This window comes from Sphingomonas sp. (assembly GCF_019635455.1).
Classification (GTDB): domain Bacteria; phylum Pseudomonadota; class Alphaproteobacteria; order Sphingomonadales; family Sphingomonadaceae; genus Sphingomonas.
Genome location: NZ_JAHBZJ010000009.1, coordinates 56352 through 168711 on the forward strand (window position 1 = coordinate 56352; position 112360 = coordinate 168711).

General features: G+C 66.7%; 111 protein-coding genes and 3 tRNA genes (2 of these 114 only partly in view). 71 read left to right on the forward strand and 43 right to left on the reverse strand.

Annotation, left to right across the window (positions count from 1 at the left end; genetic code table 11):
- Positions 1–920 carry the 3' portion of an ADP/ATP-dependent (S)-NAD(P)H-hydrate dehydratase gene (locus KF783_RS11685; RefSeq protein ID WP_294079519.1) on the forward strand. 553 nt of this gene lie to the left of the window's left edge, so the window shows 920 of its 1473 coding nt (coding positions 554–1473); the start codon falls outside the window, past its left edge; the stop codon is at positions 918–920.
- Positions 917–2119 (forward strand): class I SAM-dependent RNA methyltransferase, encoded by a 1203-nt coding sequence (locus tag KF783_RS11690; protein ID WP_294079521.1) that lies wholly within the window; start codon positions 917–919, stop codon positions 2117–2119. Before KF783_RS11685 ends, KF783_RS11690 begins: the two co-directional genes overlap by 4 nt.
- Here the strand turns inward: KF783_RS11690 and truA are convergent.
- Positions 2110–2850: a tRNA pseudouridine(38-40) synthase TruA gene (gene truA / locus KF783_RS11695; RefSeq protein WP_294079523.1), complete on the reverse strand. Its 741-nt coding sequence runs from the start codon at positions 2848–2850 to the stop codon at positions 2110–2112. The two genes, KF783_RS11690 and truA, sit on opposite strands and share 10 nt — an antisense overlap.
- Complete coding sequence (fmt, locus tag KF783_RS11700) at positions 2847–3758, reverse strand: methionyl-tRNA formyltransferase (RefSeq protein WP_294079525.1); 912 nt, start codon at positions 3756–3758, stop codon at positions 2847–2849. Before fmt ends, truA begins: the two co-directional genes overlap by 4 nt.
- Positions 3759–3917: 159 nt before the next feature.
- Between fmt and recR the strand changes: the two genes are divergently transcribed.
- Together recR and def are read left to right on the forward strand one after the other, a co-directional pair.
- Entirely contained in the window at positions 3918–4514 is a 597-nt protein-coding gene (recR, locus tag KF783_RS11705) for a recombination mediator RecR (RefSeq protein ID WP_294079527.1), read from the forward strand.
- A 40-nt stretch (positions 4515–4554) separates the two neighbouring features.
- A complete protein-coding gene (gene def, locus KF783_RS11710; protein ID WP_294079529.1) occupies positions 4555–5082 on the forward strand; it encodes a peptide deformylase in 528 nt (175 codons plus the stop codon).
- A 46-nt stretch (positions 5083–5128) separates the two neighbouring features.
- Here the strand turns inward: def and KF783_RS11715 are convergent, their stop codons facing one another.
- The 16 genes from KF783_RS11715 to purM form a co-directional block, all read right to left on the reverse strand.
- The gene (locus KF783_RS11715) at positions 5129–5566 is read right to left on the reverse strand and encodes a DUF6628 family protein (RefSeq protein WP_294079531.1); all 438 of its coding nucleotides are present in this window, start codon (positions 5564–5566) and stop codon (positions 5129–5131) included.
- A 64-nt stretch (positions 5567–5630) separates the two neighbouring features.
- Positions 5631–6956 carry a folylpolyglutamate synthase/dihydrofolate synthase family protein gene (locus tag KF783_RS11720; RefSeq protein ID WP_294079532.1) on the reverse strand — a complete coding sequence of 442 codons (1326 nt, stop codon included), beginning with the start codon at positions 6954–6956 and terminating at the stop codon, positions 5631–5633.
- Positions 6957–6982: 26 nt separating this feature from the next.
- Positions 6983–7846, reverse strand: coding sequence for an acetyl-CoA carboxylase, carboxyltransferase subunit beta (gene accD / locus KF783_RS11725; protein ID WP_294079534.1), 864 nt, complete (start codon positions 7844–7846; stop codon positions 6983–6985).
- On the reverse strand, positions 7843–8643 hold the full coding sequence (gene trpA / locus KF783_RS11730; RefSeq protein WP_294079536.1) for a tryptophan synthase subunit alpha: 801 nt from the start codon (positions 8641–8643) through the stop codon (positions 7843–7845). The genes accD and trpA overlap by 4 nt, the downstream gene beginning before the upstream one ends.
- On the reverse strand, positions 8640–8948 hold the full coding sequence (locus tag KF783_RS11735) for a hypothetical protein (protein WP_294079538.1): 309 nt from the start codon (positions 8946–8948) through the stop codon (positions 8640–8642). The genes trpA and KF783_RS11735 overlap by 4 nt, the downstream gene beginning before the upstream one ends.
- A 68-nt stretch (positions 8949–9016) precedes the next feature.
- Positions 9017–10228 carry a tryptophan synthase subunit beta gene (trpB, locus tag KF783_RS11740; protein ID WP_294079540.1) on the reverse strand — a complete coding sequence of 404 codons (1212 nt, stop codon included), beginning with the start codon at positions 10226–10228 and terminating at the stop codon, positions 9017–9019.
- A gap of 42 nt (positions 10229–10270) precedes the next feature.
- Positions 10271–10909, reverse strand: a complete 639-nt coding sequence (locus KF783_RS11745) for a phosphoribosylanthranilate isomerase (RefSeq protein ID WP_294079542.1) — start codon at positions 10907–10909, stop codon at positions 10271–10273.
- A gap of 106 nt (positions 10910–11015) precedes the next feature.
- Complete coding sequence (locus KF783_RS11750) at positions 11016–11519, reverse strand: GNAT family N-acetyltransferase (protein WP_294079544.1); 504 nt, start codon at positions 11517–11519, stop codon at positions 11016–11018.
- A 217-nt stretch (positions 11520–11736) separates the two neighbouring features.
- Positions 11737–12414 (reverse strand): orotidine-5'-phosphate decarboxylase, encoded by a 678-nt coding sequence (gene pyrF, locus KF783_RS11755; protein ID WP_294079546.1) that lies wholly within the window; start codon positions 12412–12414, stop codon positions 11737–11739.
- Entirely contained in the window at positions 12411–12746 is a 336-nt protein-coding gene (locus KF783_RS11760; RefSeq protein ID WP_294079548.1) for a LapA family protein, read from the reverse strand. Before KF783_RS11760 ends, pyrF begins: the two co-directional genes overlap by 4 nt.
- A 64-nt stretch (positions 12747–12810) precedes the next feature.
- Positions 12811–15090, reverse strand: a complete 2280-nt coding sequence (locus tag KF783_RS11765) for a patatin-like protein (RefSeq protein WP_294079550.1) — start codon at positions 15088–15090, stop codon at positions 12811–12813.
- Positions 15091–15094: 4 nt separating this feature from the next.
- The gene (locus tag KF783_RS11770; protein WP_294079552.1) at positions 15095–15790 is read right to left on the reverse strand and encodes an endonuclease/exonuclease/phosphatase family protein; all 696 of its coding nucleotides are present in this window, start codon (positions 15788–15790) and stop codon (positions 15095–15097) included.
- Positions 15791–15830: 40 nt separating this feature from the next.
- On the reverse strand, positions 15831–16106 hold the full coding sequence (locus KF783_RS11775; protein ID WP_366511742.1) for a hypothetical protein: 276 nt from the start codon (positions 16104–16106) through the stop codon (positions 15831–15833).
- A 16-nt stretch (positions 16107–16122) separates the two neighbouring features.
- A complete protein-coding gene (locus KF783_RS11780) occupies positions 16123–16500 on the reverse strand; it encodes an MmcQ/YjbR family DNA-binding protein (protein ID WP_294079554.1) in 378 nt (125 codons plus the stop codon).
- On the reverse strand, positions 16497–17018 hold the full coding sequence (gene purN, locus KF783_RS11785) for a phosphoribosylglycinamide formyltransferase (protein ID WP_294079757.1): 522 nt from the start codon (positions 17016–17018) through the stop codon (positions 16497–16499). The genes KF783_RS11780 and purN overlap by 4 nt, the downstream gene beginning before the upstream one ends.
- 75 nt (positions 17019–17093) lie before the next feature.
- Positions 17094–18188: a phosphoribosylformylglycinamidine cyclo-ligase gene (gene purM, locus KF783_RS11790; protein ID WP_294079556.1), complete on the reverse strand. Its 1095-nt coding sequence runs from the start codon at positions 18186–18188 to the stop codon at positions 17094–17096.
- A 63-nt stretch (positions 18189–18251) separates the two neighbouring features.
- Between purM and KF783_RS11795 the strand changes: the two genes are divergently transcribed.
- From KF783_RS11795 to KF783_RS11810, 4 genes are read left to right on the forward strand one after another with little or no spacing between them, the layout of a single operon-like run.
- Positions 18252–19526, forward strand: a complete 1275-nt coding sequence (locus KF783_RS11795; RefSeq protein WP_294079558.1) for a heavy-metal-associated domain-containing protein — start codon at positions 18252–18254, stop codon at positions 19524–19526.
- Complete coding sequence (locus tag KF783_RS11800; RefSeq protein WP_294079560.1) at positions 19523–20146, forward strand: chromosomal replication initiator DnaA; 624 nt, start codon at positions 19523–19525, stop codon at positions 20144–20146. Before KF783_RS11795 ends, KF783_RS11800 begins: the two co-directional genes overlap by 4 nt.
- A gap of 9 nt (positions 20147–20155) precedes the next feature.
- Entirely contained in the window at positions 20156–22345 is a 2190-nt protein-coding gene (locus KF783_RS11805; RefSeq protein ID WP_294079582.1) for an RNA degradosome polyphosphate kinase, read from the forward strand.
- Between the two features lie 2 nt (positions 22346–22347).
- Positions 22348–23847: a Ppx/GppA family phosphatase gene (locus tag KF783_RS11810; protein WP_294079758.1), complete on the forward strand. Its 1500-nt coding sequence runs from the start codon at positions 22348–22350 to the stop codon at positions 23845–23847.
- Between the two features lie 154 nt (positions 23848–24001).
- Here KF783_RS11810 and KF783_RS11815 read toward each other — a convergent pair whose 3' ends face one another.
- A complete protein-coding gene (locus KF783_RS11815; protein ID WP_294079584.1) occupies positions 24002–24280 on the reverse strand; it encodes an I78 family peptidase inhibitor in 279 nt (92 codons plus the stop codon).
- A gap of 56 nt (positions 24281–24336) precedes the next feature.
- Entirely contained in the window at positions 24337–25512 is a 1176-nt protein-coding gene (rnd, locus tag KF783_RS11820) for a ribonuclease D (protein WP_294079760.1), read from the reverse strand.
- A 96-nt stretch (positions 25513–25608) separates the two neighbouring features.
- On the opposite strand from rnd, the gene aspS reads away from it, so the two are divergent.
- Positions 25609–27399 carry an aspartate--tRNA ligase gene (gene aspS, locus KF783_RS11825; protein WP_294079586.1) on the forward strand — a complete coding sequence of 597 codons (1791 nt, stop codon included), beginning with the start codon at positions 25609–25611 and terminating at the stop codon, positions 27397–27399.
- A gap of 123 nt (positions 27400–27522) precedes the next feature.
- On the opposite strand, the gene greB is transcribed toward aspS, so the two are convergent.
- The 3 genes from greB to KF783_RS11840 are packed head-to-tail and all read right to left on the reverse strand — an operon-like array spanning position 27523 to position 30433.
- Positions 27523–28008, reverse strand: a complete 486-nt coding sequence (gene greB, locus KF783_RS11830) for a transcription elongation factor GreB (RefSeq protein WP_294079588.1) — start codon at positions 28006–28008, stop codon at positions 27523–27525.
- Complete coding sequence (locus tag KF783_RS11835) at positions 28005–28418, reverse strand: GNAT family acetyltransferase (protein ID WP_294079590.1); 414 nt, start codon at positions 28416–28418, stop codon at positions 28005–28007. The genes greB and KF783_RS11835 overlap by 4 nt, the downstream gene beginning before the upstream one ends.
- A gap of 2 nt (positions 28419–28420) precedes the next feature.
- Complete coding sequence (locus tag KF783_RS11840) at positions 28421–30433, reverse strand: lytic transglycosylase domain-containing protein (protein ID WP_294079762.1); 2013 nt, start codon at positions 30431–30433, stop codon at positions 28421–28423.
- A 72-nt stretch (positions 30434–30505) separates the two neighbouring features.
- On the opposite strand from KF783_RS11840, the gene dapA reads away from it, so the two are divergent.
- The 6 genes from dapA (at position 30506) to KF783_RS11870 (ending at position 37557) form a co-directional block, all read left to right on the forward strand.
- Positions 30506–31387 carry a 4-hydroxy-tetrahydrodipicolinate synthase gene (dapA, locus tag KF783_RS11845; RefSeq protein ID WP_294079764.1) on the forward strand — a complete coding sequence of 294 codons (882 nt, stop codon included), beginning with the start codon at positions 30506–30508 and terminating at the stop codon, positions 31385–31387.
- A gap of 174 nt (positions 31388–31561) precedes the next feature.
- Positions 31562–32044, forward strand: a complete 483-nt coding sequence (gene smpB, locus KF783_RS11850) for an SsrA-binding protein SmpB (RefSeq protein ID WP_294079592.1) — start codon at positions 31562–31564, stop codon at positions 32042–32044.
- A 4-nt stretch (positions 32045–32048) separates the two neighbouring features.
- Positions 32049–32591 (forward strand): DUF2062 domain-containing protein, encoded by a 543-nt coding sequence (locus KF783_RS11855; protein WP_294079767.1) that lies wholly within the window; start codon positions 32049–32051, stop codon positions 32589–32591.
- Between the two features lie 75 nt (positions 32592–32666).
- Positions 32667–34739 carry a M13 family metallopeptidase gene (locus KF783_RS11860; RefSeq protein ID WP_294079594.1) on the forward strand — a complete coding sequence of 691 codons (2073 nt, stop codon included), beginning with the start codon at positions 32667–32669 and terminating at the stop codon, positions 34737–34739.
- A 38-nt stretch (positions 34740–34777) separates the two neighbouring features.
- Positions 34778–37165 (forward strand): response regulator, encoded by a 2388-nt coding sequence (locus KF783_RS11865; RefSeq protein WP_294079596.1) that lies wholly within the window; start codon positions 34778–34780, stop codon positions 37163–37165.
- A 41-nt stretch (positions 37166–37206) separates the two neighbouring features.
- Positions 37207–37557, forward strand: a complete 351-nt coding sequence (locus KF783_RS11870) for a response regulator (protein ID WP_294079598.1) — start codon at positions 37207–37209, stop codon at positions 37555–37557.
- 3 nt (positions 37558–37560) lie between these two features.
- On the opposite strand, the gene KF783_RS11875 is transcribed toward KF783_RS11870, so the two are convergent.
- Entirely contained in the window at positions 37561–38079 is a 519-nt protein-coding gene (locus KF783_RS11875; protein WP_294079599.1) for a phosphoribosyltransferase family protein, read from the reverse strand.
- Positions 38079–39083 carry an adenosine deaminase gene (locus tag KF783_RS11880; protein WP_294079600.1) on the reverse strand — a complete coding sequence of 335 codons (1005 nt, stop codon included), beginning with the start codon at positions 39081–39083 and terminating at the stop codon, positions 38079–38081. The genes KF783_RS11875 and KF783_RS11880 overlap by 1 nt, the downstream gene beginning before the upstream one ends.
- A gap of 171 nt (positions 39084–39254) precedes the next feature.
- Between KF783_RS11880 and recA the strand changes: the two genes are divergently transcribed.
- A complete protein-coding gene (gene recA, locus KF783_RS11885) occupies positions 39255–40322 on the forward strand; it encodes a recombinase RecA (RefSeq protein ID WP_294079602.1) in 1068 nt (355 codons plus the stop codon).
- A 222-nt stretch (positions 40323–40544) separates the two neighbouring features.
- Positions 40545–41186 carry a glutathione S-transferase gene (locus tag KF783_RS11890; protein WP_294079604.1) on the forward strand — a complete coding sequence of 214 codons (642 nt, stop codon included), beginning with the start codon at positions 40545–40547 and terminating at the stop codon, positions 41184–41186.
- A 402-nt stretch (positions 41187–41588) separates the two neighbouring features.
- On the opposite strand, the gene KF783_RS11895 is transcribed toward KF783_RS11890, so the two are convergent.
- Positions 41589–42926 (reverse strand): dicarboxylate/amino acid:cation symporter, encoded by a 1338-nt coding sequence (locus KF783_RS11895; RefSeq protein ID WP_294079606.1) that lies wholly within the window; start codon positions 42924–42926, stop codon positions 41589–41591.
- 71 nt (positions 42927–42997) lie between these two features.
- Between KF783_RS11895 and KF783_RS11900 the strand changes: the two genes are divergently transcribed.
- From KF783_RS11900 to KF783_RS11915, 4 genes are all read left to right on the forward strand, one after another.
- Positions 42998–44242 (forward strand): Xaa-Pro peptidase family protein, encoded by a 1245-nt coding sequence (locus tag KF783_RS11900; RefSeq protein ID WP_294079608.1) that lies wholly within the window; start codon positions 42998–43000, stop codon positions 44240–44242.
- A 321-nt stretch (positions 44243–44563) separates the two neighbouring features.
- Positions 44564–47221, forward strand: coding sequence for an alanine--tRNA ligase (gene alaS / locus KF783_RS11905; protein ID WP_294079610.1), 2658 nt, complete (start codon positions 44564–44566; stop codon positions 47219–47221).
- Positions 47222–47225: 4 nt separating this feature from the next.
- Positions 47226–47591, forward strand: coding sequence for a hypothetical protein (locus KF783_RS11910; protein ID WP_294079612.1), 366 nt, complete (start codon positions 47226–47228; stop codon positions 47589–47591).
- A 20-nt stretch (positions 47592–47611) separates the two neighbouring features.
- Positions 47612–49417, forward strand: coding sequence for a DUF885 family protein (locus KF783_RS11915; RefSeq protein ID WP_294079614.1), 1806 nt, complete (start codon positions 47612–47614; stop codon positions 49415–49417).
- Positions 49418–49421: 4 nt separating this feature from the next.
- On the opposite strand, the gene KF783_RS11920 is transcribed toward KF783_RS11915, so the two are convergent.
- Both KF783_RS11920 and KF783_RS11925 read right to left on the reverse strand, forming a co-directional pair.
- The gene (locus KF783_RS11920) at positions 49422–51191 is read right to left on the reverse strand and encodes a cation:proton antiporter (protein ID WP_294079616.1); all 1770 of its coding nucleotides are present in this window, start codon (positions 51189–51191) and stop codon (positions 49422–49424) included.
- Positions 51192–51422: 231 nt separating this feature from the next.
- On the reverse strand, positions 51423–52646 hold the full coding sequence (locus tag KF783_RS11925) for an NADP-dependent isocitrate dehydrogenase (protein WP_294079618.1): 1224 nt from the start codon (positions 52644–52646) through the stop codon (positions 51423–51425).
- 137 nt (positions 52647–52783) lie between these two features.
- Between KF783_RS11925 and KF783_RS11930 the strand changes: the two genes are divergently transcribed.
- Positions 52784–53515 (forward strand): phosphatidylserine decarboxylase, encoded by a 732-nt coding sequence (locus KF783_RS11930; protein WP_294079621.1) that lies wholly within the window; start codon positions 52784–52786, stop codon positions 53513–53515.
- Complete coding sequence (locus KF783_RS11935; RefSeq protein WP_294079624.1) at positions 53512–54309, forward strand: phosphatidylcholine/phosphatidylserine synthase; 798 nt, start codon at positions 53512–53514, stop codon at positions 54307–54309. The genes KF783_RS11930 and KF783_RS11935 overlap by 4 nt, the downstream gene beginning before the upstream one ends.
- Here the strand turns inward: KF783_RS11935 and KF783_RS11940 are convergent.
- Complete coding sequence (locus KF783_RS11940; RefSeq protein WP_294079627.1) at positions 54251–54469, reverse strand: hypothetical protein; 219 nt, start codon at positions 54467–54469, stop codon at positions 54251–54253. The genes KF783_RS11935 and KF783_RS11940 overlap by 59 nt on opposite strands.
- 279 nt (positions 54470–54748) lie before the next feature.
- Between KF783_RS11940 and rpsB the strand changes: the two genes are divergently transcribed.
- The 3 genes from rpsB to KF783_RS11955 all read left to right on the forward strand — a co-directional run bounded on the left by rpsB (position 54749) and on the right by KF783_RS11955 (position 57445).
- Positions 54749–55570 (forward strand): 30S ribosomal protein S2, encoded by an 822-nt coding sequence (gene rpsB, locus KF783_RS11945; RefSeq protein WP_294079629.1) that lies wholly within the window; start codon positions 54749–54751, stop codon positions 55568–55570.
- 99 nt (positions 55571–55669) lie between these two features.
- Complete coding sequence (gene tsf / locus KF783_RS11950) at positions 55670–56602, forward strand: translation elongation factor Ts (protein WP_294079633.1); 933 nt, start codon at positions 55670–55672, stop codon at positions 56600–56602.
- Between the two features lie 138 nt (positions 56603–56740).
- Positions 56741–57445 (forward strand): TonB-dependent receptor, encoded by a 705-nt coding sequence (locus KF783_RS11955; protein ID WP_294079635.1) that lies wholly within the window; start codon positions 56741–56743, stop codon positions 57443–57445.
- 47 nt (positions 57446–57492) lie between these two features.
- Here the strand turns inward: KF783_RS11955 and KF783_RS11960 are convergent, their stop codons facing one another.
- The gene (locus KF783_RS11960) at positions 57493–57702 is read right to left on the reverse strand and encodes a hypothetical protein (protein WP_294079637.1); all 210 of its coding nucleotides are present in this window, start codon (positions 57700–57702) and stop codon (positions 57493–57495) included.
- A gap of 84 nt (positions 57703–57786) precedes the next feature.
- The gene (locus tag KF783_RS11965) at positions 57787–58002 is read right to left on the reverse strand and encodes a hypothetical protein (protein ID WP_294079638.1); all 216 of its coding nucleotides are present in this window, start codon (positions 58000–58002) and stop codon (positions 57787–57789) included.
- Positions 58003–58191: 189 nt separating this feature from the next.
- Here KF783_RS11965 and pyrH point away from each other — a divergent pair, with 189 nt between their 5' ends.
- The 9 genes from pyrH (at position 58192) to fabZ (ending at position 67369) form a co-directional block, all read left to right on the forward strand.
- Positions 58192–58923, forward strand: a complete 732-nt coding sequence (gene pyrH, locus KF783_RS11970) for a UMP kinase (protein WP_294079639.1) — start codon at positions 58192–58194, stop codon at positions 58921–58923.
- Positions 58924–58937: 14 nt separating this feature from the next.
- Positions 58938–59495, forward strand: a complete 558-nt coding sequence (frr, locus tag KF783_RS11975) for a ribosome recycling factor (protein WP_294079640.1) — start codon at positions 58938–58940, stop codon at positions 59493–59495.
- A gap of 132 nt (positions 59496–59627) precedes the next feature.
- Positions 59628–60356 (forward strand): isoprenyl transferase, encoded by a 729-nt coding sequence (locus tag KF783_RS11980; RefSeq protein WP_294079642.1) that lies wholly within the window; start codon positions 59628–59630, stop codon positions 60354–60356.
- Positions 60353–61135 (forward strand): phosphatidate cytidylyltransferase, encoded by a 783-nt coding sequence (locus tag KF783_RS11985; protein ID WP_294079644.1) that lies wholly within the window; start codon positions 60353–60355, stop codon positions 61133–61135. Before KF783_RS11980 ends, KF783_RS11985 begins: the two co-directional genes overlap by 4 nt.
- Positions 61132–62289 (forward strand): 1-deoxy-D-xylulose-5-phosphate reductoisomerase, encoded by a 1158-nt coding sequence (locus KF783_RS11990; RefSeq protein WP_294079646.1) that lies wholly within the window; start codon positions 61132–61134, stop codon positions 62287–62289. The genes KF783_RS11985 and KF783_RS11990 overlap by 4 nt, the downstream gene beginning before the upstream one ends.
- On the forward strand, positions 62286–63419 hold the full coding sequence (locus KF783_RS11995) for a M50 family metallopeptidase (RefSeq protein WP_294079648.1): 1134 nt from the start codon (positions 62286–62288) through the stop codon (positions 63417–63419). Before KF783_RS11990 ends, KF783_RS11995 begins: the two co-directional genes overlap by 4 nt.
- A 70-nt stretch (positions 63420–63489) precedes the next feature.
- Positions 63490–66276 carry an outer membrane protein assembly factor BamA gene (bamA, locus tag KF783_RS12000; RefSeq protein WP_294079651.1) on the forward strand — a complete coding sequence of 929 codons (2787 nt, stop codon included), beginning with the start codon at positions 63490–63492 and terminating at the stop codon, positions 66274–66276.
- A complete protein-coding gene (locus KF783_RS12005) occupies positions 66276–66893 on the forward strand; it encodes an OmpH family outer membrane protein (RefSeq protein WP_294079653.1) in 618 nt (205 codons plus the stop codon). Before bamA ends, KF783_RS12005 begins: the two co-directional genes overlap by 1 nt.
- A gap of 53 nt (positions 66894–66946) precedes the next feature.
- Positions 66947–67369 (forward strand): 3-hydroxyacyl-ACP dehydratase FabZ, encoded by a 423-nt coding sequence (fabZ, locus tag KF783_RS12010; protein ID WP_294079771.1) that lies wholly within the window; start codon positions 66947–66949, stop codon positions 67367–67369.
- Here fabZ and KF783_RS12015 read toward each other — a convergent pair.
- The gene (locus KF783_RS12015) at positions 67335–67802 is read right to left on the reverse strand and encodes a hypothetical protein (RefSeq protein ID WP_294079655.1); all 468 of its coding nucleotides are present in this window, start codon (positions 67800–67802) and stop codon (positions 67335–67337) included. The genes fabZ and KF783_RS12015 overlap by 35 nt on opposite strands.
- A gap of 171 nt (positions 67803–67973) precedes the next feature.
- On the opposite strand from KF783_RS12015, the gene rpmE reads away from it, so the two are divergent.
- Positions 67974–68204 carry a 50S ribosomal protein L31 gene (gene rpmE / locus KF783_RS12020; RefSeq protein WP_294079657.1) on the forward strand — a complete coding sequence of 77 codons (231 nt, stop codon included), beginning with the start codon at positions 67974–67976 and terminating at the stop codon, positions 68202–68204.
- A 57-nt stretch (positions 68205–68261) separates the two neighbouring features.
- Positions 68262–68591: a PilZ domain-containing protein gene (locus KF783_RS12025; RefSeq protein WP_294079659.1), complete on the forward strand. Its 330-nt coding sequence runs from the start codon at positions 68262–68264 to the stop codon at positions 68589–68591.
- Between the two features lie 73 nt (positions 68592–68664).
- On the opposite strand, the gene KF783_RS12030 is transcribed toward KF783_RS12025, so the two are convergent.
- Positions 68665–69681, reverse strand: coding sequence for an SPOR domain-containing protein (locus KF783_RS12030; RefSeq protein ID WP_294079661.1), 1017 nt, complete (start codon positions 69679–69681; stop codon positions 68665–68667).
- Between the two features lie 179 nt (positions 69682–69860).
- Between KF783_RS12030 and KF783_RS12035 the strand changes: the two genes are divergently transcribed.
- From KF783_RS12035 to KF783_RS12045, 3 genes are read left to right on the forward strand one after another with little or no spacing between them, the layout of a single operon-like run.
- Complete coding sequence (locus KF783_RS12035) at positions 69861–70574, forward strand: ParA family protein (RefSeq protein WP_294079663.1); 714 nt, start codon at positions 69861–69863, stop codon at positions 70572–70574.
- A complete protein-coding gene (locus KF783_RS12040; protein ID WP_294079664.1) occupies positions 70574–71125 on the forward strand; it encodes a hypothetical protein in 552 nt (183 codons plus the stop codon). The genes KF783_RS12035 and KF783_RS12040 overlap by 1 nt, the downstream gene beginning before the upstream one ends.
- A 17-nt stretch (positions 71126–71142) precedes the next feature.
- The gene (locus KF783_RS12045; protein ID WP_294079666.1) at positions 71143–72519 is read left to right on the forward strand and encodes an SPOR domain-containing protein; all 1377 of its coding nucleotides are present in this window, start codon (positions 71143–71145) and stop codon (positions 72517–72519) included.
- Here KF783_RS12045 and KF783_RS12050 read toward each other — a convergent pair whose 3' ends face one another.
- The 4 genes from KF783_RS12050 to KF783_RS12065 are packed head-to-tail and all read right to left on the reverse strand — an operon-like array spanning position 72520 to position 76376.
- Positions 72520–73728 (reverse strand): amidohydrolase family protein, encoded by a 1209-nt coding sequence (locus KF783_RS12050; protein ID WP_294079668.1) that lies wholly within the window; start codon positions 73726–73728, stop codon positions 72520–72522.
- Positions 73725–74717, reverse strand: coding sequence for an aspartate carbamoyltransferase catalytic subunit (locus tag KF783_RS12055; protein ID WP_294079670.1), 993 nt, complete (start codon positions 74715–74717; stop codon positions 73725–73727). Before KF783_RS12055 ends, KF783_RS12050 begins: the two co-directional genes overlap by 4 nt.
- Before the next feature lie 55 nt (positions 74718–74772).
- Positions 74773–75234: a Holliday junction resolvase RuvX gene (ruvX, locus tag KF783_RS12060; protein WP_294079672.1), complete on the reverse strand. Its 462-nt coding sequence runs from the start codon at positions 75232–75234 to the stop codon at positions 74773–74775.
- Positions 75231–76376 (reverse strand): DUF3089 domain-containing protein, encoded by a 1146-nt coding sequence (locus KF783_RS12065; RefSeq protein WP_294079674.1) that lies wholly within the window; start codon positions 76374–76376, stop codon positions 75231–75233. The genes ruvX and KF783_RS12065 overlap by 4 nt, the downstream gene beginning before the upstream one ends.
- Positions 76377–76503: 127 nt before the next feature.
- Here KF783_RS12065 and KF783_RS12070 point away from each other — a divergent pair, with 127 nt between their 5' ends.
- The 4 genes from KF783_RS12070 (at position 76504) to gatB (ending at position 81700) form a co-directional block, all read left to right on the forward strand.
- The gene (locus tag KF783_RS12070; protein WP_294079676.1) at positions 76504–78273 is read left to right on the forward strand and encodes a DUF4153 domain-containing protein; all 1770 of its coding nucleotides are present in this window, start codon (positions 76504–76506) and stop codon (positions 78271–78273) included.
- 43 nt (positions 78274–78316) lie between these two features.
- Positions 78317–78604 carry an Asp-tRNA(Asn)/Glu-tRNA(Gln) amidotransferase subunit GatC gene (gene gatC / locus KF783_RS12075; RefSeq protein WP_294079677.1) on the forward strand — a complete coding sequence of 96 codons (288 nt, stop codon included), beginning with the start codon at positions 78317–78319 and terminating at the stop codon, positions 78602–78604.
- On the forward strand, positions 78604–80088 hold the full coding sequence (gene gatA / locus KF783_RS12080; RefSeq protein WP_294079679.1) for an Asp-tRNA(Asn)/Glu-tRNA(Gln) amidotransferase subunit GatA: 1485 nt from the start codon (positions 78604–78606) through the stop codon (positions 80086–80088). Before gatC ends, gatA begins: the two co-directional genes overlap by 1 nt.
- A gap of 151 nt (positions 80089–80239) precedes the next feature.
- The gene (gene gatB / locus KF783_RS12085) at positions 80240–81700 is read left to right on the forward strand and encodes an Asp-tRNA(Asn)/Glu-tRNA(Gln) amidotransferase subunit GatB (RefSeq protein WP_294079681.1); all 1461 of its coding nucleotides are present in this window, start codon (positions 80240–80242) and stop codon (positions 81698–81700) included.
- A gap of 30 nt (positions 81701–81730) precedes the next feature.
- Here the strand turns inward: gatB and KF783_RS12090 are convergent, their stop codons facing one another.
- On the reverse strand, positions 81731–81925 hold the full coding sequence (locus KF783_RS12090; protein WP_294079683.1) for a hypothetical protein: 195 nt from the start codon (positions 81923–81925) through the stop codon (positions 81731–81733).
- Between the two features lie 146 nt (positions 81926–82071).
- Here KF783_RS12090 and KF783_RS12095 point away from each other — a divergent pair, with 146 nt between their 5' ends.
- On the forward strand, positions 82072–82707 hold the full coding sequence (locus tag KF783_RS12095) for a hypothetical protein (RefSeq protein WP_294079685.1): 636 nt from the start codon (positions 82072–82074) through the stop codon (positions 82705–82707).
- Positions 82704–83570, forward strand: coding sequence for a hypothetical protein (locus KF783_RS12100; RefSeq protein WP_294079686.1), 867 nt, complete (start codon positions 82704–82706; stop codon positions 83568–83570). Before KF783_RS12095 ends, KF783_RS12100 begins: the two co-directional genes overlap by 4 nt.
- Before the next feature lie 4 nt (positions 83571–83574).
- On the opposite strand, the gene KF783_RS12105 is transcribed toward KF783_RS12100, so the two are convergent.
- A complete protein-coding gene (locus KF783_RS12105; protein ID WP_294079687.1) occupies positions 83575–83760 on the reverse strand; it encodes a hypothetical protein in 186 nt (61 codons plus the stop codon).
- Between the two features lie 201 nt (positions 83761–83961).
- Here KF783_RS12105 and KF783_RS12110 point away from each other — a divergent pair.
- The 3 genes from KF783_RS12110 (at position 83962) to KF783_RS12120 (ending at position 86840) form a co-directional block, all read left to right on the forward strand.
- A tRNA-Leu gene (locus KF783_RS12110) sits at positions 83962–84046 on the forward strand.
- A gap of 70 nt (positions 84047–84116) precedes the next feature.
- Positions 84117–85715 (forward strand): trigger factor, encoded by a 1599-nt coding sequence (tig, locus tag KF783_RS12115; RefSeq protein ID WP_294079689.1) that lies wholly within the window; start codon positions 84117–84119, stop codon positions 85713–85715.
- A 192-nt stretch (positions 85716–85907) separates the two neighbouring features.
- Positions 85908–86840: a glycosyltransferase family 2 protein gene (locus tag KF783_RS12120; protein WP_294079691.1), complete on the forward strand. Its 933-nt coding sequence runs from the start codon at positions 85908–85910 to the stop codon at positions 86838–86840.
- A 7-nt stretch (positions 86841–86847) separates the two neighbouring features.
- Here the strand turns inward: KF783_RS12120 and KF783_RS12125 are convergent, their stop codons facing one another.
- Positions 86848–87393 carry a hypothetical protein gene (locus KF783_RS12125; RefSeq protein WP_294079693.1) on the reverse strand — a complete coding sequence of 182 codons (546 nt, stop codon included), beginning with the start codon at positions 87391–87393 and terminating at the stop codon, positions 86848–86850.
- Positions 87394–87592: 199 nt separating this feature from the next.
- On the opposite strand from KF783_RS12125, the gene clpP reads away from it, so the two are divergent.
- The 6 genes from clpP to KF783_RS12155 all read left to right on the forward strand — a co-directional run bounded on the left by clpP (position 87593) and on the right by KF783_RS12155 (position 93459).
- Complete coding sequence (gene clpP / locus KF783_RS12130) at positions 87593–88228, forward strand: ATP-dependent Clp endopeptidase proteolytic subunit ClpP (protein ID WP_294079695.1); 636 nt, start codon at positions 87593–87595, stop codon at positions 88226–88228.
- A 107-nt stretch (positions 88229–88335) separates the two neighbouring features.
- A complete protein-coding gene (gene clpX / locus KF783_RS12135; RefSeq protein ID WP_294079697.1) occupies positions 88336–89604 on the forward strand; it encodes an ATP-dependent Clp protease ATP-binding subunit ClpX in 1269 nt (422 codons plus the stop codon).
- A 201-nt stretch (positions 89605–89805) separates the two neighbouring features.
- Complete coding sequence (locus tag KF783_RS12140; RefSeq protein ID WP_294079699.1) at positions 89806–90906, forward strand: ionic transporter y4hA; 1101 nt, start codon at positions 89806–89808, stop codon at positions 90904–90906.
- 115 nt (positions 90907–91021) lie between these two features.
- The gene (locus KF783_RS12145) at positions 91022–91954 is read left to right on the forward strand and encodes a DUF808 domain-containing protein (RefSeq protein WP_294079700.1); all 933 of its coding nucleotides are present in this window, start codon (positions 91022–91024) and stop codon (positions 91952–91954) included.
- Positions 91947–92531 carry a GNAT family N-acetyltransferase gene (locus KF783_RS12150; protein WP_294079702.1) on the forward strand — a complete coding sequence of 195 codons (585 nt, stop codon included), beginning with the start codon at positions 91947–91949 and terminating at the stop codon, positions 92529–92531. Before KF783_RS12145 ends, KF783_RS12150 begins: the two co-directional genes overlap by 8 nt.
- Before the next feature lie 76 nt (positions 92532–92607).
- Positions 92608–93459, forward strand: a complete 852-nt coding sequence (locus KF783_RS12155) for a GGDEF domain-containing protein (protein WP_294079704.1) — start codon at positions 92608–92610, stop codon at positions 93457–93459.
- A 10-nt stretch (positions 93460–93469) separates the two neighbouring features.
- Here KF783_RS12155 and KF783_RS12160 read toward each other — a convergent pair whose 3' ends face one another.
- A complete protein-coding gene (locus KF783_RS12160) occupies positions 93470–95137 on the reverse strand; it encodes a M1 family metallopeptidase (protein ID WP_294079706.1) in 1668 nt (555 codons plus the stop codon).
- Positions 95138–95213: 76 nt separating this feature from the next.
- Between KF783_RS12160 and lon the strand changes: the two genes are divergently transcribed.
- From lon to KF783_RS12180, 4 genes are all read left to right on the forward strand, one after another.
- The gene (gene lon, locus KF783_RS12165) at positions 95214–97625 is read left to right on the forward strand and encodes an endopeptidase La (protein WP_294079708.1); all 2412 of its coding nucleotides are present in this window, start codon (positions 95214–95216) and stop codon (positions 97623–97625) included.
- A gap of 161 nt (positions 97626–97786) precedes the next feature.
- Positions 97787–98059, forward strand: coding sequence for an HU family DNA-binding protein (locus tag KF783_RS12170; RefSeq protein ID WP_294079710.1), 273 nt, complete (start codon positions 97787–97789; stop codon positions 98057–98059).
- 112 nt (positions 98060–98171) lie between these two features.
- Positions 98172–98246, forward strand: a tRNA-Val gene (locus tag KF783_RS12175).
- Between the two features lie 651 nt (positions 98247–98897).
- Positions 98898–99278, forward strand: coding sequence for a hypothetical protein (locus KF783_RS12180; protein WP_294079711.1), 381 nt, complete (start codon positions 98898–98900; stop codon positions 99276–99278).
- A 21-nt stretch (positions 99279–99299) separates the two neighbouring features.
- Here the strand turns inward: KF783_RS12180 and KF783_RS12185 are convergent, their stop codons facing one another.
- Positions 99300–100556 (reverse strand): hypothetical protein, encoded by a 1257-nt coding sequence (locus tag KF783_RS12185; RefSeq protein ID WP_294079714.1) that lies wholly within the window; start codon positions 100554–100556, stop codon positions 99300–99302.
- 286 nt (positions 100557–100842) lie between these two features.
- On the opposite strand from KF783_RS12185, the gene KF783_RS12190 reads away from it, so the two are divergent.
- The 3 genes from KF783_RS12190 to KF783_RS12200 all read left to right on the forward strand — a co-directional run bounded on the left by KF783_RS12190 (position 100843) and on the right by KF783_RS12200 (position 106029).
- On the forward strand, positions 100843–101343 hold the full coding sequence (locus KF783_RS12190) for a hypothetical protein (RefSeq protein ID WP_294079717.1): 501 nt from the start codon (positions 100843–100845) through the stop codon (positions 101341–101343).
- A 203-nt stretch (positions 101344–101546) separates the two neighbouring features.
- On the forward strand, positions 101547–103232 hold the full coding sequence (locus tag KF783_RS12195) for a hypothetical protein (protein ID WP_294079719.1): 1686 nt from the start codon (positions 101547–101549) through the stop codon (positions 103230–103232).
- 76 nt (positions 103233–103308) lie between these two features.
- On the forward strand, positions 103309–106029 hold the full coding sequence (locus tag KF783_RS12200; protein ID WP_294079721.1) for a TonB-dependent receptor: 2721 nt from the start codon (positions 103309–103311) through the stop codon (positions 106027–106029).
- Between the two features lie 86 nt (positions 106030–106115).
- On the opposite strand, the gene KF783_RS12205 is transcribed toward KF783_RS12200, so the two are convergent.
- Positions 106116–106769, reverse strand: coding sequence for a 2OG-Fe(II) oxygenase (locus KF783_RS12205; protein ID WP_294079723.1), 654 nt, complete (start codon positions 106767–106769; stop codon positions 106116–106118).
- 113 nt (positions 106770–106882) lie between these two features.
- Between KF783_RS12205 and KF783_RS12210 the strand changes: the two genes are divergently transcribed.
- The 9 genes from KF783_RS12210 to KF783_RS12250 all read left to right on the forward strand — a co-directional run.
- Positions 106883–106959: transfer RNA gene (locus KF783_RS12210), tRNA-His, on the forward strand.
- 90 nt (positions 106960–107049) lie between these two features.
- Positions 107050–108102 (forward strand): Glu/Leu/Phe/Val dehydrogenase dimerization domain-containing protein, encoded by a 1053-nt coding sequence (locus tag KF783_RS12215; protein WP_294079725.1) that lies wholly within the window; start codon positions 107050–107052, stop codon positions 108100–108102.
- An 82-nt stretch (positions 108103–108184) separates the two neighbouring features.
- A complete protein-coding gene (ccmC, locus tag KF783_RS12220) occupies positions 108185–108901 on the forward strand; it encodes a heme ABC transporter permease CcmC (RefSeq protein WP_294079727.1) in 717 nt (238 codons plus the stop codon).
- Positions 108898–109029 carry a heme exporter protein CcmD gene (locus KF783_RS12225; protein ID WP_294079729.1) on the forward strand — a complete coding sequence of 44 codons (132 nt, stop codon included), beginning with the start codon at positions 108898–108900 and terminating at the stop codon, positions 109027–109029. The genes ccmC and KF783_RS12225 overlap by 4 nt, the downstream gene beginning before the upstream one ends.
- Complete coding sequence (ccmE, locus tag KF783_RS12230; RefSeq protein ID WP_294079731.1) at positions 109026–109454, forward strand: cytochrome c maturation protein CcmE; 429 nt, start codon at positions 109026–109028, stop codon at positions 109452–109454. Before KF783_RS12225 ends, ccmE begins: the two co-directional genes overlap by 4 nt.
- Positions 109451–111379: a heme lyase CcmF/NrfE family subunit gene (locus KF783_RS12235; protein ID WP_294079733.1), complete on the forward strand. Its 1929-nt coding sequence runs from the start codon at positions 109451–109453 to the stop codon at positions 111377–111379. Before ccmE ends, KF783_RS12235 begins: the two co-directional genes overlap by 4 nt.
- The gene (locus tag KF783_RS12240) at positions 111376–111903 is read left to right on the forward strand and encodes a DsbE family thiol:disulfide interchange protein (RefSeq protein WP_294079735.1); all 528 of its coding nucleotides are present in this window, start codon (positions 111376–111378) and stop codon (positions 111901–111903) included. Before KF783_RS12235 ends, KF783_RS12240 begins: the two co-directional genes overlap by 4 nt.
- A complete protein-coding gene (locus tag KF783_RS12245; protein ID WP_294079737.1) occupies positions 111900–112286 on the forward strand; it encodes a cytochrome c-type biogenesis protein in 387 nt (128 codons plus the stop codon). Before KF783_RS12240 ends, KF783_RS12245 begins: the two co-directional genes overlap by 4 nt.
- On the forward strand, positions 112286–112360 hold the 5' portion of the coding sequence (locus tag KF783_RS12250; protein ID WP_294079739.1) for a tetratricopeptide repeat protein. Its footprint extends 555 nt past the window's final position; the window shows 75 of its 630 coding nt (coding positions 1–75); its start codon is at positions 112286–112288; its stop codon lies beyond the right edge, outside the window. Before KF783_RS12245 ends, KF783_RS12250 begins: the two co-directional genes overlap by 1 nt.

Sequence of the window (112360 nt, forward strand, 5' to 3'; positions counted from 1 at the left end):
TGATCGAGGAGCATCCGGGCGCGACGATGACGATCGCGCTGGGCGCATTGGCGGCGCAACATGTCGTGTTGCCGGCAGCACCGCTGTGCGGGCGGATCGTGCTGGCGCCGGCCGATCCGCCGGTGGCGAGTGACTGGCGCGTCACCGCGCGGCCGCGGATCGATCCGCCGGCACCCGACGCACACAAATATTCGCGCGGCATGGTGGTGGTGGTCGGCGGTGAGATGCCGGGAGCGGCACGTCTGGCGGCGCGGGCGGCAGCAGCGTCGGGCGCCGGCTATGTGGTGCTGGCGGGCAAGGACGTCCATGCCGGGATCGATGCCATCGTTTCCCGGTCGGTCGAAACGCCCGGCGATCTTTCCGCGCTGCTCGATGACAGCCGGATCGGCGCGGTCGTGATCGGGCCGGGCCTGGGGAGATCCGACCGCGCGCGCGCGATGCTGGCGGCCGCACTGGCGTCCGACCGGCCGCTGGTGCTCGACGCGGATGCGCTGACGTTGCTCGGCAGGGAGAATGAGGGGCCGTTGAGGCGCCCGCCCGCGACATGGATCACGCCCCATTTCGGGGAGTGGGCGGCGTTGTCCGGCGACTCCTTTTTCGAATCCGGAAAGCTGGTCCAGACCGCCTGGTGGGCGGAAGAGGGATTCGGCATGATCTTCAAGGGCGCGGACACCGTGATCGGCACCCCGGCCGGGGCGGCGGTGCTCGATCGGCTGGGTCCATCCTGGCTCTCCACCGCGGGAACCGGGGATGTTCTGTCCGGGGTGCTCGCGGCGCGGCTTGCGGCGCGCCAGGGGGATTGGGCGTGCGGAGCCGAGGCGGTATGGCTGCACGCGCGTGCGGCGGAACTGGCGGGACCCGCCTTCACCGCCGATGAACTGATCGCATCGATCGGTGCCGCGATCGGGGAGTGTGTGTGAGCGACAGTGGATTGATCGTGGGCGTGGCCGCGCGGGGCGACGGGGTCACGGCGGATGGGCGGCACGTGCCGCTGGCCGCGCCGGGTGACGTGCTGCGCGCGGATGGAAGCGTGGTGCGCGGGCCGCATCACCAGCCGCCGCCGTGCCGTCATTTTCCCGACTGTGGCGGGTGCCAGCTTCAGCATCTCGACGATGCGAGCTACGCCGATTTCCTGACTGCGCGCGTTTCGGGTGCGCTGGCCGCGCAGGGGCTGGTGGCGCAGGTTCGTGCGCCGATCCTCTCTCCGCCACGCACGCGCCGTCGTGCCGCGCTGCATGCCGAACGGCGCGGGCGGCAGGTGCATCTGGGCTTTACCCAGGGGGGCAGCCATCGCCTGATCGACGTGCAGCAGTGCGAAATTCTCGACCCGGTGCTGTTTTCGCTGCTGCAACCGCTGCGCGGACTGCTCGCGGCGCATCTGCCGGCGAGCCGCCGGGTCAACCTGCACCTGACGCTGACCGATCAGGGGCCAGATATACTGGTGGAGCAGTTGAAGACCGACAGTCTGGATGCGGTGGAGGCCGTGTCGGCCTTTGCGCATCGGCACGGGCTGGCGCGGTTGTCGATCGACGACGGCATGGGCGCCGAAGCGCGGTGGGAACCAGAGCCGGTCACGGTCACGCTTGGCGGCGTCCCGGTGCCGTTTCCCGCAGGCGGGTTTCTTCAGGCGACGCCGGAGGGAGAGGCGGCGCTCGTCGCGGCGGTGCGGGAGGCGGTGGGCGGCGCAGCCACGATCGCCGATCTGTTCGCAGGGCTGGGAACCTTTGCGCTGGCGATGGACCCGGCCGCGAACGTCTATGCCGGCGAAGGCGCCCGCGATGCGATCCTGTCGCTCAAGAGCGCCGGCGGGCGGGCGCAACGGCGATTGTTCGCCGAGCATCGCGACCTGTTTCGCCGGCCGTTAACGGCGCGCGAACTCGACCTGTTCGAGGCCGCGATCCTCGATCCGCCACGCGCCGGCGCGAAGGAACAGGTGGCCGAGCTGGCGCAGGCAAAGACACCGGTAATCGCCTATGTATCGTGTAATCCCAGCACCTTCGCACGCGATGCGAAGACATTGTGTGAGAGCGGCTATCGCCTCGACTGGGTCCAGCCGGTGGGGCAGTTCCGCTGGTCCACCCATGTCGAGCTTGCCGCGCGGTTCAGCCGTCAGGGATAATCGGCGCGCACGAAATAGAGGCCGTCCGGCGGCGCGTTGAGGCCCAGCCGGCTGCGATCCGCGGCGTCGCGCGCGGCGCGCAGATCGTCCGCCTGCCACTGGCCGCGCCCGACCATCGCCAGACAGCCGACCATCGAGCGGACCTGGTGGTGCAGGAACGACCGGGCCGAGGCGTGGATCGCGATTTCGTCGCCGGTGCGCACGACGTCGAGCCGGTCGAGCGTCTTGACCGGACTGGCCGACTGGCAATGGGCGGAGCGAAAGGTCGTGAAGTCGTGTCGCCCGACAAGCAGTTGCGCGGCCTCATGCATCGCGTGCGCGTCGAGATCGGCCGGGATGCGCCATTTCAGCCCCTTTTCGAACGTGAGCGGCGCGCGACGGTTGACGATGCGATAGACATAATGGCGCGCCAGGCAGGAAAAGCGGGCGTGCCAGTCGCCGGCCACCGCTTCACAGGCGAGGATCGCGACCGGCACCGCGCGCAGATGCGCGTTCAGCGCCTCCATCAGCCGAAAGGGGGACAGGTCCTTCTCCACATCGGCATGGGCGCGCATGCCGAGCGCGTGGACGCCGGCATCGGTGCGTCCGGCGGCATGGACCAGCGCATCCTCCCCGGTGATGGCGTGCAGCGCGTCCTCGATCGCCTGTTGCACGCTGGGTCCATGGTCCTGATGCTGCCAGCCCATGAAGGGGCGGCCGTCAAATTCGATGGTGAACGCGAAGCGGGTCAAAGTTGCGTACCCGCCGGGATCGGAAAGCCGCGCAGAAGCTCCCTGCGGGTCATGACGCCGCGCCCGGCGCGCTGCACCGCGACCGGCCGGATCGCCCCGTCGCCACAGGCGATCGTCAGGTCGTCATCCTGTACCATGCCCGGCTCGCCGCCGGTGTAGTCGCCCAGCAGTTCGGCGTCGAGGATGCGAATGCGCTCGCCCGCGAACGCGATCCAGGCGCCTGGCGGGTTGAACGCCAGCACCTGTCGCCGGACGGCATCGCCCGGTTGCGCGAAATCGATCCGCGTTTCCGACTTGTCGATCTTTGCCGCATAGGTGACGCCGGTATCGGGCTGGGCCAGCGGCGGATACGCCGTCAGGTCGGCCAGTACCCGTACCATCAGCCCGGCGCCCATCGCCGCCAGTTCCGCCGTCAGCTCGCCCGCCGTCTTGCCGTCGGTGTGGGTCCGCCCCTCCAGCCGTACAGGCCCGGTGTCCAGCCCCGCCTCCATCTGCATGATGCCGACCCCGGTTTCGATGTCGCCGGCCAGGATTGCGCGCTGAATCGGCGCGGCGCCACGCCAGCGCGGAAGGAGCGACGCATGGACGTTGAGACAGCCGTGGCGCGGCGCCTCCAGCACCGATTGCGGAAGGATCAGGCCATAGGCGGCGACGACCGCGACATCCGCGTCGAGCGCCGCCAGCGCGGCGACGGCATCGGCATCGCGCCTGAACGACAATGGTGTGCGGACGTCGATACCCAATTCCGCCGCACGGGCATGAACGGGGGAGGGGGTCAGCGCCTTGCCGCGCCGCCCGCCGGGCCGTGGCGGCTGGCTGTATGCCGCCACGATATCATGTCCGGCTTCGACCAGCGCATTGAGGGTCGGCACCGCGAAATCGGGAGTACCCATGAAGATGATCCGCATGGGGCCGCCCTGTAGCGCCAATGCGGCGGGTTACGCCAGCCGCCCTCGATCTTCGCGCCTTCGGCGCTCTTGTCTCTCCGCCTGGAAGGGGGAGGCGGCGCAGCGCCGGACGGGTGAGGGTGGCTGGCGTTCGCGCTTTGTCTTGGCTATCGCGGACGCATGGCATCCACCGAGATCGAAACGCTGACCCAGGCGCTGTCGCGATTGCCCGGCCTGGGTCCGCGATCGGCGCGGCGGGCGGTGCTTCACCTGCTCAAGAAGCGGGAGACCGCGCTCGACCCCCTGCTGGCGGCGCTCAACGCGGTCAGCGCGCGGCTCGCGACCTGTTCGACATGCGGCAATGTCGATACGTCGGACCCGTGCGGCATCTGCACCGATCCGCGCCGTGACACGCGCCAGCTGTGCGTGGTGGAGGAGGTGGCGGACCTCTGGGCGCTGGAGCGATCACGACTGTTTCCGGGCCGGTTCCATGTGCTGGGCGGGCGCTTGTCGGCGCTTGATGGCGTGCGGCCCGAGGATCTGGCGATCGACGGGCTGGTCGCCCGGGTCGCGGGCGGAGGGATCGACGAAGTGGTGCTGGCGATGAACGCGACGCTGGAGGGCCAGACCACCGCCCATTATATCGCGGAGCGGATCGAGACCTATCCGGTGCGCGTCACGCAGCTTGCCCATGGCCTGCCGGTCGGGGGCGAACTCGATTATCTGGACGAGGGAACGCTGGCACAGGCATTGCGGGCGCGGCGACCGGTCGCCTGATCGGCTTGCGGGCGCGGGCAAGCGCGCCTAAATCGGCGGCATGGCTATTCTTCCCATCGTCGAAGTTCCCGATCCGCGGCTCAAGACCATTTCCACCCCGGTCGATGCCGTGGACGATGCGTTGCGCGCGCTGATCGCCGATATGTTCGAGACGATGTACGACGCGCCCGGCATCGGGCTGGCCGCGATCCAGGTCGGGGTGCCGAAGCGCGTCATCGTCATGGACTTGCAGGAGCAGGAGGATGAGGAGGGCAAGCCGATTCGCGAGCCGCGCGTGTTCATCAATCCCGAAATCCTCGACCCGGCGGACGAGATGAACACCTATACCGAGGGGTGCCTGTCGGTTCCCGATCAGTTCGCCGATGTCGATCGCCCCGCGACCTGTCGCGTCACCTGGCTGGACGAACATGGCGCGTCGCATGACGAGGTGTTCACCGGCCTGCTCGCGACCTGTATCCAGCATGAGATGGACCATCTGGAGGGGATCGTCTTCCTCGACCACCTGTCCCGGTTGAAGCGGCAGATGATCATGAAGAAGCTGGAAAAGGCGCGCAAGGTCGCGGCCTGAGGTCTGGCCGGCGCCACATATCCCTGACGGCCTGCAACGGTCTGCGTCAAGGCGACGCGTCGATCGGCATCCCCAGATCCGCGAACGCGTCGGCCAGCGCCTGCGCCGTTGTCAGCACGCCCTGAACGTCGCGCAGGCCGAGCAGGTCGCCGAGCAGCAGGGAAGCGCGCTGCGGATGGGCGATCGCGCAGTCGATCACGGCAAGCAGGGCGGCCTCTGGCGCAGTCATCCGCGTGCAGCACCACGGCGCGATCGGGATCGGGCCGCTCGCGATGCGCGACATGTCGGCCATCAGGGTGCGAAGCAGCACCAGCGGCCGACGGAAGCCCACGCCGAGCGCGCTGACGAATGCGTGCGCGGTCGCCGCGTCGTTCAGGCCGTTGGCGCCGATCTGGCGAATGCCGAACAGGACCAGGCGTGCGGCAGGGTCGCGTGGCTGGACATGCGGCAGGGGGTGGGTTGGTGCGGACGCGGGGACTTGCATGGGGCGACTCCGTTGCTGCCCCATGATTGTGCAAATTAGCTATTGATAGTCAATCGCAATAAAATCAGTCCGGCACTTCGCCGTTCGCGGCCAGTACCGCGCCCGCGAGGTAGAGCGAGCCGAGGATCAGGACGATCGGCGGGCGAGCGGTGGCGCCGGCGGCGATCTGCCCGATCGCGGATCGGACGTCCGTTGCCGGTGCGGCTTCCGGGATACCCATCGCGCGCGCAAGATCGACGATCGCGGCGGAATCGTGGTGTACATGTCCCGGCACCGGGACCGCGGTGAGCGACGTCGTGAGTGGCGCGAAGGGGGCGAGCAGGCCGGCAATATCCTTGTTCGCCAGCATGCCGAGGACGAGGTGGACGGGCCGGTCGCCCGTGATCCCCGCCAGCGCCGCGCTCACCGATCGCGCCGCCGCTTCATTATGCCCGCCATCCAGCCAGAGCTGGCTTCCTGCAGGAAGCATGTCGGTGAGCGGGCCGGGCGACAGCCGCTGCATCCGCGCCGGCCAGCGCGCGATGGCCGCCGCGGCCTCCAGCGCCTTATCGGGGAGGCGCAGCGCCCGCTGATGCCGCAGCGTGGCGATGGCGAGCGCGAAGTTCGCCGGCTGGTGCGGTCCGGCGAGCGCGGGGAGGGGAAGGGCGAGCGTACCGCGCGCGTCCCGATAGTGAAGTCGTCCCTCCGCGATCCCGAAATCCCATGCATCGCCGCGCGCCAGAACAGGGGCGCCCGCCGCATGTGCGACCTTCGCGATCCGGCTGGCGATGTCGGGTTCATAGGCCATGGTCACGAGGGGAACGCCCGGCTTTGCGATGCCGGCCTTTTCGCCCGCGATCGCTTCGGCCGTGTCGCCGAGAAACGCCTGATGATCGATGCCGAGTTGCGCGATCGCGCAGGCGGCCGGCGCGCGGATCACATTGGTCGCGTCCAGCCGCCCGCCCAGCCCCACCTCGATCACGCACGCGTCCGCAGGCGTGCGCGCAAAGGCGAGGAAGGCGGCCGCCGTCGTCACTTCGAAAAAGCTCGCGCCGATATCGCCGCCGATGTCCAGCACCTCCTCCAGCAGCGTGGCCAGCAGGCGATCGTCGATCAGATGGCCGGCCAGGCGAATCCGCTCGTTGAACCGGACCAGATGGGGGCTGGAATAGACGTGCGCGGTCAGCCCCGCCGCCTCGATCGCGGCGCGCAAAAAGGCGCAGGTCGATCCCTTTCCGTTGGTGCCGGCGACGTGAAGTACGGGCGGCAGGCGCAGATGCGGATCGCCCAGCCGCGCCAGCAACCGGGTGATGCGATCGAGCCCGAGCGTGTCGGCACCCGGACCGAGCGCCCAGAGGCGGTCGAGCTGACGCTGGACCGCGTCATCGGTCGAGGTGGCGTGATCGGGCATGGGGCGACGCTGGCCGGGCCGTTCGCTTATGCCGCGACGCGCTCTCCGTCGCCGACCAGCAGGCCGATCAGCTGACCGAGGGTTTCCCGCAACTCCTTGCGGTGGACCACCATGTCGATCAGGCCGTGATCGAGATAATATTCGCTGGTCTGGAAATCGTCGGGCAGCTTTTCGCGGATCGTGTTCTCGATCACGCGGCGACCGGTGAAGGCCAGCGTCGCCTTGGGTTCCGCGATCTGCACGTCGCCCAGCATCGCATAGGCCGCCATCACGCCGCCCGATGTAGGATCGGTAAGCACCACGATATAGGGAAGACCGGCGTCGCGGAGCATCGAAATGGCGACCGTCGTGCGGGGCATCTGCATCAGCGAGAGGATGCCTTCCTGCATGCGCGCCCCGCCCGAAGCGGTGAACACGACATAGGGCGCACGGGCGCCGATCGCCGCCTCGACCCCGGCGATGAACGCTTCGCCCACCGCCTGACCCATCGATCCGCCCATGAAGGCGAAATCCTGCACGCCGATCACCGCCCGGTGGCCCAGGATCGTGCCGCTCGCATTCTGGAACGCGTCCTGTTCGCCGGTGCTGGCCCGTGCCGCCTTCAGCCGGGCCGGATAGGGCTTCTGGTCCCTGAACTTCAGCGGATCCTCGGCCGCGCGCGGGGCGGGCAGAACCGTATACCCCGCGTCGAACAGCTGTTCGAACCGCACGTTCGCCCCGATCCGTTCATGATGGTCGCAGATCGGGCAGACATACTGGTTCTCCTCCAGCTCACGGGAGAAGACCATCTGTCCGCATCCCTTGCACTTGTGCCAGAGATTGTCGGGCGTCTCTCCCTTGTTGGGAATGACGAACGAGATCGCGTTGCGGACGCGGCTCAGCCAGCTCATGCAATTTCCTTTCGCGCGGCCTTCAACGCGGCCGACAGGGTTTCGATATAGGCGCGGACGGCGGCGGGCGCATCCTCGCCCTTCGCCGCGATGATGTCGATGATCGCCGAGCCGACAACGACCCCGTCGGCGACCCGGCCGATCGCCGCCGCCTGCTCGGGCGTGCGGACGCCGAAACCTACCGCGATGGGCAGGTCGGTCGCGGCCTTCAATCGGGCGACCGCCGCTTCGATACTGTCCTGTGCCGCCTGTTGCTTGCCGGTGATCCCGGCGACCGAGACATAATAGACGAAGCCCGACGCACCGCCCAGCACGGCAGGAAGGCGCGCGGCGTCGGTGGTCGGCGTGGCGAGGCGGATGACGCTGAGGCCGTGGGCGCCGAAGGGGGCGAGTTCGTCGGCTTCCTCCGGCGGGATATCGACGATGATCGCGCCATCGACGCCCGCGTCCGCCGCACTTTGCGCGAAGCCTTCGGGCGTCGGGCGGGTCATGGTGTTCGCATAGCCCATCAGCACGAGGGGCGTGTCAGGGTGGCGCGCGCGAAACGCACTGGCGATGGCGAGAACGTCGGCGGTCGTGGTGCCTTTGGCGAGACTACGCAGGTTCGCGGCCTGAATCGCCGGGCCGTCGGCCATCGGATCGGTAAAGGGCATCCCCAGCTCGATCACATCAGCCCCGCCCGCGACCAGCGCGTCGAGGATCGCGGCGGTATCTCCGTCGCCTGCGGTGACGAAGGTGACCAATGCGGCGCGGTGCTGCGCGGCGGTGGCGGCGAAAGTGGTGGAGAGGCGGGTCATGCCGTTTTCCGGTAGGCAGTTGAATAGAGGCTATAGGCCAACGCGAAGATCAGGGAGTGAATAACGGCGCCGGTCAAATCTCGCTCCAAGCCCGGAAAAACTGCCCAAGCCAGAAACCTCAATGCCATCGTGCCAAAGAAAATGAAAAGAGCTGGCTTCACCGCAAGCCAAGGCCGAAGTTTCACTTCGCCCTTTGAAATACGCCAGATGGCAGAGATCGTAAGAACGATAATGCCAAGCAGCATTGTCACCCCGAAGCCGATCATTACGATATTGGAGGCCTCGGCTCCGGCTGCGTAACGCAAGCCGGTTGCGGTCAACGCAAGGACAGTTGCTAAAGCAAGTAGCGACCAGCCGATACGCCTTACTAGCCTCATATCTCTGCCCCCATCGCCTGCGCGACGGTGTAGATGTCCTTGTCACCGCGGCCGGAGACGTTGACGAGGATGATCTGATCTTCCTGCATTTCCCGTGCCTTGACTTCAAGAGCTGCGAGCGCGTGCGAGCTTTCCAGGGCGGGAATGATGCCTTCGAGCTTGCAGCACAGCTGGAATGCGTCGAGCGCCTGCGTGTCGGTCACCGGCAGATACTCGACCCGGCCGCTTTCGTGGAGCCAGCTATGCTCCGGGCCGATGCCGGGATAGTCGAGGCCCGCCGAAATCGAATGCGCCTCGGTGATCTGGCCGTCTTCGTCCTGCAACAGATAGGTCTTGTTGCCGTGGAGGATGCCGGGGGCGCCGCCGGTGAGGCTGGCGGCGTGCTGCCCGGTCTCGACGCCATGGCCCGCCGCTTCGATCCCCAGCATCGCGACGTCGGGATCGTCCAGGAAGGGGTGGAACAGGCCGATCGCGTTGCTGCCCCCGCCGACCGCCGCGATCAGCAGGTCGGGCAGGCGCCCCTCCGCCTCCAGCATCTGGGCGCGGCTTTCGGTGCCGATGACGCTCTGAAAGTCGCGGACCAGTTCGGGATAGGGGTGCGGGCCGGCGGCGGTGCCGATGATGTAGAAGGTGTCGTGAACGGTCGCGACCCAGTCGCGCAGCGCCTCGTTCATCGCATCCTTCAGGCTCTGCGAGCCGCTGGTCACCGGGCGGACTTCGGCGCCGAGCAGCTTCATGCGGAACACGTTGGGCTGTTGCCGCTCGATATCCTTGGCGCCCATGAAGATGGTGCAGGGCAGGCCGAACCGCGCGCAGACGGTCGCGGTGGCGACGCCGTGCTGGCCCGCCCCGGTTTCGGCGATGATCCGCGTCTTGCCCATGCGGATGGCGAGCAGGATCTGGCCGATGCAATTGTTGATCTTGTGCGCGCCGGTGTGGTTGAGTTCCTCGCGCTTGAAATAGATTTTCGCGCCGCCGTAATGATCCGTCAGGCGTTCGGCGAAGTACATTGGCGAGGGGCGGCCGACATAATGCTTCATCAGGTCGTCGAACTGCGCCTGAAACGCCGGATCGGCTTTCGCGGCGCGATATTCGCGTTCCAGGTCGAGGATCAGCGGCATCAGCGTTTCGGCGACATAGCGGCCGCCAAACTGGCCGAAATGCCCACGCTCGTCGGGTTGGGCGCGGAGGGAGTTGGGGACGTTCATCGCCAGCGCACTTAGGCGCGCCGCGCGCGCGCGCCAAGCCCGTTAGAGCGCGGCGACCGTTTCCAGAAACGCCGCGACCTTTGCCACATCCTTGACGCCGGGCGCGGATTCGACGCCGGACGAGACATCGACCAGCCGCGCGCCGGTGATCCGCACCGCGTCGGCGACATTTTCCGCGTCGAGTCCGCCCGACAGCGCCCATGGCAGGGGATGGGCAAATCCGTCGAGCAGCGCCCAGTCGAACCGCAGGCCCATGCCACCGGGGAGCCGGGCATCGTCCGGCGTCTTTGCGTCATAGAGAATGCGTTGGGCAGCGCCGCGAAACGCATGGGCGGTGGCGAGATCCTCACGGGTCTTGACCGGGACCGCCGCCCAGACGGGAAGGCGGGTGCGCGCGCCGATCGCGGCGGCGCGTTGCGGGCTGGCGCGGTGGAGCTGAATGGCATCGAGGCGCGCCGCGCCGATCGCCTGGTCGAGCAGCGCATCCTCAGGATCGACGAACACGCCGACACGACCGACCCGATCGGGAACGCGCGCGCCGAGCGCGGTGGCGCGGTCAAAGGTGACGTGGCGCGGCGAGGGGGGGAAGAACACGAATCCGATATGCGCGGCGCCGCCGGCAATCGCAGTATCCATCACTTCGACGGCGGAAAGACCGCAGATCTTGGCAGTAACGCGCATGAAGTTCCTTTGCCACCCGGGGGCATTTCGGGGCCGCCGCCCGGCGATCGCCGAACGGCCGGTTCTTGGGGCAAGGCGGAGGCCGGAACAAGTCCGCTGCGACAGGTTAGAGCGATTTGACGAGCACCGCCATCGTCAGCGGCGGATCGACCGGCACCGGAAAGGGCCGCGTTTCGGCGGCGCGCGCATAGCCGTGACGGACATACCAGGCGATCAGTTCGGCGCGGCGGTCGATCACCGTCATTTCGATGCGATCGGCGCCAAAGGTATCGCGCGCGGTCGCTTCGGCGGCGGCGATGAGCTGCTTGCCGATCCCCTGTGCCTGACGCGTCGGATCGACGCAGAGCAGGCCGAGATAGGCAAGGCCGCCGCCGCGGCTGGCGATATTGACGCAACCGAGGATCGCGTCGCCGCCCAGAGCGATCAACAGGCGGCTGTCGCCATCGAGCAGCGCGGCAAGCGTCGCGGAATCGGTGCGCGGATCGAACAGCAGGTCGGCCTCATGGGTCCAACCCCTGCGTGCGCTGTCCCCGCGATAGGCGCGTTCGATGACGGGATGCAGCTGCGGCAGGTCGGCGGCGCCTGCGGGGCGGATCAGCGATGCTTGCATCGGCGCGCTGATCGAGCAATTTCCTGCCGATATCAAGATATGCCGGCATTCCGATGATGGAGTATCGACCGAATGATCCGGCCTCGCCACATTGTGTCTGATTGCCGTTTCGATGGCCGCCGTGAGCGGCTGCGCGCCCATCTCCGCCAGCCGGTGGGCGCTCCGGAGACTCCCTGGCCACGCAAGGGCAACTCAAGATGCTGGGGCGCAGACCGCGCTAGAGTGTCGCTTCGATCGCGCGGGCGGCGTGGTCGGGGTCCTCGGCCTGGGTGATCGGGCGGCCCACGACCAGGATCGACGCGCCGGCGTCGAGCGCGGCGCGCGGGGTGACGACCCGTTTCTGGTCGGCATGGTGGCCGTTGCCGTTTGCGGGACGGACGCCCGGCACGACGAAGAACCCGTCCTTCCACGCGGCGTGCGCGGCCCTTACCTCCTCGCCCGAGCAGACGATGCCATCGACGCCGGCCGACCGGGCGAGATCGGCAAGGCGCATCACCTGTTCGTGCGGATCCGGTGACAGGCCGATCGATCGCAGGTCGTTGCCGTCGAGACTGGTGAGCATGGTGACGGCCACCACTTTCGTCCCGGTCGGCGCCGCAGCCTTCGCATCCTCAAGCATCGCGCGGCCGCCGGCGGCATGAACGGTCAGGATCGCCGGATCGAGCGGGCGAAGCGCCTGGATCGCCTTGCCCACCGTATTGGGGATGTCGTGCAGTTTGAGGTCGAGGAAGATCGGCAGGCCGATCTCTGCCATCTCATGCACGCCGTGGCGGCCATTCGCCATGAAGAATTCAAGCCCCAGCTTGATCCCGCCGACATGGGCGCGAACGCGTTTCGCGATCGCCTTGGCCCGTTCGATGTCCGGCGTGTCGAGGGCGACGTAGATCGGGCTCATAGCGGCAGCGACGGTGCGGCGGAGGGCTGGGGTTCGGCGACCGGTTCGGGATCGGCGACCGGCGGGGGTGGCGGCGTCGGTGCAGGGCGCAGATCCTCGATCGTGCGTTCGAGCATCGCGACCCGGCTCTTCATCCGCCAGCGCCAGGTGTGAAACACGAGCAGCACCGGCACGAAGCCGATCAGAAACATCACCAGCAACAGAAAGGGCAGATTCACATCGGCGACCAGACCACTCCACAGCCGGATTTCGACCGGCTGCCAGTTGGTCACCGCGAAGGCGGCGGCCAGGCCGAGGATCAGGAACCAGAACAGGGCCTTGAGAAACTGCATCCGCCGCGATCATCCTTTTGTCGTTCCGCTCCTGATTAGGGCGGGTGAACGCGCTTGACCAGCCTCAGCCGATTTCGGCGCGAAGTTGGGCGAACAGCGCGGGGATGGCGGTGAGGCGCGATTCCTCCTCGTCCAGAATTGCATGAAAGGCCGCGCGCTTGATCGCGGTCGCCCGGCCGGGGCCGAGTGCCGCGTTCGCGGGCAGGGCGGACAGCAGGATGTCGATCAGCCGCTCCGCTCCGTGAAGCCGGCCCCACAAATAATCGTTCTCGCGATAGGCCCGGCTGAAAAATGCGCCGAAATTGTTGAACTGAATGCCCTTCAGCGTGGCCGCCGCGCCGCCGGCGCGGATCGATTTGGCGTCATCGGGGGAGATGCGATCGACCCGAATCGGGTCGAACTCGTTCAATCCTTCGCCGCGCAGCAGCGGCAGGGTGGCGATGTCGAAGAACGGGAAGCCGAGATAGGCGAGAAGCATCGGACGTCGCATCTCCTTCGACAGCCGGCTCAGCGCCTCCGACAGGCGAGCGTCTGTCTCGTCGTCCAGCGTTCGCAGGTCCATGCGCGCGGCAAGCTGGTCCATCAGCATGGCGGCATCGGGCTCGCTGGCGCGGGCGGCTTCCCGCAGGCCGAGAAACGGGTCCGTGCGCTGACATTCGAGATAACCGGCGAGCGATTCGTAGATCGCCTCGCGCATCGGGGTCAGTTCGGCATTTTCATGTTCCTGGTCGAGTTCGGTCAGGCGCCGGCCCAACAGACGCAGCCGGCGGATGCGAAAGCCGACATCATGCGAACGAAGCAGGTCGAGCGTCGCCGCATTGGCGGTGGGCGCGAAACTGTCGGCGTCGCGTCGCGCGATCTCCGCGCCGATCGCCGCGCGCACCCGATGCCAGCGTTGCGCACCGGGCCGGTCCGCGATCTGTTGCAGATGGGTGGCGATGCGGTCGGCGACGCCCTCCACCTTCAGCATGCCATAGGCGGTGTGACCATATCCGGCACGAGCGGCGGCGGCCGATTGCGCGCGGGCGCGCCACCCGGCGAGGCGCTTGGGCGTGGGATAATCGAGGAAGAGGGTATAGCCGAACAGCGATTCGACCTGGTTCTCCACTTCCACCCGGATCCGCTCGGTAATCGCCAGCATCCGCTCGATCTGTGCGGAACGCGAGGCGAGGGCGTCCAGATTGTCGCGGATCGGCTGCTGTCGCGGCAGTTCGGACAGGGCGCCGATGATCGTCTGGAAAAAGCCCGGATTTGCTGGCGTTCCGTCGCCGTAAATGCCGAAGCGATGGCCCGGGGTCGGATCGACGAATACGAAACGGCGATCGATCTGCCGCCGCGCCGGGCGCTCCTTCAGCGCGTCGATCGCCGGCCGGAACGGGGCGTTGGCGAGTACCGACCCGTCGATCAATGCGGCCTTTTCCGCGACGCCGGCGGCATATTGCCGGGGAAGCGCCCGCTCCAGAAACGGCTCACGTCCCGGCCACGGCATCTTGCGCTCGGCGAGCACGCGATCGAGTTCGGCGATGGTCGCCGGGGGGAACGCGCCCGGGAAGCTGGACGTCGCGCGCGCGGCAAAGGCAAGCTCTGCGGGATCGGCCAGTGTCGCCTCGCTGCCATGGTCGCTGAACGAAAAGACCAGACGGTGCTCGGTTTCGACCACTTCGGGCGGGGAATTGAGCTTGAGCCGCTCGGGATGGCCATTGAAATCGGTAACGGTGACGAACAGGTCGAGCGGCTGCCCGGGCGGGAGCAGGCGCGGTCCGCGCGGGGCATTTTCCATCGCCGTCAGCGCGTCCAGCATCATGTGGAGCAATTGTTCGCCGCCAAAGGGCGGTTCGAACCATCGCGACCGCACGAACCGCTCAAGCTTCGCGCGAACCTCTTCCCGGGCGCCGCTTTCCACGGTTTCATCGACCCCCGATCCCTGGCGCGCCACCATCCACGCGATCGGCAGCGCCCACATCTTCGCCAGCTTGTGCGAAGGGCCATGTTCCGGGTTCAACAGTGCCTCGACATCGGCGGTTTCGAGCCACAGGTCGGTGAGCGGGTCGAGCGACTGGCCGGTGGCGATCGCCTGGGACAGGAATACCCCGTTGATCCCGCCCGCGCTCGCGCCCGCGACGATATCGACGATCGCGCGCAGCCGGACATCGGTGACGGCCAGAATCTCGTCGAGCAGCGCGCAATAGACCGCCTCGCTGCTGCGCACGGCGCGTTCGCCGTCGCGATGCGCGCGACTGGCGCTGGCGAGGTGCCAGATCTCCTTGGTGATGCCGTGCATGTAGACGGCCAGGCTGATCCCGCCATAGCAGATGAGCGCGAGGCGCAGTTCCTTGTCGCGCATCGGTTCAGCCCCGCGCCAGATCCGCCCAGATGGGCAGGTGATCCGACGCGGTGCGCGATGCGGCGCTGTCATGCACCCCGCAATCGCGCACCTGGAGGCCGGCGGAGACCATGATCCGGTCGAGCCGCGCGACCGGGCGGCGGGCGTGGAAGGACCGACCGGTGGGCGCGAACGCGAAGTCGCGCCCGAAATCGCGCAGGCAGCCCGATTGCGAACTCCAGTCGTTGAGATCGCCCATCATCACGGTCGGCAGCGCGCGTTCGCTGGCGGACAGGTGCGTCAGGATCGCATGTGCCTGCCGCCGTCGCCACAGGCCCGACAGGTCGAGATGCATGCCGACGACGCGCATCATCTCTCCGCCGATCCGCACGTCGGCCATCACCGCGCCGCGCGGTTCCAGCGCCGGCAGGTGGATAACCTCGCAGTCCAGAACCTGCGCCTCCTTGCGGACCAGGATCGCGTTGCCATGCCATCCCATGCTTCCGGTGCGGACGCCGAACTGCACTGCCTTCCACGGGCTGTGCTCCTCCAGCATGTGGAGCGGGATGACGCCATGGCGCTTGCCGAACCGTCGATCGCATTCCTGCAACGCGACGATATCGGCGTCGATCTCGCGCAATACCTCCAGCGTGCGTTCGGGGCGCCGCCGTCGGTCGGTCCCGATCGACTTGCGCATGTTATAGCTCGCGACCTTCAGCATGGTCCCTGTTTGCGGGCGCGCGGTGCGAAGGGCAAGGGGATCAGCGTGGAATAGGGTTGCTCATCTGCGGTTGCTGTCGTGCTTCCTTCGCCGCCGTCTGCAACCGTCGCGCGGTTTCCTCCGCAGCGTCCGGGGTCATGGCAATCGCGATGCCGTTCGGGCCGTCCAGCATCACGATGCCGGACTCGGCGCTGGCACTGCCCGCACGGGTGTGCGGTTGCCGTCCCGATACCTCCATCGTCGCAATCCCCTGTTGATCGAAGTGCGGAAGGAACGCGAACGGCTCGCAAAATATCCAATCGTCACGGAACGCCAACGAAGAAATGCGCGATTCACCGCCCTCCGGCTTCGAGCAGGCGCCGTGGCGCCACCAGTTCCCAACTGATCGCGACGCGATCGCCGACCCGATCCCAGTCCAGGTCCGCGCCGTCGAGATGAATGCCGACCCAGCCGGAAGGTCCGAAATAGGCAGGGCGAAAATAGAGGTCCGGATCCATCGCGATCAGCGATTCCTGTTCATCGATGCCGCTGGTCTTGACGATCGCGGCGGTGACGTCGTCGCCATGATGATGGTGCCAGAAATAGGCGAACATCCTGCCCTTGCGGATCAGGAAGGCGGGCATGCCGTGGGACAGCTTCTCATCCGCGTCGGGAAGGGCAAGGGCGATCGCCCGCAACCGCTCAAGCGCGGTCGCGGCGCGGGGGGTCATGTGGTCAGCCATCGTCCGACAATGCGGGGATAGAGCCGATGTTCCGCCGCGAGCACGCGCGCGGCGAGCGTCTCGGGCGTGTCGCCCGGAACGATCGGCACCTGTTCCTGCCCCAGCACCTCGCCGCCATCCAGTTCCTCCGTCACGAGGTGGACCGAGCAGCCCGCGACCGCGTCTCCGGCGGCGATGGCGCGGGCATGGGTATCCAGCCCCTTGTATTTGGGCAGCAGTGACGGATGGATATTGACGATCCGCCCGCGCCAGCGCGCGACGAAGTCGTCGGTCAGCAGCCGCATATAGCCGGCCAGCGCGATGACGTCGGCGCCATGGTCGCGCAGCGCGGCGTCGATCCGCGCCTCGTAATCGGCCTTCGCCATCCCCCTGGGCGACAGGGAAAAGACCGGGATGCCGTTCTCCGCAGCCCAGGCGAGGCCCGGCGCTTCGGGCCGGTCCGACGCGATGAGGGCGACCTCATACGGGCTGGCGGCTGCGCGCGCCGCCTCGACCAGCGCCATCATGTTCGAGCCGCGCCCGGAAATCAGGATGCCCAGCCGGCGCTTCACCGCCCATCTCCCCGGCGCGGGCCGGGACGGTCAGCCATGATGCGTGGCGCTCCACGGTGCGCGCGCGCTCCAGGTGCCGGCACCGCCGGTGACCGTACAGCCGCGCGCCCCTTCCACGATCGTGCCGATGCGGTGGACGGTTTCACCCGATGCGCCGAGCGCCTGGCTCACCGCATCGGCATCCGCCGCCGCGACGATCGCGACCATGCCGATGCCGCAGTTGAAGGTCCGCGCCATTTCCTCCGGCTCGATCGTCCCCTGCGCTTGCAGAAACGCCATCAGCCGTGCCTGCGGCCAGGCATCGGCATCGACACGGGCATGACAGCCGTCGGGCAGGACGCGCGGGATGTTTTCGAGCAGGCCGCCACCGGTGATGTGCGCCAGCCCGTTGATCCGGCCATCGCGCAGCAGCGGCAACAGGCTCGACACATAGATGCGCGTCGGCGTCATCAGCGCGTCGATCAGGACGGCGTCATGGTCGAACGGGGCGGGGCGGTCGAGTTTCCATCCCTTGTCGGCCGCAAGACGGCGGACCAGCGAGTAGCCGTTGGAATGGATGCCCGTGGAGGCGAGTCCCAGCATCACGTCCCCGGGACGGATACCGGTGCCGTCGAGCAGCCGGTCGCGCTCCACCGCGCCGACACAGAAGCCCGCCAGATCATAGTCGCCGGGTGCGTACATGCCCGGCATTTCGGCGGTCTCTCCCCCGATCAGTGCGCATCCGGCCTGGCGACACCCGTCGGCGATGCCGGCGATCACGCGCTCCGCGACGCCCGTGTCGAGTTTTCCGGTCGCGAAATAGTCGAGAAAGAACAGCGGCTCGGCACCCTGCACGATCAGGTCGTTGGCGCACATCGCGACCAGGTCGATACCGACGCCGTCGTGGTGGCCATGATCGATCGCCAGCTTCAGCTTCGTGCCGACCCCGTCATTGGCGGCGACGATCAGCGGATCGCTGAACCCTGCCGCCTTCAGGTCGAACAACCCGCCGAACCCGCCCAGATCGGCGTCCGCACCCGGGCGGCGCGTGGAGCGGGCGAGGGGGGCGATGGCGCGAACCAGCGCGTTGCCGGCGTCGATCGACACGCCCGCCTGGGCATAAGTGTACGGCTTCGGATCGGTCATGCAGCGGCGCCTAGCCATATCTTGCTTGGATTTCCACGCCTGCTTCGCCAAAAGGGCCGCGAAATGTTCGCGCGCCCGTCCTCCGCTCTCACCGCCGCAGCCGCAATCGCGCTGGTGGCGACCGTCGGCCTTGCGATCGCGCAGTCGGGCGGGCGCAAGTTTGACGACAGCCGTGAGGCCGGCGACAGTTCGGGCAGCTTCGAAATCGGCGGTGTCGATGTGGACGTGCGTGGCAAGGACGCCGAATCGGCACGGCTTGCCGGATGGCGCCTGGCCCAGCGCAAGGGGTGGGACATGCTCGCGCGGCAGCTGGCGGGACATGGCTCGTCCATGTCCGATTCGGCGCTCGACGGGATGGTCACCGGCATCATCATCGAAAAGGAAGAGATCGGCCCGAACCGCTATGTCGCACGGCTGGGCGTCCTGTTCGATCGATCGCGCGCCGCGTCGATCCTGGGCGTCGGCGGCACGATCATGCGATCGCCCCCCATGCTGTTGCTTCCGTTGCAGATTTCGGGCGGCGCGGCGCGGGTGTTTGAAGGCAGCAACGCCTTTGCGGAAGGGTGGACCCGGTTCCGTACCGGCAACAGCTCGATCGACTATGTCCGGCCCGGCGGCTCGGGTCCCGACCGGCTGTTGATGAATGCCGGCCAGATCGGCCGTCGCGAGCGCGGCTGGTGGCGCGCGATCCTGGACCAATATGGCGCGACGGACATCCTGACGCCGTCGGTGGAGCTGCGCCGCACCTATCCCGGCGGACCGATCATCGGCGTGTTCACCGCCGCGCACGGTCCCGACAATCGCCGGATTGCGCAGTTCGTGCTGCGCGTGAACGACGGCACCGCGCTCGCCGCGCTGATCGATGCGGGTATCGCGCGAATCGACAAGGCGTATCAGGAAGCGCTGCGCAGTGGCGTGCTGAAGCCGGACCGGTTGCTGGTGACCGAACCGCCAAAGCCCGCCGTGCCGGTGGAAGAGGTGGAAACGGGCGAGGAGGCCCCCATCGATACGGGCGAAGCGCCTGTCGTCGCCACCGGCTCCAACCTGATCGTTCAATTCGACACGCCGAGCGTCGGCGCGGTTACGAACGGAGAGGCGGCGATGCGCGCGATCCCCGGCGTCAGCGGCGCGAGCACGACCAGCCTGGCGCTGGGTGGCGTATCGGTGATGCGGGTGACCTATTCCGGCAGCATCGCCTCGCTGCGCGCCGCGCTCGAAGCGCGGGGGTGGCAGGTACAGGAAGGGCCGGGGGTCCTGCGAATCCGGCGCGGCGGCGTTCAGCCCCAGTCGCCCGGACCGGCGCAACCCGCCGAAGCGGGGAACAGCAGCGCGGGATGAGCCAGCTTCCGCTGCCGCTCGACCGGCCCGCCGGCGCGCGCGAGGACAGGTTTCTGATCGGCGAGGCGAATGCGAGGGCGGTCCAGATCCTCGAGCGCTGGGCGACATGGCCGGTCATGGCCGCGATCATCACCGGCCCGCGCAAATCGGGGCGCAGCCTGTTGGCGCGGACGATGGTGGCACGCAGTGGCGGGACGATGATCGATGAAGCCGATCGACAGAGCGAGGCAATGCTGTTCCACGCCTGGAACGAGGCGCAGCTCACCCACCGGCCATTGTTTCTGATCGCCGATGAGGCACCGCCGCTGTGGCAGGTGAAACTCCCCGATCTGCGATCCCGGCTGGGCGCCAGCCCGGTCGCGCGGCTGGACCAGCCGGACGACATGCTGGCGACGCAAATCCTGGCGCAGTTGCTCGACCGTCATGAACTTGTCGCGCAACCGGATACAGTGGCATGGATGATGCGACGGATCGAACGAAGCTATCTGGCGATTCTGCGCACCGCCGAGGCGCTGGAGGAAGACGCCAGCCGCCACAAGAACCGACGCGTGTCGATTGCGACGGCGCGTGCCACGCTGACCGCTGCCGGCCTGCTCAGGGACCCGGCGCTGGACCATTGAAGAGGACCCATGGCCGCACGCGCACATCCCAAATCCGGCGAAGGCCAGGACCTGGCGGAACCGTCGATCGCGGCGGTGCCTGAAGCCCGCTATTTCAACCGCGAGCTGTCGTGGCTCGCGTTCAATCGCCGGGTGATGGAGGAGGCGTGCAACACCGCGCATCCGCTGCTCGAACGATTGCGCTTCCTGTCGATTTCAGGGTCCAACCTCGACGAGTTCTTCATGGTCCGCGTCGCCGGCCTGAAGGGGCAGCAGATGCAGCAGGTGGAGGCGCAGTCGGCGGACGGCCTGACCCCGGCGCAGCAGCTGGCGGCGATCGTGTCGCACGCGGGCGAACTGGTCGATAGCCAGCAGGCGGTGTGGAGCGACATTCGGCGCGAACTGGGCGAGCGCGGGATTGAGGTAATCGACGCCGATACGGTCCCCGCCTCCGCAACCGACTGGACCGAACAGCATTTCCGCGATCAGGTGTTCCCGATCCTGACCCCACAGGCGCTGGATCCCGCGCACCCCTTTCCGTTCATCCCGAACAAGGGCCTGAGTGTCATCTTCGATCTGGTTCGCCAAAGCGATGGCGAGCCGGTGCGCGAGCTGGTTCTGCTGCCCGCCGCGACCCCGCGTTTCGTGCGCATTCCCGGTGAGACCGCCTGCTACATGCCGGTCGAATCGCTGTTGAAGCGGTTCGCGCCGCAGATGTTTCCGGGTTTTCGCGTGCTCGGTTCCGCGACCTTCCGGGTGCTGCGCGACAGCGATATCGAGGTGGAGGAGGAGGCGGAGGATCTGGTCCTCTACTTCCGCACCGCGATCAAACGCCGCCGGCGCGGCCGCGTCATCCGCCTGGAAATGGAGGAGGGGATCGATCCCGCGCTGGAGGCGGTGCTGAAGGAAGAGCTGGGCGGCAGCGAGGCACTGCTGACGGAAACGGGCGGCTTTCTGGGCATTGGCGACCTGGCGCAGATCGTCGAGGAGGACCGCCCCGATCTGAAATTCCCGCCCTTCGCCGCGCGCTTTCCGGAACGGATCCGCGAATATGACGGCGACTGCTTCGCGGCGATCAAGGCCAAGGATATCGTCGTCCACCACCCCTATGAGTCCTTTGAGGTGGTGATCGCGTTCCTGAAACAGGCCGCGAGCGACCCCGACGTGGTGGCGATCAAGCAGACGCTCTACCGCGCGGGCAAGCAGTCGGCGGTGATCCAGGCGCTGATCGCGGCGGCGGAGGCCGGCAAGTCGGTCACCGCCGTCGTCGAACTGAAGGCGCGGTTCGATGAGGAGCAGAACATCCTGTGGGCGAATGCGCTGGAACGCGCCGGCGTCCAGGTGATCTATGGGTTCACCAACTGGAAGACCCATGCGAAGGTATCGATGGTGGTGCGGCGCGAGGGGGACGAGTTCCGCACCTACTGCCATTTCGGCACCGGAAACTATCACCCGATCACCGCGCGCATCTATACCGATCTCAGCTTCTTTACCGCCGACCCCAGGGTCGGGCGCGATGCGGCGAAGATCTTCAACTATGTCACCGGCTATGTGGAGCCGCAGGATCTGGAGCTGCTGACGCTGTCTCCACGCCGGTTGCGCGAGCGCCTGATGGCGCTGATCGACGCCGAGATCGCCAATGCGCGCGCCGACCGGCCGGCCGGCATCTGGGCAAAGATGAATTCGCTGGTCGATCCGGCGATGATCGAAAAGCTGTACGAGGCGAGCAATGCCGGGGTGGAGATCGATCTGATCATCCGTGGCATCTGTTGCCTGCGTCCGGGCGTCGCCGGCATGTCGGAGAATATCCGCGTCAAATCGGTGGTCGGCCGTTTCCTCGAACACAGCCGCATCTGGGCGTTCGGCAATGGCCGCGAACTGCCCAATGACGGGGCGAAGCTGTTCATCTCGTCCGCGGACTGGATGCCGCGCAACTTCGACCGGCGGGTCGAGTTCATGTTGCCGGTGCTGAACCCCACGGTCCACGACCAGGTGATCGATCAGGTGATGGCGGCCAATCTGATTGATACCGAACAGAGCTGGGAGCTGGATGCCGATGGCCGGTACACGCGCGAGGATCCCGGGCAGCACCCGTTCAACCTGCATCGCTACTTCATGACCAACCCGTCGCTGTCCGGTCGCGGAGCGGCGCTGGAATCGAGCGGTGCGGTGCCGAAGAAGCTGTCGCTGCGCCGCTGGCGCGCGGAACGCAAGGGATGAGCATGGCGACGCGCCTGTTCCGCCGACCCCGTCTGGATGCGGCGCCGGTGCGCCGGCGGACCGCGATCATCGACATCGGTTCGAACTCGATCCGGCTGGTCGTCTATGACGGCGCCGCGCGGCTGCCGGCGATCCTGTTCAACGAAAAGGTGATGGCCGGCCTCGGCCGGTCGCTGACCCAGACCGGCGCGATCGATTCCGAGGCGCTGACGGTCGCGACGACGGCGCTGGCGCGGTTCGCCAATCTGGCGCACGAGATGGAGGTGGACGCGCTGCGCACCGTCGCGACAGCCGCCGTGCGCGATGCGTCGAACGGCGAGGAACTGGTGGCGATCGCGCGCACGCTGGGCCTTGATGTCGAATTGCTGTCGGGCGAGGCGGAGGCTTTGGCAGCCGGATATGGCGTGCTGTCCGGCATTCCCGAGGCGGACGGGATCGTCGGCGATCTGGGCGGCGGATCGCTGGAACTGGTGCGCGTGGTGGCCGGGACGGTGACCGATCGCGCTTCCTTTCCGTTGGGCGTGCTGCGGATCGCGGCGATCCGGGCAAAGGGGAAGGGGTATCTGGACAAGGTCGTCGCCGGCCTGCTCGACGCGGCTGGCTGGGAGGGCAGGGGCGCGGGGCTGCCCTTTTACCTTGTCGGCGGATCGTGGCGCGCGCTGGCGCGGCTCGACATGCACCTGACCGGCTATCCGCTGCCGGTGATCCATGAATATGTCATGCCGGCGGCGACCGTTGCCCGGCTGAAGCGCACGATCGCGCAACTGGGCAAGTCGCAGGTGCGATCGGTGCCGAATCTGTCCTCGGGCCGCATTCCCACCATGGAGGATGCCGCCGCGCTGCTGGCGGTGGTGATCGGGCATCTGGGCAGCACGGAAACCGTGGCGTCGGCGTTCGGCCTGCGCGAGGGGCTGTTGTTCGGCGACCTCACGATCGAGCAGCGGCAGGAGGATCCGCTGATCGTCGCCGCCCGCGACGAGGCGGAGCGGTCGGGCCGGTTTCCCGAACATGGCGACCTGCTCGATGCGTGGATCGCGCCGCTGTTCGCCGATGACGGCGACGAGAATGCCCGGCTGCGCCACGCCGCCTGCCTGCTGGCCGATGTCGGGTGGCGGGCGAACCCGGAGTTTCGGGCCGAGCGCGGGCTGGAGATCGCGCTGCACGGCAACTGGGTCGGCGTGGGGGCAAGGGGTCGGGCGATGATCGCCCAGGCGCTCTTCACCTCGCTCGGCGGAGGATTCGAATCGCCGGCGCCGGTCGGCCAGCTGGCGCCATCCCACGATCTGGAGCGGGCGCGGCTATGGGGACTGGCGATGCGGCTGGGGCAGCGGCTGAGCGGCGGCGTGGCCGGGCCGCTGCGTCGCTCGTCGCTGATCGTCGCGGACGAGGAACTGACGCTGCGGCTCGATGAGGATGATGCCGCGCTCTATGGCGAAGCGGTCGAAAAGCGGCACCGCGCCCTGGCCGGTGCGCTGGGCCTGGGCGCGGCGGTAGAGGTGTAGCGCCGCGCCGCCGGGATATCGCCGGCGGCGGCGCGGGCCGGATCACGACGACAGGGAGCGGGATCGGGTGATTCGCAGTCCGCGAAGCACATCGGATCCACCATGTGTCCACCAATCGCAAACCCGTGCGCTATCGGGTGGTTCGCGCCAGGGTCTAGCCGCAGCGGGCGGCCTTGATCGTATCGACATTGTCGAGGTCGAGGTTGAGGCGATCGGAGCGGAAGTCCATCGTCACTGCCTGGCCGGGGCGAATCACGCGCAGGCTGCGGGCGCCGGAGCGTTCCTTTGCGCGGGCGCCCATTTCGTCAGTGTAGGGACGGCCGACCATCGGCTGGACGCGGTCCGCATTGCACAGCACGCCCGCCTCCCGGCCGGGCATCGGCGCGCATGCGGCCAGGATCAGCGGGAGCGAAAGGGCGAGGGGACGAATCATCACGGTCCTCCGACGGGTTGGACGCGCGGGCATCCTATCACCGCGCGCGCGGCAGATCAGCCCGGCTCTTCGGTCCGGGTCATCTTGAGCTTGCCGTTGCGGACGGTGAAGCCCAGCTGTCCCTCGACCAGCGCGAGCGCGTCGCGGCCGAATTGTTCGAACCGCCAGCCCGAGAGGATCGCCAGCCCTTCGCGCTGGCCCGAGGCTAGCGCCTCCAGATCGTCGGAGCGGGCGAGCAGCCGGGCGGCGACGTTGATGTCGCGCGCACGGATCTTCAGCAGCAGTTTCAACAGGTCGGCGACCAGTGCGCCCTCCTTGCCGAGCGGCAGCTTGCGGTCGTCGCGCGCCGGCATCTCGTCCTGCGGCATCGGCCCCGCATCGTCGAGCGCGGCCATCAGCCGGCCACCGATATCGTTGCCGCCCCACGACGCCGACAGGCCGCGCACACGCGTGAGGTCAGCCTGTTTGCGGGGGGGATTGGCGGCGAGGTCGGCGATCGTCTCGTCCTTCACGATGCGGCCGCGCGGCAGGTTCTTGCCCTGTGCCTCGCCCTCGCGCCAGGCGGCCAGCGCCTTCAGCCGGCCAAGCACTTCGGCCTTGCGGCTTGATACGCGGATCCGCTGCCACGCCTTTTCGGGGTCGTTGCGATAGTTTTCGGGATCGGCGATCCGCTCCATCTCTTCGTCCAGCCACGCGCCGCGACCGGTCTTGCGCAGGCGTTCGAGCATCTTCGGGAAAATGGCGGAAAGGTGCGTCACATCGGCGATCGCATAGTCGATCTGCCGCTTGTCGAGCGGTCGGCGGCTCCAGTCGGTGAAGCGCGCGCCCTTGTCCACCGTGATGCCGAGATAGGTTTCGACCAGATTCGAATAGCCGATCTGTTCCCCCTGGCCGAGCGCCATCGCCGCGACCTGCGTGTCGAACAGCGGGTGCGGCGTCGTGCCGGTGAGGTTGTAGACGATCTCGATATCCTGCCCACCGGCGTGAAAGACCTTCAGCACGTCTTCGTTGTTCACCAGCAGGTCGAGCAACGGCGTCATGTCGAGCCCGTCGGCCATCGGATCGATCGCGGCCGCTTCGTTGGTGTCGGCGATCTGGATCAGGCAGAGTTCGGGCCAGTAGGTGTTTTCGCGCATGAACTCGGTATCGACCGTCACGAACGGTTGCTGGGCGAGGCGGGCGCAGAGATTGGCGAGGGTTGCCGAGTCTTCGATCAGGCCATGAATGTGCATCGCGCGCCCATAGACAAGCGCGCGCGGGTTGACAAAGGGCAGTGTGGAGGGGAAGCGCGCGACCTTCACCATTTTGTTGATATCTCGAAAGCAGCCATGCACGCCTATCGCACCCACAACTGCGCCCAGCTGTCCTCCGCACAGGTGGGCGAGACCGTCCGCCTGTCGGGCTGGATCCATCGCAAGCGCGATCATGGCGGCGTGCTGTTCGTCGATCTGCGCGATCATTACGGCATTACCCAGATCGTCGCCGACACCGATTCGCCCGCGCTGCCGGTGCTCGAATCGCTGCGGCTCGAATCAGTCGTCACGATCGACGGCGTGGTGAAGGCACGTGCCGAGGGAACGGTGAATCCCAACCTGCCGACCGGCGAGATCGAGGTGTTCGCGCGCGGCGTGACCGTCCAGTCGGCAGCGCAGGAGCTGCCGATGCCGGTTGCGGGCGAACAGGAATATCCCGAGGATATCCGCCTGCGTTATCGCTTCCTCGACCTGCGGCGCGAACAGCTGCACGCGAACATCCTGCTGCGCAGCCATGTGATCGCGAGCCTGCGCAAGCGGATGATCGACCAGGGCTTTACCGAGTTCCAGACGCCGATCCTGACCGCCTCTTCGCCGGAAGGCGCGCGCGACTATCTGGTGCCGAGCCGGGTGCATCCGGGAAAATTCTATGCCCTTCCCCAGGCGCCGCAGATGTTCAAGCAGCTGCTGATGGTCGCGGGCTTCGACCGTTATTTCCAGATCGCGCCGTGTTTCCGCGACGAGGATGCGCGCGCCGACCGCAGTCCGGGTGAATTCTACCAGCTCGATTTCGAAATGAGCTATGTCACCCAGGACGATGTGTTCGCCGCGATCGAGCCGGTGCTGCATGGCGTGTTCGAGGAGTTTGCGAACTGGCAGGGCAAGGGGCGCACCGTCTCGCCGCTGCCGTTCAAGCGCATCCCGTATCGCGAATCGATGCTGAAATATGGCAATGACAAGCCGGATCTGCGCAATCCGATCCTGATATCGGATGTAAGCAAGCATTTCGAAGGCTCTGGATTCGGGCGGTTCGCCTCGATCGTCGAGGCGGGCGACGTGGTCCGCGCGATCCCCGCGCCGGGGACCGCGGAGAAGAGCCGCAAATTCTTCGACGACATGAACAGCTGGGCGCAGGGCGAGGGCTTTGCGGGCCTTGGCTATGCGACCCGCAAGGGCGGCGAATGGGGCGGCCCGATCGCCAAGAACCATGGCGAGGACAGGATGTCTGCGCTGGCCGACGCGCTGGGCCTCGGGCCGGACGACGGCATCTTCTTCGCGGCCGGCAAGGAAGCGCAGGCGGCGAAGCTGGCCGGGCTGGCGCGCACCCGCGTCGGCGAGCAGCTGGGCCTGATCGACGACAAGCGGTTCGAATTCTGCTGGATCGTCGATTTTCCGATGTTCGAATATGACGAGGACGCGAAGAAGGTCGATTTCAGCCACAACCCGTTCAGCATGCCGCAGGGCGAGCTGGAGGCGCTGGAGACCAAGGACCCGCTCGACATCCTTGCCTGGCAGTATGACATCGTCTGCAATGGCGTGGAGCTGTCTTCGGGCGCGATCCGGAACCACCGGCCGGAAATCATGTACAAGGCGTTCGAAATCGCCGGCTATTCCCAGGAACAGGTCGATACGAATTTCGCGGGCATGATCAATGCGTTCAAGTTCGGCGCGCCGCCGCACGGCGGATCGGCGCCGGGCGTCGATCGTATCGTAATGCTGCTCGCCGACCAGCCGAACATCCGTGAGGTGATCGTCTTCCCGATGAACCAGAAGGCGGAGGACCTGATGATGCAGGCGCCGTCGATGGTGAGCGAGAAGCAGCTGAAGGAGCTGAACATCCGCCTCGCGCCGGGGGTGGGGCAGTAAGGTTCCGCATCGCGTGACCCCGGACATGTTCCGGGGGCCGCCTGTACCAACGCACGGTCCCGCGCGCGCCTGTCCACAGCGCCTGCCGCCCGGGGGACCCGGGAACAGGTCCGGGACGACGCGCTAGGCGCGCGGATAATCGATCGCCATCACTTCATATTCGCGCTCGCCGGCGGGCAGCGCGACGCGGCGCAGGTCGCCGATCGCGGCGCCGCGCAGGGCGCGGGACAGCGGGGCGTTCCAGCCGACGCGTCCGGCGCCGGCATCCGCCTCGTCATCGCCGACCAGCGTCATCGTGCGGTGGTTGTCGTCCTCATCGGCGATCGTCACCGTCGCGCCGAACCAGATCCGGCTGCGGTCCTCCTGCCGGGCCGGATCGACCACCTTGGCCGCCTTCATCCGCTTCGCCAGCCAGCCGAGCCGCCGGTCGATCTCACGCAGCCGCTTGCGGCCATAGATATAGTCGCCATTTTCGGACCGGTCGCCATTGCCGGCGGCCCAGGCGATGGTTTCGACCAGTGCCGGGCGCTCGGTACCGAACAGCCGGTCATATTCCGCCTTGAGCGCCGAATAGCCGGCGGGGGTGATATAGTTCGGGCGATCGTTCACAGCCGCTTCCCCATGCTGACGATGGGTTCGACGTCATAGCCCATGCGGCGCCAGAAGGCGGCGACCTCCTGATTGGACAGACGCACCTGAAGGTTGATCTTTACGCAGCCGAGATCGGCGAGCGCGCCCTCCGCCGCGCGGACCAGCCGGCTGCCGATGCCGCAGCCGCGCGCTTTTGGATGCACCGCCAGCTTGTAGAGCCAGCCGCGATGGCCGTCATAGCCGGCCAGGATGGTGCCGAGCACATGGCCGTTTTCCACCGCGACCAGAAACAGGTCGGGCTGGACCGCCAGCTTGGCCGGGATCACCACGTCGGGCCGGCTGTGCGGCGGGTCTTCGGGAAAGACCGCGCGCCACAGCGCATCGACTTCGCCGAACTGCGCCGCCCCGAAAGGCCGGATTTCGATCACGTTCAGCCGGGCCGGTTCTTGCCCAGATACCAGCTGATCCGGTTCTGCCCGCGCGAGGTGGAGCGGCCCGGGTTGAGCAAATCGTACACCACCGCATTTTCCAGCACGCGCTGGACGTAATTCTTGGTCTCGTAGATCGGGATCGCCTCGACCCAGTCGAGAATATCGACGCCCGGCATGCGCGGATCGCCATTGGCGCGGATCCACTTGTTCACATTGCCGGGGCCGGCATTGTAGGCGGCGACCGCGAGCGGGTAGCTGCCGCCATAATAATCGAGCATCCGCTGAAAATAGGTCGAGCCGAGGCGGATATTGTAGCTGGGGTCGTCGGTCAGCGCGGCGCGATCGTAGCTCAGCCCCATCTTGCCGGCGGTTTCCCGGGCGGTCGCGGGCATCAGCTGCATCAGGCCACGCGCGCCGGCACGGCTGACCGCGCCGCGATCGAACTGGCTTTCCTGGCGCGCGATCGCATGGATGATCGTGAAATAGCCTTCCTGACCCGGCGGCACCGGCACCATCGGATAGCCCGCAAGCGTATAGTCGGACAGGCCGTTGAGCAGCGCGCTGCGCCCGACCATCACCCCCAGGTCAGGGCGCCCGATCGTGCGCGAGAGTTCGGCGGCGAGGATGTGATCCTCTTCGCTGGTCGCGTCGGCGGCGATCTGGCGCAGGAACAGGCTCTGATCGTCGCGCCGGCCGAGCGTGCCGAGCATCTGGGCGACGCGCACGACTTCGCGATTGTAAAAGGCGGTGCGCGCGGCGGCGCTGGCCTTGCCGGTATCCAGCGCCGGTGGTGGACGCAGCGGCAGGGAGAGCCGTTCGGTGGCGAGCTGGCCGTAATACAGGTCCGAAAAGGCGGCGGCGCGCTGATAATAGCCCTGGGCGGCGGGGGCCTGACCCGCGGCCTCGGCGGCGCGGCCGGCCCAGTAAATGCCCTTTGACTGGGTGGTCGGGGTGCGGCTGCCGCGCGAATAGCGGTCGAACATGCCGACCGCCTGGTCCGGGCGGCGCAGCTTCTGCATCGCGACGGTGCCGGCGAGCCAGACGAGGCTGGTGTAATCGTCGCGGATGCCAAGCCCCATGTCGGACACGTCGGTGCCGGGGGCAAAGGCGTCGTCCACCTGGCTGGCGATGGCATAGGCGGTGCTGTACTGGCCGTCCGCCTCCGCCGCGCGGGCATTGGTCAGCAGCACCTCATACCATTTCTCGACATTGCCGGGCCGGCTGGCGAGCGTGCGCGGGCGGGCGAGAAGCGAGCGGGCGGAGCCGCTGGCGCCGTTGTTGCGCAGCCACATCGCGCGGTCGGCGATGAAGCCGGGGTCGCTGGCGCCCTGTGCCTCGACCGATGCCGCCTTTTGCGCGGCGTCGGGGGCGTTGCCGCCCAGCGCGAGGCGGGCGTCGAACAGCGCGCGGTTCTGTGGAGAGGTGAAACCGAGCTGGCGCGCGGCGGCGCTGCGCTGATCCTGCCACAGCAGCGCATCCATGCGCGCGTCGTGATCGGCCGGGGTGATCGCGGCGGCGAAGTTGCCGAGCAGGGCGGCTTCGTCGCTGGCGCGCAACGCCCCCATCCGCCAGGCGCGGCGGGCCTGCTCCTCTGCTTCGGGCCGGCGGCCCGAAAGAGCGAGCGCCTCGGCAAAGCGGATGCGTCCGGCGGCGGTAAGCGGCGGGAAGCGTTCAAAGAAGCGCACCACGAGCGACGGGGAGTCCGCGCCTGAGGTCAGGATCGTCTCTGCGGCGGCGCGGCGGCTCGTCTCCCCCGGCCAGCCGGGGTGGGCGAGGAGGAAGTTGGCATAGTCGCTGAACGGCCAGCGGTCCGACTGCTGAAGCCGGTTCCACTGATCGATATTATACTGGAGCGCGCTCGCCGAAGCGGGCGCGACAGGGACTACCTGTGCCGCGATCGCGAGGAATTTCGCGCGGTACCACTCATAGCCCTCCTGGACCACGGTGGACGAAACCGCGACACCCGATACGCCGGCGAGCAGGAGCCCGCTTCTGAACAACGAGGCAAGCATGCTGGACATGATACGGAATCCCGGCCTATGCGCCACCCCGATTTTTCAGACGATTGGGGCATTTTGACGCATATGTTTCACGGATCGATCCCCGCGCTGATCACCCCGTTCCGTAACGGCACGTTCGACGAGGCCGCATTTCGCGATTTCGTCGAGTGGCAGATCGCGGAAGGATCGGCTGCGCTGGTCCCGGTCGGCACCACCGGCGAGGCGGCGACGCTGACCAAGGACGAGCATTTCGAGGTGGTGCGGGTGTGCGCCGACCAGGTGCGCGGTCGCGTGCCGGTGATCGCTGGCGCCGGATCGAACGACACGCGGGTCGCGATCGGCAACGTCCAGGCGGCGAAGGCGGCGGGGGCGGATGCGGTGCTGATGGTGCCGCCCTATTACAACCGCCCGAGCCAGGAGGGGATTTTCCGGCATTTCGAGGCGGTCGCCGCCCAATGCGAGCTGCCGATCGTGCTGTACAATGTGCCGGGCCGGACGGTGACCGACATCCAGCCGGAGACGGTGATTCGCATCGTCCAGGCGTTTCCGGGCAGGTTCGTCGCGATCAAGGATGCGACCGGCGACCTTGCCCGCGTCTCGACGCACCGCGCCGCGCTACGGAGCGAACTGGCGCAGCTGTCGGGCAATGACGACCTGGCGCTGGCGTTCAACGCGATGGGCGGGGTGGGGTGCATTTCGGTGACCGCGAACGTCGCGCCCCGGCTCTGCGCCCAGTTCCAGGCAGCGTGCGCGGAGGGCGACATGGTCCTGGCGCTGGCGCTGCACGACCGGCTGTTCGCGCTGCACGCCGCGCTGTTCAGCGACGCGTCGCCGGGGCCGGTGAAATATGCGGTGAACCGGCTGCGCCCCGAAATTTCGACGGAACTGCGCCTGCCGATGGTGGAACCGGCTGCGGCGAGCAAGGCGGCGGTCGATGCGGCGATGGCGGTGGCGGGCCTGATCTAAACCGTCGACACCCCGCGCACGTTCATGGCTAACCCTGGCTTTCGCACCGGGAACGCGTGGCGGCCGGGGAGCGACGCGGGTGCGCGCGCGCGAGCCGCAGGATTATCTGGCCGCAGGATTATCTGAGGGCGTCCGCTTCCCTTTCCCCGCGCCGCCGCCTACATCGCGCGTCCCATGCCGCGTCCCAAACCCGCCGAATTCGACAAGAAGAAGATCGTCGCCGAGAACCGGCGCGCGCGATATGATTATTTCCTCGACGAATTTTTCGAGGCGGGAATCGCGCTGCACGGGACCGAGGTGAAATCGCTCCGTTTCGGCGAAGGATCGATCGCCGAGAGCTATGCCGAGGTGCGCGACGGCGAGGCGTGGCTGATCAACGCCAACATCCCGGAATTTTCGCACGGCAACCGCTTCAACCACGAACCGCGCCGCCCGCGTAAATTGCTCCTTCATCAACGGCAGGTAGAAAAGCTGCATGGCGCGGTGGCGCGGGAGGGCATGACGCTGATCCCGATGTCCATCTACTTCAACGGGCGTGGCCGCGCGAAGGTGGAGCTGGCTCTGGCCAAGGGCAAGAAGACTCACGACAAGCGCGAGTCGATCAAGGAGCGGGATTGGAAACGTGACAAAGCCAGGCTCCTCCGCGATCGAGGCTGAAGGCATGTGGGGACGGTTTCACGGCTGGGCGCGGCGCAACATGCCGACGCGCGAGAGCATGGAACAGAGCCGCTGGCTGCGCCCCGTATCGCACCGCGTGCTCGCGCCGGAGCTGTGGCGCTTCACCCGCCGTTCGGTGCCGCGCGGGGTGGCGCTGGGGATGGTCACGGGCATCATGATCCCGGTCGGGCAGATCATTGCCGCCGCCGCGTTGGCATTGCCGTTTCGCGCGAACGTACCGGTCGCCTCGCTGACGACGTTCATCACCAATCCGTTCACGACGCCGCCATTGTGGGTCGCGGCCTATTGGGTCGGGCGAAAGGTGCTGCAACTCGACGCGGCGGTGCCGGGCGCGCCGATCACCACCCATGTCGCCAACGACAGCTGGCTGAGCTGGCTGCTGGCCGAGGCGGGGCCGGCGACGATCACCGGGCTGGTGACGATCACGATTGTCGCGGCGGCACTCGGCTATCTGTTGAGCGCGGTCGGATGGCGGCTGTGGATCGCGCACAAGTGGCGCAAGCGGATGGCTGCCCGCGCGAGATAAAGTATCACGGGCGACTTGAATGGGCGTGTGATCGGCGTAAGACACGCCCATCCGAGTCCCATACAAGGTAGCCCGATGCGTATCCTCCTGACCTCCGCCCTTCTTGCCAGCACGTCGATCCTGGGTGCCTGCGCCGGCACGGCCGCGCGCGATGCGGTCGCACCGCCCGAAGCGGTGGCGGTGCCGGCTGAAGCGGAAAAGGCGCCCCCGCCGGCGATCGGCGCGTTCGGGTTCGACGAAACCGGCATGGACAAGTCGGTCGCGCCGGGGAACGATTTCTACACCTTTGCCAACGGCACCTGGGCGAAGAACACGCCGATCCCGGCCGACAAGTCGAATTTCGGCATGTTCACCGCGCTGGAGGACCTGTCGAAGAAGCGCGTGCGCGACATTCTGGATGAGGTGAAGGGCGATCCGGCGAGCCAGATCGGCCGCGCCTATTCCAGCTATCTGGACACCGCGACGGTCGAGGCGCGGGGACTGGCGCCGATCCAGCCCTGGCTGGGCAAGGTGCGCGGGCTGACCAGCAAGGCGGGCTATGGCGCGTTGGTGGTCGAGGCCGCGAAGAATGGCGTGCGCGGACCGTGGGGCGGCTATGTCGGACAGGACGACAAGCTGCCGCAGAACTACATCTTCACGATCTTTCAGGGCGGTACCGGCCTGCCTGACCGCGACATGTATCTGGTCGACAATCCCAAGATGGCGTCGATCCGTGCGGCGTATCTGGTCTACCTCACCAAGATGCTGACGCTGGCAGGCGAAGCGAACGCTCCGGCGCGCGCCAAGGCGATCATGGATCTGGAGACGCGCATCGCCAAGGTGCAGTGGACGCGCGAGGATTCATCGGATTCGACCAAGACCTACAACAAGTACACGCTGGCGCAGACTGCCCAGTTCGCCACCCCGACGCTGCCCATGCCGGCGATGCTGAAGGCGATCAGCCCGAAGATCGACGCGGTGCTGGTCAGCCAGCCGAGCGCGGTCAAGGCGATCGCCCAGATCATGGACAAGGCGCCGCTGGCGGTGCTGAAGGACCAGATGATCGCCAACAGCATGGGCGGCCTGTCCGACTATCTGCCCGATGCGGTGGCCGACGCGCGCTTCGCCTTTTACGGCACCGTCCTTCAGGGAACGCCGCAGCGCGAGGAGCGGTGGAAGCGCGGGGTTTCGTTCACCGAAGGCACGCTGGGCGAGGCGGTCGGCAAGGAATATGCCGCGCGCTATTTCCCGCCCGAATACAAGGCGGAGATGCAGAAGCTGGTCGGAAACGTGCTGGCGGCGATGGGGCGCCGGATCGACGGGCTGGACTGGATGCAGCCGGAGACGAAGAAGCGCGCCAAGGCGAAGCTCGCGAATTTCACGGTGAAGGTCGGCTATCCCGATCGCTGGCGCGATTATGCGGGGCTGGAGATCCGGGCGGACGACCTGTTCGGCAACGCGATCCGCTCCAACCAGTTCGATTACCAGTATATGATCGACAAGCTGGGTGGGCCGGTGCGCAAATGGGAATGGGGGATGCTGCCCCAGACGGTGAACGCCTATGCCAATTTCGGCATGATGGAAGTGGTGTTCCCCGCCGCGATCCTGCAACCGCCCTTTTTCGATCCCAAGGCCGACCCCGCGGTCAATTATGGCGGCATCGGCGCGGTGATCGGGCATGAGATCAGCCACCATTTCGACGATCAGGGTTCGAAATATAACGAAAAGGGCGAGTTGTCCGATTGGTGGACCCCCGCCGATGTCAAGGCGTTCGATGCGGCGACGAAGGCGCTGGTGGCGCAATATGACGCCTATGAGCCGCTGCCCGGCGAGCATGTGAAGGGTGAGTTCACGCTGGGCGAGAATATCGGCGACCTGGCCGGGCTGACCATCGCCTATGATGCGTACCAGCATTCGCTGGACGGCGCGACGCCGCCGGTGATCGACGGCTATACCGCCGACCAGCGATTCTATCTGGGATGGGCGCAGATCTGGCGGCGCAATTATCGCGAGGCGAACCTGCGCCAGCGGCTGCTGACCGATCCGCACAGTCCGTCGCAGCAGCGCGCATGGGTCGTCCGCAACCTTGATCCCTGGTATTCGGCGTTCAACCCGACGCCCGACCAGAAGCTGTACCTGTCGCCCGAGAAGCGCGTTCGCATCTGGTGACCGCTTGACGGCCCGGCGGGGCGGCGGGAAAGGGATGCATGGCATCGCTTCCCGCCCCCACTGACGATCGGGATCAGACCCGCCCCCCCTTGTTCATCGCCGGCGGCGCGGCGTTGGCGGCGGCGGCGCTGATCCTGTGGGTGACCGATTCCATGGCTGTCGCCGCCGGTTTTGCGGCGGCGGCGCTCGCGATCGCGGGAATCGCCTATCTGGTCGCGCGACAGATCCCCGCCGCAGGTGACGAGGGCGGCACGATCGACTGGTCGGTCGCGCACACGCTTGCGGAAATGAGCGGCGATGCGATCGCGGTGACCGATCGTGCCGGGCGGCTGGTCTGTGCCAATGAGCGGTTCGGCACGTTCTTCCCCGGCTATCCGGCGCCACCGGGCCTGATCGTCGGTGAGGTCGCGGCGGCGCAGCTTGGCACTGCCGGCCGTGCCGCGTGGCGCGATGGAAGCGCGTCGAGCGGCGCGTTCGACGCCGCCGGAACGAAGCTGACCGCGCATGTCACGCGGATCGGCGATTCGCTGTTGGTGTGGCGGTTCGTTGGCGCGGCGGCGGTGGACCTCACCCGTCAGGCACAGGGACTGGTCGCCGGCCCCTATGGCGACCGGCTGGGGCTGGCGGGCATGATGGTCGCGCTGCTGGGACCCGACGGGCGGGTGCGTGCGGCGAACCGCGTCACCCGGCTGCGCGCGATGGGCGACGAGGGCGCGATGATCGAGGGACGGGATTTCACCCGGTTCCTGATCACCGACAATCTGGGGATCGTGCGGTTCGAACGCGAGGGGCTGTCCGGCACGCCGCTGCGGGTGATCGAGATCCCGTTCGCGGACGGCGACAACGCGCCGATGCTGGTGGCGTTGCTCGACGAGGAGCCGGCGATGGCGCATCCGGCGATCGGCGACAGCGCAAGCGCGCATGTCCGATCGCTGATCTCGCTGCTGCCGGCGGGAATCGCGCTGGTCGGTGGCGATGGGCGGTTCGTTCATATGAACGATGCGTTCGTCCGCGCGGCGCATGTCAATGCCGCCAATCCCCCGCTGTACCCCGGCGACCTGGTGGTGCGCGAGGACAAGGGGGCGCTGGCCGATGCGATCCGGCGGTTCGCGACCGGATCGGCGCATTCGGTGGACATGACCGTGCGTTTCGCCGAAGCGCCCGACGAGGCGGTGGCGGTATCGATCGCCGCGGCACGCGGCCTGGGCGAGGCAGCGGTGGTGCTGAGCCTGCGCGACGCGGGCGAGGAGGGGCGGCTAAAGCGCCAGGTGGCGCAGGCGACGAAGATGCAGGCGGTGGGCCAGCTCGCCGGCGGCGTGGCGCATGATTTCAACAATATCCTGACCGCGATCATCGGCCATTGCGACCTGATGCTGATGCGCCACGCGCCGGGCGACAGCGATTATGACGATATCCAGCAGGTGCTGCTCAATTCCAACCGCGCCGCGGCGCTGACCCGCCAGCTGCTCGCCTTTTCGCGGCAACAGACGCTGCGGCCACAGATATTGCAGCTGCCCGACGTGATTTCCGAAGTGTCGAACCTGCTCAAGCGGCTGCTGGGCGAGACGGTCGAGCTGGAGGTTGTGCATGGCCGTGACCTGGGGCCGGTGCGCGCCGATCCCGGCCAGTTGGAGCAGGTGGTCGTCAACCTGGCGGTCAATGCGCGCGACGCGATGCTGGCCAAGAACCCCAGCGGCGGCGGCAAGCTGACGATCGAGACGTTCGGCGTCCCCGCGACCGAGGTGCGCGCGATGGATGACGATGTGCTGCCGGTCGGGGACTATACGGCGGTGCGCGTCGCCGATACCGGCACCGGCATTCCCGCCGAAGTGCTGGCCCATATCTGGGAACCGTTCTTCACCACCAAGGAAGTGGGGAAAGGGACCGGGCTGGGCCTTTCCACCGTGTACGGCATCGTCAAACAGTCGGGCGGCTATATCTTCGCCGAGAGTCCCAAGGGGCAGGGGGCGGTCTTTACCATCTACCTGCCGGTCCATGCCGCCGCGGATGTGCCGGCAAAGGCCACGGCGACCGCGAAGCCCGAACAGGGGGATTTGTGGGGCAGCGGCACCGTGCTGCTGGTCGAGGACGAGGCGATGGTGCGCGCGGTGGCGGAGCGTGCGCTGGCGCGCCAGGGCTATACGGTGCTGACGGCCGAGAATGGCGAGGCGGCGCTCGAGTTGCTGGAAACCTGCGACAAGCCCGACCTGCTGATTTCGGACGTGGTGATGCCCAGCATGGACGGGCCGACCATGGTGCGGCACGCGCGCCGCAAATATCCCGACCTCAAGATCGTGTTCATGTCCGGCTATGCGGAGGAACAGCTGCGCAAGTCGATCGATCTCGACAATGTCGCATTCCTGCCCAAGCCGTTCTCTGTCCAGCAGCTGGCGGAGGTGGCGCGGACCGTTCTGACCGCGAAATAAGTGCTTGGCGACACGAAGAAAGTCCGGCACACCCGCGCGCCATGAGTTCGCTTAACCGCATCCTCGTCGTCGAGGACGAGCCGCTGATCGCCATGATGCTCGAGGATTTTCTCGACATGCTGGGCAAGGAAGTCGCCGGCACCGCCGATACCGTCGATACCGCGCTGCCGCTGGTCGCGGCGGGCGGGATCGACGCGGCGATCCTGGACGTCAACCTGCGCGGTGGCGAGACGAGCTGGCCGATCGCCGACGCGCTGGCCGATGCGGGGGTGCCGTTCATCCTGGCGACCGGCGGCAACAGCGACACGATCGCCGACGCGCATCGCGATCGTCCGGTGCTGGCCAAGCCGTTTACCATGGACGGCGTCGAACAGGCGCTGGCCAGCCTGTAGCGATCACGCGATCCGGTCGGGAACCTCGGCCGCATCGGCGGCGATCGAGGTCGCGGGCGCGACCGCTTCCCAGGGAAAGACGAACCAGTCCTTCGTCACCGTACGGTCGAGCGTGCGCGCGGCATATTCGACGCGCTGACTGGACACCCGATTGTCGAGCAGGGTGGCGAAGCGGACCGCCCCTTCGGCAGCGCCGGCGGCAGCGAGCTTGCCGCGTAATTTCGCGATCGTCGCGCCGCTGTCGTTGATATCGTCGAGAAACAGCAGCCGTTCACCCGCGCGCGTGCGCTCCGCCATCCGTTCAAGCGGGGCATCGGCGAAATCCGGCACCTGTGAACTGTGATCGACCGACAGCATCGCGATGCCCGTCGCATGGCTGAGATAGACGGCCGGCGCGAGGCCGCCGCGACCGATGCCGATGATGAAATCGGGCCGCCATTGCGTATCGGCATGCACCGCCGCGGCGATCGCCAGCACGTCGGCGACGAACTGTTCGTGCGGGACCGGGGTAAAGACCGGCATCAGTTGGCCGCGACAAAGGCGTCGAGCGCGGCGAGGTGCCTCGCCTTTGCCGCGTCATCGAGGAACGATCCGGTGAAGCTGTTGCGGGCGAGCCGCGCAAGATCGGCCTTGCCCAGCCCGCGCGCTGCGGCGACCGCGCGGTAATTGTCGGCGACATAGCCGCCGAAATAGGCCGGATCGTCGGAATTAACCGTGGCGTTCAGCCCGGCCGCCAGCATGCGATCGAGCGGATGGTCGCCCATATCGTCCACGACGCACAATTTGAGGTTCGACAGCGGACAGACGGTGAGCGTCATCCCCTCATCCGCCAGCCGCCGGACGAGCGCCGGGTCCTCCAGGCTGCGATTGCCATGATCGAGCCGGTCGATCCGGAGCAGGTCCAGCGCCTGCCAGACATAGTCGGGCGGCCCTTCCTCCCCGGCATGGGCGACGCGCTTCAGTCCCATGTCCCCCGCCGCCGCGAAGACGCGCGCGAATTTCTCTGGCGGGTGACCGACTTCGGAGGAATCGAGTCCGACGCCCTCGATCCGGTCGAGCCAGGGTTCGGCGGCCTTCAGCGTGGCGAAGGCGGCATCCTCATCGAGATGCCGGAGGAAGCAGAGGATCAGCTTCGACGTCAGGCCATGATCGGCTTCCGCGTCGCGCATCGCCGCGAGCAGTCCGTCCGCGACCACCTGAAACGGGATGCCGCGATCGGTATGCGTCTGGGGATCGAAGAAGATTTCGGCATGGACGACGCCGTCGGCAGCCGCGCGCGCGAAATAGGCGGCGGCAAGGTCGCGAAAGTCCGCCTCTGTCCGCAGCACGTCCGCGCCGGCATAATAGATGTCGAGAAAGTCCTGAAGCCGGCTGAAACTATAGGCCTCCCGCACCGCATCGACGCTCGCAAAGGGAATGTCGATCCGGTTCCGCTTCGCCAGCGCGAACATCAGCTCGGGTTCCAGACTGCCCTCGATGTGCAGATGCAGCTCCGCCTTGGGAAGCGCGGTGATGAAATCGTCCATGGACGCAGGATCGCCGGAAAGCGCGGGGAGGGCAAGATGGCGCCGCCACTTTCGCAGGTGGAGAACAAAAAAAGATCGTTCCGCACTTGTTCTCATGGAACATATGCTGTACGCCGCTTTCCAACAGATGTTGAACAGGCCGGGTAAAGCCTCTAGCGACGGAGACCTCTGATGGCAGCTTCCCTCAAGGTGATCGACGGAAATATGGGAATTTCTCCGGATAAGCAGAAGGCGCTGGACGCCGCACTCGCGCAGATCGACCGCGCCTTTGGCAAGGGCTCCGCGATGAAGCTGGGCAGCCGTGAGGCGATGGAGATCGAGGCGATCTCGACCGGGTCGCTGGGCCTCGATATCGCACTCGGCATCGGCGGCCTGCCGCGCGGGCGCATCGTCGAAATCTATGGCCCGGAAAGTTCGGGCAAGACGACGCTGGCGCTGCACGCGATCGCGGAGGCGCAGAAGGCCGGCGGTGTCGCGGCGTTCGTCGATGCCGAGCACGCGCTCGATCCGGTGTATGCGCGCAAGCTGGGCGTCAATATCGATGAACTGATCGTCTCGCAGCCGGATACCGGCGAACAGGCGCTGGAGATCACCGACACGCTGGTCCGCTCGAACGCGATCGACGTGCTGGTGGTGGATTCGGTCGCGGCGCTGGTGCCGCGCGCGGAGATCGAGGGCGAGATGGGCGACAGCCATGTCGGCCTTCAGGCGCGGCTGATGAGCCAGGCGCTGCGCAAGCTGACCGGATCGATCAGCCGTTCGCGCTGCCTCGTCATCTTCATCAACCAGGTGCGCATGAAGATCGGCGTGATGTACGGCAATCCCGAAACCACGACCGGCGGCAACGCGCTGAAATTCTACGCCTCGGTCCGGCTCGACATCCGCCGCACCGGCCAGATCAAGGATCGCGACGACATCATCGGCAACACCACCCGGGTAAAGGTGGTGAAGAACAAGGTCGCGCCGCCGTTCAAGCAGGTCGAATTCGACATCATGTATGGCGAGGGCGTGTCGAAGATCGGCGAGATCCTGGATCTGGGCGTCAAGGCGGGACTGGTCGAGAAGTCGGGCGCGTGGTTCAGCTATGACAGCATCCGGATCGGCCAGGGGCGCGAAAACGCCAAGAATTTCCTGAAGGAAAATCCGGATGTCTGCACCCGGCTCGAATCGGCGATTCGTGGTCGAACCGAACAGGTTGCCGAAGAAATGATGACCGGACCGGACGCCGAGGACGACTGACCGGCGCCGATCGGTCGGCAACCGATCGACGGAAGGGATTGGGCCGCGCCGCACCGCGATGGGTGGCGGCGGTCAAGGGACTTGTCTCCCACGGGAAGACCCGGCGGCCCCACCCGCCGGGTCTTTCCATTTGCGCCGAACCCGCGCACCCTTTGGCGCTATCGCCGCGTCGGGCGAGGGTATTGCCGCGTTGAGCGGGAGCCGCAAAGGGAGAACCGCGCCATGATCACCGTCCACCATCTCGAAAATTCGCGATCCCAGCGCGTGCTATGGCTGCTCGAGGAACTGGGCCTGCCCTACGAAATCAAGCGGTACGCGCGCGATCCCCGCACGATGCTGGCGCCGCGCGCACTGCGGGCGGTGCATCCGCTCGGCAAGTCGCCGGTGATCGTCGACAGCGGCGCGGACGGCGGCGGGACGCGGACCGTTGCGGAGACGGGGGCGATCATCGAATATCTGGTCGAACAGGCGGATGGCCGGCTGGGGGCGCCGGCGCATCGCGAATCGGTGCTGCGTTACCGCCATTTCCTCCATTATGCCGAAGGATCGCTGATGCCGCCGCTGCTGGTGAAGCTGGTGCTCACCCGGGTGCCGCTGTTCGGCAAGGCGGCCCAGAAGCGGATCCAGCCGATGATCGATGTCCATCTTGATTTCGTGGAAGCGGAGCTGTCGTCGCGTGGCTGGTTTGCGGGCGAGGAGTTCACCGCTGCGGACGTGATGATGAGCTTTCCGCTGGAGGCGGCGCGCGCACGGGGCGGGCTCGATGCGCGGCGACCGGCGACGATCGCCTGGCTGGAAACGATTCATGCGCGGCCGGCCTATCAGGCGGCGCTCGCGAAGGGCGGTCCCTACGCCTATGCGTGACGGCGAGGGCGGGCCGGCGCGCCGCTCCCCCGCGAAATGCCTCTTGATGCGGGCCGCGATCGGAGTTCCGGCGCGCGCCCGCTCGCCGCGAAGCGTGACCAGCTGATCGCAACGGAGGTTCGGGGACGGCAGCGGTAACGACTCCGCACACCGTCGGAACGCGGCCGTTACCGTTCCGAGCGCGACCGCACGCTGCTGCCAATCCCGTGACCGGGCGGGGCGGCCATTCCGAGCTATCCGGCCCCGGCGCGGATGCGCGCATCCCTTTCCACAGGCAAGCGCGCGGACCCGCGGAGCGCGATAGCCGGATCGTGGTTCACCCGCCATGCGCGCTCCGTCGGGATCGCGCGCGCTGCGCAGCCGGCGTCAGCCGTCGGCGGGGGACGGGATGCCGATTGGTCGCTATACCTGGTCGAAGCTGGTCACATTCTGGGCCGGGCCATGGCCGCTGGGGGCGTGCGGCCCGTCGATCTCTGGCGATTCGATCGGGTCGAGGCGGCCGGTTTCCCATTTGGAAATGACTGCGCTGGCCACCGCATTGCCGACGACATTGGTGGCCGATCGGCCCATGTCGAGGAAATGGTCGATGCCCAGGATCAGCAACAGGCCGGCCTCGGGAATGTCGAAGAAGCTGAGCGTCGCGGCGATCACCACCAGGCTGGCGCGCGGTACGCCGGCAATGCCCTTGCTGGTGATCATCAACACCAGCAGCATCGTGATCTCCTGCCCCAGCGTCAGGTCGATGCCATAGGCCTGGGCGATGAAGATCGTCGCGAAGGTCATATAGATCATCGAGCCGTCGAGGTTGAAGCTGTAGCCCAGCGGCAGCACGAAACTGGCGATGCGCGGCGGCACGCCAAACTTGTCCAGCGCCTCCAGCGTGCGCGGATAGGCGGCCTCTGACGAGGCGGTGGAGAAGGCCAGCAACAGCGGATCGCGGATATAGCGGACCAGCAGGCGCGTGCGCTTGCCGACGATGAGGAAGCAGATCCCGATCAGCACGCACCACAGCAGCAGCATGCCGAGATAGAAGCTGCCCATGAAATAGGCGAGGTTGCCGATGATCGTCGGTCCGCGCTCGGCCAGCGTGCCGGTCACCGCCGCGAATACCGCAATCGGGGCGAACCGCATGACGTAGTTCGTCACCTGAAGCATCACATGGACCAGGGCATCGACCGCACGGATCAGCGGCGCGGCCTTTTCGCCGACGGCGGTGATCGCCACGCCGATGAACAGCGAGAAGATGACGATCTGGAGGATCTCATTGTTCGCCATCGCCTCGATCCCGGAGGCGGGGAAGACGTGTGTGAAGAAGTCCTTGAGGTTGAACGCCGCCTTTTCGACGCCGCTCGCGGTGTCGGCGGGGGGCAGGGGGAAGTCGAGCCCGACGCCCGGTTGCAGCAGATTGACAAGGATCAGGCCGAGCGTCAGCGAGACGAGGCTGGCGCAGATGAACCAGCCGATCGCACGCGCGCCGACCCGCCCGAGCGCGGCGGTGTCGCCCATATGCGCGATGCCGGCGACCAGCGTGGCAAAGACGAGCGGGGCGATGATCATCTTGATCAGTCGCAGGAAAATGGTGGTGACGATCGAGAAATAGCCGGCAAGCGTCTTGAGCTGTTCCTCCGCGCCGGCCGAATCGCCGCCATAGGAACTGCGCACGCCGAAATGCAGCGCGAGGCCGAGAATCACGCCCGCCACGAGCGCGATCAGGATGAAGGTCGTCAGTTTCTTGGCCATTTCGCGCCCCCTTGTTGACGCCTAGACAGGGGATTGCGGCGCGCGGGTCAAGGGCCGTATCGTTCGCGGCCATGCAGATCACCCGACGCGCCCTGTTCGCCGCGACCGCCGCGCTTCCCGTTTCCGCCGCGGTGCGCGCCGGCGAACCCGACCTGTCGGCGCTGCGGCCGATCACCGGCGATGCGGTGCCGATCGGCAAGGGTGAGCGCGCTGCGCGGCTGACGCGGGCGCAGGCGCTGATGAAGGCGGCGGGGATCGGCGCGGTGCTGATCGAGCCGGGCGCGAGCCTGGTTTATTTCACCGGGGTGCGCTGGTGGCGCAGCGAGCGGCTGACCGCCGCCGTCATCCCGGTCGAGGGCGAGCCGCTGATCGTGACGCCGTTTTTCGAGGAGCCGTCGGTGCGCGAATCGCTCGGCGTGCCGGCGACGGTGCGGGTGTGGCAGGAGCATGAAAGTCCGTTTGCGGTGATCGCGGGATGGCTGGGTGAGAAAAAGCTGCTCGGCCGCCCGATCGGGATCGAGGAAACCGCGCGGTTTTTTGCGGTCGACGGGCTGCGCGGGAGGTTGCCCGGGGCCAGGATCGTGTCGGCAAATCCGGTCGTGCGGGCGTGCCGGATGGTCAAGACGCCGGCCGAAATCGCGCTGATGCAAAGGGCTGCGGACGTGACGATGGCCGCCTATCGCTGGACCTGGCCCAGGATCGAGGCGGGGATGACGCCGCGCGACATTGGCGGCCTGATGAGCGCGGCGACCGCGAAGCTGGGCGCGGAGGTGGCGTTCAACCTGGTGTTGCTGGGCGAGGCATCGGCCTATCCCCACGGATCGGGCAAGCCGCAAAAGGTGGAGAAGGACGGCATCGTGCTGATGGACTGTGGCGCGGTCGTCCATGATTACGAAAGTGACATCAGCCGCACCTTCGTCCACGGCACGCCGAATGCCGAGCAGCGCAAGGTGTGGGATCAGGTGCGTGAGGGGCAGCAGCGCGCGTTCGCCGCGGCGAAGATCGGCGTGAGCGCGGGCAGCGTCGATGACGCGGTGCGCGGCTGGTACGCCTCGCTCGGCTACGGCCCGGACTACAAGCTGCCGGGCCTGTCGCATCGCACCGGCCACGGCATCGGCATGGACGGACATGAGCCGGTCAATCTGGTGCGCGGCGAGGCGACCAAGCTTGCGCCCGGCATGTGCTTCTCCAACGAACCCGGCCTGTATCTGCCGGGCAAATTCGGCGTGCGGCTGGAGGATTGTTTCCAGATGACCGTCAGCGGGCCCAAATGGTTCAGCGTGCCGCCGGTTTCGCTGGAGGAGCCGATCGGGTGACTTATGAGGAGCCCTATGAGTGTCTTCTATCTGATCTCGAAAGCCGAGGTCTGCTTGCCGTAGAAAGTCGCTTTGACGAGGGGAACTTTGGCAATTTCGGGATCACTTTCCGACGCAAGGGCTGGAAATACACCCTGATAAATGACCGCGGGCAACTGGTTTGCGAGTCTAGGCGATGGCTTTGGCGGCGCACCCAGATTTGTGCAGATGATATCACTGCAGTATCGTGCGCCGAGCTGCGTAGAGCGCTAGACCGCGTCCAATCACCCTGATCGAACCGTTTCGCTTGAGCGAACCGCGCCGCGCCCCTAAGTCGCGGTCATGACTTCGACCAACGATATCCGCCGCAGCTTCCTCGACTATTTCGAGGGCCAGGGCCATGCCCGCGTGCCGTCGGCGCCACTGGTGCCGCACAACGACCCGACGCTGATGTTCGTCAACGCCGGGATGGTGCCGTTCAAGAACGTGTTCACCGGCCTGGAAACGCGGCCATATACGACGGCGGCGAGCAGCCAGAAATGCGTGCGCGCGGGTGGCAAGCATAACGATCTGGACAATGTCGGCTATACCGCGCGGCACCATACGTTCTTTGAAATGCTGGGGAATTTCAGCTTTGGCGACTATTTCAAGGAACAGGCGATCCATCATGCATGGACGTTGCTGACCCGGGAATGGGGAATCCCGGCGGGCAAGCTGACCGCGACCGTCTATCACACCGACGATCAGGCGTTCGACCTGTGGAAGAAGATCGCGGGCCTGCCCGACGAGCGGATCATCCGCATCGCGACCAAGGATAATTTCTGGGCGATGGGGTCGGATGGGCCGTGCGGGCCGTGTTCGGAAATCTTCTATGACCATGGCGACCACATCCGGGGCGGACCGCCGGGAAGCCCGGAAGAGGATGGCGACCGCTTCGTCGAGATCTGGAACCTCGTCTTCATGCAGTTCGTGCAGGAGGCGGACGAGATCGTCGGCGACCTGCCCAAGCCCAGCATCGACACCGGCATGGGGCTGGAGCGCGTCGCGGCGGTGTTGCAGGGCGTGCATGACAACTACGATACCGACACGTTCAAGGCGCTGATCGCGGAGAGTGGCGCGCTGACCCACAGCGCGACGACCGGGGCGAATCAGGCAAGCCACCGCGTGATCGCCGATCATCTGCGCTCGTCGGGATTCCTGGTCGCGGACGGCGTGCTTCCCGCCAATGAAGGGCGCGGCTATGTGCTGCGCCGGATCATGCGTCGCGCGATGCGCCATGCGCACCTGCTGGGCGCGAAGGAGCCGTTGATGCACCGCATGGTGCCGGCGCTGGTGGCGGAGATGGGCGCGGCATATCCCGAACTGGTCCGCGCCCAGCCGCTGATCGAGGCGACGCTGTTCCAGGAGGAGACGCGGTTCCGCCAGACGCTGGCCAACGGGCTGAAGCTGCTGGACGAGGCGACGACGGGGATGGGCGAGGGGGACACGCTGCCCGGCGAGACCGCGTTCAAGCTCTATGACACCTATGGCTTTCCCTATGACCTGACCGAGGACGCGCTGCGCCCACAGGGAATGCAGGTCGATCGTGCCGGTTTCGACGCCGCGATGGCCCAGCAAAAGGCCGCCGCCCGCGCCGCGTGGAAGGGATCGGGCGCCAAGGCGAGTGATGACGTGTGGTTCGACATCGCCGAGGAATTGGGGAGCACCGAATTCACCGGCTACAGCTCGACCCAGGGCGAGGGGCAGGTGGTCGCACTGGTCAAGGACGGCGCCCGCGTCGATAAGGCGGTTGCCGGCGACGAGGTGACGATCCTGACCAATCAGACGCCCTTTTATGGCGAAAGCGGCGGCCAGACCGGCGATGCGGGGACGATCGGCAACGATCAGGTCGAAGCGATCGTCAGCGACACGTCGAAGCCGCTGGGGCGGCTGCATGCCCATCATGCGACGCTGGCCCGCGGAGAGATCGCGGTCGGCGATACGGTGAAGCTGACGGTGGATGCCGAGCGCCGCGACGCCATCCGCGCCAACCATTCGGCCACCCATTTGCTGCACGCGGCGCTGCGCAACCGGCTGGGCGACCATGTGACGCAGAAGGGCAGCCTGGTCGCGCCCGATCGGCTGCGGTTCGACTTTTCGCATCCCTCGGCGCTGACCGCCGAGGAGATCGCGACGATCGAGGCGGACGTGAACGCGGAGATCCGTGCGAACGAGGCGGTATCGACGCGGCTAATGACCCCGGATGACGCGATCGCGGCGGGCGCGATGGCGTTGTTCGGCGAGAAATATGGGGACGAGGTTCGCGTCCTGTCGATGGGACGGCTGACCGACAGGCATTATTCGGTCGAACTGTGCGGTGGCACGCATGTCCGCGCGACCGGCGACATCGCGGTGTTCAAGATCGTCAGCGAAAGCGCGGTGTCGAGCGGCGTGCGCCGGATCGAGGCGTTGACCGGTGAGGCGGCGCGGCTGTGGCTGGCCGATCGCGACGCGAGGCTGCGCGAGGCGGCGGCGGCGCTGAAGGCGGCGCCGGACGATGTGCCGGCGCGTGTCGCGTCGCTGATCGAGGAGCGGCGCAAGCTGGAAAAGGAACTGGCGGAGGCGAAGAAGGCGCTGGCGCTGGGCGGCGGCGGCTCGTCGGCGCCGGCCGGGCCGGAGCAGATCGGCGGGGTCAATTTCGTCGGCCAGATTCTGGACGGGCTGGATCCCAAGGCGCTGCGCGGCGCGGTGGACGAGGCGAAAAGCCGGACCGGTTCAGCTGTGGTAGCTTTTGTCGCGGTAAATGAAGGGCGTGCAGCGATCGCGGTCGGCGTCACCGACGACCTGACCGGCGCCTGGAATGCCGTCGAACTGGTCAAGCGTGGCGTTGCCGCGCTGGGCGGGCAGGGCGGCGGCGGGCGACCGGACATGGCGCAGGGTGGCGGTCCGGAGGGCGGCAACGCCCAGGCCGCGATCGATGCCGTCAAGATGGCGCTGGCCGAGGAGAAAGAAGCTGCCTGATCCCATGTTTCCCGATCGCACCCTGATCGTCGCCGCGGCCGCCGCAACGTTGATCATATCCCCGGTCGCGGGCGCCGCGCAGGCGAAGCTGCCCCCCTATCCCGAGGCGCTGCGCTGCGCCGCGCTGACCCATGCCGCGTTGCAGATCGGCAAGGGAACGAAGGAAGAGGGCGTGTTGTTCGACCATGTCATCTTCTGGAGCATGGCGAGCGCGGATGCCGGCCGCGCGGCGGGCAAGAAGGCCAAGGAAGTCGATGCCGAGGTGGAAGGCGCATCCGCCGCGATCCAGCCGAAGTTGCGCGCGCAGGATGGCGCGACGGTGGCGGATCTGGCCGGCTGTGTCGCGCGGGTTCCTCCGCTCGATAAATAATCATCCAACGGGAGTTCATGTTGCGCCGCCGATCCTTTCTCGCCTCGACGGCTGCGGCGACCTTCGCCGTCGCTACCCCCCGTATCGCCGCCGCGCAGGGCGCGAATGACGCCAGATTGCGCGCGCTGCTCGACCAGCTGTTCAACGCGCGGCTGGCGGACAGTCCGGAGGGTGCGACGTCGCTGGGGCTCGACACGGGGAAGCTCGCGCCGCTCAAGTCGAAGCTGTCGGGCCGATCGGCGGCCGATCGCGCGCGCGATCTGGCGCGGGCGAGACGCGAACTGGCCGCCGTCCGCGCCTTCGATCCCGCCACACTGGGCGAGGACGCGAAGATCGACCAGGAGGTCGTCGCCTATCAGCTCGAACGCAGCGTGTCGGGGAGCGAGCGGTTCCGCTACGGATCGAGCGGCGGGCGATATGCGCCCTATCGGTTGAGCCAGCTGACCGGCGCGTATCAGGACGTTCCGGATTTTCTCGACAGCCAGCACCGGGTGAAGACGGCGGCGGACGCGGACGCGTATCTGGCGCGGCTGGAGGCGTTTGCGCTCGTGCTGGATCAGGATACGGCCGGCCAGCGGGCAGACGCCGCGAAGGGCGTGTTCGCGCCCGACTATATCCTCGACACCACGCTCAAACAGTTTGCGGCGTTGCGCGACAAGGCGGCGGACCAAACCGGGATGGTGACCGGTTTTGCCGGGAAGCTGTCCGATGCGGGCCTGCCCGCCGAGCGAGCGACCGATGCGGCGAAGATCGTCGAGGGCAAGGTGTTTCCGGCGCTCGATCGCCAGCGGGCGCTGATCCGCGACTTGCGCGCCAGGGCGACGCATGAGGCGGGCGTGTGGCGCCTGCCCGATGGCGAGGCCTATTACGCCGCCGCCGCCGAGGCCGCGACCACGACGAAGCTGAGCGGGGACGAGATTCACCGCATCGGCCTCGATCAGGTCGCGCAGATCAGTGCGCGGATCGACGCGATCCTGAAGGCGCAGGGCATGGGGGACGGCACGGTCGGCGCGCGGCTGGTCGCGCTGAACGAGCGGCCCGACCAGCTTTACCCGAACACCGATGCGGGGCGCGAGGCGCTGCTCGCCCAGCTCAATGCGCAGATTCGCGCGATGGAAAAGCGGTTGCCCGAACAGTTCGCGACGCTGCCCCAGGCTCCGGTCGAGGTGCGCCGGGTGCCGCCCGCGATCCAGGCCGGCGCGCCCGGGGGCTATTACCAGGCGGCGAGCCTGGATGGATCGCGGCCGGGCATCTATTACATCAACCTGCGCGACACGTTCGACCGCCCCAAATTCGGGCTGGCGACGCTGACCCATCACGAGGCGGTGCCGGGCCACCATCTTCAGGTGATGCTCGCGCTGGAGTCGAAGGATATCCCGCTGATCCGCCGTCGCGGCGGGTTCAGCGGCTATAGCGAGGGCTGGGCGCTCTACACCGAGCAACTGGCCGACGAGATGGGCATGTTCGACGGCGACCCGCTGGGGCAGGTCGGCTATCTCCAGTCGCTGCTGTTCCGCGCGACGCGTCTGGTGGTCGATAGCGGCATGCACGCCAAGCGATGGAGCCGCGAAAAGGCGACCGATTATTTCATCGCCACCACCGGCATCGCGCGCGGGCGCAGCCAGGGCGAGATCGATCGCTACACGGTCTGGCCGGGCCAGGCATGCAGCTACAAGATCGGCCATACCGTGTGGGTGCAGCTGCGCGACGAGGCGAAGGCAAAGGCCGGCGCGCAATGGGATCCGCGCCAGTTCCACGAGGTATTGCGCAAGGGGGCGATGCCCCTCGACGTGCTGAAACGGGTGGTGCGCGCGCGGATGGCGTGAGCCGTCAGCCCTTCGCCTCCTGCTTGACGCGGCGCAGGCGCGGTTCGCGTTCCAGCCCGGCGGCGTCCTTGATCGTCTTGCGCATCTCGTCCCGCTTTTCGTGGATCGACGCGATCACCGGGCCGACCGCGACGCCGAGATCGACCAGCGCCGCCTCTGACAGCTGGAGCGAGCTTTCGAGCGTTTCCGGCACCGCGTCGGTCGCGCCGGCCTTGTAGAGTTCGGCGGCGTGCGCCGCGTCGCGGGCGCGGGCGATGATCGGGATGCCGGGAACCCAGCTGCGAACCCGTCGCGTGAGCCGCACGGTGAGCACCGGATCGTCCATGGTGAGGATCAGCGCGCGGGCATGGCCAAGGTTCAGCCGGTCGACCAGTTCGCTGCGCGAGACGTCGCCGAACATCACCGAATAGCCCTCCCGCCGGGCGGCGGCCACGCCGTCGATATCGGCATCGATCGCGACATAGGGCTGGCGATGCGCCTTCAGCATGTCGGCGACGGTGCGTCCGACGCGTCCGAACCCGATGATGACGGTGCCACCAGTCGCGACGTCCTGTGGCTCGGCGAGCGCGGCGTCGCGATCCTCGATCTTGCGCGCGGCGAAGCGGCCGGCCTTTGCCAGGAGCGGCGTGACGGTGAGGCCGATCGCGGTCACGGTGGTCCAGAATGCCGCGGTGGAGGGCAGGATCAGCCCGGCGGCGGCGGCGACGCCCAGCACGATCAGCGTTGTTTCCGATGGGCTGGCCATCAACAGGCCGGTTTCCGCCGCCGTCCCCCGCCGTGCGCCGGAGAGGGTGAGCAGCAGCATCGTCACCGCGACCTTGATTCCCATCACGCCGACGATCGCGGCGAGCAGCAATTCCCAGTCCTGCGCGATCATGCGCAGATCCAGCCGCATGCCGACGGTGATCAGGAACACCCCGAGCGCTAGGCCCTTGAAGGGCGCGGTGATCACCTCGACCTCGCTGTGATATTCGGTTTCGGCGATGAGCAGCCCGGCCAGCAGCGCGCCGACGATGGGGGAAAGGCCGACCACGGTCGTCGCCATGCTGGCGATGATGACGACCAGCAGGCTGGCGGCGAGGAACAGTTCGGGCGATTTGGTTCGCGCCGCCTGGGCGAACAGGCGCGGCAGGACGAAGCGGCCGCCGACGAACAGCACCGCAATGACGATCGCGCCGCGGCCCAGCACGGCGATCAGTTCGGACCAGCCGGCATCGGCCGAAGCAGGGGCGAGCGCGCCGAGCAGGAAGATGATCGGGACGAGCGCCAGATCCTCGAACAACAGCATCGCAAAGGCGGAGCGGCCCACCGCGCTGGTGGTGCCGGCGATCGGCAGGACCAGCGCGGTGGAGGAGAGCGCGAGTGCGAGCCCCATGCCCAGCGCGCCGCCCCACCCCTGGCCCAGCGCATAAAGCGCGACGGCGATCAACAGGCCGGCACCCAGCAATTCGGCCGCGCCCACTCCGAATACCAGCCGGCGCATCGCCCATAACCGCCTGAACGACAGTTCGAGACCGATCGAGAACAGCAGCAGGACGATACCGAATTCGGCGAACGGCTCGATCGCATGGGAATCGGTGATCGTGACGTAATAGAGCCACGGCACCTGCGCCACGAGCGCCCCAAGCCCCGTCGGGCCGACCAATGCGCCGACCAGGACGAAGCCGATCACCGGGCTGATCCGGAACCGGGCAAAGGCCGGGATCACCAGCCCCGCGGCGCCCAGCACGACGAGTGTGTCACTGAAGGTGTGGTTTGTCAGGTCGAGTGCCATGACGCACCTGTAACGGGCGCGATCGGCGTTTGTCATCGGAGAACGCCGGTTCGCATGCAGATTTACGTGTCGGGCAACGCGGTCGCGATGAGGCCGGTGCCGAGGGGGCGCGGTCAGGAGCGGCGCGGGATCGCGGATATCTTTGCCCAGGCGCGATTACGGCATGGGCCTGAAACGAAAAAAGCCGCGACATCGGCCGCGGCTTTTCCCGTCTCTATCGGTGAGCGGCGCTTACTGCCACTTCCCCATTTCGGTTTCGAGATTCTGGCGGATCGCCTCGAAAAACTGCTCGGTGGTCATCCAGGGCTGGTCGGGACCGATCAGCAGCGCCAGATCCTTGGTCATCTTGCCGCTCTCAACGGTCGCGATGCACACTTTTTCCAGCGTTTCGGCGAAGCGGACGACATCGGGCGTGTCGTCGAACTTGCCCCGGAACTTGAGGCCGCCGGTCCAGGCGAAGATCGATGCGATCGGGTTGGTCGAGGTCGCCTTGCCCTGCTGGTGCTGGCGATAGTGGCGGGTGACCGTGCCGTGCGCCGCCTCTGCCTCGACGGTTTTCCCGTCGGGCGACATCAGCACCGAAGTCATAAGGCCGAGCGAACCAAAGCCCTGTGCGACCTGATCCGACTGGACGTCGCCGTCATAATTCTTGCACGCCCACACGAACTCGCCGCTCCACTTGAGAGCGCTGGCGACCATGTCGTCGATCAGGCGATGTTCGTAGACGATACCGGCATCCTTGAACTTCGCGGCATAGCCTTCACTGTCGAACACCTCCTGGAACAGATCCTTGAACCGGCCGTCATAGGCCTTGAGGATGGTGTTCTTGGTCGACAGATAGACCGGCCATTTGAGGTTGAGGCCGTAGTTGAACGAGGCGCGGGCGAAATCGCGGATCGACTCGTCGAGATTGTACATCGCCATCGCGACGCCGCCGCCCGGGAAGTTGAACACCTCGCGATCGATCTTCTCGCCATTGTCGCCTTCCCAGACCAGGCGCAGCTTGCCCGGACCCGGAACGCGGAAATCGGTGGCGCGATACTGGTCGCCGAACGCGTGGCGGCCGACGACGATCGGCTTCGTCCAGCCGGGGATCAGGCGCGGCACGTTGGAGATGACGATCGGTTCGCGGAACACGACGCCGCCCAGGATGTTGCGGATCGTGCCGTTGGGCGACTTCCACATTTCCTTGAGGTTGAATTCCTCGACCCGCGCCTCGTCCGGGGTGATCGTCGCGCACTTCACGCCGACGCCATATTCGCGGATCGCATTGGCGGAATCGATCGTGATCTGGTCGTTGGTCTCGTCACGCTTTTCGACGCCGAGGTCGTAATATTTGAGGTCGATGTCGAGATAGGGGAGGATCAGGCGCTCGCGGATCCATTCCCAGATGATCCGCGTCATTTCGTCGCCATCGATTTCGACGACGGGGTTCTTCACCTTGATCTTCGCCATGCTTCGCTTTCCTGTCTGAAGGGAGGATTTGGCGCAGCGTCTAGGAGGAAGCCGGGCGCCGATCAAGGTGCGCGGACCCGCGCAGGCCGGCGCCATCGCGTGTTGTGTCATGCGGAGCGCACAGCTAGACCGCACCCATGCCTTCACTCGACAAGCCGCCCGTCACCACCACCACCGTCAAATGGCGGTTTCCCGCGATCCATCCGGAAGGGCGCAAATATGTCCTGATCTCGGCGGCGATCACGCTGCTGTTCCTGTTCGCGATCTGGGACGAGCTTGGCTTTTTCCTGATCGGACTGACGGTGTGGGTCGCGGCGTTCTTCCGCGATCCGGTGCGCGTGACGCCGCAGGGGGGAGGGCTGATCGTATCGCCCGCCGACGGTCTCGTCACGATGATCGAACGGGTGCCGGTGCCGCGCGAGATTTCGGGAGCCGAGGGGTTGGGCGAAAACCCGCTGGTGCGCGTTTCGATCTTCATGAGCGTGTTCGACGTCCACATCAACCGCACGCCGATTACCGGCACGATCCGTCAGGTCGTCTATATCGCGGGCAAGTTCCTGAACGCCGATCTGGACAAGGCGAGCGAGGAGAATGAGCGGCAGCATTTCGTGGTCGAGGGCGCGGACGGCATGCGGGTCGGCTTCACCCAGATCGCCGGGCTGGTGGCGCGGCGGATCGTCACCTTTGTGAAGCCGGGCGACATGGTGGTCGCCGGACAGCGCTTTGGCCTCATCCGGTTCGGGAGCCGCGTCGACGTCTATCTGCCCGACGATTATGCCGCGCAGGTCGCACTCGGCCAGCGGTGTATCGCCGGGGAGACGCTGATCGGACGTAGAGGCGGAACGGCGGCGGAGGGCGTCGCCCAGTGAGGGCGCGGCCGCGTCCGCTTCGCCGTGGCATTCCGCTTCGCGCCATCGCCCCGAATGCGGTCACCGCGCTGGCGCTGTGTTCCGGGCTGACCGGCGTGCGGTTCGCCATTGGCGGCGAATGGGAACGTGCGGTACTGATGATCATGATCGCCGGCGCGCTGGACGGGATCGACGGCCAGATCGCCCGCATGATCCGGGGCGAAACCCGCTTCGGGGCGGAACTGGACAGCCTGTCCGACGCGATTTCGTTCGGCGTGGCGCCGGCGTTGATCCTGTATCTGTGGTCGCTGATGTATGTGCCGAAAATCGGCTGGATCGTCGCATTGCTCTATGCGGTGTTCTGCGCGCTGCGCCTCGCCCGGTTCAATGCCCAGATCGACAAGGCGGATCAGCCGCGCAAGCTCGCCGGATATCTGACCGGCATTCCCGCGCCGGCCGGTGCGGCGCTGGCGATGCTGCCCATCTATATCTGGCTGTGGAGCGAAGAGCCGGTCGCGCGATCGCCATGGATCGTGACCCCCTGGGTCGCGTTCGTCGGGCTGCTCATGGTGTCGAGTATCGCGACCTATTCATGGAAGTCGCTGCGCCTGCGCCGGCACGTCCGGTTCGAGGCGCTGGTCGTGCTGGTGATCGCGCTGGCCGCGCTGGTCACCGCGCCCTGGCAGACGCTGACCGTCATCTGCATCGGTTATCTTGCCACGCTGCCCTTCAGCCTGCGTGCCTATCGCCGCAGCCTCAAGCCGCAGCGCGCAGCCGCGCCGCAGCCGCCGGTCGCCCCGCCGGACGCGAGCTGAACCGCACGCGCGCGGCGCGCGCCGGCTGTAGCACCGGCACCGTTTCCCCGGTCAGCAGCATGCGCATATAGCCGATGCGTGGCGCGATCGTCGTCCAGATGGCGAAGGCCGAGGCGGCGAAGGCGGCTGAGAACAGCGAAGCGGCAACCAAAGCGAACATGTCTACCTCCCGAGAATTCCATCAAGCGACTGGAATCCCGACGGATTACGACGCCTGAGTCGAACAGTGGTTCCCTGTCCGCGGTGTGAGCCTGTTATGTTCCGCTAACGTTCCATTCGTCAAGCCCTATTTTCCACCTTTGTTCTCTTGCGTCGTGATGCGCTTTCGACTAAAGGCGCGCCCTCAACCCCGCATGGGAAGCAACATAACCCGGTGCCACGGCCGAAAGCGGCCGGGGTCACTCGCTTCCCAGAGGCTCAACCGGAAGGAATCATCCCTATGGCGGCACCCGTCGTCTCCATGCAGCAGCTGCTCGAATCGGGCGCTCACTTCGGCCACCAGACCCATCGCTGGAATCCGAAGATGAAGCCGTACATCTTTGGCGATCGCAACGGCGTCCACATCATCGATCTGTCGCAGACCGTGCCGCTGTTCGCGCGCGCGCTGGATTTCATCAGCTCGACGGTCGCGGCCGGCGGCAAGGTGCTGTTCGTCGGCACCAAGCGCCAGGCGCAGGAAGCGATCGCGGATGCGGCGCGCAAGTCGGGCCAGCATTTCGTCAACCACCGCTGGCTGGGCGGCATGCTCACCAACTGGAAGACGATCTCGCAGTCGATCCGCCGCCTCAAGACGCTGGAAGAGCAGCTGTCGGGCGACACGCACGGCCTGACCAAGAAGGAAGTGCTGAACCTGACCCGCGAGCGCGACAAGCTCGAACTGTCGCTGGGCGGCATCCGCGATCTGGGCGGCATTCCGGACATCATGTTCGTGATCGACGCCAACAAGGAAGAGCTGGCGATCAAGGAAGCGAACACGCTGGGCATTCCGGTGGTCGCGATCCTCGACACCAACGTCTCGCCCGATGGCATCGCGTTCCCGGTTCCGGCCAATGACGACGCGAGCCGCGCGATCCGCCTGTATTGCGAAGCGGTGGCGATCGCCGCGACCCGCGGCAACCGCGACGCCGCGGTGATGAGCGGCCAGGACTTTGGCGCTGCCGAAGAGCCGCCGGTCGAGCAGGCGGTTGCCGAGCCGGAAGCGCCGGCCGCCGCGAGCGAGCCGGAAACCGCTGCCGAGGGTGAGCGTCAGATCGACGCCTGAACCGTCATCCGGACGTAATGGGGGCGGGGCAGGGCGTTTTCGCATTGCTCCGCCCGCACCATATTCGACGCAAATCGATTTAATTTGAGGAACAGGAACATGGCCGAGATCACTGCAGCAGCCGTCAAGGAACTGCGCGAAAAGAGCGGCGCCGGCATGATGGATTGCAAGAAGGCGCTTGCCGAGAGCAATGGCGACATCGAGGCGGCGGCCGACTGGCTGCGCGCCAAGGGGCTTGCCGCCGCCGCCAAGAAGTCGAGCCGCACCGCGGCCGAGGGACTGGTCGGCGTTGCCGTCGCCGGCACCAAGGGCGTGGCCGTCGAGGTCAACTCGCAGACCGACTTCGTCGCGAAGAACGAGATTTTCCAGGGCTTCGTCCGTGACGTCACCGCCGTCGCGCTGGAACAGGGCATCGACAATATCGACGCGCTGAAGGCGGCGAAGCTGTCCGATGGCGGCACCGTCGAGGACGTGCTGACCGCCAACATCTCGACGATCGGCGAGAACCAGGTGCTGCGTCGCGCGAAGAAGGTCGAAGTGACCAACGGCGCGGTAATCCCGTACGTCCACAATGCGGCGGCCCCGGGCCTGGGCAAGATCGGCGTGCTCGTCGCGCTGGAGAGCGACGCGGGCGTCGATGTGCTCGAGCCGCTGGGCAAGCAACTGGCGATGCACATCGCCGCGGCGTTCCCGCTGGCGCTGGACGAAAGCGGCCTGGACCCCGAGGTGCTGGAGCGCGAGCGTGCGATCGGCCGTGAAAAGGCGGCGGAGAGCGGCAAGCCGGCCGACATCATCGAAAAGATGGTCGAGGGCGCGGTGAAGAAGTTCGCCAAGGAAAACGCGCTGCTGAGCCAGCCCTTTGTGATGGACGGCAAGACCCCGGTCGCCGACGTCATCGCCAAGGCGGGCAAGGACGCCGGCGCGACGATCACGCTGAAGGACTATGTCCGCTTCCAGCTCGGCGAAGGCATCGAGAAGGAAGAAAGCGATTTCGCCGCGGAAGTGGCGGCGACGGCGGGCCTTACCCGCTAAGGCGCGTTTTCGGACCGGAATGGAAAAGGGCGCGGCCAGCGATGGCTGCGCCCTTTTTTGTGCCGCCGCCGGCGCCGCACGCCGGATTGACTTGGCGATCGAGGGGGCAGAGGTTCGCGGACGGATGGGGAGAGAGCGATGATGAAGGCTGTATTGCTCCTGGCGGCATTGTGCGGAGCGATGCCCGTCGCCGCGCAGGATCTCCAATCGCAGGAGATCATCGTGACCGGCAGCCGCGTCGAACAGGACGACTATCAGCGCGACATGCCCGCCGTCGGCCTGCGTCGCACCGCCGACTTCCTGGTGCAGGAGGTGGTGATTCGCGGCGACACCCGCGACCCAAAGCAGCGCGCGGTGGAGATCCGCCAGATGCTTGCCCGCGCGATCGCGCTGGCCGAACGGCACGGCGTGCAGCTCGCCTATGGCGACTATATCCTGACCCCGCTGACCGCAGCCAATCTGGACGACGTGACCCTGTCGAACGACAACCGCCCCGACAGTCAGAAGGTGGTGTTTCTGGTCAAGGCCCCGCTTGGCGGCGCGGAAAGCGGAACGACCGCCGAAAAGCGGATCGAAACCTATGTCGATGCCGTGCCGGAGGTGGGTCGCGCACAGATGGACGTGAGCGGCGATCCATCGCTGTCGATCGTCGGCCCGGACAAATACCGGCTCCAGATCGCGGACGCGGTCATGATCGATGCGCGCGCGCTCGCGGAACGGATGGGTGCCGGCTATGCGGTCACGATCGAGGGGCTGAACATGCCGGTATTGTGGACCCGCGCCGGACCGTCCGCGGTGATGCTCTACATCCCCTACAAGCTGGTCATCGTCCCCCGTCCCTGAGCGCGGCCGACCGGCGGCATTCGCGCGGTGCAGCTTCGCTCCGGCTCCTAATCGTCGCGATCGGCAGCGTCGGAGGGCGATTCGTCGATCGCCAATTCACCCAACGGGTCGAACTCGACCCGTTCGGCGATCTGATCGTACACGGCGGCATTGTCGTTCATCTGCGCGGCGATGTCGGGGTTTTGTGCGGCGACATTTCGGAAGAAGGTTGCGGCGTCGCGCAGCAGCTTCGCGGACAGCTGGGCATGGGTGGGCATCGGCGCGTTCCTCGATCGTGTGCGCGGGCAGGTTGCGCGGGCGGTGTCCCCGCATCGGCCCGCTAATGCGCGGAATATAACGGTTTATTCGTCGCGATGATGTTCGAGCCGCAGATGCGCCTTGCGCCGCATCACGAAATCCCATGCCTTGGCATAGGCGATGGAACGGCGGCGGCGCACCTGTCGCCGTTCCCGTCGGGCGCGTTCGGCGAGACGGCGCCAGATCCAGGAAACCACGAACAGCGCGACAAGCGCGAGCGCGGGGATCAGAAGTTCGGGTCTCGTCGCAGTCGAGAGCATGAAAGCTGGCCGCCATCTGTTCGGGAGGATGGGTTACCCGGCGCTTCTTATCAGATTGGCGCGGCGGCTTACACCCGTCTCATCGAGAGCGCTCGCCCGCGTCGCGTCGGCCGCTTCGCCACTTGGCTTTCGCCCGAGCCGCATCTAAGGTTCGCGCGCTTCCCCAATCGCAACAGAATCAAGGGCTCCATGACTGTGCCGCGCTTCAAACGCATCCTCCTCAAACTGTCCGGCGAAGTGCTGATGGGGCAGGGGCAGTTCGGCATCGATCCCGGCACCTGCGCGCGCGTCGCACGTGAGGTGAAGGCGGCCAAGGAAGCCGGATACGAAATCTGCATGGTGGTCGGCGGCGGCAACATCTTTCGCGGGCTGGCCGGCGCGGCGGCCGGTTTCGAACGCGCCAGCGCCGATTATATGGGCATGCTCGCGACGGTGATGAACGCGCTGGCGATGCAGAATGCGCTGGAAAAGCTGGGCGTTCATACGCGTGTCCAGTCGGCGATCCCGATGGCGAGCGTGTGCGAACCCTATATCCGCCGCCGTGCCGAACGGCATATGGAAAAGGGGCGCGTCGTGATTTTCGCCGCGGGGACGGGCCTGCCCTTCTTCACCACCGATACGACGGCGGCGTTGCGCGCGGCGGAGATGAATTGCGACGCCTTGTTCAAGGGAACGAGCGTCGATGGCGTGTATAACGCCGATCCGAAAAAGGTCGCCGACGCGACCCGCTACGACGCGCTGAGCTTTGACCGCGTGCTTGCCGACAATCTGAAGGTGATGGACGCGACCGCGGTGGCACTGTGCCGTGACAACAATATCCCGATCGTGGTGTTCAACATCCGCGAGGACGGCAATCTTGAGGCCGTGCTGGGCGGCGAGGGCGCCTCCACGATCGTGAGCAACGAACCCGAATACGCATAAGAGGAACCTGAACTATGGCCGCCTATGACAAGGCCGATCTCGAGCGTCGAATGAACGGCGCCGTCGAAGCGCTGAAGCACGATCTGGCCGGACTGCGGACCGGTCGGGCCAGCACCACGCTGCTCGATCCGGTGACGGTCGAGGTCTATGGCGCGCACATGCCGCTCAACCAGGTCGCGACGGTGTCCGCGCCCGAGCCGCGCATGCTGTCGGTGCAGGTGTGGGACAAATCCAATGTCGGCCCCGTCGAAAAGGCGATCCGGTCGGCCGGGCTGGGCCTGAACCCGATCAATGACGGCCAGACGCTGCGCCTGCCGATCCCGGACCTGACCGAGGAGCGGCGCAAGGAACTGGCGAAGCTCGCCGGGCAATATGCGGAAAAGGCGCGGATCGCCGCGCGCAACGTGCGCCGGGACGGCAATGACAGCCTGAAGACCGACGAGAAGAAGGGCGTCTATTCCGAGGACGAGCGCAAGCGCCACGAGACCGAGGTGCAGAAGCTGACCGACGCGACCATCGCCGACATCGATGCGGCGGCGGCGGCGAAGGAAAAGGAAATCCTTGGCAAGTGAGGGGCCTTGGCCTCGATCGGGTCCGTGTTCGCGCCATGCCCGCCGTCGTGCGCGCGCGCGCCGCATCCCGGTCTGACCGACCGGACCGGATCGCGGCCATGCCCGTCCGACGCGCGTCGTGCGGGTGAACCCATGGCGTCCGACCCCTCTCCCGCAAGCCATGCACCGGTTCCCCGCCATGTAGCGATCATCATGGACGGGAACGGGCGCTGGGCAAAGGCCCGGCACCTGCCGCGCATCGCCGGCCACAAGCGCGGCGTGGATGCGGTGCGCCGCGTGTCCAGGGCCGCACGCGCGCTGGGGATCGAGGTGCTGACCCTCTACGCCTTTTCGTCTGAGAACTGGCGGCGGCCGGAGGATGAGGTCCGGGACCTGATGGGCCTGTTACGCCATTTCCTGAAGAACGAGCTGGACGAACTGGTCGCCGAAGGGGTGCGGTTGCGGGTGATCGGCGACTATCGCGCGCTGTCCCCCGATCTGGTCGCGATGATCGATGAGGCGATCGCGCGGACGGCGGACAATGCGGGCGCGACGCTGGTCATCGCGCTCAATTACGGCGCGCAGGCAGAGATCGTCGCGGCCGCCCGGACGCTTGCGGCGCAGGCGAAGGCGGGCGAGATCCGCCCGGAAGCCATTGACGAGGCGATGTTCGACGGCGCGTTGACCACCCATGGCCTGCCGCCGCTGGACCTGCTCATTCGTACGTCGGGCGAACAGCGGCTGTCCAATTTCCTGCTGTGGCAGGCGGCCTATGCCGAATTGCTGTTCGTCGATACGCTGTGGCCCGATTTCGACGGCGACGCCCTGGCGGCGGCGATCGCGCAGTTCGGGCGGCGCGAACGCAGGTTCGGCGGCCTGTGAGCGACGCGAAGCCCCGCAATGCCGACCTGCCGGTACGCGCCGTCGTCGGCGTGGCGCTGATCGCGGTGGCGGCGACGGCATTGTGGCTCGGCGGATTCGTGTTCTGGCTGCTCCTCACCGTCGCGGGATTGGTGATGATCGGCGAATGGGGCGGGCTGCACGGGGCGGAGCGCGGGCAATCCCGGCTCGCGCAATATGCGCTGATGGTGCCGCTCGCGATCCTGTCGCCGCTTGCTGCCGGTCCCGGCTTCCTGGTGCTGGGACTGATCGCCGGAGCCGGGTTCTTCATCGCGATCGTCACCCGCAACGGCGCGCTGGGGCTGGGCGCGGCCTATGTCGGCCTGCCGGTGCTGGCGCTGGTGTTCCTGCGCGCGCAGGAGGCCGGGCTGCTGCTCGCCTTTTGGGCGATGGCGCTGGTATGGGCGACCGATATCGGCGCCTATTTCGCAGGGCGTTCGATCGGCGGACCCAAGCTGATGCCGCGCGTCAGCCCCAACAAGACCTGGGCGGGCTTTATCGGCGGCGTGGCGGCGGCAACGCTGTTCGCCCTGATCCTGACCCGATGGGGACTGGCCTGGCCGCTCGTATTCGCGACCCCCGTGCTGGCGATGATGGCGCAGGGCGGCGACCTGGTCGAAAGCTGGCTGAAGCGGCGCGCGGGGGTCAAGGATTCGGGCAACCTGCTGCCCGGCCATGGCGGCGTGCTGGACCGGCTCGACGGGCTGGTGCCGGTCGCACCGGCGGCGGCGTTTCTGGTGCTGATGCTGGCGGTGCGATGAGGACGGTTTCCATCCTGGGCGCCACCGGATCGGTCGGGACATCGACGCTCGACCTGATCGCGCGCGATCCCGACGGGTTCGAGGTGCTGGCCCTGACGGCCAATTGCGATGTCGAGCGACTTGCTGATGCCGCGCGCCGGGTGGGCGCGAAACGGGCAGTGGTGGCGGACGAAACCTGCCTTCCCGCGTTGCGCGATGCGCTGGCGGGAACGACGGTCGAGGCGGCGGGCGGCGGGCAGGCGGTGTGCGAGGCGGCGGCGATGGGCGCCGACTGGACGATGGCGGCGATCGTCGGAACCGCCGGGCTGAAGCCGGTACTGGCGGCGGTGCAGCAGGGCGGCACCATCGCACTGGCGAACAAGGAATCGCTGGTTTCGGCGGGGGACGTCGTGACCGACGCGGTCGCCCGCCATGGCGCCACGCTGTTGCCGGTCGATTCCGAGCATAATGCGATCTTTCAGTGCCTGGAACCGGCCAATGCGGAGCGGATCGGGCGCATCATCCTGACGGCCAGCGGCGGCCCGTTTCGCGAACGCAGCCTTGACGCGATGCGCGGGATCACCCCGGAACAGGCGGTGGCGCACCCCAATTGGTCGATGGGCGCGAAGATCAGCGTCGATTCGGCGACGATGATGAACAAGGGACTGGAACTGATCGAGGCGTTTCACCTGTTCCCGGTGACCGTCGATCAGCTGGACGTGATCGTCCATCCCCAGTCGGTGGTCCATTCGATGGTCGAATATATCGACGGATCGGTGCTCGCACAGCTTGGCGCGCCGGACATGCGCATTCCGATCGCGCATGCCCTGGCATGGCCGGCGCGGATGGAAACGCCGTGCCAGCGCCTCGATCTCGCCACGATCGGCCGGCTCGATTTCGAAGCGCCCGATTATGATCGCTTTCCCTGTCTCAGACTGGCACGCGAGGCGCTGGCGGCCGGCGGCGCGCGCCCGGCGATCCTGAACGCGGCGAACGAGGTCGCGGTCGCCGCGTTTCTGGCGGGGCGGGCGGGCTTTCTTGAAATTGCCGCAATCGTCGCGGATACGCTCGATCGCTATGACCCGGCTGCGCCGGAAACGCTCGATCAGGTGTTGGCGATCGATGCGGAGGGGCGCAGGATCGCGGGCGAGCGTGTGAAGGATTGCGTCGTTTGACCGAAAGCCCCGGTTTCTTTCTCTATGTGCTCGCGTTCCTGCTGATGATCGGGCCGCTCGTGTTCGTACACGAGCTGGGCCATTATTTCGCGGGACGCTGGTTCGGGATCAAGGCGGACGCCTTTTCGATCGGCTTCGGACGCGAGGTGGCGGGCTTTACCGACAAGCGCGGCACGCGGTGGAAGTTCGGCTGGCTGCCGCTTGGCGGCTATGTGAAATTCGCGGGCGACATGAACCCGGCCGGGCAGCCCAGCGCCGAATGGCTCGCCTTGCCGGCGGCCGAACGGGCGCAAACCTTTCAGGCAAAGCCGGTATGGCAGCGCGCGATCGTCGTTGCGGCCGGGCCGGTCACGAATTTCCTCGTCGCGATCCTGATCCTGGCGGGGTTCGGGATGATCGTCGGCGCGCCCAGCGGTGGCGCGACGATCGGTGAGGTTGATCGCGGTAGCCCCGCTGCGGTCGCCGGGCTGAACGCGGGCGATCGCATCGTGACGCTCGGCGGCAGGCCGATGGCGAATTTTCGCGAGGTTTCGCAATATGTGATGATGCGCCCGCACGAGCTCATCCCGGTTGGCGTCCGCCGCGATGGACGCGATCTGGTGATCGATGTGAGCACGGGTGAGCGGCAGGAGCGGGACCGGTTCGGCAATATCTATCGCCTGGGCGTGCTGGGCGTCCGTTCCGGCCCGATCGAGCTGACCCCGGTGCCGCTGCTGCAAGCGCCGATCCACGGGGTGCGCGAAACGGTCCGCATCGTCCAGGGTACGCTGGACGGGCTGGGGCAGATCATCACCGGTCGGCGATCGGTCAACGAACTGGGCGGCCCGTTGCGAATCGCGCAGGTTTCCGGCGACGTCTTCGCGCTCGGGCCGGCGGCGTTCGTGATGCTGATCGCGTTCGTGTCGATAAATCTGGGGTTCATTAACCTGCTGCCAGTTCCAGTGCTGGATGGCGGCCATCTTCTGTTCTATGCGGTGGAAGCGGTGCGGCGGAAGCCCGTCGGCCCCGATGTGATGGAATGGGCGTTTCGCGGCGGGATGGTGGCGATCCTGGCGCTGATGCTCCTGGTAACGTTCAACGATCTGGGCGCGTTTGGCGTCTGGAGAAATCTGGCCGGGTTGATCGGCTGACGCGGTTGAGGCAGGGCGTGCAGCGGCCTGCGTTTCGGCCAACTAAAATCGTATCCGGCTTTGGGGTGGGATGGTGAATTCGAACAAGCTTTCCAAATTCGGCGCCCGCGCCACCGCCCTGCTGCTCGCCGGGACCATCCTGTCCGGGGTGATCGGCTCTGCCGAGGCACAGCGCCGGCAGCAGCCGCAGCGGATGGCCCAGCCCACCCGCGCCGCGCCCGAGCCAGTGGCCGAGGCCGCGCCGGTCGTTCCCGACACCGCGCCGCGGATCAAAACGCTGCGCGTCGAAGGGACCCAGCGGCTGGAGCCGGAAACGGTCCTGTCCTACACCAAGCTGCGGGCCGGCGTTCCCTACACGACCGAGAGCCTGGACCAGGCGATCCGCGACGTGCTGTCGAGCGACCTGATCGCCGACGTGACGATCGAGGGCGTCGAAACCGGCAACATCGTCCTGCGCGTGCGCGAAAATCCGGTGATCAACCGTGTCATCCTGGAAGGCAACAAGCGCCTGAAGGACGAGAAGATCACCAAGGAGATCAAGCTCGCCCCGCGTCAGATGTTCACGCGTACCGCCGTGCGCGCGGACGTGGCGCGCATCGTCGAACTGTATCGCCGGCAGGGCCGCTTCGCCGCGACCGTCGAGCCGAAGATGGTCAGCCTGGACCAGAATCGCGTCGATATCGTCTTCGAAATCCGCGAAGGACCCAAGTCGAAGGTCCGCCAGATCAACATCATCGGCAACGAGGTGTTTTCCGACAGCAAGCTGCGCGGCGAGATGGTGACGAAACAGTCGCGCATCACCAGCATCTTCAGCTCGAACACCAGCTATGATCAGGACCGGCTGGCCTATGACCAGCAGAAGCTGCGGCAATTCTACCTGACCGAGGGCTATGCCGATTTCCGCGTCGTTTCGGCGGTTGCCGAGCTGACCCCGGACAAGAAGGATTTCATCATCACCTATGTCGTCGAGGAGGGGCCGCGCTACAAATTCGGTCCCGTCACCGTCGACAGCGACATTCGCGACTTTGACGACAAGGCGCTGGCCGCGCGTCTGCCGGTGAAGGAAGGGGATTGGTACAACGCCAAGATGGTCGAGGACACGGTCGATTCGCTGTCCGAGGCGGCGGGATCGCGCGGCTATGCCTTTGCCGATGTGAACCCGGAATTCCGGCGCGATCGCGAGAAGTTGACGATGACGATCAACTTCAACATCGCCGAGGCCAAGCGCACCTATGTCGAGCGGATCGACATTACCGGCAACACCCAGACGCAGGACAAGGTGATCCGGCGCGAAATGCGCCTGGCCGAGGGCGACGCGTTCAACACCTTCCTGATCAAGCGGTCGCAGGACCGCATCAATTCGCTCGGCTATTTCCAGGACAAGTTCGAGATCGAGCAGAAGGAAGGCTCGTCGCCCGATCGCGTGATCCTGACCGCCAATGTCGAGGAGAAATCGACCGGCGAACTGACCCTGTCGGCCGGGTTCTCCAGCCTCGAACGGTTCATCTTCCAGGGATCGATCCGCCAGCGCAATTTCCGCGGCAAGGGCCAGGATCTGCGCCTGTCGGCCGATTATTCGAGCTATTCCAAGTCGGTCGAGGTCGGCTTTACCGAGCCGTATCTGTTCGATCAGAACATCGCGCTGGGCGGCACCCTGTTCCGCCGCGACTATAACTCGTTCAACTATGTCGGCAGCGATCGGCGCACGACTTACGATCAGGTATCGACCGGCGGCCAGCTGGTCGCGGGCGTTCCGTTGACCGAATATTGGACGGGTTCGCTGCGCTATTCGCTCACCCATGATTCGGTGACGCTGGACGAGGCGACCTTCTTCACCAACGGGGCCTGCGATCCGCTCAAGGCGGGGCGCTACCTTTGCGAGGCGCTGGGCAAGCGCTGGACCTCTGCGGTCGGCGTGTCGCTGATCTATGACAGCCTGAACAGCCGCCTGCATCCCACCGCCGGCCAGCGGCTGGTGGTCGGCGGCGATTTCGCGGGGCTTGGCGGCGACGTCAAATATCTGCGCGCGCGCTTCGACGGCGATAAATACTGGAATATCGGTGGCGGCTGGGTGCTGTCGGCGGGCGCCGAGGGCGGCTATATCCACAGCCTGGAAAAGAGCCCCGGTGCGGGTATCGATCCGGTTCGCCTGACCGACCGTTTCTTCCTGGGCGAGCCGCAGTTCCGCGGCTTCGACATTCGCGGCGTCGGTCCGCGCATCGAACGCGTGGGCTATACCGGCACGGTGGCGGGCGGCGATCAGACGCTGATCACCGACAAGAACCAGATCTACAGCGACGCGATCGGCGGCCGCGCCTATTATCTGGGCAAGATCGAGCTGGAGATCCCGCTTGGCGCCGGCGCGCGTGAAATGGGCATCCGTCCGTCAATCTATGTGATGGCGGGTGCGAACTGGGGCGTGACGCGCCCGAACAAGACCGCCGCCTTCGCCCAGGCGACCGACGGATCGGGGAACCTGCTCTACAATGCCGATGGATCGCCCTCGCTGTTGCCGATCCAGACGCCGCAATATGATTCGTCGGGCCGTCCGATTTACGTCGTCCCGTCCACCGACGTGACCGCGCCGGGTGCGCTGACCACCTGTTCGGTCGGTTATTCCTCGACCCTGGGCGGTGCCTGTTCCGGCACGTCGATCAACACGGCCTATTATGTCCAGACCGATCCGTTCCTAGAACGGTTCCTGGGCAATTCGCCCAAGCCGCGCCTCTCGGTCGGCATCGGCGCGAACTGGAATTCGCCGTTCGGGCCGCTGCGCCTCGATCTGGCCTACGCCTTCCTCAAGCAGAGGGGCGACGACGACAAACTCTTCAGCTTCAACGTAGGGACTTCCTTCTGATGCGTAATACCAAGTTCATTCTCGCCTCGCTGGCTCTTGCCGGCGCCTCGCTCGGCGCGGGTACCGCCGCCGCCCAGGCGCTCGCCGACGCGAAGGTCGCCGTGGTCGATGTCGAAAAGGTCATGGGGACCTGCACCGCGTGCGTGGCCGCCAATGCGCAGCTCCAGACGCAGCGCCAGGCACTGGTCACCTTCGCGCAGCAGCAGGGCCAGCCGCTCCAGACCGAGGAAAACGCGCTGCAAGCGGCGCTGAAGGCCGCCAACGGCAAGCCGGACGCCGCGCTCACCACCCGCATCCAGGCGTTCCAGACCAAGCAGCAGACCGCGCAGAACCAGTTCAACGAGCGTCAGCAGACGTTCCAGCGCAACGTGCAATATGTCCAGCAGCAGATCGCGCAGAAGATGATGCCGGTCGTGCAGCAGATCGCGCAGCAGCGTGGCGCCTCGCTCGCGATCGCCAAGGACAGCCTGTTGTTCGCCGCGACCAGCATCGACATTTCCGATGCGGTGCTGGCCACGCTGAACCAGCAGCTGCCGAGCGTGCAGACGGTGGCGCCGCCCCCGCAGCAGCCCGCCCAGACGCCCGCGCCGGCCCCGACCCAGCCGCAGGGCCGGTGAGCGAGGCCGCGCAACCGGGGGCGTCGATCGGTCCGCTCGATATCGGGCGGGTCATGGCGGCGCTCCCGCATCGCTACCCCTTGCTGCTCGTCGATCGGGTCGAGGAACTGATCCCCGACCATCGCATCGTCGCGATCAAGGCGGTGACGATGAACGAGCAGTTCTTTCAGGGGCATTTCCCCGGCCGGCCGATCATGCCGGGCGTGTTGCAGGTCGAGGCGCTGGCGCAGGCCGCCGGCGTGCTCGCGGTGGAAAGCCTGGGCCTCGCCGGATCGGGGAAGCTCGTCTATTTCATGTCGATCGACGGGGTGAAGTTTCGCAAGCCCGTCGAACCGGGCGTGTTGCTACGTCTCGAATGCGAATTCGTGCAGAAGCGGTCGCGCATCTGCAAGTTCGCGGGCAAGGCGTATCTGGGCGACGAACTCGCCACCGAATGCGAATTCACCGCGATGATCGCGGATCCGCCCTCGGCCTGACCGGATCGCCGCGCTGCGCTTTGTCGGCTTCGCGGCGCTTCTTCGCCGCCCTCCGCTCCGCCCGCCGCGCGTCGCGTTCGTAACGCGCTCGCCCGGCAGGCGTCGCGCGGCGCATCACACCGACGATGACGGTGCTCTCGGACTCCTGCGCCGCATCGACGCGCGGCGGCGCGGGCGCATCCTGCGCGGCGAGCGGCGTGGCGCCGATGGCCGCCGCCAGCGCGGCGACTGCGGCGTGGCCCGCGATGCTGTAGCGGACGCAGGGCGGGCCGTTCGCGCCGGCCATAATTCGCAGCCGCTCCGCCTCCGAAACCGAGTCGAGGTCGATGACGACCGTTCGACATTGACGGCACAGATTGCCGTCGATCACCGTTTCGATGCGGTCGGCGAGCGGACAATGCTGCTCCAGGTCCGGATATCGCGACATGGTCATGTCGAAGGGGCGATCTCGGGACGATAAGGCATGAAACTCTCCAGCCCGGATGAGGCTGTCACGGGGAACGGGCGGCGCAAAGCCGGGGGGTTGCCTCTCGCGCCGCGCCTGTGTACTGCGCCGCGTCCGCTGCCGGTCGGAAACCGGCGGCTCAGTTCAAGGAATTGACCCGTGAAGAAAGACACGCACCCCGCCTATCACATGATCAAGGTGCAGATGACCGACGGCACCGTGTTCGAAACCCGCTCCACCTGGGGTAAGGAAGGCGACACAATGCAGCTCGACATCGATCCGCTGGCGCATCCGGCATGGACCGGCGGCACCAAGCAGCTGCTGGATGCCGGTGGCCAGGTGGCGCGCTTCAACAAGCGCTTTGGCGGGCTTTCGCTCGGCAAGAAGTGATCGCGCGGGGCTGACGGCGTTAACGCGCCGTTAGCCATCGCAGCCTAGGCTTGCCCCATGGTTTCATCGGGCAAGCGCAGCTTTACGGCAGAATTCGAACCCGCGGTGCTCGGCCGGCGGCGCAGTCCGCGCGCGCCGGTGTCGCTGGACGCGCGGGTGGGACGCGGCGGTCTGGACCGCGCGCTGTGCAAGGTGGTCGATCTGTCGTTGAACGGCGCGAAGATCGAAACCTTTTCCGAACTGCGCCGCGACAGCGTGATCTGGCTGACCCTGCCGCGCGTCGGCCATTGGGCCGCGCGGGTGGTATGGTCCACCGATTTCGAGGCTGGCCTGGAATTCCAGATCGCGCTGACCGAAGAGGATTTCGAAGCGCTCACCGCCAGCTGATCGCCGGATCATCGGGCAGTCCGGCCGGACGCATGATGATCGCGGCAACCCGCTTGCCCGTTTCGGTCCGTCGCTATTCGCGCACCGGGACGCAGGGGCGCAGCGAGCCGCAGGCGCTGCCGGCTTCCGCGCTCGACGCGAACGGCCCCACCAGAACCTTGGTCAGACGCCCCGATTTCACGTAGAAGACCCGGCGGCCCGGAAAGCGCCCGGCCACCTGTCCCCACAGTTTCTGCGCATTGCCCGGCTCGCCGAACGCGCCCAGCTGAACCTTCCACCCCCCGTCGCGGACCGCCGTCGGTTCGGCGGCGGCCGGGGGCGGGGCGGCGGGCTGGGGAGCGGGGCGCTTCGGCGCGGGGCGGACGATCGGCGGCATCGGCTGCGCCTCCGCGACCTGCGCCGGCGGCGTGTCCGGCGCAGTCTGGGGCGCCTGATAGGCGGTCGATGGCGGCAATTCGGTGCGGCCGATCGGGCGGGTCGGTCCCGACTTCACGGGCGGCGGCGCGCTCGCAACCTGCGGGCGGCCTTCGTCACGCTCATATTGGCGGGCGAGTTCCAGCGCCTTTTGCCGGTCGGGAAGCGAGATGAACCCATCCATCTGCGCCTGCGCCTTTCCGGCCTGGGGCAACCCCTTCGCGGTCGCGCGGGCGATCAGCGCATAGGCGCGAACCCAGTCCTTTGCCACGCCGTCGCCATTATAGAGTTGGACGCCCAGCACATATTGCGCGCGCGGGTCCCCGCGTGCGGCGCCCTTTTCAAGCCATGGCACCGCCTGCATCCGCTTGCCGTTTTCGAACAGGGTCAGGCCGTAATTGACCTCCGCCTGCGGGTGGCCTTGCAGCGCCGCCTTGCGGAACCATTCCTCTGCCATGCCGGTATCGGCGGGAACGCCGCGACCGAGGCGATAGGCCTGGCCGAGGTTGAACTGCGCGTCGGGATCGCCGGCAACGGCCGGCCCCCGCCATTCGGCGATCGCTTTCGCATATTCGCCCCGTTGCCAGGCATCGACCCCCGCCTTCACATCGGCGAACGCCGGTGCGCCTGCCACTGCGGCCCCCGCCAACAGTGCCGCGACCGTCCATTTCCTCATCCGCAAGTCCCCGATCCCATCGCCGGCGATCATGCCAGCTAACCCCCGTCTGGCCAAGTCATGGTTACCCACAGCTTAAGATCAGGATGGGACAGGGCGGCGAACGGGTGGCGTTAACGGCTTCTTAGGGTCCGACTGGCAATCCAGCATCGGGTAACCGGGATTTTTTCGAGGGGTAGATGCGCGTACTGGCGATGGCATCGCAGAAAGGCGGATCGGGCAAGACGACGCTGAGCGGACACCTGGCGGTGCAGGCTCAGCGCGCGGGTGCCGGCCCCGTCGTCCTGATCGACATCGATCCCCAGGGGTCGCTGTCGGATTGGTGGAACGAGCGCGAGACGGAGTTTCCCGCTTTTGCCCAGACCACGGTCGCGCGGCTCGCCGCCGATCTGGAGGTGCTTCGCCAGCAGGGCTTTCGCCTGGCGGTGATCGATACGCCCCCGGCCATCACCATGGCGATCCAGAGCGTGATCCAGGTCGCCGAACTCATCGTCATTCCGACGCGCCCCAGCCCGCACGATCTGCGCGCCGTGGGCGCCACGGTCGATCTGTGCGATCGTGCCGGCAAGCCGCTGTTGTTCGTGGTCAACGCCGCGACACCCAAGGCGAAGATCACCAGCGAGGCGGCGGTCGCGCTGTCGCAGCACGGGACGGTTGCGCCGGTCACGCTGCATCACCGCACCGATTTCGCCGCGTCGATGATCGACGGGCGCACGGTGATGGAGATCGATCCCAACGGCAAATCGGCCGGTGAGGTCGTGGCGCTATGGTCGTATATCAACGACCGGCTGGAAAAGAATTTTCGTCGCACCGTCTTCACCGCCCCGGCCGCGCCCCAGGCGGTATTCGCCGGGCGTCCGCAGGGTGGCTTCGGCCGCCGGGTGGTGAGCTGATGTTCGGCAACGCCAAGCCCGCCGCGTCGCTCTCTTCCGGGCTTCTCGCCCGCAAGGGGCAGGCGCGCCCCGCGATGCGCCCCCAGGGTTTTGTCGGCCTCGATCCCGGCACGTCGCTCGATGATCTGGGCTGGAACGATATGGGCGACGACGCACCGCCGCCCGTTCCCGCGCCGACGCATCTGACGCCGCCCGCACCGGCCCCGGCTTCCGCGCCCGTTCCGCCCGTCGTGGCGCAGCGTGAGGCGCTGGAGCAGCATTATTCGCCACAGCCGGTCGCCGCCGCGCCCGAGCCGGACAGTGCGGCGCCGAAGCCGCCGGTTTCCAATGCGACCGCCGCGCGCATCAAGCGCGAAGTGACCGCGAAGAAGGGGAAGGCCGCCTTTACGCTGCGGCTCGACAACGAACGCCATCTCAAGCTGCGCCTCGCCTCGGCGGTCTCCGGCCGCTCGGCCCAGCTTCTCGTGACCGAGGCGCTTGACGCGTTTCTTGAAACTCTGCCCGAAGTCGGTGCGCTGGTCAGCCAGCTGCCGCTCGGGAAGGCTCGTTGATCAGGGGGATTTGAGCCATGACCGCACGTCGTTTCCTTACCATCGGGGCTTCCGCCCTGGTTCTCGCCATGCCGATCGTCGGCGGGCCGTCGCTGATCGGTGGCCTCGCCATCGCCGGTGCGAAGGTCGAGACAGTGGACGCCAAAAAGGCGTCCGAAGAGGCCAAGGCGGCGCAGAAAGCGCTCAAGAAGGGTAATGCCCAGCTCGCCGTGACCCATGCCGAAGCGGCGGTGACGTTCGATCCGACCAATGGCCCCTATCGCCAGCTGCTGGGCGAAACCTATCTGGCCGCCGGTCGATTCATGTCGGCGGCGCAGGCGCTCAACGAGGCGCTGTCGCTCGATCCCGCGAACGGTCGGATCGCGCTGAACCTGGCGCTGGCGCAGATCGCCACCGGGGCGTGGGGTGATGCCCGCCAGACTCTGGAAGTCCACGCCGCGACGATCCCCGCGAGCGATCGCGGCCTTGCGCTCGCGCTGGCCGGTGATCCGGCGGGTGCGGTCGCGATGCTCGCCGATGCCGCGCGCCAGCCGGGTGCGGACGCCAAGACGCGCCAGAATCTGGCGCTGAGCCTGGCGCTGGCCGGCCAGTGGCCGCAGGCGCGTGCCGTAGCCGCGATCGACCTGTCGCCCGACCAGCTCGACAACCGCATGATGCAATGGGCCAGCTTTTCGCGGCCGCAGAACGCCTATGACCAGGTTGCGAGCCTGCTCGGCGTGACGCCGGTCGCGGACAATGGCCAGCCCCAGCGGCTGGCGCTCGCCCGTTCGATGGCGCCGGCAATGGCGGCACAGGGGGTTCCCGATCCGGTCGACGCCTATATGCCCGGCGCGACGCCGGCGGCGCCCGCCGCGCCGGTTGCCGCCGCAGTCGAACCCGCGCCGGCCGGCGACGTGGCGATGACGGCGGAAACGCCGGCACCCGCGATCACCTCGCCCAGCGGCGTGCAGATCGTGTTCGCGCCCCGCAAGGAGATCGTTCAGGCCATTCCCGCCGCCGCGGTGAAGCCGGTCGCCGTCGCAAAGGTCGAAGCCGTCGGTTCGGCGCGACCGCTCCGAGTCGAACCGGTGGCAGAGAAGGTTGAGGCACGCTCGCCCGCGAAGGGCAGCTGGTTCGTCCAGCTGGGCGCCTATGACAGCAGCGGCGTGGCCAGGGACGCCTGGGGCCGGGCGGTCAAGGGCGCGCCCGTGCTGAAGGGCCTGACCCCATCGACCATGGTGGCAAGCACGAAGGCCGGGACGTTCCATCGCCTGTCGGTTGGCGGCTTCGCCCGTGCCGATGCCGACGCGGTATGCGGCAAGGTGCGCGCGGCCGGGGGCAAGTGCTTTGTCCGTACCGGCAAGGGCGACACCACCGCCAGCTGGGCCAAGGGCGCACAGCGCGCATCGCGCTGATCAGCGTATCTCGATCCCGCCCTTGAAGAGGCGCAGCGCCCTGCCCTGAACGGGCAGGCGATCGAACGGGGTGTTGCCGGCCTTGCCCGGCATCGCGTCCGCGTCGATCTGCCAGGGCGCGCCCTCGTCGATCAGGGCGAGATCGGCCGGCATCCCCGGCTCGAGCGTACCCGCCCCGATCCCCAACAGCGTCGCCGGCGCGCGCGCGACCAGGTCGAACAGGCGCGGCAGGGCGATATGGCCGTCGCGCACCAGCCCAAGCCCCAGCGCGAGCAGCGTCGCCGCACCCGCCATGCCGGGCGTCGCATCGGCGAAGGGCAGGCGTTTTTCCTCCGGACCGCGCGGGTCGTGGCCCGAGCACAGGATGTCGATCGTGCCGTCGGCCAGTGCGGCGAGCGCCGCCCGTCGATCCGCTTCGTCGCGAAGCGGCGGGGAGAGCCGCGCAAAGGTGCGGAAATCACTCACCGCATTGTCCGAAAGCAACAGATGCGCGGGGGTGATGCCACAGGTCGCGCTCACCCCGCGGGCCTTTGCCGCGCGGATCAGGTCGAACCCGGCGGCGGTCGTGACCTGACGAAAATGGATCGCCGCGCCGGTCTCTTCGGCCAGGATCAGGTCACGCGCCACCGCCAGCGCTTCGGCGATCGCCGGCGCGGCGGGCAGCCCCAGTCGGGTCGCCGCCTCACCCTCGGTCGCGACCGCATGGCCGGCCAGCCCGCCATCCTCCGCATGGGAAATGACCGTCAGGCGGCAATCGCGGGCGTAAGCGAGCACCCGCCGCATGACCCCCGAATCGGCGATCCAGCCGCGCCCGGTCGCGACCGCGCGTGCGCCGGCACCCGCATTGGTTGCATATTCGGCAAGATCGGTGCCGGCGAGTCCGCGCGTCGCGGCGGCGATCGGGTGGACCCACAGTTCGGGCTTGCCCATGTCGGCGGCGCGCTGGACGATACCGGGACCGTCGAGCACCGGCGCCTGATCGGGCATCAGGCCGACACGGGCGATACCACCGGCGCGGCACGCGGCCTTGTCCACCGCGAACACCCCCAGATCGGTGAGGGCGGGGGCGAGGATCCGGCCGCGACAATCGATCGCCTCCGCACCGTCCGGCGCCTGTGCCACGATCCGGCCATCGACGACATGGAGCGCGCCGGGGCGTTCGCCGGCGAGCGGACACACGATCCGCGCATTGGTGAAGCTCAGCCTCATGCCCAGCCCTCCACGCCGCGCGCGCGCCGGGTCAGCACGTCAAGACACGCCATCCGCACCGCAACGCCCATTTCGACCTGTTCGGTGATCGCCGAACGGCCCGGCATGTCGGCGACCGACGAATCGATCTCCACACCCCGGTTCATCGGGCCGGGATGCATCACCAGCGCGTCGGGCCTTGCGCGCTTCAGCCGCGCCTGGGTGAGGCCGTAGTTCAGATGATATTCGCGGGTCGAGGGGATATAGGCGCCGGTCATCCGTTCGTTCTGAAGCCGTAGCATCATCACCACATCGGCGCCCTCCAGCGCGGCGTCGAAATCGGTGAATGGCGTGACGCCCAGCCGATCGATCGCGGCGGGCATCAGCGTCGATGGAGCGACCACCCGCACCTCTGCGGCGAGCGCGGTCAGCGCCAGGATGTTCGAGCGGGCGACGCGGCTGTGCAGGATGTCGCCACAGATCACCACGCGCTGGTGCGCGATCGCACCGCGCCGCCGGCGGATGGTCAGCGCGTCGAGCAGCGCCTGGGTCGGGTGTTCATGGCTGCCATCCCCGGCATTCAGCACCGGGCAGTCAACCTTGTCCGCGATCAGTTGCACGGCGCCCGAACTCATGTGACGGATCACGATCACGTCGGCGCGCATCGCGTTCAGCGTCATCGCGGTGTCGATCAGCGTTTCGCCCTTCTTCACGCTGGACTGGGCGGCGTGCATGTTCACCACGTCGGCGCCGAGCCGCTTGCCGGCAATCTCGAAGCTGAGCAGCGTGCGGGTGGAATTTTCGAAAAAGGCGTTGATCTGGGTCAGCCCGTCAAGCCGGCGGTCGCTTTTCGCGCGCGACCGGTTCGCCTCGATCCATTGTTCCGCCTCATCGAGCAGGAACAGGATTTCATGCGGCTCAAGCCCGGCAATGCCGGTCAGGTGCGCGTGCGGGAACACGGCGCGCCCATGAATCTGGGCGCCGGGGCGGTGGTCGATCGGCGGTTGCATTAAAGGCGCCGGTTAGCCTTCCCGGCCGGCGATGGCAACAGCGCGCGAACGCGGTTCAGATGCCGGCCAGCCCGTCGATCGCGCCTTGCAGGATGTAGCTCGCGGCCAGCTTGTCGACGCGCTCCGCCCGCTTTGCGCGCGACAGGTCTTCGGCGATCATCTGGCGTTCGACTGCGGCGGTGGACCAGCGTTCGTCCCACAGCAGCATCGGCAGGCCAAGATCGTCGAGATTGCGGGCAAAGGCGCGGGTTGATTGGGTGCGCGGGCTGTCGGTGCCGTCGAGATTGAGCGGAAGGCCGATCACCAGCCCCTTCACCGCCTGTGCCGCGATCATCGCGACCAGCGCGGCCTTGTCGGCGGTGAACTTCGTCCGCTTGATGAGCAGCGCCGGGCTGGCGAAGGACCAGCCGGCATCGCACAGGGCGGTTCCGATCGTCCTGGTTCCCACGTCGAGGCCCAGCAGGCGTCCACCATCGGGCAGGGCGGCGCGAAACGCGGCGCGGTCGCCGGTAATCATCCCAGCGCCCTCAGGGTGCGCAGCCACCCGCTCTGACGCTTGCGATAGGCCGCCAGCCGGCGCTCGGCATCGGCGCGGACATTCGCCCAGAACAGCGAATAGTCGAACACATGGTAATTGTTGCCGGGCAGCACATAGGCGCGGCCCAGCCCCTCCGGCGGATCGCCGATCATTAGGATGCCGCGCCCTTCACAGCGTGCGCCGACCGCACCGCGTGCCAGCGTGGCGGTCGAGAGATCGGCGGCGGGGACCAGACTGCCCAGATTGGCCTCGCGCGGCGCCGAACTGCCCGGCATGCCGGTCAGCGGATTGGTGCAGATCATCGGCGTATCCTTCCGGCTCTGCCCGTTGAAGCCGGTGGTCGCATCGAATGTGTCGAGGATCAGCGACGGGTCCGCCGGCTCGCCGAACGTCTGCCATGACAGGATACAGCCGGTCGTATCCGCGCTGCCGCATTCGGGCAGGCCCATCAGCGGCAGATCGGTGGTCCGCGATACCGGCCAGCCGATCACATAGGCGGCGACGATCCGTTTCGCGATCGGTTTCCCCGCGACCCGTTCGCGAAGCAGCCGCGTCAGGTGGAGCGCGCCCTGGCTGTGGCCGGCAAGGATGATCGGCCGGTCGCCGGCTTCCTTCAGAAACTGGTCGAACGCGGCGACGACGTCGCGATAGGCGAGGTCGAGCGCCATCTGCGCATCCGCCTCGCTCGTCAGGAACGCGCCGAACGTCGCCTGGCGATAACGCGGCGCCCAGATCGCGCCGGCGCCGTTGAACGCGCTCGCCTGGCCGCGCAGGAACAGCGCGGCACGGTCGTTCGCCACCCGGTCGTCCAGCGGCGCGTTCCAGTGCGCGCGATCGAGATAGGAGGTGGGGTGGACGAAGAACACGGCGGCGTCGGGCGCCGGATTGGCGGCGAAGCCGGCCGGGACCCAGCGCGCCGGGTCCGATGCCATTTTGGGGTGCGCCAGCCACATTTCACGTCGGGCGTAGCTGTCGCGCGGCAATTCGGACTGCGCTTCGAAACGGACGCGCGGGATCATCCCGAGCCGCAGCAGTTCGGCACCCCAGATGCGATAGGCGAAGGCTGCGGCAAGGGTGAGCACGATCAACACCACCACGACGTAAAGGAACTTGCGCGCCAACAGGCTCTCCCGGTCTTTTCTTGTGCAGTGCAACATGAACCGCCGCGTGGCAATCGCTTTCCCCTGCGCGATGGTTGCGAAGGATGCAATCACGGAGGATAGGTGACGGAGAGGCAGGGAGGGCGCAATGACCGGTGAGTCGATCGAAGAGGGCAGCTGGCGCCTGTTCCCGCCGTTGATGGCGGGAATCGGCCTTGCCACCGGCCTGATCGTCCATGGCCTGGTCGGTGACGGCCTTGCTCCTGATATCGGTGCGTTCCGCCTCGCCGCGCTCAGCTTCGTGACCGTCACCGCGATTCTGTTCGGCTTCGTCGCGATCCGTGACGATGTGCCGCGTTCGGGCCTGTTTGCGCTGGGTGGCGGGACCGTGGCGGCGCTGATCCTCTATTTCAACGGCCCGACGTCCGGATGGAGCGCGAGCGAGGGGTGGCGCATGTTCTGCCTCGCGGTTGCGCTGGGTATTGCCGCGCCGCTGTTCCAGTCGGCGCGGACGACCGCTTTTCGCTCGATTCCCTATCCGTGCGCGCACGATAGCGCCTGGACGAATGTGGTGCTGTGGTGCCTTGGCTGGGTGTTCGTCGCCATCGTAGTGATCCTCAGCTTCCTGCTGTCGGAACTGTTCAACCTCATCGGCATCCGTTTCCTGCGCAACTGGCTTCAGGAGGGCTGGTTCTGGCGTCCGCTGGTCGGGCTTGCCTTCGGACTGGGGCTCGCGCTGCTGCGCGAACATTCGCGGATCGTGCGCATGCTCCAGAAGGTGGCGATGCTGGTGCTCGGGGTGCTGGCGCCGGTGCTTGCGCTCGGCCTCGGCCTGTTTCTGCTCGCGCTCCCTTTTACCGGCCTCCAGCCGCTCTGGGACGCGACGAAATCGACCACGCCGATCCTGCTCGCGTGCCTGATCGGTGCGTTGCTGCTGGTGAACGCGGTGATCGGCGACGGCGAGGATGACGGGTCGGGCAACCGGGTGTTGCGCTGGGCGGCGTTTGCGCTGTCGCTGACGATGCTGCCGCTCGCCGCGATCGCGTCCTACGCGCTGCGGCTGCGGATCGGGCAATATGGCTATACGCCCGAACGGCTGTGGGCGCTCACGTTTGTCGTGCTGGCCTGTGTGGTGGCGACTGCCTATCTGGTCTGCGTCATTCGCGGGCGGTGGCGCTGGGCGGAGCGGGTGCGGCCGGCGAACCTGATGCTGGCGATGATCGTGTGCGGCGTGACGCTGTTGCTTGCCACACCGCTGCTGAGCTTCAACGCGATTTCGACCCGCGATCAGGTCGCGCGCCTGCAATCGGGCAAGGTCGCGCCCGACCGGTTCGACTGGGCGGCGCTCGCCTTTGACTTTGGCGCGCCGGGGCGGGCGGCGTTGCGGCGGCTCAAATCCTCCGCCAACCCGGAGATTCGACGGATCGCTGCCGATATCGAACGCAAGCCAAGGCGCTGGGATATCGACGCCGTGACGCCCGATCCGGTCCCGCGTATCGCCGCGCTGGAAAAGAGGCTGCGCGTCCTGCCCCGCGCGGTGACGGTTCCCATCGCGCTGAAAGAGGCGTTGATCGATCCCGGCGCATGCGGCGCGGGTGAGGGCGGATGCACGCTTCTGTACGCCGAAGGCGCGCGCCGGGCGATCGCGCTGAGGGACGATTGCTTCACCGTGCCGGATCAGGCGTCGCCCTCCGCGCCGGTCGCGATCCGAATCGACCGCGACTGTGGCAGGCCGATCCATCTGGTCGAGACCGCGGGGCAGTGGAAGCCGCGCGATCCGGGCGATCCGGGACAGCGACCCGACGGTGATCGCGCGGCCATTCGAAGCGGATATCGCGACGGGAAGGTGGAAATCCGCACCGTACCGCGCCAGCAGGTGTTCGTCGGCGGCGTCCCCGTGGGCGATCCGTTCGAATAAGCCCGCTTGCTCCACCGCCTCCCTCGCTGCTAGGCGCGCGTCCATGTCCGTCACCAAAGACACCGTGAAGAAGGTCGCGTCGCTCGCGCGCATCGCGATCAGCGATGAGGATGCCGAGCGCCTGACGCCCGAACTCAACAATATCCTCGGCTGGATCGAGCAGTTGGGCGAGGTCGATACGACCGGCGTCGAGCCGACGACCGCCGTCATCCCCAATATTCAGCGGCTGCGCGACGATGTGGTGAACGATGGCGACATGCGCGATGCGGTGCTGGCCAACGCGCCGCTCGCCGAACATGGCTTCTTCACCGTGCCGAAGGTGATCGAATAATGGCTGATCTTACCGCCCTTGGCGTCGCCGCGCTGCGCGACGGGATCCGGTCCGGCGAGTTTACCGCCGTCGAGGTCGCCGACGCGTTCGTGACCAGGGTCGCGGCGGCGAAGCAGCTCAACGCGTTCATCGTCGAGACGCCGGACCATGCGATCGCGGCGGCGAAGGCCGCCGATGCGGCGCGCGCGGCAGGCGAGGCGATGAAACCGCTCGCCGGCGTCCCGATCGGCATGAAGGACCTGTTCTGTACCAAGGGCGTGCAGACCACGGCGGCCAGCCACATGCTGGAGGGGTTTACCCCGGTCTATGAATCGACCGTCTCGCAGAAATTGTGGGACGCGGGCGCGGGCATGCTCGGCAAACTCAATCTCGACCAGTTCGCGATGGGGTCGTCGAACGAGACGAGTTATTTCGGCAACGTCATCTCGCCCTGGCGGCGCAATGATGGTGGCAACGCGCCGCTGGCCCCGGGCGGATCGTCGGGCGGCAGTTCGTCGGCAATCGCCGCGCGGCTTTGCCCGGCGGCGACCGGGACCGACACCGGCGGATCGATCCGCCAGCCGGCCGCCTTTACCGGCATCTCCGGCATCAAGCCGACCTATGGCCGCTGTTCGCGCTGGGGCATCGTCGCCTTTGCCAGTTCGCTGGACCAGGCCGGGCCGATGGCGCGCGACGTGCGCGACTGCGCGATCATGCTGGAAGCGATGAGCGGGTTCGACGCCAAGGATTCGACCTCGCTCGACCTGCCGGTTCCCAATTGGGAGGCGGCGCTGTCGTCCGACCTGCGCGGCAAGCGCATCGGTATCCCGCGCGAATATCGCGTCGATAACATGCCGGCCGAGATCGACGCGCTGTGGCGGCAGGGGATCGACTGGCTGAAGGATGCGGGCGCGGAGATCGTCGAGGTGTCGCTGCCCCACACCAGATATGCGCTTCCGGCCTATTACATCATCGCGCCGGCCGAGGCGTCGTCCAACCTCGCCCGTTATGACGGCGTCCGTTACGGCCAGCGTGAGCTGCCCGATGGCGCCAACCTTCAGGAAATGTACGCGGCGACCCGCGCCGCTGGGTTCGGGCCGGAGGTGCAGCGGCGCATCCTGATCGGCACCTATGTGCTCTCGGCGGGCTTCTACGACGCCTATTACACCCAGGCGCAAAAGGTCCGGACGCTGATCGCCCGCGATTTCGAGAATGCGTGGGGCGAATGCGACCTGTTGCTGACGCCGACCGCGCCGTCTGCGGCATTCGCGCTGGGCGAGAAGTCGGCGGATCCGCTGGCGATGTATTTGAACGACGTTTTCACCGTGCCGTCGAGCCTCGCGGGCATCCCGGCGATGTCGGTGCCGGGTGGGCTGGATGCGGCGGGCCTGCCGCTGGGGTTGCAGATCATCGGCAAGCCGCTGGATGAACAGGGTGTACTGAATGCCTCGCTGGCGTTGGAGCAGCGCGCGGGCTTCACCGCGCGACCGGAGCAATGGTGGTGATAGGCGATTTCCTGTCTGATCTCATTCAGCAGGAAATTGTGATTGGTGTTCGAGACTGGCTGGACAAGAAGCTCGGCCGGAAACGTAGAATTCACGTGGCATCGGGCGAGCAGCTTTCAAAGCGAGCCCGTCGCCGCACGAAGGTAAAGAAATGAGCGAATCCGCATACCGCATCAAAGGCGAAACCGGTGAGTGGGAGGTCGTGATCGGCCTCGAGGTCCACGCGCAGGTCACGTCCAACGCCAAGCTGTTCTCGGGCGCGGCGACCGCGTTCGGGGCCGAGCCGAACACCCAGGTCAGCCTGGTCGACGCGGCGATGCCGGGCATGCTTCCGGTCCCGAACCGCGAATGCATCCGCCAGGCGGTGCGCACCGGCATGGCGATCGACGCGCAGATCAACAAATGGTCGCGGTTCGACCGCAAGAATTATTTCTACGCCGATCTGCCGCAGGGATATCAGATCAGCCAGCTCTATCACCCGCTGGTGGGTGAGGGCGCGGTCGAGATCGATGTCGATGGCGAAACCAAGTCGATCGGGGTCGAACGCATCCATGTCGAGCAGGATGCCGGCAAGCTGATGCACGACCAGCATCCGACGCGCTCCTATGTCGACCTCAACCGGTCGGGCGTCGCGCTGATGGAGATCGTCAGCAAGCCCGACATGCGTTCGCCCGCCGAAGCAGGGGCTTATCTCTCGAAGTTGCGATCGATTCTCCGCTATGTCGGCTCGTGTGACGGCAATATGGACCAGGGGTCGATGCGCGCCGACGTCAACGTCAGCGTCCGCAAGCCCGGCGACGCGTTTGGCACCCGTACCGAGACCAAGAACGTGAACTCGGTCCGTTTCGTGATGCAGGCGATCGAGCATGAGGCGCTGCGCCAGATCGACGTGATCGAGGGTGGCGGGCGGATCGTCCAGGAAACCCGCCTGTTCGATCCGGACAAGGGCGAAACGCGGTCGATGCGGTCGAAGGAGGATGCGCATGATTATCGCTACTTCCCCGACCCCGATCTGCTCCCGCTGGAACTGGACGACGCGTTCCTCGACGAATGCCGCGCCTCGCTGCCGGAGCTGCCCGACGCCAAGCGCGCGCGCTATATCGCCGCCGGGGTGACGCCCTATAATGCCGGCGTGCTGACCGCGGAGGTCGAGACGGCGCGCTATTTCGACGCGCTGCTGGACGCGGGCGCGAAGGGCGCCGCCGCGTCGAACTGGGTCACGTCGGAATTGTTCGGCGCGCTCAACCGTCTGGGCAGGGACATTGGCGACAGCCCCGTGTCCCCCGGACAGGCGGCCGAGCTGCTCGCCCTGGTCGCGGACGGCACGCTGTCGGGCAGCCTTGCCAAACAGGTGTTCGAGATCATGCTCGAAACCGGCGACGGCCCGGCGAAAATCGTCGAGGAACGGGGCCTCAAGCAGACCAGCGACACCGGCGCGATCGAGGCGGTGATCGCCGACGTGCTGGCGAAAAACCCCGGCCAGCTGGAGCAGTATCGCGGCGGCAAGGAGCAACTGTTCGGCTTTTTCGTCGGTCAGACGATGAAGGCGATGGGCGGCAAGGCGAACCCGGCGGTCGTCAACGAACTGTTGAAGAAGGCGCTGGCCGGATAGGCCACGCGCCGGCGGGGGCTGACGACCAGTTCACCGTCCGGATTCTGTTGTACCTCTGGTCTCTCCAGCCGGGTCTTTCGCGTCTTCGGGGCCGAGGGGCGCAACGCCGCCGATCGATTCGTCCAGATGTTGCATGTCAGGGGTATCTCCACTGATCGACCGGTCGATGTCCGCGCGGGCTCGATCTGCGCCCTTGCGGGGGGCGTTGCCGTCTTTGACGCGCATCATGGTTCTCCTTTCCACATCAACGCCCCAGGGGCATGGCGGGTCCGCAAAACCGCTTGTGCGGCGTCGGCGGCGCGATATGCGTTGGATGAGGGGAAACCGGCGGGCCGATTCGCCCAAAGGGTTTGAAAGTGCGGGGGAAATTCATGAACTATATGGTCTGGACGCGCCGCGCGTGCGCGGTGCTCGTTATCGCGTCGCTGACGCTGCCCGGCGTCACCGCCGCACAGGATCGAGCGGCTTCCGGTGCGCCCTACCTGCACGACAGCGCGTCACCGTTCGGCGAGGTCGAGGTGTCGGACGCCGATGCGGCGAAAGTGGAAATGCCGGCGCTCGCCTTTGCCGCCACGCCGGAAGACGAGGCGAGCTACGATAAATATTTCTATTTCCGCCGAACGGGCGTGACCTATTCGGATGCATACCGCGATATCGTCGAATGCGACGGCTACGCGCGCGGGCTGGCGAGCGGGATCGGCTATGCCCAGACGCCCTATCCCTATGCCGGCACGATGGCGGGGGCGGTCGGCAGCGCGATCGGAACGGCGATGGCGATGGCGATTTTCGGTTCGGCGGAGAAGCGGCGCCTGCGCCGCGTGAACATGCGCCAGTGCATGAACTTCAAGGGCTATCAGCGCTACGGGCTGAAGAAGAGCCTGTGGGAAGCATTCAATTTCGAGGAAGGTCTTTCCGACATGCCCGAGTCGCGTCGATTCGACTATCTCAAGCGTCAGGCGCTGGTGGCGTCCGCCGCCGCGCCTCAGGGCAAGGAACTGGGCCTGTGAAGGCGGTTTTCGCCCTGGCGATCGCGCTTGCGGCCGGTGTCACGCCGGCATTCGCCAAGAAGGAGAAGGTCGTCTTCGTCGAGACGGCGGTGGTGAAGGATGCCCCCGCCGTCGCCCTGGATCCCGCCAAAGCCTATGTGATGGTGCGTTCCGACGCGGCGGTGCCGCTGCATCTGATGCGCGTGCCGAGTGCCGAGGACCAGCAGAGCTATGACCGGCTTCGTGGCGAGGCACTGGTTGAGGCGCGCGCGAAATATGTGAAGAAGCTGGCCGCATATGAACGCGACAAGGCGGCGTACGACAAGACGCCGAAGGGACAGCCGCGCCCCGAACTTCCGGTCAAGCCGGTCGAGCCGACCGAAGCGAACTTCGAATTCACGCCGTTCGGGCTGCTGACCGGGGTGTCGATCGGTCCGATGAACCGGTTCGCCAAGTCGAGCGAGGGCGAAAAGGTTTCGACCTATCTTCAGGCGATGACCCCCGGCACGTATCGCGTCTACGGAATGATGAGCGTCATGCCGAACGGCGCCGTGTACGGCAACTGTTTCTGCATGGGGAGCATCAAGTTCGAGGCGAAGGCGGGCCAGATCACCGACCTTGGCCGGTTCGGCGCGCGCGACGTGCCAGGGCGCGCGCCGGGAGACAGTTCGCAGCCGGCGCCGCCGGCGCTCGAGTTCAAACCGGCGGTCGCCGGAACGGGCGCCGACCCGCGGCTCGCCAACTATACGATCGTCCCCGCCGTCCTGCGCCCGGTCGGCAAATTGCCGAACTATTTCGGGCTGGCGATCGGCCGGTTTCCGGAAATCCCAGGCGTGATGCGGTATGACAGGGACCGGATCGTGGATCTGACTGCCGGCAACTGACCCCCTATGCCACCGGCTGGACCGGGGTTGCGGGCGGTTGCGTCCCCGGTTGCGGGGCGGGAACGTCGATATCGGGGGGTGGAGGCTGCACCTCCGGCGTGGCGGGGGCGGGCTGGCCTGGCTGTGGCGCGGGCGGCGCTTCGGGCGGTGGGACGGTCGGTTCGGCGGGGATGGGCGGTTCGACGGGCATGGAAACTCCTTCACCCGGTCCAACGCGCCGGCGCGGCGACGGTTCATCGTTCGGTTGATCGGCATGCTGACGGTGCTGGGCGCGGCTGATCCGCCCTGCGCACGACCCGCCTGAAAATGTCCGAAGGGGCAGTGCGCATCGCGGCTTGCCCCGGACCCCACCCTTGCTATAGACGCGCCCGACCTGCGGTGTCCCATGAATGCGGGCGTGGCGGAACTGGTAGACGCGCTGGATTTAGGTTCCAGTATCGCAAGATGTGGGGGTTCGAGTCCCTTCGCCCGCACCAGTCCGCCGCCCGGCGCAAATGGGGACGCCGCGATCCCGATTCCACTTCCAGAGCAGGAAGCCCGATTGAAATGCAGACTGTCGAGACGTTGAACGAAGGCCTCAAGCGCGCCTACACCCTGAAGATCACCGCCAAGGATATCGACAGCCGCGTCGATGCCGAGGTCAAGCGCGTCGCCCCGACGATCCGCATGCCCGGCTTTCGCCCCGGCAAGGTGCCGGCGAACCTGATCCGCAAGATGCACGGCGATGCGCTGACCCAGGATGCGCTCAACACGACGATTCAGGAAGGCGTGCAGAAGCTGCTCGCCGACCACAAGCTGCGCCCCGCGATGCAGCCCTCGGTCAGCCTGGACGGCGATTTCGAGCCGGGCAAGGACGCCGACGTCAAGGTCGAGCTGGAAGTGCTGCCCGACGTGCCGACCCCCTCGATCGAGGGGATCAAGCTGGAGCGGCTGGTGGTCCCGGTCGCCGATGACGCCATCGACAGCCAGCTCAAGCAGATCGCCGATCAGCAAAAGGCGTGGGAAGACGCCCCGGCCAAGCACAAGGCGAAGCAGGGCGACCAGGTCACGATGGACTTCGTCGGCAAGGTCGATGGCGTCGCGTTCGACGGCGGCACGGGCGAAGACATGGCGATCGAGATCGGATCGGGCCGGCTGATCCCGGGATTCGAGGACCAGCTGGTCGGCGTGAAGGCCGGCGACGAAACCCAGATCGAGGTCAATTTTCCCGAGGATTATGGTGTCGATACGCTGGCCGGCAAGCCGGCGACGTTCGACCTCAAGATCAAGTCGGTGAAGGTCGCCGGCGAGAGCAAGATCGATGAGGATTTCGCGAAGAATCTGGGGCTGGAGAGCCTCGATCAGCTGCGCGACATCCTGAAGGGCCAGCTTGAGAACGAGACCGGCGGGCTGACCCGCACCCATATGAAGCGCAAGCTGCTCGACCAGCTGGCCGCCGGCCATGACTTCCCGGTTCCGCCGTCGATGGTTGAGGCGGAGTTCAACCAGATCTGGTCGCAGCTCCAGCACGAGGCCAGCCACGAGGAAGACCCCGAGGCGGCGAAGAAGGAGCTGGAGACCGAGCGCGACGATTATCACGCGATCGCCGAGCGCCGCGTGCGCCTGGGCCTGTTGCTGTCGGAAATCGGACAGGCGAACGGCGTCGAGGTGACGCAGGCGGAAATGAACCGCCTGATCGCCCAGGCCGCCCAGCAATATCGCCCCGAGGACCAGCAGCGGTTCGTCCAGTATATCCAGCAGGAGCCGATGGCGGCTGCCCAGCTGCGCGCCCCGCTGTATGAGGACAAGGTCGTCGATTTCCTGTTCGACAAGGCCGAGGTGACCGAGCGCGAAGTCACGCGCGAGGAACTGGAAGCCGCGATCGAGAGCGAAGAGGGTGCGGTGCCGCACGTGCATGGCCCGGATTGCGACCATGACCACGACCACGACCATAAGCCGGCCAAGAAGGCCAAGGCCAAGAAGGCGGACGAAGCGGTAGCGGACGCGCCGAAGCCGGCGAAGAAGCCCGCCGCCAAGAAGGACGACGCGAAGGCCGATGCTGCCGAAGCGCCGGCGAAGAAGGCCCCTGCAAAGAAGGCCGCGAAGGCCGACGATGCGGAGCCCGCACCGAAGAAGAAGGCCCCCGCCAAGAAGAAGGCGGACTGAGGCCGCGCCGCCGCCGTCTCCCCGGTCGCGTGCCGGGGAACGCGGCGGGTCGCCGCTATGCGCGCCGCGCGTCGCCCCGGACTTGTTCCGGGGGGCGGGGTGTCGCACACAGGGTGAAAGAGGCTCCCGCGTCGCGCTTGCCTCCCGGTGGAGCCCGGCGCCCGGCCGGGGGGACGAAGTGGGGATGGGGACTTGACCGCTGAACGCCCACGCATCGCAGTGATCCTGCCCTGTTATAATGAGGAAGCCGCGATCGCGCAGACGGTCGCGGCCTTTCGCGCCGCGCTCCCCGATGGCGCCATCTATGTCTATGACAATAACAGTCGTGACCGCACGGTCGCCGTCGCGCGGGATGCGGGCGCGATCGTTCGGACCGAACGGATGCAGGGCAAGGGCAATGTCGTGCGCCGCATGTTCGCGGATGTTGAAGCCGACATTTATGTGATGGCCGATGGCGACGCCACCTACGACGCCGGCGCGGCGCCGGCGATGATCGAAAAGATGCTGGCGGACGGCCTGGACATGGTGGTCGGCACCCGCGTGCATGAGGCTGCCGAGGCGTATCGCCGGGGGCATGTTCTGGGCAACCGGGCGATGACCGGGCTGCTCGCCGGTCTGTTCGGGCGCAGCTTTACGGATATCTTTTCCGGCTATCGGGTATTTTCGCGGCGCTTCGTGAAGAGCTTTCCGGTGCTCTCCGCCGGGTTCGAGATCGAAACCGAAATCAGCGTCCACGCGCTCGAACTCAAGATGCCGGTGGGAGAGGTGGAGACGCGATATCTCGCCCGGATCGAGGGATCGGAATCGAAACTTTCGACCTATCGCGACGGATTGCGCATCGCCCGGACCATCCTGACGCTCTATCGCATCGAAAAGCCGCTGCTGTTTTTCGGTACGCTGGCGGCGATGCTCGCGGCGCTGGCGGTGGTCCTCGCGGTGCCGCTTGCGATCACCTATGCGCATACCGGGCTGGTGCCGCGCGTTCCGACGGCGATCCTGGCGACCGGGCTGGTGATCCTTTCGGCGCTCGGCCTGTTCGCCGGCCTGATCCTCGACACGGTCGTTCGCGGGCGTCGTGAGGTGCGCCGGCTCGCCTATCTGGCGCAGCCGGGGCCGCTGCGCTGACGGCTGGTCAGGCCGCCATCCGCTCCAGCCGGATTCCCAGTTCCTCGCTCAAAAACTCCTCGATCGCCGCCTCGATCATCGTGCGGCTTTCGGCGTCGGGCGCCTCGACCCAGCCGCGGATGCGCAGCGTGCCGGGGACGGGCGCGACCCGCCAGCGGACGTCGCCATCCTCGACCGCGATCTCACCGTTGAAGCGGTGCGCGATGTCGAGCGAATCGAGTTTTGCCGACAATTGCGCCACCGCCTGACGCGAATCGAAGCCGGTACGGCCGTCAAAGGCGAATTCGAAATGATCGCGCTCGACCACCGGCGTCGATGCGCCCGTGGTCGAAGCCGTTGGCGCTGTTGCGGCAGCGGGCTGCGCACGCCGAAAAAGCGGGGCCATCGCCATGACGATCGCGGTCACCGGGATCAGCGCGATCGCCAGCACCATGGCAAGGCCGAACGCGACGTTGCTCGCGCCGCCGGCGACGAACAGCGGGGCGATGCTCAATATCGCCAGAATCGCGTAGATCGTCGCAAATTTCGTTCCCGTCCGCATCTTCCGGGGCATGCGCGCTTCCTTCGACTTGCCTAGCGTTGTCGCAACCATGACCGCAAACCCTTCATATTCGGTTTCGCGAGGGGCCGCGTTCCTAACCCTTTCCGTTCACCGCCTTCCCCCCTTGCGCCGGGCAGGCGGAGCGCCGAAATAGTCCCCGGGCAAAAACGAACGAACGAGATTCCCGAACATGCATCCCCTTTCCGGCCAAATGACCGTCGATCCCGTCACCGGTGGCCTGGTCCCCATCGTCATCGAACAATCGAGCCGCGGCGAACGCAGCTTCGACATCTATTCGCGCCTGCTGCGCGAGCGGATCGTGTTCGTGACCGGGCCGGTCGAGGACCATATGGCGTCGCTGATCACCGCGCAGCTACTGTTCCTCGAATCGGAGAACCCGAAGAAAGACATCTGGATGTACATCAACTCGCCGGGCGGCGTGGTGACCGCCGGCATGGCGATCCACGATACGATGCAGTATATTCGTCCGCGCGTCGGCACGGTGTGCATCGGCCAGGCCGCGTCGATGGGCAGCTTCCTGCTCGCCGCCGGTGAGCCGGGCCTGCGCGTCGCGCTCACCAACGCGCGGATCATGATCCACCAGCCGTCGGGCGGGGCGCAGGGCATGGCCAGCGATATCGAGATCCAGGCCAAGGAAATCCTGCGCATCAAGCGCCGGATGAACGACCTGTATGTCAAATATACCGGCCAGCCGCTCGAAAAGATCGAGGCGGCGATGGATCGCGACACCTTCCTGGAGGCCGATGAAGCCAAGGCGTTCGGTCTGGTCGATGAAGTGTATGAAAAGCGCCCGCAACCGGCTGACAGCGAGGGCGGGGCGGCTTAATCTGACGCTCACCCTTGATCGGTTAAGGGCGTTTATGGATTGCCGGGGCGATTCCCGGGTGTAGGATGCCGGGCTGCGTAACGGCCCGGCACGCAAAGGATGACTGAATGACGAAGCTCAGCGGCGATTCAAAAAGCACGCTCTACTGCTCTTTCTGCGGCAAGTCGCAGCATGAGGTGCGTAAGCTCATCGCCGGCCCGACGGTGTTCATCTGTGACGAGTGCGTCGAACTGTGCAACGACATCATCCGCGAGGAGACGAAGTCGGCGCTGGTCAGCAAGAAGGATGGCGGCGTTCCCACTCCGCAGGAAATCTGCGATGTGCTCGACGATTATGTCGTGGGACAGAAGCAGGCGAAGCGCGTGCTGTCGGTCGCGGTCCATAACCATTACAAGCGGCTCAACCACGGCGCCAAGGGCGCGGACGTCGAACTGGCCAAGTCGAACATCCTGCTGGTCGGCCCCACCGGCTGCGGCAAGACGCTGCTGGCGCAGACGCTGGCGCGCATCCTCGATGTGCCGTTCACGATGGCCGATGCGACGACGCTGACCGAAGCCGGCTATGTCGGCGAGGATGTCGAGAACATCATCCTCAAGCTGCTTCAGGCATCGGACTATAATGTCGAGCGGGCGCAGCGCGGCATCGTCTATATCGACGAGATCGACAAGATCAGCCGCAAGGCCGAAAACCCGTCGATCACGCGCGATGTGAGCGGCGAGGGCGTGCAGCAGGCGCTGCTGAAGCTGATGGAAGGCACCACCGCGTCGGTGCCGCCGCAGGGCGGGCGCAAGCATCCGCAGCAGGAATTCCTCCAGGTCGATACGACCAACATCCTGTTCATCTGTGGCGGTGCGTTCTCGGGCCTTGAAAAGATCATCGGCGACCGCCTTCAGGGCAAGTCGATCGGGTTCGGCGCCTATGTCGCCGCGCCGGAGGAACGCCGCACCGGCGAGGTGCTGCGCCAGACCGAGCCGGAGGATCTGCTCAAATTCGGGCTCATCCCCGAATTTGTCGGCCGCCTGCCCGTCGTCGCGACGCTGGAGGATCTCGACATCGACGCGCTGGTCAAGATCCTGACCGAGCCGAAGAACGCGCTGGTGAAACAGTATCAGAAGCTGTTCGAGATGGAGAATGTGAAGCTGGGCTTTACCGACGATGCACTCGTCGCGGTCTCGAAAAAGGCGATCGAGCGCAAGACCGGCGCGCGCGGCCTGCGTTCGATCCTTGAAGGCATTCTGCTCGACACGATGTTCGACCTGCCCAGCATGGACGGGGTGGACGAGGTGATGATCGACAAGGACGTGGTGGAGGGCCGGAAGGAACCCGTCCGCGTCTATGCCGAAAAGAAAAAGGCGGGAGCCGGCGACGCCGCCTGACGCGTCACCGCGTCAAACCCGATAGCGGGCGTCGGGCAACCGGCGCCCGTTTTCGTTGGACCGGGGTGGGGAGCATCCGGTCGTGCGGCGTTTTTCGTCGAGGATGCTCGACCTTTCGACGTGGCCCGGGTTAGGCTGGCGGCACGGTTCACCTGAGGGAGTTTGCGCGTGGCGGAAGGCCGGGATCGAAAAGCGGCATCGATGCCGGCAGCGGCACCGGCGGTTGCGCAAGCATTGCCGCGCTGGTCGCTCGCCTTTCCGGTTCTCGGCGTGCTGGCGGTCCTGCTCTCGCTCGCGAAGATGGGGCCGGGCGGGATCGCGGTTGCGGCGATCCTGCTCGGCGGGTGCGTGATCGCTGCGGTCCACCATGCCGAGGTGGTGGCGCACCGCGTGGGTGAGCCGTTCGGCACGCTGGTGCTTGCGGTATCGGTCACGGTGATCGAGGTGTCGCTGATCGTGTCATTGATGCTGTCCGATTCGGGCGACGCGTCGGCACTCGCGCGCGACACGGTGTTCGCCGCGATCATGATCATCCTCAATTTCATCGTCGGCCTGTGCCTGCTGGTCGGGGCGATGCGGCATCATGAGCAACGCTTCGTCCTGCGCGGGGTCAGCGCGGCGCTGTGCGTGCTGGCCGCGATGTCGGTGCTCTCGCTCGTACTGCCGAATTACACGTCGAGCGTTGCCGGCCCCTATTATGCGCCGTCCCAGCTCGCGTTCGTCGCGACGGTCTCGCTGGTGCTGTACGGTACGTTCGTGCTGGTTCAGGCGGTCCGGCACCGCCACTATTTCCTTCCGGACGGGGAGGGCGATCTTCCCGCCGACGCGCATGCCGCGCCGCCGACGGTGCGGGAGAGCTGGATCGCGTTCGGCTTTCTGCTCGTCGCACTGGTTGGGGTCGTGCTGCTGGCCAAGACGCTGGCGCCGGCACTCGAATCCGCGGTGCTCTCGGCCGGCCTGCCGATCGCGCTGGTCGGGGTGGCGATCGCCGGCCTCGTCCTCGCTCCGGAAAGCCTTGCGGCGGTCAAGGCGGCGCGGCGCAACCGGCTTCAGACCAGCCTCAACCTCGCGCTCGGATCGGCACTGGCCACGATCGGCCTGACGATCCCGGCGGTCGCGGTGGTTTCGCTGATGCTCGGCCTGCCGCTGTCGCTGGGCGTCGATGCGAAGGGATTGACGCTGCTCGCGCTGTCGCTGCTGGTCGCGACGCTGTCGCTGGGGACCGGCCGGACGACGGTGTTGCAGGGCGTCGTCCACCTCGTGCTGTTCGCGGTCTATCTCTTCACGACGATCGTGCCATAGGCAGCCATGCCCGGCATTTGCGGGATCGCGCTTCGTCGCTATGCCATCGGCACAATCCATCGAACGAGGTTCCGTTGACGCTTTTCCGCCCCTTCGTCACCCAGGATCGCTGCTGATGCCATCAGGTCTCGTCGCATTGCTCGACGACGTTGCCGGGCTGACCCGGCTGGCGGCGGCGTCGATCGACGATGTCGGCGCGGCGGCCGGGCGTGCCGGGGGCAAGGCGGCCGGGGTGGTGATCGACGATGCGGCGGTCACCCCGGGATATGTGACGGGCCTGTCGCCGCAGCGCGAGCTGCCGATCATCTGGAAAATCACGCTCGGATCGCTCCGCAACAAGCTGTTGATCCTGCTGCCGGCCGCGCTGCTGCTCAGCTGGCTCGCGCCCTGGGCGATCACGCCGATCCTGATGTGCGGTGGCGCCTATCTGTCCTTTGAGGGGGCGGAAAAGATCGTCGAGGCGATCAGCGGCCATGGCGGGGAAAGGGCGGAAGAGGCGATCGGCGACCCCGCGCACCTCGAAGCGGCCAAGGTGACGGGCGCGATTCGCACCGACCTGATCCTGTCGGCAGAGATCATGGCGATCACGCTGGCCGATGTCGCGCAGGAGCCGTTGCTGACCCGCGCCGCGGTGCTCGCGCTGGTCGGGATCGCGCTGACGGTCGCGGTCTATGGGGTGGTCGCGCTGATCGTGAAGATGGACGATATCGGCCTGCACCTGGCGAAGCGCGACAGCCGGTTGGCGACGCGCGTCGGGCGGGCGCTGGTCAAGGGCATGCCGGTGGTGATGAACGCCCTCAGCCGGATCGGCACGGTCGCGATGTTGTGGGTCGGCGGCGGCATCCTGCTGCACGGGGTGGAGGTGCTTGGCTGGCATTGGCCGGCGATGACCGTTCATCATCTTGCCGATGCCGTCGGGGGCGGGATTGCGGGGTGGCTGGTCGGTGCGGTCTGCGCCGGGCTGGTCGGGCTGGCCGTCGGCGCGGTGCTGGTGCTTGCCCTCGCGCCGTTGCTCCACATGCGAGAGGGCGCTGCGGACCATGGCTGACATACGGCCGGCGCGCGACGTCGATCGCGAAGCGGTCGCGGCGATGCTGGGGCGGGCATTTGCCGACGATCCCGCCTTTTCGTTCATTTTCCCCGATCCCGTCGAACGTGCGCGTCGTCTGCCACCGCTGTTCGCCACGTTTTTCGAACGGGATGCTACGGCCGGCATGCGGCTCATCGCGGAGGGATGCCGTGGCGCCACGCTGTGGCGCGCGCCGGGCCATGCGGTCGAGCCGGGCCGGATCGGCCTGTCGGGCATCTGGCGCGCATGGCGGCTGCTGGGCGGCGCCCTGCCGCGCGGCAAGCGGGTGGGGGATGCGATCGACGCGCATTTTCCCGCCCAGCCCTTCTGGTATCTGCACGTCGCGGGGTGCGACCCGGCGGCCCAGGGCCAGGGGCTGGGCCGTCAGCTGATCCAGGCGGGGATCGATCGGACCGCCGGGCATCCCATCTATCTGGAAACCGCGACGGAGCGGAATGTCGGCTTTTACCAGACGCTGGGATTTCGCGTCACCGGCCAGTGGTCGGTTCCCGGCGACGGCCCATGTTTCTGGTCGATGCTTCGTCCACAGGATTAACCAGACCGCTTTCCGACCGCTTAACCGCCTTCGCGCAGAAGCGGCGTCGCGCCGTGTGGCACGAGGGAGGCAGGTTTTGCGGTTTTACCGGGCGACGCGGTTTCTGTTTCCGGAAAGCCTGCGGATGCGGATGTTCGCGATCTGCTTCGTCGGTACGCATGTGCCGCTGCTCGCCTTTGCGGCGTGGCAGTTCGGATCGGGCGCCGCCGATTGGGAAGCGGTCTGGGTATTGCTGGGGGCGACGCTGATCGGCACTGCGTTCACCCTGTTCGCGATTGACGGGATGCTGGCGCCGGTGCGGATGGCGACCAACGCCGTGGCGGCGCTGGAGCGCGATCAGCTTGCCGCGCTGGCGACCGTGCGGGGCAACGACATGCTCAGCGACCTGCTCGCCGGGGTCGATCGCGCGACGGTCGCGACCCAGGCGCGGATCGCGACGCTGGATTCGGCCGCGCATCACGATCCGCTGACCGGCACATGGAACCGGCGCGGCTTTCTGACCCAGACGGCGGTGGCCGGCGCGGGGGCGGTGGCGATCGTCGATATCGACTGGTTCAAGACGATCAACGATCTGCACGGCCACGATGCCGGCGATCAGGTGTTGCGCGAATTCGCGGGCTTTCTGGTGCGTGGGGTGCGGCGTGACGATGTCGTGGCGCGCTGGGGCGGTGAGGAGTTCGTGGTCTATTTTCCCGGCATCGGCGAGCGTGAGGCGGCGGAAATCATTCACCGGCTGACCCGGCGCCTGGGCGCCGGCGCGATCGAGGGGCCGGACGGGATGCGTGTTTCCTTCTCCGCCGGCGTCGTCGATCTGGATGGGGACCAGATCGAGGCCGCGGTGGTGCGCGCCGACGCGGCGCTCTATGCCGCGAAACGCGGCGGGCGCGATCAGGTACGCGTCGGATTCGCCCATGCGCGGGTCGGCTGAACCCGCAGGCCTATCGCCGCCAGATCGCCTCGACCGCTTCGCTTCGTCGCAGCACGCGCGCCATCGGGTCGATCACCACATGCGCATCGGCCGGCACCGATACGCTGTCGCGGCCATCCGTCATTGCCAGCCGCTGCGTTCGCCCGTCCACCGCGATATCGATCGGCATCGGAAAGGGCGCGCCGCCGGGCGCCCGCCATTCCAGCGTCAGCCGGTCGCCCGTGCGCGTCTGGACCAGATCGGGCAGCGCGGCCTGATGCAGATAGACGTTGAAGAACCAGGTGAGATCACGGCCGGCGGCCTCTGTCATCAACCGCTCGAATTCGGGGGTGCTGGCGAAGCGGGGCGTGAAATTGCCCGGCCTTGGATCGGGGCGGCCGTAAACCAGGCGTCGGGTCGCGTCGAAGAATGCCGCATCGCCGATCAGGTAGCGCAGCGTGTGGAGAACCCAGGCGCCCTTGTAATAAATGTCCTGGCCCGGCCCGCCCTGTTCGGCCTGATAGACGTCTTCGGATGTCCGCACCCGGCCCGAAACCAGCGGCTTCAGATTGAGGATGTTGCGCCGCTGCTGCGCCATCATCGCGGCGTAGCGCGCCTCGCCCTCGCGCCACTGGCCATAGAGCGGCTGCATATATTGCGCATAGCCCTCGTGGAGCCAGAAATCGTCCCAGTTCGCCGCCGTCATCTGGTTGCCGAACCATTCGTGCGCCAGTTCGTGCTGGAACAGCCAGTCGAAGCCGGTCTCGTCCTTGCGATAATTGTTGCCATAGGCGTTCACCGTCTGGTGCTCCATGCCCATGTGCGGCGTTTCGACCACGCCCAGCTTTTCGCTGGCGAAGGGGAAGGGGCCGATCATCGCTTCGAAAAAGTCGAGCGTGGGTGCGAACTCGGCGAACAGCCCCTTTGCCTGCCGATCCTTCCCCGTCAGATACCACAGGTGCATCGGCACCTTGTTGCCGAAGCGGCTGGCATAGTCGGCACTGAGCTCCCGATAGGGGCCGATATTGATCGCGACGAGATAGGGGTTGATGTTCCGTGCGTCCCAGCTCCAGCGCGACCAGCCATCGGCGAGCGGCGTCTGCCCCCTGAACACGCCGTTCGCGATCGCCTGCACGCCCGGCGGTGCGGCGATGTTCAGGCGGACGCGGCCGACCTCGCCCGCCGGAAAGTCGAGACACGGCCAGAACAGGTCGCAGCCATAGCCCTGCGCCGTCGTCGCGACCCATGGCTTGCCCTCCCATTCCGACCACACGATGCCGTCATCCCATGGCGCGTTCACCGCCTCATGCGGCTTGCCCGCATAGGTGATGCGTACCGTCGCCCGACCGTCCGCCGCGATCGGGCGGGGAAGGGAGATGGCGAGGCGCCCCTCCGGGTTCGACCATGCGCCCGGTTTGAGGGCGGTGCCGTCGATGCTGATCGCCGAGACCGTATAGTTGCGGTCGAGATCGATCAGCAGGCGGGTCTGGCGGATCGCGGTCGTGACCTGCAACGTGGCGATGCCGGACAGGAACTTGCGCGCCGGATCGACCCGGATGTCGAGATCGGCCTGTTCGAGCCGCAGCGCCGCGCGCTCGGCATCGATCTCGCCGCCCGACCGTGCGGTGAGCGCCGTGATCGGCGGCAGCCCCTTTTGCGCGAAGGCGGGAGGCGCGAGGAAACAGAGCGCCAGCGCCAAGACGTGATTGATGCGGCGACCCGACACCCCATATAGACGGCATGTGCCGCCTATCGTGGCGGACTCCGGAGTATTCATGAAGTCCACCTATCCCGTCCTTCCGCTTCGCGACATCGTCGTCTTTCCGCACATGATCGTGCCGTTGTTCGTCGGGCGCGACAAGTCGGTCGCCGCACTCGAGGCGGCGATGGCCGACGACAAGGAGATTTTCCTGGTCGCCCAGCTTGACCCGGCGAACGACGATCCGGGTCGCGACGACCTGTACGACATGGGGGTGTCGGCCGAGGTGATGCAGCTGCTCAAGCTGCCCGACGGGACGGTGCGCGTCCTGGTCGCGGGCAAGGAGCGCGGCAAGCTCGAATCGATGGAGGAACGCGACGGGTTTCTGAGCGCCGCCGTCTCGCCGGTCGATGCGGACGATACGACACTGGAGGCGGCGAGCGCCGACCTGAAGGCGCTGATGCGATCGGTGATCGATCAGTTCGAAAACTATGCGAAGCTCAACCGCAAGCTGCCGGCGGAGACCGCAGTGCAGCTGGGCGAGATCGACGAGCCCTCGCGCCTGGCCGACGCGGTTGCCGGAAACATCGCGGTGAAGGTCGCCGACAAGCAGAGCCTGCTGGTCGAAACCGATCCGCGCAAGCGGCTGGAGATGGTATTCGCCTTCATGGAGGGCGAGCTGGGCGTGTTGCAGGTCGAGAAGAAGATCCGCAGCCGCGTGAAGCGCCAGATGGAGAAGACCCAGCGCGAATATTATCTCAACGAGCAGCTGAAGGCGATTCAGCGCGAGCTGGGCAATGAGGGCGAGGAAGGCGAGGGCGACGAGATCGCCGAGCTGACCCAGAAGATCGCGACGCTCAAGCTGAGCAAGGAAGCCCGTGCCAAGGCGCAGGGCGAACTCAAGAAGCTGAAGACCATGGCGCCGATGAGCGCCGAGGCGACGGTCGTGCGCAACTATCTCGACGTGTTGCTGGGCCTGCCCTGGGGCAAGAAATCCAAGCTGAAAAAGGATCTGGTCGAGGCGGAGCGCGTGCTCGACGCGGATCATTACGGGCTGGAGAAGGTGAAGGACCGGATCGTCGAATATCTGGCGGTTCAGGCGCGGACGAACAAGCTGAAGGGGCCGATCCTGTGCCTCGTCGGCCCGCCGGGCGTCGGCAAGACGAGCCTTGGCAAATCGATCGCCAGGGCGACCGGGCGCGAGTTCATCCGCCAGTCACTGGGCGGTGTACGCGACGAGGCGGAAATCCGCGGTCATCGCCGCACCTATATCGGATCGCTGCCGGGCAAGATCGTCACCAACCTGAAAAAGGCGGGGACCAGCAATCCGCTGTTCCTGCTCGACGAGATCGACAAGCTGGGCCAGGATTTCCGCGGCGATCCCGCCTCCGCGCTGCTCGAGGTGCTGGATCCGGAACAGAACAGCAAGTTCAACGACCATTATCTGGAGATCGACGTCGATCTGTCGGACGTGATGTTCGTCACCACCGCGAACTCGCTGAACCTGCCGCAGCCGTTGCTCGACCGGATGGAGATCATCCGTCTGGAAGGCTATACCGAGGACGAGAAGGTCGAGATCGCGAAGGGGCATCTGCTCGCCAAGCAGATCGACGCCCACGGCCTGAAGGAAGGCGAGTTCGAGCTGACCGAGGACGGTCTGCGCGACCTGATCCGCTTCTACACGCGCGAAGCAGGCGTCCGCACGCTGGAACGCGAGATCGCCAAGCTCGCCCGCAAGGCGCTGCGCCGCATCCTGGAGGGCAAAACCGAACGCGTGGTCGTCACGCCGGAAAATCTCCACGAGTTTGCGGGCGTGCGCAAATACCGGTTCGGCATCGGCGAGGAGGAACATTCGATCGGCGCGGTGACGGGCCTTGCCTGGACCGAGGTCGGCGGCGAGCTGTTGACCATCGAAAGCGTGACCGTGCCGGGCAAGGGCGCAATCAAGACCACCGGCAAGCTGGGCGACGTGATGAAGGAAAGCGTCGAAGCGGCGTTCAGCTTCATCAAGGCGCGCAGCCCCAGCTATGGCATCAAGCCGAGCATTTTCGCGCGCAAGGACGTTCACGTCCACCTGCCCGAAGGGGCCGTGCCGAAGGATGGACCGTCCGCCGGTATCGGGCTGGTCACCTCGATCGTATCGACGCTGACCGGCGTCCCGGTGCGAAAGGATGTCGCGATGACCGGGGAGGTCACGCTGCGCGGTCGCGTGCTGCCGATCGGTGGTCTTAAGGAAAAGCTGCTCGCGGCGTTGCGCGGGGGCATCGAAACGGTGCTGATCCCCCAGGAAAACGAGAAGGATCTCGTTGAAATCCCGGCGAATATCCGTGAGAGCCTGAAGATCGTGCCGGTGTCGCATGTCGATGAGGTGCTGAAGCTCGCGCTGACCGAGACGCTCACACCGATCGATTGGACCGATGCGGACGAGCTTGCGGCCCAGCCGGCGCCGGCATCGGGCGCGGGCGGCGCGGAGGGTGTGCGCCACTGATGGTTGCCACGCCTTAACGCCCTTTTTTCGCCCCAATTCGCGGTGGATCGCGCCTTTCCCCTTTACAGAGCGGATGGGAGGCTGTTTTCTGCCTCACCGACGTTCGGCGTCACGAGTCCATTCGTGGGCGAAGCTAGAGAAATTGCAGGGGTTCTAAGGGCATGAACAAGCAGGAATTGATCGCGACGGTCGCGGATACCGCCGGCCTGAGCAAGGGCGATGCGAGCAAGGCGGTCGAGGCCGTGTTCGACGCGGTGACCGCCTCGCTGAAAAAGGGCGACGAGGTTCGGCTCGTCGGCTTCGGCACCTTTTCGGTTTCGAAGCGCAAGGCATCGACCGGCCGCAATCCGCGTACCGGCGAACCGATGACGATCAAGGCCTCGTCGCAACCCAAGTTCAAGGCGGGTAAGGGCCTGAAAGACGCGGTCAACTGATTCGGGGCGGACGGGGCTGGACAAGCCGGCCGCGTCCTCCTAGAGGCTCCGCTCCCCGGGCCACTCCGGGGCGGATCGCTTCGCCCTGCGGCGTTGCGGTCGGACGGGGTTCGGGCGCGTAGCTCAGTGGTAGAGCACTGTGTTCACACCGCAGGGGTCGCTGGTTCAATCCCAGCCGCGCCCACCATCTAAAGCCGGGCTATCCGGTCATTTTTCGGTCTCCCCGTTGAATGACAGGAAGCCCGGCTCCGATGCCAGTCCGGTGCAACGCGCCTGGCATTCGGGAGTCGATCTACCTGATGATCCCTTCCCACACGGCGGCGACAGCGGGGAAGTCCTCCCCGAATCGCATAGGTTGCGGTGGTGTCGCCCCGGGGGGGGGGGGGCATGAAGCCCGGCACCTCACATTTCGGCGCGCCGCGGCGGCGGCAAACGGGGCGAGGCTGTGCCGCAGCAGGTAGGGCATCCGTTCGCGCGTTGTCGGCAGCTTCAGCGCGACGAGCATCGCGGTCCATGACGAATCGACGTCTTGGACGGGGCGGCCGTAATAGTTGGACCAGCCAGCCACGAGACGCGCGCTGATCAGGCTCCAGCTGGTCATATGAAGCCCATTCTTCGGTCAGCCACCGGTCGAGCAACGGTAGGATGGGCAAAACCGGTCGAAACATCTCGTCGTGCTGGTGAAGCGCAAGAACGCGACGCACGGATCATTCTCGGGAAAGCCGTTGCGGGCGAAGGCGTCGCCGGCTTCAATGAAATCCACCATGTGCTTGAGCCCGCGCCGCGATGGTGTCGGCCGAGCTTTGCAGATCGCCAGGCTCGAGGCGATAGTCGGCGATTGCGTCCAGCACCCGCAGAGCAGATCGCGGCGATTGCCGAGCGCATCCGCGCCGATGCGTCAGTCCGCACGATGAGCCTGGAAACGCGGGTCGATCGCAAGCCGATGTTCGATGCACGGATCAGGGAATCGCTCGCGCTGGTCCACGCCGAAATCGCCTATGGCCGCTGGCGCGCCTCGCTCGGCGTGTTCACGGCGCCGGTGCTGGAGAGATCGTCGATGACCGGGGTATCGATCGTCGCGAAGCGCTATCGCCTGGGCGTCAACCGGGCGCGACGGCTGTTGATCGACGCGCTCGACAGCTGGCTCAGCATGCTGCGCGACGCCCAGCGCAGCGTCGGCCGCGTCGGGCTGGATGAAGCGCACGCCCGCCTGAATTGACCGGGGGCGTGCGCCTCGTCTTCAGCTGATCGTTCCGAATGCCTTCCATGTCGTTGGAGCTGCGCTGACGCAGACCCACCCGATCGGCTGGCCCGAGCTGGGCGCGGTGTTGGTGACGAGATCACCGACGGCCCAAGTTTCCGATGTCGGCGGCGCGCTGTCGAACACCTCGACAACGCCACCTTGCCTAAGCCGCATGCGATCTTCGCCATTCCAGCGGATGATCGCCTTGTGGATGCCGAAATCGGCCAGGTTTGCGGCGATCGGCGAGCCACCTGGCGCGGTCTGGATGAACACTTCGTTGGTCACCAACGTACCCGCCGTCGGGACGACCGTATAGATCGTGCCGCTGGAGCTGTCGGTGAACGTGGTATCCTGAAGCCGTATGGTGTGCAGGTCGAGCAATGCGCCATCCAGACGAAGCACGTAGCAGTCGGCGTCACCCGAAATATCGATGTTGTTCCCGACGCCGTGGACCTCGCCAATCCGCATCGAGGCGCAATTGAACAAGGTGATGAGATTGAGCTGACCGGTCATCGCCGACGGATCGCAGCTCTCAAAATGCAGATAGTCGATCTTACCCGACGAGCTCTCGATATACAGCCATTCCTTCTGGAGGTGATCGCCTATCAGGTTGGTGATAAGCAGCCCGACGGTCGCACGGAACCGGTGTCCCTTTGATTCGGGTTGCTCGAGGTTCTCTGGCTGTAGTGCGTAAACGTTGCGAATGGCGAGATTGGTGTTGCCGCCGTTCGCGGCGTCGCAATCGATGTCGAGACCCCAGTTTGAACAGCCATAAGCGGTTACATTCGCGATCTCACCGTCGAAAACGAAGCTGCCAGTTTCGGGCGGATTGCCGATGCCGGTGTTCGCGTCCCGGATGGTAAGCGGTCCGGCGATCAGGAAGTTGTAGCTGTAGGAATTGGCGGCGGAGAGCTTGATCCCGATCGCGCCGGTCTGTTCATGATCTTGCTGGGTCAGATAACACAGCAAGCCGGGTCCATGGATCGACCAGCCGTTGTTCTGACTGGTTTTGCTCACTTCGATGATTGCGATATCGTCCGTGTCCATCCGGATCGTCGCGCCGTTGACCTCGAACCTGACGCCGCTGCCCAAGATCAGGGTGTCGGTTATTCGGTAGACCGCACCGCAAGCCAGCGTGACTGTGCCGCCGCCGCGACCATGGATGAAGTCAATCGCCTGCTGCACCGCAGCCGTATCATCGGCGATGCCATCGCCGACGGCGCCGTAATCATAGGGAGACGCAAATTCCTGCATATGCTGGTGTCCTCCAACTTGGCTCACGCCATGGTCTCGCTGCGATAGGGCAGCGCGCCCGCCCGCCATCACGACGCGCGATATGATCCTGCCGACGGCGGCTCGCCGAGGCTAGGCCGTTCAGCGTGCGGTCACGACGACGAGTCCTTGCCGCGCCCACCATCTTTGAGGGGCGGGGTTTCCACGGAAATCCCGCCCCTTGTCATATGCGCGTCATCTCTACGCTTATCGCGGAGCGAATCGCGCCGGAGCGTCCGGCGCGGCCCTTGAGCCGAAGGTCGTTCCGATGCGCATGCTGCTTGTCGTTCCCGCGTTGCTTTCCCTCCTCACCGCCTGCGGCCAGCAGGCGCCTCAGGCCGCGCAGGGTGGCAACACCGCACAGCCCGCCACCGCTGTCGCCGAAACGCCCTCGGCCGACGCGATGGCCGCGAAGCGGCAGGTCACGCGCTATTTCGAGAGGATCGCGGCGCGCGACTTTGCGCGCGCGCACGCCTTCTGGGCCGATGGGGGCAAGAGTTCGGGCGGTTCGGTCGCCGACCTGAAGCGCGCGTTCGAACCCTATGCGAAATATGCCGGGACCGCGGGCGATCCGACCGAGGTGAAGGTGAGCGGCGATACCGCCTATATCATCGTCCCGGCGACCGCGGAGGCGACGATCCGCAAGACCGGGGTGATGCGCGATCTGTCCGGCATGGTCTATCTCAAGCGTTCGGTCGCGCCGAAGGGCGGGGATGCGGCCGCCGGCGACTGGAGGATCTGGGCCGTCGATCTGCGCCGCGCGCATTAAGGCCGGAATGCCGGAACCGCGGCGCGACGGGCTTTGGCGCCGCTGTCACGAAACGGTCATGGCGTCGTAACCAATCCATCATCGCGGAGTCATCGAAGAATCACAGCTGACCCCTAGTCGGCGCTCGTCAGCGACGGGCGGCTCCGGCACGCCGCACGTTGCGGAGCTTCTGTTTGCCGGGGCGATGTCAAAAGGGGATATCCATGAAAACCGTTCGTAACATCCTGCTGGCCGGCTGTTCGGCCGCAGTGCTCACCGCTTGCAACGGCGCGTCGGACGTCGCTTCGCCGGGCGCCGGCACGGTGAACGTCAACATCTCGAACCCGGCACCGACCCCGACGCCCACGCCCGCGCCGACCAGCTCGCTCGTCACCCCGGCGACCGGCTGCCCGACGATCGCCGACCCGCAGGGTCTGGCCGATGGCGGCACGATCACCGGCCCGACCGGCACCTATCGCATCTGCACCCTGCCCGCGCGCTTCGTGCGCAGCGTGACGCTGCCCAAGATTTCGGGCCTTCTGTATCAGCTCGCCGGTCGCACCGACGTCGGCTACGACAACGGCCCGACCGCGCTCAGCTCGACCAACACCCGCACCGTGACCGATCCGTCAGGCGCGACGATCACGCTGACCGCCGATTCGAACGTCACGCTGACGATCCAGCCGGGCGTGATCATCTATGCCAACACCGGCGTCGCCTGGCTGAACGTCAACCGCGGCAACAAGATCCAGGCCGCCGGCACCGCCAGCGCGCCGATCATCTTTACCAGCCGCGACAACATCCTGGGCCTCAACACCGACAATTCGTCGGGCCAGTGGGGCGGCGTCGTGCTTTCGGGCCGTGCGCCGATCACCGACTGCGCCGCGAGCAGCGCGACGCCGGGTACGGTCGCCTGTGAGCGCCAGACCGAAGGCGCCGTGGACCCCGCGCTGTACGGCGGTGCCACCGCCACCGACAACAGCGGCACGCTCAGCTTCGTGCAGATCCGCTATTCGGGCTATGTGCTGTCGGCGAACAGCGAGCTTCAGTCGCTGACCACCCAGGGCGTCGGTTCGGGGACCACGCTCGATCATATCCAGACGTTCAACAGCTCGGACGACGGCGCCGAATTCTTCGGCGGCCGCGTCAACATGAAATATTACATCTCGGTCGGCGCCGAGGACGATAATCTGGATACCGACACCGGCGTGAAGGCCAATTTCCAGTATGTGATCGCGGTTCAGCGCAACGGCGCGACCCCGGCGATCGCCGACGCGATGATCGAGGCCGACTCGGACAATGGCGTCGATGGCGACAATCCGCGCCAGAATGTGTTCCTGTCGAACTTCACCTTCATCGACCGGGTTGCGGGTAACTCCGACGTCGCCTCCATCCTGTTGCGCGGCGGCACCGACTATACGCTGGTGAACGGCGTGATGCTCAACACCGTGACCAACCCGTGCCTGCGCATCAGCCGCGCGCAGACCGCCTCGACCACGCAGAATGCGGCGATCGACGAATATGGCGCCCCGCAATTCCGTTCGGTGGTGTTCAACGGGTGCGGCAGCCAGCCCTTCGTCGGCGCGAACAGCGTCACCGACGCGCAGGTTTCGGCGATCTTCGGTTCGGGTAGCAACAACAACAATGTCAACTACACGCCGACCCTCACCAGCCTGTTCGTGAACGGTGCGAACGAGACCGCGGTCACCGCGTTCAACGCCGCGACGTTCAACGGCCAGTCGTTCAACGGCACCACGCTGACGCCGACCGGCTTCTTTGACACGACGACCTATATCGGCGCGGTCAAGGACGCCAACGACAACTGGTACAAGGGCTGGACCTGCAACAGCGGCACCGCCAGCTTTGGGACGGGCAATACGGGTCTTTGCACCTCGCTCCCGACCACCTGATCCACGCGGCATGACCGGGGGTGGGGCGCGCCGGCGGCACGCTCCACCCCGTTTCCAATTCGTACAGGGGGTAATGATGGCCAGGCCGTTGCAGCTTGCGAGCGTTTTTCTATTCACCACCGCGCTCGTCGCGCCGTCGATGGCGCACGCCGCGCCGCAGGACACGCCCGGGGCGGCACAGCAGACCGATCAGCCTGACGCGGCGGAACCGGCCGGCGCGCAGCCGGCGGACGGCGGCCAGCAGGATGTCGAGATTTCGGCGCCCGGTGCCGGGATCGTCGTGACCGGCCGGCGCGAAACCAATGTGTCGCGCACCCAGCCGCAGGTCGTGACCGTCCTGACCACCGAGGATATCGCGCGGACCGGCGAAGGCGATATCGCCGGATCGCTCGGTCGTGCGACCGGCCTGAGCGTGGTGGGCAACGGATATGTCTATGTCCGCGGCCTGGGCGATCGCTACTCGCTCGCGCTGCTCAACGGCTCGCCATTGCCCAGCCCGGAGCCGTTGAAGCGCGTCGTTCCGCTCGACCTGTTCCCGACCAGCATCATTTCATCCTCGCTGGTTCAGAAAAGCTATTCGGCGAATTATCCGGGCGAATTCGGCGGCGGCGTGATCAACCTCACCACCAAATCGGCCCCGCGCGAAGCGTTCCTGACGCTGGGCGGCAGCCTGGGCTATGATTCGGCGACGACCGGCCAGCTTGGCTACACCTATTATGGCGCGGACGACGACTGGACGGGATTCGACAACGGCACCCGCACGCTCAAGCCGTCGCTGCGCGCCTATCTGAACAGCGGGCAGCGGATCAGTTCGGGCAATGTCGATACCAGCGTGATCGCCGCCGATCTGGTGACGAGCCGCAATGCGCTGGTCCAGCGCAACACCGATATCCCCGCAAACTGGTCGTTCGATGCGACCGGCGGCTTTTCGACCGATATCGGCGCCACGCGGATCGGCGTGATCGCGACCGCCGGCCTCAGCAACAAATGGCGCACGCGCGACACGATCCAGCAGACCGCCGCCAGCCGCGACCTGTCGATCAAGGAACTCGATTTCCGCCGGGTCATCACCGATCAGCGCGCGGTTGCGAACGCGCTGCTGGGCATCAACGCGAAGTTCGACCAGAATGTCGTGCGCCTGACCGGCCTGTTCATCCGCGACACGCTGAAACAGGCGCGGCTGGGGCAGGGGACGCGTCAGACCGGCGATCCCAACGCCACCTATATGCAGCAGGATACGGCGTGGTTCGAACGCCAGCTGATCGATCTGCAAGGCGTCGCCGAATTGCAGCTGACCCCGGAACTGAGCGTCAACCTGCGTGGTGGCTATGCCAATACGCGACGCAATGCCCCGGACGAGCTGAGTTTCGAATATTATCGCAGCAACCGGGCGGCGGACCCCTATGGCCAGCTGTTCATCAACCGGTTGAACAACGGTCAGCAGGGACGCGGCGAGGTCAGCTATTCCTACCTCAACGAAAATCTGTGGTCGGCCGGCGCGGACCTTTCCTATCGCTTTTCGCCCGCGATCACCGCGGTTGTCGGCTATGCCTATGCGGACACCGATCGCCGTACCGAACGGCGCGATTTCCAGTTCACCGCGTCGAACACGTTCCCGACCTATCTGGCGCTGCTGCGGCCCGACATGCTGCTGTCGCGCGGGGTGATCGCCTATGGCCAGGATAGCCGGAACCCGACGCCCTACACGATCGGCGTGACCGACACGAACGAGGCGAACCCGGTGTTCGACGCGGCGCTGACCAATCACGCCGGCTATGCCCAGGCGCTGGTCAAGCTGACCGACGCGGTTCGCCTTGACCTTGGTGTGCGGTATGAAACCGCGCGACAGACGGTGACGCCGGTTCAGGTGTTCACCGTGCCGACCGCATCGCTGGCGGGAACGGCGTTGAACCGCGATTACTGGCTGCCGGCGGCGACGCTCACCTGGGAAATCGCCGACCGGATGCAGTTCCGCGTCAGCGGGTCGAAGACCATCGCCCGGCCGCAGTTCCGCGAGCTGATCTTCCAGTCCTATTTCGATCCCGACAACAACCGGATGTTCCGCGGCAATCCCCGCCTGGTCGACAGCCAGCTGTATAATGGCGAGGCGCGGCTGGAATGGTATTTCGCGCGCGAACAGCGCGTGTCGATCGCCGGATTCTACAAGAAGATCGACAAGCCGATCGAAACCTATGCCAGCTTCAGCGACAATGACGTGCTGAGCAGCTTCGCCAACGCGCCGCGTGCGCAATTGTGGGGCGGCGAGATCGAGCTGGTGAAATACATCAATCTCGACGGTCTGGGCGAATCGGGCTTCTTCTCGACCCGCCGACTGGTGGTGATCGGCAACTATACCTACACCCAGTCGAAGATCATCGTGCGGTCGGGCGACACGGTCGATGCCTTTCCGCTGGCCGCGTCGCAGGCGAGCGATTTCTTCACCAACGGCGCGCCGCTGACCGGCCAGTCGAACCACCTGGCAAATCTTCAGGTCGGTATCGAGGATACGGGCAAGCTGTCGCAGATGACCTTCCTGCTCAACTATGCGAGCGAGCGGGTCACCAATCGCGGTGCGGCCGGGCAGCCGGACATCAAGGAGCATCCCGGCTTCCGCCTCGATTTCGTGGCGCGGCAGGGGATCAACATCCTTGGCACCGAGACCGAGCTGAAGCTGGAGGTGCGCAACATCACCGGTGCCAGCTATCAGGAGTATCAGGAATCGGGCGCGAACCGGATCTATTACAACCGGTACAAGGTCGGGCGGACGATCGCGTTGGGGATCAACTTCAACTTCTGATCGATCCGGTCCGCCCGGGTTCAGGGATCAGACCAATGGGGAGGGGCGGCGTTTCGTCGCCCCTTTTCACGCGCGCGGCGGCGGCATCAGCTCCAGGGGCGCTCGCGAAACCATTTGGTGATGACATATTTGGTGCCGGCGCGCACCTTCATGGCGTGGTGCAGCGTCGCCGGGTTCGGCGTGCCGTCGGCGCGCAGGTTGCTCCAGGCGAGCAGCTTGCCCGCTTCGGGCTGCACGATCTTGTCGACCGCCTTGAACCGGGTCGCGCCGCCGGCCTCGACCTCGTTGAGGTAGATCATCGCGGTCCAGGTCCGTTGCCCCGCGACGGCGCAATAGCGATCGAAATCGATGCCGGTCGGCTCGAAATAATCGGTATGCGCCTTGAACTCCTGCCCGACCGCGTAGCGTTGCCCCTGCAACGGTTCGCCATGCGCGGGATCGAGGCCCAGAAAGGCGGCGAGCCGGTCCTCCAGATCGCGAACCAGCGGATCGTCGCGCGACAGGTCGCAGGTCTCGCTCGTCCGGAACGCGTTGTCCCCATTGTAATCCGACACCGTCGAGGGGCGGCGATGCGCGTCGATCCGGGCCATCAGTCCGGCGCACAGATCCGCATCGATGAGCGCGCGCCGCACGAACAATGTCAGTTTCGGACTCGGCACCTTCTGGATTCCGGGGCGCGCGGACAGGCGCTCGATCACCGGTTCGATCGGGAAACCGGCATTTGCGGAAGGGGCGATCATGATGCCGCATTGCCATAAAGGTCCGGGAACCGCCAGTTTCATGCGCATGGCGACCGTGCGCGCGCAACGGGTTGACGGTGGGGCCATGCTGCCGCTAAGCGCGCGCTCTCACGGCGATCGTAGTTCAATTGGTTAGAGCACCGGCTTGTGATGCCGGGGGTTGCGGGTTCAAGTCCCGTCGATCGCCCCATTTTCCCTTTTTCGCGATTGGGACTGGCGCTGGACGCGTCGGAACAATATTACGCGGTCCAGCAATTTTCTTAGCGTGCTGGAGCGGCATATGAGCGCGGTGTGGGATCTTCCCGATTTTGACGATCACGAGGGCGTGCATCTCGTGTGCGATCCCGCCAGCGGCATGAGGGCCGTTATCGCGGTCCATTCGACGACGCTCGGTCCCGCCGCCGGCGGGGTCCGGTTCTGGCATTATGCCGACAGCGTCGATGCGGTGACGGACGCGCTGCGCCTGTCGCGGGGCATGTCGTACAAGAACGCCATGGCCAACCTTCCGCTGGGTGGCGGCAAGGGGGTCGTGCTGGCGCCCGAAGCCGGCGCGACGATCAGCGAAGCGCAGCTGATCGCGTTTGGCGATGCCGTCGAATCGCTGGGTGGCCGCTATGTCACGGCCGAGGATGTCGGCATGTCCGAGGCGCGGATGAAGGTGATCGCGACCCGCACCCGCCATGTTTCCGGCCTGCCCGTCGCTGGCGGGGGCGCCGGCGGCGATCCCGGCCCGTTCACGGCGCTTGGCATCTATCTGGGCGTTCGCGCGGCGGCCCGGCGTGCGCTGGGGGTCGAGACGATGGACGGGGTCCACGTCGCGATCCAGGGCGTGGGCAGCGTCGGCGGTGGCCTGGCACGCAGGCTGGCGGCCGATGGCGCCCGGTTGACGCTGGCGGACGTCAACGCCGACAAGGCGACCGCGCTCGCGGCAGAACTTGGCGGACATGCGGTCGCCGCGGAGGAGATCCTGGCGGTTTCGGCGGATGTGGTCAGCCCGAACGCGCTCGGCGCGATCCTGACTGCCGATTCGATCGCGGCGCTGGATTGTCGGGTGGTGGCGGGCGGCGCGAACAATCAGCTCGCGACCCGCGCCGACGGCGACCGGCTCCATGCACGCGGCATCCTCTATGCTCCCGATTACGTCATCAACGCCGGTGGCATCATCAATGTCGGACTGGAATATCTGGGCCAGGGCGATCGCGCCGAGGTGGAGGCGCGGATCGCGATGATTCCGGATCGCCTGATCGAGATCTGGGACGAGAGCGATCGCAGCAGGGAACCATCGAGCGCGGTGGCGGACCGGATCGCCCAGGGCCTGATCGGTCGCGGCTGAACACGGGGGCGCGACGTCGGAAACGCGCGGCGCGATCCGGCATGGATTCGCCGCGACAACCCGGCTAAGCCCGCCCGATATCGTGATCCACGCACTCGCCAATCCCACGCGCTTCCTGAAATTTGCGCGACCGCTGACGCCGATCCTGTTCTGGATCGGCCTGGCGCTGGTCGCCGTCGGCATCTGGGGCGGGTTGACGCAGTCGCCGCCCGACTATCTGCAAAAGGAAAGCGTGCGGATCATGTACATCCATGTGCCGAGCGCGTGGCTGGGCATGGGCGGATGGACGGGTCTGGCGATCGCCTGCTTCGCCTATCTGGTGTGGCGGCACCCGCTGGCGGCGCTCGCCGCGCGGGCGATTGCGCCGGTCGGGGCGACCTTTGCGGCCCTGTGCCTCGTCACCGGTTCGATCTGGGGGCGGCCGACCTGGGGGACGTGGTGGCAGTGGGACGGGCGGCTGACATCGATGCTGTTGCTGTTTTTCATCTACATCGCGTGGATCGCGCTGGAGCGGGCCGACCGTGAACGCGGCGGCGACGGACGCATCGCGGCCCTGTTTGGGGTGGCCGGCACCGCGCTGTTGCCGGTGATCCGATATTCGGTGGTGTGGTGGAACACGCTGCATCAGGGACAGAGCCTGACACTGGCCGGGTCGTCGATCGATCCGGCGATCCTGTGGCCGTTATTGTGGACGCTTCCCGGCTTTTCGCTGCTGTTCGGCGGGATCGTCCTGATGCGGATGCGCGCGCTGCTGGCGGAGCAGCGGATCGAGGCACGGCTGCGGCGGATGGCGGCATGAACCACTGGCCGTTCATCATCGCCGCGTATCTGATTACCGCGATCGCCGTGGGCGCGATTTCGATCGTCAGCTGGCGTGCGATGCGGCGCGCCGAAGCGGCGGTCGCCGCGCTGAAGGATCGGCGATGAAGCGCAAGAACCAGCGGCTGCTGCTCGGCCTCACCGCGCTTGCCGCGCTGGGGGGGGCGAGCGCGCTGGCGCTGTCGGCGCTTCAGGATCAGGCGGCGTTCTTCTACACCCCCAGCGATGTCGAGGCGGGTCCTCCGCCGCCGGGCAAGGCGGTGCGGCTGGGCGGCATGGTCGAACCCGGCACGCTCCGGCATCTGAAGGACGGTGTCACCATGACCTTCGTGGTGGCCGACAAGAGCGCGACGGTCCCGGTGCGGTTCACCGGCGTGGCGCCCGACCTGTTTCGCGAGGGATCGGGTGTGGTCGCGGAAGGGCGGTTCACGGCCGATGGCGGCTTTGTCGCCGACAATCTGCTTGCCAAGCATGACGAGCGATACGTGCCACCGGAGATCGCGGACAAGATGCCCCAGGCGGCGGCGAAATGATCGCGGAACTGGGATTGGCGGCGCTGTGGCTCGCCGCGGCGATGGCGCTGCTGCAATTCGCGGCGGCGGCGCTGGGGTTGCGCCTCAATCAGGTCGAACTGATCGCCACGGTACGCCCCGCGGCGATCGTCCAGGGCATATTGGCCGCAATCGCCTTTGCCGCGCTGATCGCGCTGTTCGTGCGATCCGACATGTCGGTGCTGCTGGTGGCGCAGAACAGCAATTCGGCCAAGCCGCTCCTCTATCGTTTCGCCGGTGCGTGGGGAAATCATGAAGGATCGATGCTGCTGTGGGTCACGGTGCTGGCGGTCGCGGGCGCGGCGATCGGGCTGGTCGAGCGCAGGCTGGACGCGGCGACACTGACCGCGACGCTGGCGGCACAGGCGTTCATCTCCTTTGGATTCTATGCGTTCCTGCTCATCGCCTCCAATCCGTTCGCGCGGCTCGATCCGCCGGCGCCCGACGGGTTGGGGCTGAACCCGCTGTTGCAGGACCCGGGCCTCGCCTTTCACCCGCCCACGCTCTATCTTGGCTATGTCGGCCTGTCGGTCGCTTTTTCCTTTGCCGTCGGGGCGATGATCACCCGACAGGTCGGCCCGGCGTTCGCCCGCGCGATGCGGCCGTGGATCCTGGGCGCGTGGATTTTCCTGACGATCGGTATCACCGCCGGCAGCTACTGGGCCTATTATGAGCTGGGCTGGGGTGGCTGGTGGTTCTGGGACCCGGTGGAGAACGCCTCGCTGATGCCGTGGCTGGCGGCGACCGCGTTGCTGCATTCGGTGAACGTTTTGGCTGCGCGCGACGGATTGCGCGCATGGACGCTGATGCTCGCCGTCGTCGCCTTTTCGATGTCGATGGTCGGCACCTTCCTCGTCCGTTCGGGCATTCTGACCAGCGTTCACGCCTTTGCGGTCGATCCGACGCGCGGCAGCTTCATTCTCGTCCTGCTCGCCATCTATATCGGCGGGGCATTGGCGCTGTATGGCCTGCGCGTCGGCCGGGTGCAGGCGGGGCAGGGGTTCGACCTGGTGAGCCGCGAGGGCGGCCTGGTGCTCAACAACCTGCTGTTGTCGGTGATCCTCGGCATCGTGCTGATCGGGACGCTGTATCCGATCGTCGCACAGGCGATGGGGCAGCAGCTGTCGGTCGGCGCGCCATTTTTCAACAAGACGGCGGGGCCGATCGCGCTCGCGCTGGTCGCGGCGGTGGCGGCGGGGCCGTTGCTGAACTGGCGGCGCGACGATGCGAACGCCCTGCTCGGCAAGCTGACGGTGCCGATCGCGGTGTGCGTGCTCGCCGCCGCTGCGACCTTCGTCCTGGCCCCGGCCATTGGCTGGATGGAGCTGATCGGACTCGCGCTGGCCGCCGGGCTTGCGGTGGCGAGCGTGGCGCCGTTGTGGCGCCGAAAGCTGCGCCGCACGCCGCTGTTCACCTGGGGGATGGTCGCCGCGCATCTTGGCGTCGCGGTCAGCCTGGCGGGCATGGCGGCGGACAGCGCGTTCACGCAGGAGCGGCTGGTCGCGGCGCGCTATGGACAGCCCTATTATGTCGGCCCGTGGCGGGTCGTTCTCACCGGCGTTTCGCCGGTGGTGGGCGACAACTGGTCGGCGGTGCAGGGCCAGCTTCAGGCGGTGCGCGGGGAGAACGCGCGCACGCTCACGCTCACGCCCCAGCGGCGCTTCTATTCCGCCCCGCCGACCGAAACGGCGGAGGCGTCGATCGCGACCCGTATCGATGGACAGCTTTACGCCGTGCTCGGTGCGCAGGATGCGTCCGGGCGCTGGCAGCTGCGGCTGTGGTGGAAGCCATGGGTGACGTTGATCTGGCTGGGCGGGGGGCTGATCGCGCTGGGGGGCGCACTGGCCCTGATCGGGCGCGTGTTGCGTGAGCGGCGCAATGTCCGGCGGCGCGAGGACGCGGAATGAGGCGGCTGCGCATCTGGTTGCCGCTGATCGCGTTCGCGGCGCTGATCGGTGTAGTCGCGTGGGGACTCTATGTGCCGGCGGATACGGTGGTGCGATCGGCGCTGGTCGGCAAGCCGCTGCCGGCGTTCGACCTCCCGCCCATGGTCGCAGGCAAGCCGGGGCTTCGCCGTGCCGACATGGCGCAGGGCAAGCCGCGACTGCTGAACGTGTTCGCCAGCTGGTGCGTGCCGTGCATCGCCGAAGCGCCGATGCTGATGAAACTGAAACAGGCGGGAGTAGAGATCGATGCCGTGGCGATCCGCGACACGCGCGCGGCGGTACAGGCGTTCCTGGCGCGCAATGGGGATCCCTATGCGCGGATCGGCGATGACAGCCAGCGGCTGGTTCAGATCGGAATCGGATCGTCGGGCGTCCCCGAAACCTTTGTGATCGACGGGCAGGGGCGGATCGCCGCGCAGCATATCGGCGATATCCGCGAAGAGGATGTGCCGAAGCTGCTGGCGGCGCTGGAGGCGGCGCGATGAGCGTGATCCTTGCCGCGCTGCTGGCTGCCGCCAGCGCTGCACCCGCCCCCGATCTGGGCTATTCGCAGCTGCCCGACCCCGCGCGTGAGGCACAGGCGGCCGGCCTGATGGCCGAATTGCGCTGTCTGGTCTGTCAGGGCCAGTCGATCGCGGACAGCGATTCGGACATGGCGGCGGACATGCGCCGGGTGGTGCGCACCCGGATCGCGTCGGGCGAGCGGCCGGCGGAGGTGCGCGCGTGGCTGATCGAGCGTTATGGCGATTATGTGACCTATGATCCGCCGCTGGGCTGGGCGACCGCGCCGCTGTGGCTGGCGCCGGTGTTGTTGCTGCTCGCCGGCGCCTGGCTGGCGCGCGGGACGTTGCGGCGGAGGCGGCGCTGATGGGCTGGATCGTGTTGATCGTGCTGGGCGTGTTCGCATTCGGCGCGCTGCTGCTGCTGGGGCTGCCGCGTTCG

Bases quoted from the DNA above. Each gene is read 5' to 3' on its own strand.
- KF783_RS11965 (WP_294079638.1), bottom strand. From the start codon at position 58,002: ATGCTCTCGACTGCGACGAGACCCGAACTTCTGATCCCCGCGCTCGCG.
- KF783_RS11760 (WP_294079548.1), bottom strand. From the start codon at position 12,746: ATGCAGTTTCTCAAGGCCCTGTTCTGGTTCCTGATCCTCGGCCTGGCC.
- KF783_RS12055 (WP_294079670.1), bottom strand. From the start codon at position 74,717: ATGCAACCGCCGATCGACCACCGCCCCGGCGCCCAGATTCATGGGCGC.
- aspS (WP_294079586.1), top strand. From the start codon at position 25,609: ATGCACGCCTATCGCACCCACAACTGCGCCCAGCTGTCCTCCGCACAG.
- KF783_RS11900 (WP_294079608.1), top strand. From the start codon at position 42,998: ATGCAGATCACCCGACGCGCCCTGTTCGCCGCGACCGCCGCGCTTCCC.
- KF783_RS11805 (WP_294079582.1), top strand. From the start codon at position 20,156: ATGGCCGCACGCGCACATCCCAAATCCGGCGAAGGCCAGGACCTGGCG.
- KF783_RS12015 (WP_294079655.1), bottom strand. From the start codon at position 67,802: ATGACCATGTCGCGATATCCGGACCTGGAGCAGCATTGTCCGCTCGCC.
- KF783_RS12195 (WP_294079719.1), top strand. From the start codon at position 101,547: ATGAAAACCGTTCGTAACATCCTGCTGGCCGGCTGTTCGGCCGCAGTG.
- KF783_RS12030 (WP_294079661.1), bottom strand. From the start codon at position 69,681: ATGAGGAAATGGACGGTCGCGGCACTGTTGGCGGGGGCCGCAGTGGCA.
- smpB (WP_294079592.1), top strand. From the start codon at position 31,562: ATGCCGCGTCCCAAACCCGCCGAATTCGACAAGAAGAAGATCGTCGCC.
- KF783_RS11990 (WP_294079646.1), top strand. From the start codon at position 61,132: ATGAGGACGGTTTCCATCCTGGGCGCCACCGGATCGGTCGGGACATCG.
- KF783_RS12225 (WP_294079729.1), top strand. From the start codon at position 108,898: ATGAACCACTGGCCGTTCATCATCGCCGCGTATCTGATTACCGCGATC.
- accD (WP_294079534.1), bottom strand. From the start codon at position 7,846: ATGAGCTGGCTGAGCCGCGTCCGCAACGCGATCTCGTTCGTCATTCCC.
- KF783_RS12200 (WP_294079721.1), top strand. From the start codon at position 103,309: ATGGCCAGGCCGTTGCAGCTTGCGAGCGTTTTTCTATTCACCACCGCG.
- trpA (WP_294079536.1), bottom strand. From the start codon at position 8,643: ATGACCCGCCTCTCCACCACTTTCGCCGCCACCGCCGCGCAGCACCGC.
- tsf (WP_294079633.1), top strand. From the start codon at position 55,670: ATGGCCGAGATCACTGCAGCAGCCGTCAAGGAACTGCGCGAAAAGAGC.
- KF783_RS11810 (WP_294079758.1), top strand. From the start codon at position 22,348: ATGGCGACGCGCCTGTTCCGCCGACCCCGTCTGGATGCGGCGCCGGTG.
- purM (WP_294079556.1), bottom strand. From the start codon at position 18,188: ATGACCGATCCGAAGCCGTACACTTATGCCCAGGCGGGCGTGTCGATC.
- ccmE (WP_294079731.1), top strand. From the start codon at position 109,026: ATGAAGCGCAAGAACCAGCGGCTGCTGCTCGGCCTCACCGCGCTTGCC.
- KF783_RS11925 (WP_294079618.1), bottom strand. From the start codon at position 52,646: ATGGCGAAGATCAAGGTGAAGAACCCCGTCGTCGAAATCGATGGCGAC.
- KF783_RS12240 (WP_294079735.1), top strand. From the start codon at position 111,376: ATGAGGCGGCTGCGCATCTGGTTGCCGCTGATCGCGTTCGCGGCGCTG.
- KF783_RS11930 (WP_294079621.1), top strand. From the start codon at position 52,784: ATGCCTTCACTCGACAAGCCGCCCGTCACCACCACCACCGTCAAATGG.
- KF783_RS11715 (WP_294079531.1), bottom strand. From the start codon at position 5,566: ATGCAAGTCCCCGCGTCCGCACCAACCCACCCCCTGCCGCATGTCCAG.
- KF783_RS12095 (WP_294079685.1), top strand. From the start codon at position 82,072: ATGAACTATATGGTCTGGACGCGCCGCGCGTGCGCGGTGCTCGTTATC.
- KF783_RS11865 (WP_294079596.1), top strand. From the start codon at position 34,778: ATGGCATCGCTTCCCGCCCCCACTGACGATCGGGATCAGACCCGCCCC.
- rpsB (WP_294079629.1), top strand. From the start codon at position 54,749: ATGGCGGCACCCGTCGTCTCCATGCAGCAGCTGCTCGAATCGGGCGCT.
- KF783_RS12235 (WP_294079733.1), top strand. From the start codon at position 109,451: ATGATCGCGGAACTGGGATTGGCGGCGCTGTGGCTCGCCGCGGCGATG.
- KF783_RS12050 (WP_294079668.1), bottom strand. From the start codon at position 73,728: ATGAGGCTGAGCTTCACCAATGCGCGGATCGTGTGTCCGCTCGCCGGC.
- fmt (WP_294079525.1), bottom strand. From the start codon at position 3,758: ATGCGGATCATCTTCATGGGTACTCCCGATTTCGCGGTGCCGACCCTC.
- lon (WP_294079708.1), top strand. From the start codon at position 95,214: ATGAAGTCCACCTATCCCGTCCTTCCGCTTCGCGACATCGTCGTCTTT.
- KF783_RS12205 (WP_294079723.1), bottom strand. From the start codon at position 106,769: ATGATCGCCCCTTCCGCAAATGCCGGTTTCCCGATCGAACCGGTGATC.
- gatB (WP_294079681.1), top strand. From the start codon at position 80,240: ATGAGCGAATCCGCATACCGCATCAAAGGCGAAACCGGTGAGTGGGAG.
- KF783_RS11960 (WP_294079637.1), bottom strand. From the start codon at position 57,702: ATGCCCACCCATGCCCAGCTGTCCGCGAAGCTGCTGCGCGACGCCGCA.
- recR (WP_294079527.1), top strand. From the start codon at position 3,918: ATGGCATCCACCGAGATCGAAACGCTGACCCAGGCGCTGTCGCGATTG.
- dapA (WP_294079764.1), top strand. From the start codon at position 30,506: ATGTTTCACGGATCGATCCCCGCGCTGATCACCCCGTTCCGTAACGGC.
- KF783_RS11720 (WP_294079532.1), bottom strand. From the start codon at position 6,956: ATGCCCGATCACGCCACCTCGACCGATGACGCGGTCCAGCGTCAGCTC.
- KF783_RS11800 (WP_294079560.1), top strand. From the start codon at position 19,523: ATGAGCCAGCTTCCGCTGCCGCTCGACCGGCCCGCCGGCGCGCGCGAG.
- KF783_RS12040 (WP_294079664.1), top strand. From the start codon at position 70,574: ATGTTCGGCAACGCCAAGCCCGCCGCGTCGCTCTCTTCCGGGCTTCTC.
- KF783_RS12105 (WP_294079687.1), bottom strand. From the start codon at position 83,760: ATGCCCGTCGAACCGCCCATCCCCGCCGAACCGACCGTCCCACCGCCC.
- KF783_RS12145 (WP_294079700.1), top strand. From the start codon at position 91,022: ATGCCATCAGGTCTCGTCGCATTGCTCGACGACGTTGCCGGGCTGACC.
- KF783_RS12045 (WP_294079666.1), top strand. From the start codon at position 71,143: ATGACCGCACGTCGTTTCCTTACCATCGGGGCTTCCGCCCTGGTTCTC.
- KF783_RS11795 (WP_294079558.1), top strand. From the start codon at position 18,252: ATGTTCGCGCGCCCGTCCTCCGCTCTCACCGCCGCAGCCGCAATCGCG.
- pyrH (WP_294079639.1), top strand. From the start codon at position 58,192: ATGACTGTGCCGCGCTTCAAACGCATCCTCCTCAAACTGTCCGGCGAA.
- KF783_RS11855 (WP_294079767.1), top strand. From the start codon at position 32,049: ATGTGGGGACGGTTTCACGGCTGGGCGCGGCGCAACATGCCGACGCGC.
- KF783_RS11880 (WP_294079600.1), bottom strand. From the start codon at position 39,083: ATGGACGATTTCATCACCGCGCTTCCCAAGGCGGAGCTGCATCTGCAC.
- KF783_RS12125 (WP_294079693.1), bottom strand. From the start codon at position 87,393: ATGCCCCGGAAGATGCGGACGGGAACGAAATTTGCGACGATCTACGCG.
- ruvX (WP_294079672.1), bottom strand. From the start codon at position 75,234: ATGATTACCGGCGACCGCGCCGCGTTTCGCGCCGCCCTGCCCGATGGT.
- KF783_RS11815 (WP_294079584.1), bottom strand. From the start codon at position 24,280: ATGATTCGTCCCCTCGCCCTTTCGCTCCCGCTGATCCTGGCCGCATGC.
- def (WP_294079529.1), top strand. From the start codon at position 4,555: ATGGCTATTCTTCCCATCGTCGAAGTTCCCGATCCGCGGCTCAAGACC.
- KF783_RS12140 (WP_294079699.1), top strand. From the start codon at position 89,806: ATGCCGGCAGCGGCACCGGCGGTTGCGCAAGCATTGCCGCGCTGGTCG.
- KF783_RS11910 (WP_294079612.1), top strand. From the start codon at position 47,226: ATGTTTCCCGATCGCACCCTGATCGTCGCCGCGGCCGCCGCAACGTTG.
- clpX (WP_294079697.1), top strand. From the start codon at position 88,336: ATGACGAAGCTCAGCGGCGATTCAAAAAGCACGCTCTACTGCTCTTTC.
- KF783_RS11840 (WP_294079762.1), bottom strand. From the start codon at position 30,433: ATGCTTGCCTCGTTGTTCAGAAGCGGGCTCCTGCTCGCCGGCGTATCG.
- bamA (WP_294079651.1), top strand. From the start codon at position 63,490: ATGGTGAATTCGAACAAGCTTTCCAAATTCGGCGCCCGCGCCACCGCC.
- gatA (WP_294079679.1), top strand. From the start codon at position 78,604: ATGGCTGATCTTACCGCCCTTGGCGTCGCCGCGCTGCGCGACGGGATC.
- KF783_RS12150 (WP_294079702.1), top strand. From the start codon at position 91,947: ATGGCTGACATACGGCCGGCGCGCGACGTCGATCGCGAAGCGGTCGCG.
- pyrF (WP_294079546.1), bottom strand. From the start codon at position 12,414: ATGAGCCCGATCTACGTCGCCCTCGACACGCCGGACATCGAACGGGCC.
- KF783_RS12090 (WP_294079683.1), bottom strand. From the start codon at position 81,925: ATGCGCGTCAAAGACGGCAACGCCCCCCGCAAGGGCGCAGATCGAGCC.
- KF783_RS11875 (WP_294079599.1), bottom strand. From the start codon at position 38,079: ATGCCGGTCTTTACCCCGGTCCCGCACGAACAGTTCGTCGCCGACGTG.
- recA (WP_294079602.1), top strand. From the start codon at position 39,255: ATGGCAGCTTCCCTCAAGGTGATCGACGGAAATATGGGAATTTCTCCG.
- KF783_RS11920 (WP_294079616.1), bottom strand. From the start codon at position 51,191: ATGGCACTCGACCTGACAAACCACACCTTCAGTGACACACTCGTCGTG.
- KF783_RS11780 (WP_294079554.1), bottom strand. From the start codon at position 16,500: ATGACCCCCCGCGCCGCGACCGCGCTTGAGCGGTTGCGGGCGATCGCC.
- KF783_RS12185 (WP_294079714.1), bottom strand. From the start codon at position 100,556: ATGCAGGAATTTGCGTCTCCCTATGATTACGGCGCCGTCGGCGATGGC.
- KF783_RS11750 (WP_294079544.1), bottom strand. From the start codon at position 11,519: ATGCAAGCATCGCTGATCCGCCCCGCAGGCGCCGCCGACCTGCCGCAG.
- trpB (WP_294079540.1), bottom strand. From the start codon at position 10,228: ATGAACGTCCCCAACTCCCTCCGCGCCCAACCCGACGAGCGTGGGCAT.
- KF783_RS12070 (WP_294079676.1), top strand. From the start codon at position 76,504: ATGACCGGTGAGTCGATCGAAGAGGGCAGCTGGCGCCTGTTCCCGCCG.
- KF783_RS11745 (WP_294079542.1), bottom strand. From the start codon at position 10,909: ATGCGCGTTACTGCCAAGATCTGCGGTCTTTCCGCCGTCGAAGTGATG.
- KF783_RS11940 (WP_294079627.1), bottom strand. From the start codon at position 54,469: ATGTTCGCTTTGGTTGCCGCTTCGCTGTTCTCAGCCGCCTTCGCCGCC.
- KF783_RS11980 (WP_294079642.1), top strand. From the start codon at position 59,628: ATGGCGTCCGACCCCTCTCCCGCAAGCCATGCACCGGTTCCCCGCCAT.
- tig (WP_294079689.1), top strand. From the start codon at position 84,117: ATGCAGACTGTCGAGACGTTGAACGAAGGCCTCAAGCGCGCCTACACC.
- KF783_RS12245 (WP_294079737.1), top strand. From the start codon at position 111,900: ATGAGCGTGATCCTTGCCGCGCTGCTGGCTGCCGCCAGCGCTGCACCC.
- KF783_RS11955 (WP_294079635.1), top strand. From the start codon at position 56,741: ATGATGAAGGCTGTATTGCTCCTGGCGGCATTGTGCGGAGCGATGCCC.
- alaS (WP_294079610.1), top strand. From the start codon at position 44,564: ATGACTTCGACCAACGATATCCGCCGCAGCTTCCTCGACTATTTCGAG.
- KF783_RS11870 (WP_294079598.1), top strand. From the start codon at position 37,207: ATGAGTTCGCTTAACCGCATCCTCGTCGTCGAGGACGAGCCGCTGATC.
- gatC (WP_294079677.1), top strand. From the start codon at position 78,317: ATGTCCGTCACCAAAGACACCGTGAAGAAGGTCGCGTCGCTCGCGCGC.
- rnd (WP_294079760.1), bottom strand. From the start codon at position 25,512: ATGCACATTCATGGCCTGATCGAAGACTCGGCAACCCTCGCCAATCTC.
- KF783_RS11770 (WP_294079552.1), bottom strand. From the start codon at position 15,790: ATGCTGAAGGTCGCGAGCTATAACATGCGCAAGTCGATCGGGACCGAC.
- KF783_RS11895 (WP_294079606.1), bottom strand. From the start codon at position 42,926: ATGGCCAAGAAACTGACGACCTTCATCCTGATCGCGCTCGTGGCGGGC.
- KF783_RS11890 (WP_294079604.1), top strand. From the start codon at position 40,545: ATGATCACCGTCCACCATCTCGAAAATTCGCGATCCCAGCGCGTGCTA.
- KF783_RS12035 (WP_294079663.1), top strand. From the start codon at position 69,861: ATGCGCGTACTGGCGATGGCATCGCAGAAAGGCGGATCGGGCAAGACG.
- KF783_RS11860 (WP_294079594.1), top strand. From the start codon at position 32,667: ATGCGTATCCTCCTGACCTCCGCCCTTCTTGCCAGCACGTCGATCCTG.
- KF783_RS12170 (WP_294079710.1), top strand. From the start codon at position 97,787: ATGAACAAGCAGGAATTGATCGCGACGGTCGCGGATACCGCCGGCCTG.
- KF783_RS12215 (WP_294079725.1), top strand. From the start codon at position 107,050: ATGAGCGCGGTGTGGGATCTTCCCGATTTTGACGATCACGAGGGCGTG.
- KF783_RS12190 (WP_294079717.1), top strand. From the start codon at position 100,843: ATGCGCATGCTGCTTGTCGTTCCCGCGTTGCTTTCCCTCCTCACCGCC.
- clpP (WP_294079695.1), top strand. From the start codon at position 87,593: ATGACCGTCGATCCCGTCACCGGTGGCCTGGTCCCCATCGTCATCGAA.
- KF783_RS12025 (WP_294079659.1), top strand. From the start codon at position 68,262: ATGGTTTCATCGGGCAAGCGCAGCTTTACGGCAGAATTCGAACCCGCG.
- KF783_RS11765 (WP_294079550.1), bottom strand. From the start codon at position 15,090: ATGCGCGACAAGGAACTGCGCCTCGCGCTCATCTGCTATGGCGGGATC.
- fabZ (WP_294079771.1), top strand. From the start codon at position 66,947: ATGGCGGCGCTCCCGCATCGCTACCCCTTGCTGCTCGTCGATCGGGTC.
- frr (WP_294079640.1), top strand. From the start codon at position 58,938: ATGGCCGCCTATGACAAGGCCGATCTCGAGCGTCGAATGAACGGCGCC.
- KF783_RS12005 (WP_294079653.1), top strand. From the start codon at position 66,276: ATGCGTAATACCAAGTTCATTCTCGCCTCGCTGGCTCTTGCCGGCGCC.
- purN (WP_294079757.1), bottom strand. From the start codon at position 17,018: ATGATGGCGCTGGTCGAGGCGGCGCGCGCAGCCGCCAGCCCGTATGAG.